Below are 115,343 nucleotides of genomic sequence, written 5' to 3'. Positions count from 1 at the left end.
AGGAAATACAAGTTCAATCCGGTGGTTACACTGCTGAATTTGGCGGTGCTAACGGTGGTATCGTTCGTTCTACATTCAAAAGCGGCGGTTCACAATTAAAAGCAAGTGTTGAGTACATTACTGATAACGTAACATTCAAGAGCGCTAAAAATGCTTTTGACGGACAGAAAACCGCATTTGGAACCTACTGGTATGGTCAGGACGAAACCAGCGCTTCTCTTAGTGGTCCTCTTTTTGATCAGAGAATTAAATTCTTTGCAAACGTGTATTATCAGTTTAACAGAAGCACTGTTGGTGTAGATCAACCAGCTATTAATCTTGGCAATGTTTGGAATCCAAACATACCGGCAAATCAGAGAGATACTGTTAATTTTGTTTTTAATAACGGCGCTCAGCCGAAAGCGGCGAGAAAATATTATACATTTACGGGTACTCTAAATTTAGATTTTAAGCCGCTCATGTTCAGATTATCCGGTTCTTATTACATTGATGAAAACAATAATAATGCTACCGGTCCTTACAATATTTATAATGACCGTCCAGGTCAATATCAAAATCATAACGGAACTTTCAACGTAAAAATGACTCATGTTCTTAGTCCTAATTTGTTCTATGAATTAAATGCGGGTCTCGTTTTCTCGGACTATTCTGAACAAGATCCTAGCCTATTGGATAATTTCTGGTCATACGGCGATAGCGTTGCAAACGCAAATGTTGGATACAAATGGACAAGAACACCTCAAGATATTGCTCGAAATGCTTACGGTCAGTTTTATGCACCACGTGCATACTCAATCTATGATTGGAATTTTGCCCGCACTGGAGCTGTTAATGCAACTTATCAGAAAAATGAAACTAATTCACTATCGTTTGCAGGCGCTTTAAACTGGCTGCCAAATAAATACCACAATATAAAATTAGGCGGTGATTACCAAAACTGGACATACAGAAATTATTTCCCTACCTGGTCAGTAGGATATTCTACTCTTTCTACACGTCTCTATAACAATAGTTTACCTGTTAACAATCCAGATAAATTAAGCGATGCTCAAATTAAAGCCGATATTCTTAAAGCTGGCGGAGCAAATATTTATGGCTACGATTATGCCGGTAATAAATATGACGGCACCGATGATATTTTTCATGAAGCACATAGACCGGTATTCGCATCGGCTTACTTACAGGACAAAATTGAGTATGAAGATATTATCTTAAATATCGGTTTAAGATATGATTATATCGACATTGATAACTTACAAATGGTAGATCCAACCAGACCAGATCTTGCAATTGAAAAAGCAACTCAAAATTTGCTTCCAGCTGGCTGGGAAAAAGTTCCATCATTCAGTGCAGTAAGTCCACGTATTGGTATTTCTTTTCCGGTTACGGATAAAACTGTATTCCATGCACAATATGGAAAATTCGTTCAACAGCCTGACTTGAATGAATCATATATTGGTTTTGATAGGTATTCGTATGAATTAACCACCGGTTTCTTCTTTACAACACAAAAAGGACCTGGACTTAGACCAACTAGAACAACTAATTATGAGTTAGGATTCTCTCAGCAGATTGCTGATTTTATGTCTTTTGATATTACAGCATATTATAAAGATATTAAAGACTTAGTCCAAATGACTGAGGTTGATCCTCTATTAGCTTCTGGTTATGGTACTTATTACTTAAGGTCGAATGTTGATTTTGCAACAACAAAGGGAGTTGAAATTGCGATTAATATGAGAAGATTCCAAAGATTGCAACTTAATGGCAGTATGTCATTCCAAGATGCAAAAGGAACCGGTTCATATCCAAGTTCAAACCGCGGTATTGTTGGTGCACCTGTAATTGCAGGCCAACCTTATACACCAAAGAACATTTCTCCTCTTGAATTTGATAGACCATTTACATCTAACCTTAATCTGGATTACCGTTTTGGAGATAATGATGGTATAGCAGTTCTTCATAACTTTGGAATTAATTTACTTTTGACATATCAATCCGGTCGTCCATTTACAAGAGCAATTGGAAATCCTGCATCGGTTGGTATTTCACAAAATAATAGTGGAGATGCAAGATTCAGGACTCCAATTGAGCCATTAGGATCTTCTCAAATGCCTGATTATTTCAATATTGATCTAAAAGTTGATAAGTCTTTCTCGCTATTCGATAAATTAAGAGCTACAATTTATGTTACCGTATTGAATTTATTGAATACAAAGAATGCTACTGAAGTATACTTATTAACCGGTACTAATACTGATGACGGATACTTAAGTAATCCAACAACCTTACAGCAGCGTCTTGCCACTGACGGTCAGACATATGTAGATATTTATAACTTAAATATTGCTCGTAATGGATTGTGGAACACTATGCGTCAGGTTCGATTAGGCATCAGATTAGACTATTAATGGAATATTTTAAATAAAGGAGAAAGCAAAATGAAATTAATAAAATTTGGCTTTTATCTAGTTCTCACATTAATTCTTTTAAGTGCTAACGTAAATGTTAGGGCCGAAGGAGTCGATGGAAAAAAAGGTAAAGTGCTTAATAAGACGACTGGCTCTCCAGCAGCGACTAAATTTAATATAAATAACATTTCTACATTTTTCTATAATAATGGAGACTCAGATGTTTCCAATAAGGGTGCCTCTGGATTTCAATTTCCGATAGGCAGCGGTAAAACAGTCTTTTACGAATCAGGTTTCTTATACGGCGGTTACGTAAATAACGAATGGCGAGTATGCGGTTCTACATATTCACCAAGCGGCATGGTGCCGGGTAGTTGGGGCTGGGGTCCACCTAAGGACAATGATGCTGCAAGAATCTATAGAGTTCGTAGAGACTATAAAGATCCAAATGCCGATTATAGTAAAGAAATTCTAGATGAGAGTCCTTCTACTAAAGCCCAAATTTATGCGCAATATGATAAAGACTGGAATGAATGGCCAGCACAATACGGCGCCCCGTTTGAAGATAAAAACGGAAACGGTAAATACGATCCAAACATAGATATCCCTGGAGTACCTGGTGCAGATCAGACCATTTGGTATGTATGCAACGATCAAGATCCCACACAAGCACAAAAAATGTATGGTTCAGTTGGGCTTGGTATAGAAATGCAGTTGACTGTATGGGGATATAATCAACAGAATGCTCTTGGTGACGCCCTTTTCAGAAAGTATACTTTAGTCAATAAAGGCGGAAATCGGATTGATAGTTGTTATGTTAATATGTGGTCCGATCCCGATCTTGGCGGTGACGCTGGAGATGACTTTGCCGGATGTGATACTACATTGAGCATTGGTTTCATCTATAATGGTGATGATAGCGATCCTTCTTATGGTTCTTATATCCCTTCAGCTGGATTTGACTTTTTGCAGGGTCCAATGATTCCTGGACAGCCAACCGATAGAGCAATCTTCAAAGGGAAATATAGATTCGGTTACAAAAACATGCCTATGACCGCATTCTATCTTTTTACTCAAAGTGTTCCTAACTATACCGATCCGGCAATTGGTGTTTACCAAACCGGCGCATTGGCAGTTAAAAACCTGATGCAAGGTAAAGTTGGTGCTTTGGGAACTAAATTTAGAGATCCGCTTACCGGACTAACAACACCATTCTTCTGTCCAGGTGACCCAGTTACAGGAAAGGGCTGGGTAGATGGAATTCTCTTCCCAAAACAAGATAGACGTATGGGCTTGGTTTCAGGTCCATTTACATTAGCCGCAGGCGATACTCAAGAAGTAGTAGTAGGTCAGCTTGCTGCCGGCGGTGTTGCACCTATTGGAAGACTTGGTGCTGTCGCACTTTTAAAATTCCAAGATAGACAAGTTCAAAAAGCTTATGATAACTTATTTGTCGTTCCACAACCTCCTAAACCACCACTAGTTCCTGTTGATCTTGTTACTAAAATTGGTAAGGCATCAGAATTTGACAAAGAAATAGTTATCAATTGGGGCGATGACGCTTCTTCAGTGGCTCAGATTGAAAGCTTTAACCAACTCGGTTATAAATTTGAAGGATATGTTGTATATCAATTGCCACGTCTAAATGCTCAATTAAACGAAGCTAAAATTGTTGCTACATACGACCTTGGAACAGATCCAGGTTTAGTATTAAGTACTTCATTTGATGCGGCAACAAACCAAGAGACAAAAACAATCAATAAATATGGTACTAATAGCGGTCTTCAAAGAAGTGTTGCTATAAAAACAGACTTGATAAGAGGCGGTATACCGCTTGCTAACGGAACTGAATACTATTTTGTAGTATCCTCATATGCCGTTAACATTGATCCAGAAACGGTTCCTAACGTACTTGAAAGTCTTTCTTCAAGAATACTTGCTGTTCCACACATGCCTGATCCTGGTGTTGTTATTACAGGAGAACCGGATGCATCTTTGTCTGTACTACATGCTAAAGGATCGGCTGATGCTAGTGTCAGTGTTAGAGTAGTTGATCCCTTAAAAGTTACAGGCGATAATTACGAAGTATCTTTTAAACAAGCATATTTTTATTTAGCCTCGGATGGAACTTGGAAATCAACTAATTTCCCAGATAAAATTGGTAAAGGGAAAGATGTATCTCCGTCTTCTTTAGCAGCAGCAGGAGTTTACTCCATAAACGGAAGTATTGACGTTAATTTTGTTACTGATATCCAATCAGCAGTTTTTTCATATGCGGATGGTATTAGATTAACTTTCCCTGCTGGTATAAAAATCAACAGCGCACCTAATTTTGATGCTGGTAACGGATCAATTACACCAGTTATAAATGGAAATGTAATTGATTTTGGAAATGTTAATGGAGAAATGACTGAAAATGGTCCTTTTGCAGGCGGTGAGACATTTAAAGTAAATGTTAGCAATTATTCGCTACCTTTTACTGTCAACTATACTATTTTTGACGACGCATACGGAAATACCGGTACTCAAATAAATGCAACAGGAACTGTAACCATAAGTGCATTAGGCAATAAATTTGTAACTCAAAATGTTTGGAATCTAAAAGATTTGACTACAGGTGTAACTAAATTATCAAATCAAACAGTAATTGGTACCACGGATCTTTATTATACTACAGATCCTGCAAGTGGACCTGGAGGTTCGCTTGGAGCTCTAGGTGCTGGTAATGTTGGAACTACTTCCCAGCCAATTGTTGATGGTTTACAGGTAACCGTACCGACCGGAAGTTATGTTGCCCCAATTGTGTGGAAATCTGCGACACTAACTACAACACATAGTACACCATTTAATTCCACAAGTGGTGGTGCAGGTGATGGAATACGAATAGTCAACTATACTTTTTTTGGTGGAACGATTACAAGTAAGGCAATTGATAATTTTGCATTTGGTACTAATGATATGGATCAACTTCAACAAGATTATGAAGTTAGATTCACCGGTGTAACTGAAACAACCACCTTACCAAATGGGAAAAAACTGATTACTACAAAGAGTGGCGGTCAGATGGCTACTGTTTTTGCTCTTTCTTCAGGAACGGCATTTAGTGCACGCCCGGATTTTCCAGCCGGACAAGCAAATGGACCTTACTTAGTAAGAATTCCTTTTGAAGTATGGAATGTATCTGATCCGGCTCATCCACGCCAGGTAAATCTGATGTTTAGAGATCGTGAACAAGCCGCTACTGCAGACCCGTTCAGGTCGTGGAATACTGAAGCTAGGGTTTATGCAATTGTTGTTAATTCAAATTATAGTGCTACTCAAATTATTACTAATAAGACAACAGATGCTAATAATGCGTTAGCTACATGGGTATGGGTATTTTATTCTACTCATTATGGAGCTGGCGATAAGATTAAGTTCGTATATGCCAATCCATTACAGTTCGGTAAAGATACTTTTACATTTACAGCTCCAGCAAAGGTTACTGTTGATCAGAACGTTGCAAAATCTGATGTTGAAAATATAAACGTATTCCCGAATCCATATTATGGTACAAACCCACGAGAAGTAAATAAATATCAACGTTTTGTAACTTTCAGTCACTTACCGCAAAGAGCTACATTACGAGTATTTAATTTAGCTGGACAGCTTGTGCGTATAATTGAGAAAGATTCTCCCAGCCAGTTTACTACCTGGGATCTTGTAAATGATAGTTCGTTCCCTGTTGCTAGTGGATTATATATAGTTCACATCGATATGCCTGATTTAGGTAAAACGAAAATCGTAAAACTAGCTGTAATTCAAGAACAACAGATTCTTGACCACTTCTAAAAGATGGGAGAAAAAAAAATGAAAAAAATATATTTAAAATTATTTTTGCTGATTCTTGCTGCCAGCACCGTATTTGCAGATGGCGGTGTTAGAAATGGTACAGGCGCTGCCTCACAGCTCTTGATACCTGTTGGTGCTAGGGGAATTGCAATGGGTGGTTCTACAGTATCCGGTTCTTCCGGTTTAGAAGCACTCTATTGGAATCCTGCCAACCTTGCTATGGGTGGTGGGACTGATGTTATGTTTTCTTATATGTCACATATTGCAGATATCGGAGTTACATATTTTGGAGTATCAACGACTCTGGAAGGTTTTGGTTCACTTGCTTTTACTCTAAAATCGTTATCAGTTGGTACCATAAATATTACTACAGTTGATAATCCAGATGGAAACGGGCAGTCATTCAAGCCTACTTTTATGACCTTAGGTGTAACATACTCGAGATTGTTAAGTGATAGAATCTCAGTAGGTGTAACAATGAATTATATCTCGGAAACATTAGATCTTGTTAGCTCAAATGCTTTGGGGTTTAATTTTGGTGTTACATACCGAAACCTAGCGAATATTAATGGATTCAATCTTGCTATTGCATTAAAGAACTTTGGTCCTCAAATGAGATACGATGGATCTGGTTTATATTTGAACGCAACTCCTGCTGGTCTTGAAAGAGGAGAAGCTACTTATAAAATGACTGCAGCAGCATTTGATTTACCATCAACACTCGAAATAGGTCTTAGCTACAATTACAATATTAATTCATCTAATTCATTTCAACTTGAAGGTGATTATCAAAACAGTAACTACTACGCAGATGAATATAGAGTCGGCTTAGAATATAATCTGAACAATATGTTCTTTATTCGTGGCGGTTATGCATTTACACCGAGTTTTGCTGATAATACCGATTATAACATATATGGTATTACAGCCGGTATTGGTGTTAAGTATGATGTAGGTGGAACTGCGATGAAGTTAGATTATGCATTTAGACAAACTAAATTCTTCGATAATAACCATGTAATCTCTCTTCAATTTGGTTTCTAAGATATTTATTCTTTGAAATCTTCAAACCCCGGCAATTGCCGGGGTTTTTTATTTTAAAAATGTTCTTCTTGCCTGCCGATAAGCATGTTTGTATTTTTGATTCGGTGATAATTAATATGGGTTGATAATAAAACCGCTAATGTGTAAATAGATTCCAAAATAATTACAAGATAATTCAAGAGGATTAAATTTTATGAAGAAGTTTACAATATTTCTTTCTTTTATTCTTTTATTAACATCATTTGTATCGGCTCAAAACCAAACCGACCTGAATTTTGAATTTGATTATGCACGTTTTAACTACGATTCTTCTTCTGTGTACATTGAATTTTATTACGAACTTAATTCGAAAGGAATGCAAATCACCCCAACTGACAAAGGAGGACTCATTGAAGCGGTTGTTCATCTTGAATTAAAAAATAATGCAACCAATGAATTCTCGATTAACAAGGATTGGAAAATTCAAGCTATTGTTGACACCAATAAAAAAGCGAGAGAAAGCATAAATGATGTCTTGGGATTTGTTGTACCCGAAGGAAAATATTCTCTTGTGCTGACGATTCATGATTTAAAAAACCCTGCCATGCAAAAAACTATTACTGAAAACGTTGTTGTCCAACCTATTAAAAAGGATAAATTTTCACTGAGTGATATTGAACTCGCACGGCAAATTAAAAAAGATGATGCCGATCAAAAATCTCTTTATTATAAAAATTCTCTCGAAGTAATTCCGAATCCAACTATGATTTATTCCAATCTTTTCCCGGCAATGTTTTTCTATATGGAATTGTACAATCTAAAATTACATGATGAAAAAGCCGATTTCTCTTTTCAAAAAACACTTTATAATAGCTCAGGCAAACCACTTTATAAAAGTACAAAAACAATTCAGCAGCAAAAAGAAGCAGTTGTAGAATATGGGGTAGTTAATTTGTCGAAGTTTCCAACAGATTCATATTATTTTGAGGTAAGTTTAATTGATCCAATTTCCAAACAAGCATTTCTATCAACTAAGCGTTTCTATTTATATAATCCTAATGTCGTTGATTCGACCAGTACAACATATTTAAATACTGGAGTGATAAACAGCGAATTTGGTATGTATAATATTGATGAATGTAACAACAATTTTAATCAGGCAAAGTACCTTGCAACTCAGAGAGAAATAGACCAATACAAGAATCTCGGTTCTTTGGACGCCAAAAGAGAATTCCTTTTTAATTTTTGGAAAAATAGAGATGAAAATCCCGAAACACCCAAAAATGAATTTAAGGAAGAATATGAGAAGAGAGTTGCTTATGCAAATAATAATTTTACAAGAATGAACAAAGAAGGTTATTTAACAGATAGAGGCAGAGTAGTTCTTCTATACGGCGAACCCGATCAAAAAGATTATTTCCCTAATGAACCAAATTTAAAACCTTATGAAATTTGGTTTTACAATCAAATAGAAGGTGGTACATCCTTTGTCTTTGGAGATTTAACCGGTTTTGGAAATTATGAATTGCTCCATTCCACAAAACGTGATGAATTACATGATGAGAATTGGATGAGAAGAATAAGCACTCAATAATTACTGATGCGAACAAAACATAAAATTGAATTTTTCATTTTCAATTCTTTTGCTAATCTATTTAAGTTAATTGGATTAAACAGAACTAGGCGAAGTACAAGATATCTTGCTTATGTCCTATATTATCTGATTCCTTTAAGGAAAAAGATTGTAATAAGTAATTTGAAAACAGCACTACCGCAAAAATCCAATTCCGAAATTAGAAAACTTGCGCGCCATACTTATCAAAATATTCTTATCACTTTTTTCGAGCTGATGTATCTTCCTTCGATGAAAGAAGAAGAGGTTCAATCATCAATTGTAATTGAAAATCTTGAAGCTATTCAAAAAATTATTGGAACAAATAAAGCAGCAATCATTCTTACTGGCCATTTCGGAGGTTGGGAATATTGTATGTCGTCTCTTTCATTAAAATTCGACAGAGAAGTAAGTCTTTTGGCTCAACCGCAGAGCAATCCTGGCGTTTCTGATTATGTAATGCGCGCAAGAGCAAAATTTGGCAATAAAATTATTCTTTCAGGTATTTCTATTAGAAAAATATATGAAACTATTAAAAGCGGCGGGATCATTGGAATTGCGGGCGATCAGAGAGGTCATTATGAAGGACCTAGATTCAGTTTCTTCGGACGATCTACAGCTCTCTACACCGGCGCAGCAAGCATTGCAATAAAAACAAATTGCCCGGTTATTATGACTGCATTTGAACGTCAAAAGGATTATTCATACAAAATGCATCTGGAAGAGTTGAAATGTGATAATCTTCCGGAAGAAAACGGAGAAAAAGTTAGAGTACTAACCCAGCAATACATTTCATTCTTAGAAAAACATATCAGAAAAAATCCGGACCAATATTTTTGGATGCATAAAATTTGGAAATATTAGTGCAAGAAAAAATTCTTATCATTCAGACAGCATTTCTTGGCGACGCGGTTTTAACTTTGCCAATGATTCAAAAATTAAAAGAAAAATTCCCAGCCTCGATTCTAAAAGTACTTTGCATTCTTTCCACCAAAGAATTGTTTGAGCATTCACCATCTGTTGACGAAACGATTGTTTATGACAAGAGAGGAGAACAAAAATCGTTTTTGAGTTATATTAAATTGATTAAACAAATTAATGAACAAAAATTTACACAAATCTATTCCCCGCATCGATCGTTTAGATCCTCAATTCTTGTCATGTTTTCAGGTGTAAAAAACAGCTCCGGATTTGATATTGCAAGCTGCAGCTTTTTTTACAAGAGAAGAATAAAGTATTTCTCTTCTAAACATGAAGTAGCGCGCAACCTTGATTTAATTGGTTATGATACATCCGGTGAAAAATGGAAGGTGCTGCCATTTATTAATACCGGGAGTGCTGCAGAAATTAAAATTGGTGAGATAATTGAAAATCTAGGAAAAAAGAGATTCGCGGCAGTCGCTCCAGGATCAGTCTGGTCAACTAAAATCTACCCGCAAGAATATTTTTTAGATGCTATTAATTATTTAGTCAATCAAAATTATGATGTATATCTTGTTGGCGGAAGTGCCGATAAACGACTTTGTAATAATTTGGCTAATAATTATAAGGCTGGTGTTCATTCATTAGCGGGAAAATTAACTGTAATAGAATCAATTGCATTGCTTAAAAAATGCGCTCTCCTTATATCTAACGATAGTGCGCCGACCCATCTTGGCATGATAGCGGACATCCCAACCATAACAATTTATTGTTCTACCGTACCAGAATTTGGTTTTTATCCTTATAATCGAAAAAGTAAATCACTTTCACTCGATGGCCTAGACTGCAAACCATGTGGAATTCATGGACATATGGAATGCCCAATAAAAACATTCGACTGCGGGAAAAAACTTTTGCCCGATGTTTTAATCGCTTCTATAAAAGAATTTATCCTTCATTAAGAATAAGTACCTGTAAATTCATATATTTGCACACCATCGAGGAAAATAAATGAAATGGTTTAATCTGGAGAATCTTAGAAATTCTTCATTTCACATAACTCCTAATCTTCCAATCATTACTACTCAAAGATACAAATACAGCATTATCCGACTGGTTGCTTATCTAGGGGTTTATACAATATTATCATGGCTTGTTTTGATCTTTATTCTTTCTATAACCCCATTAAAAGATTTTTTATTTGTGATTGATAATAACGAATTGAAAACACAGCGGGAAAAGATTCAACTATTGCAAAATAGTGTTGAGACTCTAACTGCTCAGCTTCAAAATATTGCGTCCACTAACGAGCGGATGAAATTCGCAATGATGCTGGCACAAAAAGATTCCGTAAAAAGTAACGATGCTTTGTATGATTCGCTTCGTAAGCCGATTAATAAAAAGATCAAAATTGGCGGAGATATTTTTTCTGCATTTAACGATTTGATGAATAAAATTTTTCAAGTCGCTGAAAAATCAAACCCATTAATTTTTATTGAGCCCGTAAACGGTATTATTACGACTGAGTTTATGCCGGATAAGGGACATATGGGAATTGACTATGGATTGAAATCCGGCAATCCTGTTTACGCATCTGCCGGCGGTCTAATAACATTTTCCGATTACACAATTTCCGGCGGGTATACAATAATTATTCAACATGATCAAAATTATATCTCAATTTATAGACATTGTTCATCATTACTTAAAAAGGTACGCGATTATGTTTCTCAAGGAGAATTAATAGCTCTAAGCGGAGATTCAGGCAAAAATACAACCGGACCACATCTTCATTTCGAAATTTGGCAGAATGGTAAACCGGTGGATCCTCAAAAAATATTATTAAAGTAGGAGAGCATTAAATGGCAAATAAAAGAGATTCAATTACAGAAGATGTTAGCATAATTAGCAGCGGAGTAAAAATTGATGGAAATCTTTACAGCGATGGTAATGTAAGAATTGACGGAAGTATCAAAGGCAATATTTCAGTGAGTGGTAATTTAACAATTGGAGACGTAAGTGAAATTTACGGCGAGGTAAAAGCTAAAAATATTACTATGAGCGGAAAAGTTTTGGGCAAAATCAATTCATTGGAAAAACTAAAACTGGAATCTAAAGCTTATTTGAAAGGCGATTTGATAACGAAATTTTTAATTATAGAAGAAGGCGCTCACTTTGAAGGATTCAGCAGTATGAATAACGGTGTCTCTTCTGAACCAAAAGAGGAATGAGCATAGAACAAAAATCTACAGAGAAGATTAGTCAGTCATTTAAAAATGTAGGACCTTATCTTGGATTAGGTACACAATTAGCTGCATCTATAATCTTCATGTTTTTTCTTGGTAGATGGCTTGATGAAAAATTTAATTCTACTCCTCTAATGATTTTAATCTGTTCATTCATCGGCGGATTTGCCGGTATTTATAATTTTATTCATACAGTTCTGCAATTAAATCAGAAGAAAAAAATTGATAGAAAAAAGTAGAATAGCTCTTCTAATTTCAATTGCAGCCGCAATCATTCTTCTTTTTTTGATTTTTTTTGAAATAATCGCCCCGCTTTTAGGTTATTCTATTCTTAACGCATTACTCATTACAGTTGTTAATTTTGTTGTATTTACTTCCGCATATGTGTATTCGATCAAAAAATCAAACAAAATCTTCCTTTTGTTCACATTGGGTGGTATGGGAGTTCGTCTCTTGCTTATGCTTGTTCTTGTATTTATAAGCATAAAATTCTTGAAAGTTGACCTACTTGGGTTTATATTTGCACTCTTTATTTGGTATACTTTCTTTTTAATTTTTGAAATCGCTATCGTCAGGCGTGGTTTAGAGAGACGATAAAACACAAAATTTGCGTGGAATATGTGGGTTTATAATCCTAATACAGTTGCTGATACTATCAAAACAGCACTAGAAGTGAGAGAGAAACAGGACACAGGCTGGATAATGCATCACGTTCTTGATTCTAGAGAACTTGATTTTACTCCTTTTGGTATTGTTCATCTGCCGGAAATTCATTTGTTCGGTATTGATATTTCGATTACTAAACATGTTTTCTTCATGTGGCTGGCATTTGTAATTTTAGTTGTTACTTTCTTCTATGTAGCAAAGACATATAAAAAATCTCTTGTTCCGCGAGGTGTAACAAACTTAACGGAAGTATTGATTGTTTTTGTCCGCGATGAAATTGTTAAACCGACAATCGGCAAAGGTTACGAAAGATTTTTACCTTATTTGTTAACAGTGTTCTTCTTCATATTGACATGTAATTTTCTCGGACTAATTCCGTACGGTTCAACTGCAACAAGCAATATTGCGGTAACAGCAACACTTGCTGTAATTTCTTTTGTTGTTATTCAAGCCGGCGGAATGATGAAAAACGGAGTCTTCGGATATTTGAAAGGATTAGTCCCTCATGGAATTCCGATTTGGCTGCTGCCGATTATGATACCCGTTGAATTATTAGGTTTATTTACAAAACCCTTTGCATTAGCTGTTCGTCTTTTTGCGAATATGACAGCCGGACATATTGTTATTTTATCGCTCTTAGGATTGATATTTATTCTTCATACATATTTTGTAGCACCGGTTTCGGTTTCTTTTACATTGTTTATCTTTTTCCTTGAGATTTTAGTTGCACTGATTCAAGCATATATTTTTACAATGCTGTCGTCGTTATTTATCGGGATGGCGGTTCATCAAGAACATTAATTTTAATTAACAGAATATAACAGGAGGAATTAAATGGAATTTGCATATTTAGCAGCCGGTTTCGGCGCAGCATTAACGGTTATCGGTGGTGCATTCGGTATTGGAAAATTAGCGAGCTCAGCTATGGAAGCAAGCGGACGTCAGCCTGAAGCAGCCGGCGATATCAGAACATCAATGATTATTGCAGCAGCTCTTATTGAAGGTATTTCTCTTTTCGCGCTCGTTATCTGTATTCTTTTGGCACTTAAGTAAGAATTAAAATTCTTTTTCGAAAACAGGAATAGAAATGAATACAATTAGTTTTTTGTTGTTGTTTATCTTTTCTGAAGGCGGTGAAAAAAGCGGCAGTCCCCTGGATGTAAATCCCGGCGTAATATTATGGACTGTTGTAACGTTCGTCTTACTTCTGCTGATCTTAAAAAAGATTGCATGGAAACCAATTCTCAATTCCTTGAGCGAAAGAGAAAATTTTATTAAAGATTCTCTTGAGAAAGCCGATAAAGCTCAGAAAGATGCTGAGAAGTTGCTGGCTGAGAATAAAGTTAATCTTTCTAAAGCCGAAGACGATGCCAATAAAATAATTGAACAAGGCAGAGAGATGGCTGAAAAATTGAAAGTTCAAATTCTTGAAGAGAGTAAAGCCCAAGCAAGAAAAATGATATTAGACGCAACAGGCGAAATCGAACGAAAAAACAGCGAAGCCTTTAACAACCTTAAAGGACAGGTAGCGGATATTGCCGTCAATGCTGCCGAAAAGATAATTAGAGAAACTCTCGATAAAGATAAACAAGTAAAGTTGGTTAACAAATATTTGGATGACTTGAAAAACTAAAATGAGTGTTTTCCGAATTTCATATCGTTACGCGAATTCTTTAATGCTTCTTGCAGTAGAGAAGAATATTTTCCAAAAAATTTCTGATGATGCTGACCTTATCTTTAATACATTTAATGCATCAAAAGAACTTCGGGCTGTGTTGAAAAGTCCGGTTGTAAAATCGACCGATAAGAAAGCTTTGTTGGAAAAAATATTCCAAAATAAAATTAATGGTGAAACACAGAGCTTTATCAATTTTGTAGTTGAAAAGAACCGGGAAGATATTCTCTTTGATATTTTCAAAGAATTTCTTGTCTTGGTGGATAAGAAGAACGGAGTTGTAAAAGCAAAAGTTGTATCTGCAATTGATTTGAATGATCAGATAAAACAAAAAATGGTCGGTGATCTTGAAAAGAAGACTAACAAAAAGATTTCAGCCAATTATCATGTAGATCCGAATTTGATCGGAGGTTTCATCGTCCGCATCGAAGATACTGTTTATGATGCTTCTGTAAAAAATCAATTGAATTTATTGCGCAAAAAATTTTCACAAGAAATAAAAATATCTAATAACTAAAGATAAATTTAGTCCCGAAAAATCGGGACCCTCCGAAGGAGTCCTTCGGACCTATGGGAGAAAAAATAAAATGGCGGAAGTAAGACCCGATGAAGTTTCTGCGATATTAAGAAAACAGCTTGCCGGATTTGAAAACGAAACCGACATCTACGAAGTTGGAACGGTTCTTTCAGTTGGCGATGGTATTGCGCGAGTTTATGGTCTATCAAAAGTTATGGCTAGCGAGCTTGTTGAATTTCCAAATGATGTAATGGGAATGGTTTTAAATCTTGAAGAGGACAGCGTTGGATGCGTTCTATTCGGCGAAAGTTCACTTATTAAAGAGGGCGATACGGTTAAAAGAACCAACCGCGTTGCTTCATTTCCTGTTGGAGAAAAACTGCTTGGCAGAGTTGTTAATCCGCTCGGTGTTCCATTAGATGGAAAGGGGACAATTCAATTTGATAAATACATGCCTATTGAACGGAAAGCATTGGGTATTATTCAGCGTCAGCCGGTAAAAGAACCGTTGCAAACTGGTATCACTGCAATTGATTCTATGATTCCGATCGGGCGCGGTCAACGTGAGTTGATAATTGGCGACCGTCAGACCGGTAAAACTGCTGTAGCGGTTGATGCAATCATTAATCAGAAATATACTCATACAGAAGAAGCAAAAAAGAACGGCGTTAATCCTGTTTATTGTGTTTATGTAGCAATCGGTCAGAAAAATTCAACAGTGGCTCAAGTTGTTGCAAAACTTGAAGAATCCGGCGCAATGGAATATACAACTGTTGTTGATGCAGCTGCATCTACTCCGGCACCGCTCCAATATATCGCTCCGTATTCAGGCGCAACATTAGGAGAATTTTTCAGAGATAACGGGAAGCATGCTCTTGTAATTTATGATGATCTTTCCAAGCAAGCTGTTGCATACAGAGAACTTTCATTGTTATTGAGAAGACCTCCCGGACGTGAAGCTTATCCGGGCGACGTTTTTTATTTGCATTCAAGATTATTAGAACGTGCTTCTAAATTAAGTGATAAACTTGGCGGCGGAAGTTTGACAGCTTTACCAATTATCGAAACACAGCAAGGTGACGTATCGGCTTATATTCCTACAAACGTTATCTCAATTACAGATGGGCAAATTTATCTTGAGCCAAATTTATTTAATGCCGGTGTTCGCCCCGCAATCAACGTTGGAATTTCAGTTTCACGTGTTGGCGGCAATGCTCAAATTAAAGGAATGAAAAAAGTTGCCGGTTCACTGAAATTAGATCTTGCACAGTACCGCGAACTTGAAGCATTTGCAAAGTTCGGTTCAGATCTTGATAAATCAACATTGAGAACACTTGGCAAAGGCGCTCGGCTTGTTGAACTCCTAAAGCAAGGTCAATACGTACCCGTACCGGTTGAAAAACAAGTCCTGAGTGTTTACATCGGAACAAATAATTACTTTGAATCAATCGAAGTTAAAGATGTTAAAAGATTCGAAAAAGAATTTTTGGAATACGTTGAATTGAAGTATCCTCAAATATTAGAGAACATCCGTCAAACGAAAGAAATGAAGGATGATACAGTTCAGCTTGTTAAAAAAGCAGTTGAAGAATTTATTGAAAAGTTTAGGAAGAGTTAAAATTTAGATGGCAACACTCCGCGACATAAAGGGAAGAATCAAAGGTGTTAAGAGCACCCAGCAGATTACAAAAGCAATGAAAATGGTTGCAGCTGCCAGACTGCGTCGCGCCCAAGAAAATATTATTAATGCAAAGCCATACTCAAAAAAAATTACCGAGATGCTTCAAAATCTTTTGAACATCGAAAAGAATTTTAGTAACCCTCTGTTTGCTGAGAGGGAAGTAAAACGAATTGCTCTTATTGTTGTAACTTCGGACCGTGGCTTATGCGGCGGTTTTAATATGAATGTAATTCGTAAAGCAGAAGAATTAGCTAAAGATGAACTCGCGAATTACAATAATGATGGTAATTTAGCTTTGTATTGTATCGGTAAAAAAGGTAATGATTACTTCACAAAAAGACCCTACAATGTAGTTGGTTCCTACCCAGGAATTTTCTCTCATCTAAAGTTTGAGTTTGCATCCGGATTGATTAAAGAACTCACCGCTAAATATATCTCCGGTGAGATTGACAAAGTTTTGGTTGTGTATAACGAATTTAAATCTGTCATTCAGCAAAAAACAACTGTTGAACAATTGTTCCCAATTAAACCTTTTGAAGCAAAGACCAGCGAAACGGTTCAAGATGTTAATTATATTTATGAACCGGACAAAGCAAGCATTATTGGTGTACTTTTGCCTAAACATCTCAATGCTCAAATGTGGACTACTTTGCTTGATTCTTATGCTGCTGAATTGGGAGCTAGAATGACTGCGATGGATATGGCAACTGAAAATGCGAAAGAGTTGATTCGCTCATTGAATCTAACTTATAACAAAGTTCGCCAGGCATCCATAACCAAAGAAATCTTAGAAATCGTTTCCGGAGCGAATGCCCTTAAAGAGTCCTAAAAAATTGTTTACGTTTGAAATGAATATTGTTTTTATTATCTTTCATTAGGGTTGGTGCAAGATGCTCGATGATTTGACAGAAAAACTTGAGCGGGCGTTAAAAAAAATAACCGGCCAAGGTAAATTAACAGAATCAAATATTTCGGATACTCTTAGAGATATCCGGCGTGTTCTTTTAGATGCGGATGTAAATTACAAAGTCGCTAAAAAATTTATCGATGATGTAAAAGAAAAAGCGCTCGGTACTGAAGTTCTGAATTCAGTTACTCCAGGTCAGCTCATTACAAAAATAATGTATGATGAGTTGACTAAACTTTTAGGCGGTAGCGGTTCAGAACTGAGTTTGAATGCGTCCGGGATTACTGTAATAATGCTTATTGGACTGCAAGGATGCGGCAAGACTACTTTCAGTGCCAAACTTGCAAAGTCATTAAAAAATAAAAAAAGAAATGTTCTTTTAGTTGCTGCAGATGTTTACAGACCTGCTGCTATTAAACAATTGCAAATTCTGGGAAGTCAAATTGACGTTTCGGTTTTTACAATTGAGGATAGCAAGGAACCTGTAAAGATAGCTTCCGAGTCATTGATTTATGCGAAGGAAAATGGTCTTAATACTGTAATCATTGATACTGCCGGCCGTTTACACGTTGATGATGATATGATGAATGAAGCCGCACAAATTAAAGCAAAAGTTAATCCGACTGAAACTTTATTTGTTGTGGATTCTATGACCGGACAGGATGCCGTTAATTCGGCAAAAGCTTTTCACGAGAAAGTTGAATTTGACGGTGTTGTTCTTACAAAACTTGATGGAGATTCACGCGGAGGTTGTGTTCTTTCAATTCGTGCTGTAGTTGACCGCCCGGTTAAGTTTGTTAGTCTGGGCGAGAAACTCGATTCGATTGAATCTTTTTATCCTGATAGAATGGCTTCAAGAATTCTTGGTAAAGGAGATGTAATTTCTCTTGTTGAGAAAGCTCAAGCCCAATTCGACGAAAAAGAAGCGGATGATCTTGAAAAGAAATTCAAAGAGAACAAATTTGATTTTGACGATTTCTTGAAGCAGATAAAAATGATCAAGAAGATGGGTTCACTAAAAAGTCTTCTTGGAATGGTGCCGGGTATAAGTTCGGCAGTTAAGAATGCAGATGTTGATGAAAAACAGCTCATTGTGGTTGAATCAGTAATTCAATCCATGACAAAGAAAGAAAGAACGAATCCAAAAATTTTAAACGGAAGCAGAAGAAAAAGAATTGCGCGGGGAAGCGGAAACACGGTTCAAGATGTGAATAGGTTGATAAAGCAATTCGAACAAATGCAGCAGATGATGAAAATGATGAATAAGAATAGTGGAAAATTTTCATTACCAAAAAACATAAGATATAATTAGTTTATAAAATCAATAAGGAGTAACAAATTGGCAGTTAAGTTAAGATTGAGAAGAATGGGAAAGAAAAAACAGCCTGTTTATAAAGTAGTTGCGGCTGATGCACGTTCACCAAGAGATGGAAAATTTATTGAAGCTATTGGTCTGTACAATCCCAAGACCGATCCGGCTACTGTAGATATTAAAGAAGCCCGGGCAATGTATTGGCTGGGAGTTGGCGCTCAACCTACAGATACAGTAAAAAATCTTTTATCTCATCAAGGTATTATTCTAAAACGTGAATTGATGAATCAAGGTTTAAGCGAAGAACAGATTACATTGAAAATGGATGAATGGAAAAAGCTAAACGAAGCAAATTTAGCGGCAGCATCAAAAAAGAAATCAGAAAAAGCTAAAGCAAAAAAAACATCGGCTGAAAAGCAAGATAAAACTGAGAACGAAACGGTAGCATAGGGTACTGCTTCCGAAATAGACTAATTCCTTACGGAATGGCTTGCACTAATTACGTACTCTGACGATCACTTAATGTAAAGGTAGTCTCATGAAGGAATTTATTGAATTTATCGCGAAACACCTTGTGGACTCTCCGGACAGTGTTGTTCTGGAAGAAGCTACTCCCGACGAAAAAACTGTTGAACTTTCTCTTAAAGTCGGTGCGGATGATGTGGGCAAAGTTATCGGCAAACAAGGTAAAACTGCTCAAGCAATGAGAACCTTGCTTACGGCAATTGCGGCAAAAGACGGTAAACGTGCTATCTTAAAAATACTGGATTAATCAAGTTAACTGTGGATGAATTATTTCTTATTGCAGAAATTAAAGCAGTTCATGGTTCAAACGGTTTTGTTTTGATTGATTCATTTTCTGATTTCTCAGAAAGATTTTTTAAGCTGAATTCTGTTTTTTTAGAACTGTTCGGCTCGAAGAAAGAGTTCTTTGTTGAAAATGTTATTGAAGTTGGCGGAAGAATTGCGCTCAAATTCAAAAATTTTAATTCCGGCAATGATGTTAATTTCCTTCTCGGGAAGAAAATTTTTGTTACTGAAGAAAATTCGGTCAAGCTTTCAAAAGACACTTACTTCGTTCATGATCTAATTGGCAGTGAAGTCTATCGGAATTCAATATTGCTCGGGTTTTTAGTTGATGTAATGGCTTACCCGGCTAACGATGTTTATGTAATCAATATGATTGATCATAAAAAAATTTTAATACCGGCAATTAAGGATTTTATTCATTCCTTTGACCCGGTAAAAAAGAGATTAGAATTAGTGCCTGATTGTGATTTGCTCTACGATGATGAGAATTGATGTTATCTCTGCGGTTCCAGACTCTCTTACTAGTCCGCTTAACACAAGCATAATAAAGAGGGCCCAAGAACGAAATAAAGTTGAAATTGTTTTGCATAATCTGCGTGATTATGCTTTCGATAAACATAAACAGATTGATGATAAGCCGTTTGGCGGCGGACCCGGAATGCTTCTTAAGCCGGAACCGTTCTTTGAATGTATTGAAAAACTTCTTTGCGAACGAAAATACGATCATATAATTTTTCCTACTCCGGGAGGAAAAATTTACGATCAAAAGATGGCAAATGATTTTTCGCTCGTTGAGAATTTGATGATTATAGCCGGGCATTACAAAGGTGTTGATGATAGAGTTCGTCAGAAATTTGCGACTGACGAAATTTCAATCGGACATTATGTTTTAACCGGCGGAGAAATTGTTGCTCTTGCAATAATTGATTCTGTTGTACGGCTTATACCGGGAGTGTTGAACGATAGCGAATCGGCCTTAAACGATTCTTTGATGGACGGCGAGTTTATTGAAGCACCTTATTACACACGTCCCGCTGAATATAAAGAAATGACTGTACCGGAAGTTTTGTTATCCGGTCATGAAAAGAAAATAAAAGAGTGGAAAGAAGCTCAATCAAAAGTTTTAACTGAAAAATGGAAAAAAATAAATAGCATGGAGTAATTGGTAATGGACAAATTAAATGAACTAACAAAAGAGCAACTGCGCACAGACTTTCCGGCATTTAAAACCGGTGATCATATTCGTGTGCACGTTAGAGTTATTGAGGGCGATAAAGAAAGAATCCAGCCGTTTGAAGGCGATGTTATAAGCATCAGAGGCGCGGGATTGAATAAAACTTTCACAGTTCGCAAAATTGCAAGCGGTGTTGGTGTTGAAAGAATCTTCTCTTATAACTCACCTAAACTAGCAAAAGTTGAAATGGTACGCGAAGGTAAAGTTAGAAGAGCAAAACTTTTCTACTTGAGAGAACTTTCAGGTAAAGCCGCACGTATCAAAGATAAAAACCAGAAATAATTTTATCCGGATTTTTGAACCCCGCGGTGCGGGGTTTTTTATTTTAAGATATTGAGAAAATGAATGAAGCTCATACTTCCTAAAAATATTTATTCTTCAATTTTGATTTCCGAACTTCAGAAGAATGAAGGTTTTGAAATATCCTACAAAGAATCGCCCCTTATAAGCAAGGATTTGGAATTCAACACATCGGCAATAGCGCTTATACCTTCACTCGATCTTATAAACCACCGCAATTTATTTGTATCAAATAAGCTTGCTCTTGCATTCGATGGGGCATTGTCAAACTCTTATTTCCATTTCATTGAAGGGGAGAAGAAGATTGAAAAAATTTACCTTAGAGGTGATGTTTCATTAAATGAAATTCTTCTTACCAAAATACTTTTTTCGGAACGATATTCTGCCAATCTTGAAATTTCTCTCGATCCAAGTAAAAACGTGGAGAAAGGAAAGGATTTTCTTGTAGTAGGCGATGAAAATTTTACATCGTGGAATGTTCAGAATGCATTAAGTCTGGCAGATGAAGCATCGGAATTATTGGAATACCCTTATGTAAACTATGTCTTTGCGTCTCCCGATAGAGAAGCACTTCAAAAATTCAATGAGTCGGTTAATGCAATCGATCCGATTATTGAAGATCAGATTGAAAAAATTATTGATCTATTGAACATAAGTAGAGAAGCAAAATCCTTTATCACTCAGAATATTGGTTCGCTCTATTTTGATATGACCGACAATGAACTCAATGCAGTTAACGAGTTGATTAGACTTATTTTCTTCCACGGAATTATTGAGGACATGTTTGATGTGAAGTTTTTATAGCATAAAAAAACCTTGAAGATCTTACAGCGACCTTCAAGGTTGATAAAATTAGATTGGCTCTTTACTTCTTATTTATACAATGCAAAACTTTCCCAGTGCTTTTATAATCCAAAATGATTTTAATAGTTTCTTCAGCAACAGCATCCTGTGCTTGCTCTGTAGAGGCGCCAATATGATGTGTGACGTAAATACCTTCTATGTTCTGCAGTTTAGAAGCAACAGCTCCATCTTTTCCTTCCGGTTCGCCCTTGAATACATCAACTCCGGCTACAATTCCTTTTTCTTTTACAGCTTTGATCAGAGCGTCTTCGTCAATTACGTCGGCGCGGGAAGTGTTGATCAACATCGCACCTTTCTTCATTAATCCAAATGATTTTTCGTTGAACATTCCTTTGGTTTGCGGATTTGCCGGAACGTGGAGTGTAATAACATCCGCCATTGAAATTAATTTTTCTACATCATCAATATATTCAACACCAATTCCTTCGGTTTTGAAAACATCGTAGCCGATAACTTTCATTCCGAATGCCTGCGCACGTTTTGCAATCTCTTTACCGATATTTCCAACACCGATAATTCCCAATGTCTTTCCGAAAAGTCCTTCGGCTTTAGAATATTTTGCTTTATTCCAGACGCCATTGCTAAAATCTTTTACGTTATCCGGAATTTTTCTGTCGAGTGAAATGATTAGACCCATTGCAAGTTCTGCCACCGCAATTGAATTTTTGCCTGGAGTATTCGAAACTGAAACTCCTTTTGCGGTCGCCGCAGCGACATCAATATTGTTGTAGCCCGATCCGGCACGTATAACAATTTTCAAATTGCTGCCGGCATTAATAGCAGCCGCATTGACGTTGGTCGAACGCACAACAATAAATTCAGCGTCTTTAACTAAATTTGGAATATCATTCTCTCCGGCTTTAGGCTCATAACTAATTTCAAATCCGGCATCTCTCAAAGTCTGAATATGATTTTCCGGAAATTTGTCTGCGATTAATACTTTCATCTTAGAACTCCTTGATTTTATATACACCAAAATAATGCAACTTTAAGAATTAACCCCACGATTTATCGTGGGGTTTCAGATCATTCGTGTACTTGGCTTTAGCCATGATGAGTAAATCCGAATTTTGCTATAAATTCTTCATACTCACTTTTGAATGTAGATTTTTTATGATGTTCTTCTTGATTTTGGATGTAATCCCTTACTTTATTAAGCATTGATTCACTAACAGAAACCGCATAGTATTCATCCGCCCATTCTAACTTTGGTTTTAGTAGCGAGTTTTTATTTGTCCAATACGCAGCTTCTCCTTTTACTAGTTGGATTGCCTTTGCGATTGTCATATCTGCATTTAATGCTAACAAGCAGTGTACGTGATCTAGATCTCCGTTAATGGAATCGATATAAATCTGTTTCTTTTTTGCGTTCTTTTGTATATGCGAAAAAAGTTGTTGTTTTACTTCCTTTGTCAAAATGCGCTCATGGTTCTTTGTACCCCATACCGCATGAATCCATATTTTAACATGTGACATAATACTTTTTAATGCTGGGCTAAAGCCCAGATGGTTTTTGTATTTATCACCCCACGCTAAAGCGTGGGGTTTATATATAAGGATATTTGTTACTTTTCAATTACTGTTGAATACATATTTGGATCTCTTTTGGAGTTATTTCATCATTGGAATTTTTACAGAGAATTTTTTTGCATTATCAATTGCTCTATCATAACCGGCATCAGCATGACGAGCAATCCCCATTCCGGGATCGTACGTTAAAACACGTTCAATCCGCACTTCGGCATCTTTAGTCCCATCAGCAACCACAACCATTCCTGCGTGAATTGATTTACCGATACCAACACCTCCACCATGATGAACAGAAACCCAACTTGCACCTCCGATAGCATTTAACATGGCATTGAGAATAGGCCAGTCTGCAATTGCATCGCTGCCGTCTTTCATTGCCTCGGTCTCACGGTTTGGTGAAGCGACCGATCCGCAATCAAGATGATCTCTTCCGATAACAATTGGCGCACTTACTTTTCCATCCGCAACTAATTGATTGAAAATTTTTCCCATCTTGGCTCGTTCACCATAACCGAGCCAGCAGATTCGTGCCGGCAATCCTTGGAAATGTACTTTTTGCTGTGCGAGTTCAATCCATCTTATCAGAGCTTTATTTTCCGGAAATGTTTCCATCACAGCTTTATCGGTTTCAAAAATATCTTTTGGATCGCCGCTTAAAACTGCCCATCTAAAAGGACCTTTACCATCACAGAAGAGAGGACGGATATATTCAGGTACAAAACCGGGAATGTCAAATGCGTTTTGCAAACCGTTCTCCTTTGCTTCGCCGCGGATGTTATTCCCGTAATCAAAAGCGATCGAACCGCGTTTTTGAAATTCCAACATGGCTTTTACATGTTCAACAATAGTTTTCTTTGATAACGCAATATATTTTTTAGAATCGCTTTTGCGAAGATCTAATGCTTCTTCAAAACTCATTCCCATCGGAATGTACCCGTTAAGAGTATCGTGTGCCGATGTTTGATCTGTAATTATATCCGGAGTGATTTTTCTTTCTAAGATTTTTGGTAGAACTTCTCCTGCATTACCTATAAATCCAACAGAGAGAGCTTTCTTATTTTTTTGTGCATCAAGAACAAGTTTTAGTGCTTCATCTAAATCTTCAGTCATAACATCAAGATAACCGGTATCAATTCTTTTTTGAATTCGCGAGCGGTCAACATCAATTCCAAGGAATGCAGCACCATTCATTGTTGCTGCAAGAGGTTGAGCGCCGCCCATTCCGCCTAATCCAGCTGTTAATAAAAATTTTCCACTTAGAGTTCCATTGAAATGTTGACGGGCACATTCTGCAAATGTTTCATATGTACCTTGCAAGATTCCTTGAGTGCCAATATAGATCCAGCTCCCGGCAGTCATTTGACCGTACATGGTTAATCCTAAAGCATCAAGCCGCCGAAATTCATCCCAAGTAGCCCAATCCGGAACAAGCATAGCATTGGATATAATTACTCGCGGTGCGTTTTCGTGTGTTCTGAAAATTGCAACCGGTTTGCCAGATTGAACAACGAGAGTTTCATCATTTTCTAAATTTTTCAATGATGAAATAATTGCTTCGTATGATTCCCAATTTCTCGCGGCTTTACCGGATCCACCGTAAACAATTAAATCTTCAGGTCTCTCAGCAACATCGGGATCAAGATTGTTCATCAACATTCTCATTGCTGCTTCTTGAATCCAACCTTTGCAACTTATTTTTGAGCCTGTCGGTGCTTTTATAATTTTTTCCATTATTTCCATATTTAATCCAAGAAGTAATTTTGTAAGAGATTATCGTATTGAGAATATGCAGATTTATAGAACCAGCGTTTTAGAAAGAATCCTTTTGCGGCTTGCTTTTTCATATGGTCAACGTTTTCCTTCAACCGGAAGACTAATTTTGTTTTTTCATCTTTGGTTAATTTTATTTCGTCGGTTCCGTCGTTAAGTTTTTCGATAATTGAATTGAACGATTTTATATCCGCAAAGAATCGTTCATCGGCAGACATTTGTTTAAGCATCGTCTTACAGAAAGTAGTAAGAATTTTTCTCTCATTCTTGTCAAGAGTGTACACATAATTTTTGAAAAGTGGTTTTGCCATATTGGTATTTGCCTTCTGAAAATAGATTATACTTTTAGTGAAAGAAGTTTTTCCCGCATCTTTTGGTAACCGGGTTTGATTACATTATAAATGTAGGGTAATCTTTCTTTGTACGGAATGAAAGAAGATTTCATTGCATTTATATTAAGTTTTTCAACATCATCCAAGGTTAACCCAAACATTTCGCTCGCAATAGAATATTCTTTAGTCAATGTTGTATCACTCATAAGCCGATCATCAGTATTAAGGAATACTCTAAATTTTTCATTGTATAATTTTATAAAGGGATGATTTTCTAATTTATCAATCGCTCCAGTATGAACGTTACTTAACAAATTTATCTCGAGCGGAAGGCGTGTATCTAAAATGTATTGTGCAAGTTGTCCCAATGCAACAATATTACCTTGTGCATCGAAAACCATATCCTCAATCAACCGCGTTGCATGACCAATGCGGTGAGCGCCGCAAATTTGAATTGCCTGCCAGATCGATTCTTTGCCAAATGCTTCGCCAGCATGAATTGTAATGTTGAAATTTTCTCTTTTGATAAACTGAAATGCATCAAGATGTTTCTTCGGAGGATAACCGCCTTCTTCACCGGCTAAATCAAATCCTACGACACCATTCCTTCTAAAATTAACAGCAAGTTCTGCCATCTCCAAAGTGTTCTTCATATTACGCATACCACAGAGGATTAAGCCGTAGCCAACTCCAAAATCATTTTTCCCTTTTTCAAGTCCTTCTAACACTGCCGCGATAATATCCTCATACCAAAGACCTTTTTCGGTATGAAAAACTGGTGCAAAACGAGTTTCAACATAACAAACACCGTCCTTATACATGTCTTCCATCATTTCATACGCGATGCGTGTTAAGCCTTCTTTTGTTTGCATAACGGCGCACGTATGCTCAAACCCTTGAAGGTACTCAACTAAGTTGCCTTTATTGGCTCCGCGAAAAAACCATTCAGCAAGTTCACTGGCATTGGTAGTCGGCAGCTTCGTATATTTTAATTCCTTTGCAAGATCAATAATTGTCTGAGTTCTTAATCCTCCGTCAAGATGATCATGAAGAAGTACTTTAGGAACTCCGCGGATTATTTCTTCTGTTTTCATTTATTTTCCTTTCTTTCAAAATTATCCTTTTGCGTTCCGAAAATCAATTAATGTAAATCTTTGAAATAAAGCTTTACACTCATTCACGAACCACAAATTCGCCTTGACTTCACCTTCTTAAAATGGTTATTTTTCGTCCAGTAAAATTCGATTCTTTTTAATACACAGGAGCATAAATGAAAAAAGTACTTATTGGTTTAAGTCTTTTAAGTATGGTTTTAGGATTTACAGCATTTGAATGCGCATCAGCCGAATTAACTGGCGCAAAGATGTATCTTAATCAAAAACAATATGCAAAAGCGAAAGAAACCTTGTTGAAAGAAGTTGAAAAAAATCCAAAAAGTGATGAAGGATGGTTTTTGTTAGGCGGCGTTTACAGTGAAGAAGGCAACGTTATTGAAATGTTAAAAGCATTCGACAAATCCCTCGAAGTCAGCAAAAAATATGAACCGCAAATAACCGATTACAAGAAGTACACCTGGCAAACAAGTTTCAACAAGGGTGTTGGATTCTTCAATAGTGCAGTGAAGACTACCAATCCCGACAGTATGAAAATGTTTTTCGCAAACGCGATCCAACAATTCAATAACTCAATTGCATGCGAACCTGATTCAACGATTGGTTATGAAAATGTTGCAGCTTCTTATTTGAATATGGGAAAAACAGATGAGTCGGTTCCTGTATTGGAAAAATTAGTTTCTTTGGGCAGACCTGCATTTGCATTCTCAAGATTGGGACAAATTTTTATACTCAAAGGCGCTAACTTGATGGATTCATACTATACATCAAAAAATGCAGCTGACAGCGTAAAAGCGTTTGAATGGTATTCGAAAGCAATTAATGTTTTGGAAAAAGGAAGAGAAAAATTTCCTACGGATGCGGAAATACTTCTTCAACTAGGAAACGCTTATTATTCATCCGAAAAACTGGACGTAGCAACAGAATCATTCAAGACTTTATCGGAAAGATCTCCGACTAACAGAGAGCTAAAATATGCCTATGGTGTAGTTCTTCTAAAATCAAAAAAATATGATGAGGCGACAAAAGTTCTTGAAGAAGTTGTTAAAATGGATCCTAATAATTTAGACGCCAATTATAATTTAGCCGCTACTTATATCAGCTGGGGAAACGATCTTAGAGAAGTTGCGATTAAAAAAGAAAGCAACGATAAATCTTACTTGGATAAATTCAAAGCAACAATTCCATATCTACAAAAATATTTGGAAATTAAACCAGGCGAAGGTAAAGTATGGACTAGTTTAGCACAAGTATATGCTAATCTTGGAATGAAAAAGGAAGCTGAAGAAGCGTTTAAGAAAGCCGAACAATACAAATAATATTTATTCTATTTGAACGTAAGCCCACAGTCACGCGAATGCGGGATTGTGGGTTTTTTTATGAACATCAAAGGTGATAAAATGAACCAGAATAATGATCAAAATCCTCAACAAATAAATATCGAACTTGGGGAAAAAGAAGCAGAGGGTATTTACTCTAATCTTGCGATAATAACACACTCGCCGGCAGAGTTTGTTATTGATTTTACACGTGTTGTGCCTGGTGTACCAAAAGCACGGGTTTTATCTCGTATTATAACTACTCCTCAGCATGCAAAAATGTTAATGCGTGCATTGAAGGATAATCTTGATAAATTCGAATCCCGTTTTGGTGAAATTAAAATTGATGCTCAACCCACACCTCAATTCGGTTTTATAAGCAGTGATAAAAACGAAAAAGTAAATTGAAATAAAGAGGTTCTCTTTTGAGAACCTCATTTACAATCTATATCACAACTCATTTCTTACTCGAAATCATTCCTTGAGTTAGTTAAAAGAAATACCTACTTTATTTATGTAGTAAAGAACTTTTGTTTTACAATAAGTTGACTTTATGGGAGTAAATATATGAGAAGGGTAAGCATTTTTTTCACAATACTATTTCTTTTAAGCACTTCTTTATTATTAAGAGCGCAAACGCCTCAAATCAGTTTAGAAGTTTTTCAGGATTTGAGTACAGTGGATTTAGGCGCATTTTTAATCTCCAATGATCTTAGCGGCCAGCCAAGAATTTTCCAAATAACTATTATTCCAGAAGGTAAAAATGTTGTTGTTCAGGGACAAGTTAATTGGAAAATGGACTTGACCAGTGGCTTCCGCGAAATATTTAATTTCAAGACAAAAGTTTTTAAAGCGAGGAGTTTTACAAATGCAGATGTCGGTAACTCCGATATCCAGTTGCAATCGGTGAATGGAGATAAAACTCTTGCAGAAGAATTAGCTAAAAGAGGAAAACCCACCGGTGTTATTAGAATATCATTGCAGTTATATGATGACCGCGGGAATTTTTTAAACCAACTTCCTCCCCCTGGATATAGAGACTTTGATTTTTTTAATCCTGCTCAGACAATTTCTATTCTATCACCACAAAATGAAAGTTCATATGATGTTGGAAATGTTCAAGCACAATGGACTCCAGTTGCAGGTGCAACAAGTTATATAATACGCGCTTGCATATTACCGGAAGGTTCTTCGAGTCTGGAAGATGCTCTGAACAGTGGCGACCCGTTGATAAAGGATAGAGATGTGGGAGTTGCCAATGTTATTAATCTAAGTACTATTCTAGACCGTCAATGGGTTGGCGGTCAACGCATTGTTCTTTCAGTAAGCGCATATATATCAGGACCCGGAGGAGGCACTTTGTTAAAAAGTTCTCCGGTCACTTTCCTATTAGATAAATCCGGCGATAACCGGTCCGATGCAGCAAATATTAATCCGGATCTAATTCGTCTGGCAAATTTAATTTCCAATCAGGTCAATCAAGAATTTGTAGCCAAATTATCAAGCGGAAATATTTCCATGGATCAAATTCAAATTACTGATGAAAATGATCGAGCAATCACTCTATCAGACTTTTTACAGATACTTTCATTTTTGGAAACACATAAAGAAGCTGTTATTTCGATAAACTTTACTGCTAAATAGAAGGTTGATAAAACTATGAAAGCGAAAAGCTTAATCATTATTTTTATTATTCCATTTCTGCTGGGTTTTAACTCCGGCAAGAAATCAACACCCTCATCAGATACACCTGTAGCTTTGGTAAAGAAAATAGTAATAGATGTTACATATAAAAAAGGCGGGCAAAGCGATTGGGATGCTGCTAAAACCGGACTGCCTTTAAATGACGGCGATCAAGTAAAAACCGGTCCAAAGTCTCTCGCACTAATAATATTTACAGATGGCTCCGGACTTTTACGTGTTAGAGAAAATGCGATACTCAATGTTTATGGTAAATCAGAAAATAAAAAACTGAACAAAAACACCGTTCTTAACAAAGGTACGATTGGATTTGAAGTAAACAAGCAGGAAGACGAAGAATTTAAATTCACAACTCCTACTGCTGTGGCATCAATACGCGGAACAGATGGATCTCTGGAGGTTGATGATAATAATTCTACAATAATAAGATTAGATAAAGGTAAACTTGATTTTCAATCTTTAAAAGGGGACAAAAAAGAAGGTTCTCTCACGGAAGGGAATACTGCAAGAATTGATAACTCTGGGAATATAAGCATCAATCCGCAGACGCAGGCTGATAAAGACAAGAATAGTTCAATCAAAAATACTAACACAAAGAAAGTTAAGATAAAGACCAAACTTGGTGATGTGGAAATAGAGTACTACTCATCAGAAAATAAATAAATATTTTTTATAGGGTTCCTTAAACTATTTGAGGAATAAAATGAATAGAAAAAAAATAATTATTAAAGATTTTTTTGTATTCGGTCTGCTCTTAATTTTCCTACTTAATGTAAAGACTTCTGGACAGATCAGCAGCATAGTTTCGTCGGTTAAATATGGCGATGCAAAAGAGAAAACCGCTCTCTCAATTTCGGCTGAACTATTTAGTTCGGAGAATATTTCAGAAATTAATATCGCGTACAAATCATTTGGGCAAAATGAATACAAACAAGCTGAGATGTTAATTGCAGGCAATACAGCTTCAGTCACAATTCCCGCAGAAATTATTCAGCCGCCATATATTGAGTTTTATCTTGTAATAAGAATCAAAGACGGCTCTAGTCAAACATATCCGATGGATGTCGATAAAGGTGTCAATCCGCTTCAGATACCGGTTTCGGCTTTCTCACAAAAGGATAGGGAAATTAATATTATAAGTCCCGCGGATGGTGAATTGATGTCTGAAAAAGAACTATTAATATCGATTTCATTCATAAAAGCACCGGATATTGTTGATATTAAAAAAACCAAAATATTCTTAAACAATGTGGATATTTCTTCAAGCGAATTAATAGCAGGCGATTTAATTATTCTTAGCGGTGAAAATCTTGAAAATAAAATAGGCTTTGGTGCTAAATTGCTGAAGGTTGAGGTCTTTGATAAAGAGGGAAATCTATATCACACTGTTTCCAGAAGTTTTGAAACTGTATCGGTAGAAGTTGCAAAAGCTGTAGGGTCGAGATGGAAGTACAACGGTTATGCAATGGGTGAATCGAGAAGTGAAAATTTTGGTTCTACATCTGTTTGGCGTAATAATATCTCGGCAGAATTCAATGGTTCTGTAGATCAATGGAAGTTAAACGGTTATGCTTATTTAACATCGGAAGAAAAAAATAATCTGCAGCCCTACAACAGATACTCAGCATCAATACAAGGCGGAGATTGGCTCGATTTGAAAGTCGGGGATGCATTCCCGCGTTTTCCAAATTTGATAATGGACGGAAAACGAGTGCGCGGTTTTACTGGCGCTGTAAATTTAGGATTCATTAATCTACAGGTGACTTCCGGAGAGACAGTTCGTAATGTTGAAGGTACTTTGATAGAAAAGTTTACCGCGAGCAATGCGCCTTTGGGAAATGATATAATTCCAATTAGTAGCAGTAAATACAATGGTTTTTCATTTGGCAAAGTTGAACTTGGTACTTATAACAGAACAATTTTTGCAATCCGCCCTTCATTCGGAAGCGGGGAAAATTTCCAATTCGGCTTAAGTTATCTGCATTCTAAAGACGATAAAAATTCTATTGAGTTTGGCGCCCGCCCTCAAGAAAATATTGTGATCGGAACTGATTTGATGTTCGCTTTTGATAATCAGAACATCTTATTCACGTCTCAAGCGGCAGTTGATGTTTACAACAAAGATATTTCGAGCGGAAATTTAACGGATGCACAGATTGATTCTGTCTTTGGGCCGAATGGTAATTTTAATATTGATCCAAGCAATGTAAAAAAAGCCCGGGATATTCTTGGTAAATTTATAACTGTTAATCAGTATATCGGTCCATGGAACCCCCAGGAATTTTCTTCACTTGCGGCAGAAGCTGCTTTAGCACTTAACTATTTTAATAATTCTCTCCGTGCTTCGTATATCTACCGCGGCAATGAATACCAATCCTTCGGTCAATCATTTTTAAGAACCGATGTTAAGGGTGTAAACCTGGTTGATCGATTCAGAATGCTCGATAATAAATTATTCGTATCATTCGGTTACGAGAGTCTGCAGGACAATCTTCAAAAAACTAAAATTGCAACCACTACGTATCAAACTCTAAGTGCATCTGTCTCAATTTTTCCGCGGATCAATTTTCCCAACATAACAATCGGTTACAACCAATATTTGAATAATAACAGTTTGAAATCCTCAGATCCTATCAACGGACAATACGCAGTTGATGATGTAACCAATAGAATCCTTTTACAATTATCCTATGATTTCATGATGGTAGTGAAGCATAACAGTTCGCTTTCTTTTACCACGTCTACAAGAGATGATAAAAGTTTGGCAATGACAAACGCAAAATTTAACTCCACTTCTCTGAATGTAAATAGTTACTGGACTCAATCATTGATGTCATTATTCGGCTTTGTATATAGCGCGAGTGATATTAAAGGAATTCCATTCAATTATTTTACTCTAACTGTTGGCGGCAGATATCGGTTGCTTGAAAATAAATTACAGTTAACGGCAACTCTGAGCCCGAGTTTTGGAGATTATAAGAGACAAGCTCTTGAGTTCACTGCTGATTATAATGTCTTTCTGAATTTTAATTTGATGTTTCAATCAAGAATTTATAGAATTCCGGATGCATCTACTAATTCAATCGTCGGCTTAACAGCACGAGTAACAATATAACATGACGACTAATTTATGAGCGGCGGTATTAAAGGAAACAAGTTTATACAAAAATTTGCAGTTGTATTTTCCGCCGCTCTTTTCACTGTGCTTCTTACACAAGATTATCTATTTACATTCTCACAACTCAAAGAGCTGGAATTAAAACTAATTGATCAAAGATTTCTCAAAAGGGGAAAGATTGATATTGAGGATTCATCTAAAGTTTTAATTGTCAATATAACACAGGAGCTGTTTGATCAAATTCCGCCGCCATACAATACATCTCCTTTCCCGCGATTCATTTATGCAAAGGCTATTGAGAATCTGACCAAAGCAGGAGTAAAAGCCATCGGCATTGATGTTGAAATGGCAGGTCCTGATCGATTCTCTCCGTCAAATGATACATTATTGATGCGCGCTATCAGAGAATCCGGCAAAGTTGTTTTGGCGGGGAAAATTGATGAGACAACCGAGGGTTTGATTGATCAAAGGAAATCAAACGTTACAAAAATATTTGAAGATTATGGAAATATGTTTTATGGAGTTGACAGTTCAATCGGAATAGTTCAGCCACCGCCGGATTTTGATAAAGTTTTCCGCCGATATTTGCCATTTAGATATACAGATATAACTCAAGAAAGAATTCCAAGTTTTGGTTTTGCCCTGCTCAATAAGTATTATGGATTTAAGAGCAATAGAACTGCAGAAAGAAAAAATGGATTCTTCCTTCTTGGCGGGAAAAAAATTCCGCAATATGACGCGACAACTGTCTTAATAAATTTCTATGGTTCAAGCGGAACATTCCCTCACGTAAAACTAATAGATGTAATTGATGATAAAAGTTTCAAAACGATTGATGAAATTGATTCTGGTGATATCAATACTTGGGATGATCCCGGATACGGACTTCTGCAGAGCGGTAAGTTCAAAGACAAAATTGTTATCATCGGATCAACTATGCCGGAAGACAGAGATATGTTGGCTTGTTCATTTGCTGAAGGAAAGCATAAAGGAGACAATCTGATTTACGGTGTGGAATTCCATGCGAACATTATTCAAAATATTCTGAACAATGATTTTCTTTTCAACCAATCAAAAGGAAGTGAACTCTTTGCCATTTTCTTTTTAACTTTTATATCATTTTATATCTCTTCATTTATTAGAAAGATAAAGATTAAAATCGGCTTTTTAGTTGAAGTGCTCAATGTAGTTTTTATAATTCTTCTTGTCTTTGGAATTTATGAATTGAGTATTATTCTGTTCATTCAAAACAAACTTGTGATTGCAATCGTAAGTCCTTCGGTTGCGGTGATAATCGGCTACTTTAGCAGCACTGCATACCATTTCTTGCGTGAACGCCAGCAAAATGTTTTAATAAAAGGAATGTTCAGCCAGTATGTGAGCAAGCATGTTGTAAATGAACTTTTATCCAATCCGGAGAAACTTCGTCTTGGTGGTGAGCGGAAAAACGTAACCGTTTTATTTAGTGATATAGCAGGCTTCACATCATTTGCAGAAAATAAACAACCGGAAGAACTGGTCAGTTTTATTAATGAGTATCTGAATGAAATGACAGAGATTGTCCTAGCCAATGAAGGAACTCTTGATAAATATTTGGGTGATGCTGTAATGGCTTTCTGGGGAGCTCCTATTGAAGTTGAAAACCATGCTTATAAGGCTTGTCTGAGCGCGTTACAAATGCAGACTAAATTAGCGGAGATGCGGGAAAAGTGGTCGAAGAGCGGAGAAATTCCAATTAGAATTAGGATCGGAATTAATTCAGGAGATGTTATTGTAGGCAACATTGGTGGGGTGAAACGGTTTGATTATACTGTCCTTGGTGATGATGTTAATTTAGCATCCAGACTTGAAGGCGCCAACAAAGAATATGGGACAAATATTATGATTGGCGAATCCACTCATGAAAAGTGCAAAGATAAAATTCTATCTCGGCAGCTAGATGTAATTCGTGTAAAAGGGAAAAGCAAACCGACTAAAGTATACGAATTGATAAGTGTTGTTGGAGATAAAAAAGCCGAGACAGCAATAGAGGAAATGGATTTATATTTTCAGGCGATAGATTTATATCGTCAGAGAAGTTTTGATTCTGCTCAAGATTATTTCAAAAGATCATTTGAAAAACTTGGAGATTATCCATCCAAAGTTTATATGCAGCGTTGTGAATTCTACTTGAAAAATCCTCCGAGTGAAAATTGGGATGGTGTATTCGAGATGAAATCTAAGTGAGAAAGCACACTGAACAATAACCTAGTTAAAATTCTCTAATTTTTTATTTTTGTGCCCGTTTAATATTGTAAATCGCTGCAAGCAAGAAAATAAAATTAGCAAACCACGCAGTTATCAAAGGATTCAAAACACCGCTTTTGCCAAATGCTTGGCTCACTTTCATGAAGACAAGATAGATAAAAGTTATTAGCAAATTGATCCCGAACTGAATTGCGAGTCCACCTCGTCTCCGACCAGAAGAGATAGGCAGCCCGAACAGTACTACTATCACGCTAGCAAATGCAAATGCAATACGTGAATGATATTCAATTAACGTGGAAGTCGGATCATTTCCGGTTCGTAATTGTTCCTGTGCATAATTATTAAGGTCGGTTAAAGTCATTTCTTCCGGTTTACGCTGTTTCTTCATAACATCGTCTGGTTTGAAATTTAAATTCTTGAATTCCTTCATAGCAAATTTCTCAATCGTTTCGGTCGAATCTGTAAAAGTCCTTGTGATGCCGTCATATACAAACCAAGATTTTTTTGCCGGATCATATTTCATGCGGAATGCATCGGAACGGGAGACAAGCTTTGTTTTATCATTCGGATTAAATTCTTGAATGCTGATTTGATTAGCCTGTCCTTGTGAGACATCATAATAATTAATTGTTACTATTCTAGTGCTGTTGTCTTGGAAGAAAATGTTATTGCCAAAATAAACTATTCCTTTCTTCATTGAATTTTGTTCAATGAAAATTTTCTGCTTATTGGCTATCGGTACAAGATACCCGCCGAAATAGATTGAAATAATACTAATCAACAATGAAGTAATAATAAAAGGGGCCATGAATCGATAGAGACTAACACCGCTGATTTTAATTGCAGTTAATTCATTTGTGTTTGCCATTTTACCGGCAGTAAACAGGCTTGCTAAAAGAACTGATACGGGTGTCATCAAACGGATCATTTCCGGAATAAAGACAATGTAATATTGTATTATAAGATGGCTCGGTACATTCTGATCTAAAAAGTCCCCAAGGTTTTCCATTAAATCGATCACTACAAAAAGTAAAGTAAATGCAAGCAATCCGAATAGAATTGTCTGAAGAAATTGTTTCACAAGGTAGCGGTCAAGAATTTTCATCATTCTCTATCTGAGGTCCCCATGACTTAGGAATAAGTTTGTAAAAGAAATCAAAACTGATCGTAACTTTTTCTCTTGCACTTTTGATCATTAATAAAATTCCAAGAATGCCGAGAAAAATATTTGCACTCCAAATTCCCATCAAAGGCGAAAGCAATCCCCTATCTGCCAACTTTTCGCCGCCAATCAGAAATGCCCAATAAACCAAGAAGAAGATTAAACTCATCCCCGCGGCCATTCCAAAACCGCCTTTGCGCATCATAGTTCCAAGAGGTGCACCAATCAGAACAAAAATAATACATGCAAACGGTAACGAATATTTTTTGTGGATTTCAACCCAATATCTATCATACTCCTTGTCATTAGAGTCTAATCGGTAGAGTATATCATTCATAGCGCTTTCATCAGTTCGAAGTTTTTGTTGTGCTTTTAAATAAACAAATTTTCCGTTCGTATTATTATCATTCAGCCGCGAATTATTTTGATAATTAATCAACGACGTTATTTTTTTGTTGTAATCCGCGACATAATTTGATTGTATTCGCGAGATGCTGTCTGCTAGTACTTTTAGCTGCACTGCACCAAGTTCACGATCACCGCGTTGTCCTCCCGGTCCTGACTGTTCAAATGTAAATTGCTCTGCAGGCATTGCAATCTTATGCCGCTTAAACTGAAGTTTCTGGTAAGAATTTTTTTGGGTATTATCTGTTTCGTGAATCTCGCCGTTATTCAAATCCAAAATTAATTTTTTCTGATCTGGCGAGAAATAAATTTTACCTGTTGACGCTGTAACAATGTTTACTTTTGGAAGGCGGGAATAATCATAAATTGTTATCTGTTTCAATTGATTCGTGTTCTGGTCAATATCCCGTACAAGTATAGAATAGTTTGCAACTTCTTGAGAAAAAACTCCCGGAACTAAAGAAAGAGTTGGTTTTTTTCTTGAAATATCTTCTAATAAAATTCTCAGTGCATGGTTTGCATCTGGATAAATATTGTTATTAAAATGAACAAGAAAAAGTGCAATCAGTACACTTGCTAGCAGTGGGGGAATCAGCATCCTGTATAAACTTACGCCTGTTGCTTTTAGTATTGAGATTTCATTGTTCTGAGACATAGAACCAAACGCCATTAGTGTAGCAATCAGAACCGACATTGGTACAACTAGAACAACCATCCAAGCAAGACTATAAGTGACCAGCTGAATTATTATCCATGCACTTAACCCTTTTCCAACCAAGCGGTCTGCCATCTTCACCATATACTGCAGTACAAAAACAGATAGTAAAATAAAAATCGAAAATAAGAACGGGATAAGATGGTTTTTCAGTATATATTTTATAATTATCATAGGTAATTCATATACGGCTTTGAAGTCGAAATTTACCATAAATAGAAAAGAATCCAAAACCTTTACTTTAAGATCTAGATTTCATTACTTTAGTTCGGGATAGCGATTTTACATACGGAAGAGTTTCAAAAAGTAATTATCCTTCAAAAATTTTAATTTCCAAAGCAGTTTACCTCCAATGATTTCGACTAATTAAATGGTTATTTACTTGAATACAGAAATTGATAGATGTAAATTTGAAACGGAAAGTTATATTTTATTACTTACAATTGAGAAGATTGGAGGATTTAGTGGAAGTAGTCATAAATCATTTAAAAAATAATTTTAACAATTACCTGGAAGAATTAAAAGATTATTTAAGAATTCCAAGCATTAGTACGCTCGATTCACATAAAAATGAAATGGTTAAGTGTGCCGGCTTTGCTGTTCAAAAATTGAAAGATGCCGGTATGACACGTGTTGAAATTTTTCCAACAGCCGGCAATCCTCTTGTTTATGCAGAATGGCTCGGCAAACCTGATAAACCGACTGTTCTAATTTATGGGCATTATGATGTTCAACCTGCCGATCCGCTGGAATTATGGAATGATCCTCCATTCGAACCTGTAATTCGAGATGGTAAAATTTGGGCACGCGGTGCAAATGATAATAAGGGACAGCATTTTGTACATATCAAAAGTGTAGAAGCATTTTTTAAAACTATTGGGGAACTTCCTCTAAACGTCAAATTTATTCTTGAAGGTGAAGAAGAGATTGGCAGCGATAACCTTGTATTATTTCTAAAGCAAAATCAAAATTTGCTGAAGTGCGATGCTGTTTTGATTTCAGATACAAGTATGTATGCTCAAGGTGTTCCAACCATTACATATGGATTGCGCGGATTGCTTTATATGGAAGTTGAAGTGACCGGACCGGACCGCGATTTACATTCTGGTAGTTTTGGCGGCGCAGTTGCAAATCCAATTAATGAATTGGCAAAAATAATTTCAAAACTACACGATAAAAATGGAAAAGTAACTGTCCCAAATTTTTATAAAAACGTTCTTAAACTTTCCAAAACAGAAAAAGAAAATTTCAAGAGGTTAAAGTTTTCTGATAAACAATATGCAAAGGAACTTGGTGTAAAAGAATTACAAGGTGAATCCGGATATTCAACTTTAGAAAGATTATGGACTCGTCCTACATTGGATTGTAACGGAATAATTGGCGGATTTACAGAGAAAGGCGCGAAGACAGTTCTTCCATCAAAAGCGTTGGCTAAAATAAGTATGCGCCTCGTTCCAAATCAAGATCCGGTAAAACTTGCAAAGGAATTCACAAAATATATTTACTCACTTTCTCCGAAGAGCATCAAAACAGATGTGCGAACTTTACATTATGGCTATGGTGTTGTAGTTCCTTTGGAAAGTAAAGCAATTGATGCGGCTGCAAAAGCAACATCCAAAGCATTTGGCAAAAAAACTATTTTTACACGTGAAGGCGGTTCCATACCGGTTGTAGTAGATTTTGTTAACGAGCTCAAAGCCCCAGCCGTGCTAATGGGATTAGGTTTGGATTCGGATGATATTCATTCTCCAAACGAACATTTTTTACTTGAAAATTTTGAAAAAGGACTTTACGCCTCCGCTCTTTTTCTGGATGAATTTTCAAAGACTTAATTTTAGATAATGAATTTCTTTTTTACTAAACAGGATTGTACAATGAAACTCTATAAATTATTTATAGTGGTTTCTCTTTTGGGATTAATGGCACTTGCATGTACGTCCAAAAAGGGGGAAGCTGAGGGCGATGCCGCTACTTCAAGTGCTAAAGATGAGGAGCTCAGAAATTACAATATTGATATTCAAAAAGAACAGACTAAAAACCGGTTTGAGTGCGATACGATCTCTTTAAAAGAATTTATTCTCAACAATTACGAAAAAGGAACCTATCTCGTTCAGTTTGATAGAACTTACACTTTCAACGTACCGAAGGAAGCGGTGGTTTACTTTAGAGATGGCGGAAACTTTGTACTTTCAGTAATTGCGAAATCAAAACCGAGTGAACGCAACATTGAAACGCAAAATGTAGTCGGATATGAATCAAGCTATATCAATTTAGACAGCACAAAACTCGGCACCGCATTTTTCTGGCTGACTTTATTTGAATGTAAAGATGGACAGTTCGAGAGACTCTGGGAATCTGAAGTCCCAATCCATGGCGGCTTCAATCGAATTACAATTAAGAATTGGAAAGCAAAAAATATAAAGTACGTAGAACTTAATTACGAAGATGGTATTATCTCCGGTCATCGAAATTATAACTTCTTTATGGTTGATGGCTGGCGAAAACCGCCTCATCTAATGGAGACTTATGCCGGAATAGCATTAAAGAGAACTCTTGCAAATATTAACAACGATAAATTCCCGGATTATTACGAATTTCTTTTCACAAGAAATACGAGGCAAGATTCACTTTATTCTATACGCGTTCTCGATTCAATACCGTTTTATTGGAGCGTGAAGAGGGAACTTTACATTTCGGATAAAAACCCGAGATGGTCCAGAAAATATTAATCCAGTTTAAAAATGAGAAAAGAATAAAATGTTTCAGGAAAACCAGCTAATGTCATCTATTACCGATTATTTGAACAAAAGATTTCCGGATAACGTAAAAATAAATTCTGTGTTTAGAAGTTTTACTTCTGCTAAAGATGAGTTTGATTCACTGCGCAACGGAATTGGTTTAAGAGTTAACTCGGAATTGATGCTGATACAATTGAGTGGTAAAGATGTATTAGACTTTTTGCACAGAGTTTCATCAAATTCTCTAAAAGATTTAAAAGTGCTGGAAAAGAGAAATACACTCTTCTTAAATGAAAAAGGAAGATTTATAGATCGTACTACACTTATAAGTTTTGAAAATGATTTTCTTCTTATCGGTAATTCGAAAAATAGCAGACAGCTTTACAGCTGGATTGATAGATTCATCATAACAGAAGATATTACAATCAAAGATGTCTCCGGCACTTTTGTGATTGTTGATTTTATCGGGCGCCAATCGGAATCATTTTTAACTCTCTTAATTGGAAAAGAAATCAACACGCTTGATTTTACTACTGTGAGAAGATTTGATGTTGACGGTTTTACGTTTTACTTTTTTGTCGAAAAAGAAATAAATGGAATCAAGATTTACAAAGTATTAATCAACACAGAAAAAAGTGTAGATTTTATTGAATACCTTTTTAGCATCAAAAGTGTTTTCGATTTGAATCTAGTTGGTGATGATGCCTTCGACGCATTCAGAATTGAAAATAAAATTCCGGTTTATCCCAATGAAATTAATAATGAAACAAATCCTCATGAAGTAAATCTTATTCACGAAGTTAGTTTTACCAAGGGTTGTTATATCGGCCAGGAAGTTATTGCAAGACTTGATACGTACGATAAAGTGCAAAAAAGATTTTTACAAGTTGGATTGGAAGATCCAGTTTGTCCAACGGAATCATACGTTATAAATGATTCGCTTGATAATGAAGTTGGAAAGATTACAACTTTATCCAAAGCTGAACTATTACCGGAACAAAAAGGTTTAGCGATTATCAGAAAGAAAGCATTGGAAAAGGGAGCACTTTATACGATCGAATCTGATAATAAAAAGGTAGAACTAAAATTTTATGAGCTGCCGGAAGCAAAATGAAAATTTATACGAAGACCGGTGACAAAGGAGAGACATCTCTCTTTGGCGGTAAAAGAGTTCGGAAAGACGATTTAAGAATTAAAGCTTATGGAATTGTTGACGAACTAAATGCAATTCTAGGAGTTGCAGTAGCGGAAATTACTTTTGCGGAACTCAAAGATATTATTGCAGAGATACAGAATGACTTATTTACTGTAGGGTCAGATTTAGCTTCTCCGCTTGAAAACGGGAATAAAAATTTTACGATACCTCGTATTGATTCTACATTTACAGCTAGACTTGAATCATTGATTGATAAATATGATTCACAACTTCCTCTTTTGAAAAATTTTATTTTACCGGGTGGCTCAAAAGTTTCTGCAATATTACATCATGCAAGAACTGTTTGCCGGAGAGCCGAAAGAGAAGTTGTTGCGTTAACCAGAGAAGAAGGGATTAATGATCAAATAGAAGTATATTTGAATCGTCTTTCTGATCTTTTATTTGTTCTTGCTAGATTTGAAAATTTTTTGTCAAGACACCCGGATGTTGAGTGGAAAAAATGATTTTCCATTCTCAATTTTTTTCTGGGGGTGACATTGGCTTCGACGGGGTTATCAGTTCTTTGAATTGCACACCGTGTTCTCCGTAGACACGTTAAACGACGGTAAAAAAGATAAAAGGCGAATATAACTACGCTTTAGCTGCGTAATTTACGCAGCCGTTCTTCAGTTCCACTCACGCCGGGGATTGAAAGAACGCCGCTTGGCGTGATAGCTGAATCGAACTTCCGGATAGAAGAGGCGAACTAAATTTCGGAATTGTCCCGCTAAAATCTGTCTCTTGATGTTAACGGGATGAAATCAAAAAAGAGAATATGTGTGTAGAAGTTCATTGGATTATAATTTCGGACGCGGGTTCGACTCCCGCCACCTCCACTTTACTTCGTTTTGAGCTTGCGAAAAATGAAGCCGAATACGGCATAATCCCGAATTTTGGGACGAAGCCGAAAAGTTCGGCTTTAGAATGTTGTCGCTCAAAACTACGACGTAGTACTACTCTGCTATGTTTTATTACGTTTATATATTAGGGAGTATCAAGTATCCCGGAAATTATTATGTCGGCTGTGCTATTAATCTTAAAAGACGTTTAGACAAGCATAATCAAGGGGGATCGGCTCATACTTCAAAATACAAACTTTGGCAACTTACTACTTCAAGTTCATTCTCCGATACGCACAAAGCCTACTCCTTCGAAAAATATTTGAAAAGTAATTCCGGTAGAACATTTTCTAAGAAGCATTTTTAATATCTATATACTTACTAATATTTTGTTAAGGTTTTGGTGAGAAATAATTGTCCAGGTTATATATTGATATACCAAATAAATTAAAAATACTATGAAACTATTTAATAATCACAAACCAATAATAGGTATGATCCACGTTGATTCTTTACCGGGTACACCAAAATATTCTGGAAACGTCAAAGCAATTATCGATAAAGCAAAATCAGAGGCATCATTATACCGCTCGTGTGGTCTAAACGCATTGATGATAGAAAATATGCATGATGTTCCCTATCTTAATCGAATTGTTGGACCAGAAGTTACATCGCTCATGAGCATAATATTATATGAGATCAAAAGGAATTTCGAAATGCCAACCGGAATTCAGATCCTTGCCGGTGCTAATAAACAAGCAATTGCCGCCGCGCATTCTGCCGGAGCGGATTTTATACGGGCAGAAGGATTTGTATTTGCTCACATTGCGGATGAAGGTATGTTCAATTCAGATGCAGGTGAATTATTACGCTACAGAAAACAAATTGGCGCGGAGAATGTATTAGTATTTACAGACATCAAGAAAAAACACAGCTCGCACTCAATTACATCCGATACGGATATTGTTGATACAGCCAAAGCAGCGGAATTCTTTTTAAGCGATGGAGTCATAATAACAGGAAGCGCAACTGGTAAAGAACCATCCTTAAATGAAATTAAACAAGTGAAAGAGAATGTTAATATTCCGGTGATTGCCGGTTCCGGTTTAACAGAAAAGAATGTAAATCAATATTTTGAATATTGCGACGCTCTCATTATCGGATCTTATTTTAAGGTAAATGGTATATGGTCAAATCCAATTGATCCTGACAGAGTGAAAGCGTTAATGAAAAAAATAAGTTAAGCGTGATCTTTATAATAAAAATGAATCCAATCGTAATAGTTAGTTTAGTCCAAAATGTTTATTAGATGATGAGTGAGAATATTGATTTACAGAATATCATAATTTTAAATTAGGAGATTGAGAACATGGAAGTAAAAATCGAAAATGGAAAGCTTCTTATAAGCATTGATTTGCAGGAACCAACACCAAGTGCTTCAGGAAAAACTTTAGTAGTAGCAACTACACACGGCAATACTACAACGCAATGTCTCGTTGATGGTAAAAATGTGATAATTGGTCTGAACGCTTATATCAAAAAATAATCGTAGAACTTAATTTTTGCTTTGATCCGCTATTCTCATTAAAAGATAATTGTTAAGAGAAAATTATACTACCAAATACTTTTGAAAAATTTAAATCCGATCAGTACCAGCATTATAATCAGATACAATCTTAAAAATATCATGGCAAATTTTACCATAGGAGTTGTTTTTACTTGCGGCATCTTCAACCTCTGATTGATTTTTTTTAATCTGCTCCTGCTAAAATATCTTTATCTTTAATGACGCCTAGAAGTTTATCATGTCTGTCAACAATCGGGATCATTCTGTAATGATACTTGGCAAATAATTCTTCAAGATCATCTCTAAGATCTTCCTCTTCAGCAGTTACTACCGGAGAAACCATTATATCTGCCAACGTAGTTTCATCCGGTGCAATTACAAGTTCTCTTAAATCAACTACGCCAAGAAGAGTATTATCTTCCGGTGCGATTACATAAATGTAAGATATATTACTTCGATCAACATCCGAATTTTTTAATGACTTTAAAATTTCACCGGTTGTCTTTTCTTTTGGTGCTGCAAGATAATTTGAAGTCATCATCACGCGGGCAGTTTCTTCTTTTTCCGATAGTATCTTGCTAATCTTCTCTGCATCTGCTATGGGTACTAATTGTATTAATTCAATTACATCATCGTTTGGAAGAACTGAAAACAAATTAGCGAGTTGAGGAATTGACATCTCGGATAAAATATTTTGTGCTCTTTCCTTGCGTAGATTAGACATCAATTGTCTTTTAGCCCGTGGTTCAGCTTCAATCAATGTTTCTGCTGCAGTCTCTGAATCAAGAGCAGAAAAGACAGCCTGCTGTTCTTCGCCTGAAAGTTCTTCCAACGCATCTGCAAGATCTTCCGCGGGCAATTCTTTGATTTGATTTCTTGTAATTGAAAGTGAGACCTTATCTTTGCTTCCAGCATCTTCTAGAGATAACGGCTGAACATATTTCCATGGTATCAACTGATCTTTCATTACTCTTATTCGTCTGAATCCCCACTTTCGTAAAAATCCATTGAAAGAAATATCAACATGAACGATTATCATTTTTTCTTTTGTTTCAAGAAGATGAACATCATTTACAACTTCAATTCTTCTTCCATCCATATCAAGAATTGTTCTGCCGATCAAATGCTCATTTACTAAAATCCATCCGGGCTGATCAACAAAAGGCGGATAAGTTTTTCCTTCTTCAAGTTTCTGAACAAAAATTGCATCATCTTCAATCTTTATAACTTTATCCCATTGAACAAATTCTGTAGGTTTTCCCCAACCATGTTCGATGTAAATTCCAATTGCTTCGGGGAATGGTTCGCTAAGCTTAAATACAATATCTGTAACCTTTCCGATTTTGTCTTTAATCTTTCCGGCGCAAACTGGCAGTTTGATAAGCTCGAGAAAATTTAAAAATCTAAATTCTTTTGTACCCGATGGCAACTCATGCATCTTAATAGTATGATTATTTAATTGTGCCATAAATTTTCTCCTACACTAACTTAATAAATTCGGGAAATAGGATAGTTAGGCCGAACAGTGTTGAGATAAGAACTACAAAAATTGTAATGCCCCAGTTAATAATATTTTGTGTCCGGGTGTTTTTGTATTCGCCCATCAAATTTTCATCATTCAAAAGCAAAATTAGAAACATTAACGCCGCGGGTAATAACGTAACGGCTACAACCTGAACGAACATTGTAATTGTAATTAGCGGTGCACCGGGAATTAGCACAATAGCGCCTGCTGTTGTCAATGTTCCTAAGTAAACAACATAAAACCAAGGTGCGTCCTTAACGCTTTTATTAAGTGAGTGCGCCCAGCCAAATACTTCTCCTACCGCCCAAGATGTTGAAAGCGAGATACACAAAGCGCCAAGAAATCCAGCATCGAAAAGACCGATTGCGAATAATCTCCGTGCCCAATCTCCCTGCCCGTGTGGAAGTAAAGGAACTAAAGCATCTGCCGATTGTTTTGCATCTTGAATGATTATTTGTGGAGAGTGATAATAAAATGCGGCGCCTGTAACGATAATAATAAAAACTGCAACAATACCGGTTAATGTTGAACCTGCAAGCGTGTCTATCTTTCCATATTTAATATCTCTAACATCCATTCCTTTATCAACAACTGCACTCTGTTGAAAAAATATTTGCCATGGTGTAATTGTAGTTCCAATATTTGCCATCACAATAAAAATTAAGTCTTGAGTTAAGCCGCCGGGAAATTTCGGATTGATAAAACCATCCGCAACTGCACCCCAGCCCGGTGCTGTAGGCGTGTCCATAGCCCATAATGCTGCAGGTATATAAACAAGATTGAAAACGCAAAACAATAGTGTAATTTTTTCGAACGTCCAATATTTACCGGAGAGAACGACCAGCATCAAAATTGCTGTAACAAATAGAAATGTAATCCACGGAGGAACACCAAACATCAGCATTGCTTCTGTCATGCCGATATACTCTGTAACCAGAGTAAGCCAATTAACTACTGCAAGATCAAAAATTGAAAACCAACCCCAAAATTTTCCGAAACCGTCAAAGATTGCTTCTGCATGACCGCGTTTTGTTACTGCACCCAAACGAACAGTCATTTCTTGAATAAAATATGCCATCGGTATAAGAATGAAAAATACCCAAAGCAAATTGAACCCATACTTTGAACCGGTTACCGCATAAGTTGATATGCCGCCCGCATCATTATCGGCAACCATCGTTATTATACCGGGACCTATAACAGCAAAGAGTAATATTGTGCGGCGCTTGAATCTGCTTAGATAATGTATGGTTTTGCTTATCCAGAACATTAAGGTGCTTCCCCAAAGGAAATTATTGGAGTTTCTTTAACTGGCAATTTTAAATTGCAATTTAGTTAATGATATTTAGTAGACAAAGTAAAATTGTTCTAGATTTATGAAAATCTACCTTTTTTTATTCTGAAAAAGTTTTAGGAACTCATCATTATTTTTTTCTAACTGGTTTATCTTTTCCGCCTCATCATTCTTTACAGAAGATTTTTCGGTTTCTCTATAAAAATCATCCGCTGATATTACCTTACAGCCGCAAACTTTTCCGAAGTTCATTAAACTATGATCTGAAGTTACAAGGGTTATCAATCTTGGATTGGAAGAGATTTCAATTTCTTTTCTAATAAAGTTATCGGATGGCTGATTAAAGGAATACGTTATTTTTCCTTTTGAAATTGATAGAGGGAGATTCGGATGCCCATCCAAATGAAGTGAAAGCTTTACCTTCTTGCCTGCAAAATGTCTATTAAGAAAATAAATTAATTGTTCACGGCTGGCCTGTTTATCTTTTTTTTGAATTTGCTGTAATGATTTTATCCGACCTATTAAATTATTTCCATCTATTATGTAGTAGTTCATCGAATATTATTTTCCCTAATTCTACTCATTGGAAGTTTCTTTAAATACAGAACTAATATATGGAATTGGAAGTACTCATATTTATCCCAACGTGTAACTCGGCGAATAATTATTCGGGCTGATTATCAAAAATCGTATGCATAAAAACCGTGCCAGCACCCAATTTTCGTTGCTTTAGGGACATTAATGCCGTAAATTTGAAACCAGAATGATGCACCTTTACTTCACAAAATTGAGCGGCGCCGGTAACGATTTTATTTTGTTTGATAAAAAAATCAATCCGGAAGTTGAATTAACATCGGAAGTCATTAATAAACTGTGTAAAAGACGCACTGGTATTGGTGCCGATGGTGTTCTCTTGATCTCTGACCTTACTGGTTACGCGTTTGAGATGAAATACTTTAATTCAGATGGATCGACCGGAAGTTTATGTGCAAACGGCGCAAGATGTGCTATTAGATATGGAAATATAAGCGGCAGATTTGCTGAAGATGAGATCAAATTTATAGCAAATGATATTGAATATTCCGGACAAGTATTAAAAAACGGAGAAATTAAGTTCTTTCTTAATAATCCGAAAAAGATGAAACAGAATTTCAAGATTAAAGCCGCTAATCAGTTAATTCCGGCATCTTATGTTGATACTGGTTCACCGCATATTGTAATAAAGATAAACGATGTTCTTAGAAATCCGGCAGAAGCAAATTCTTTCTATACTGATATAAATGACTTTCCAGTTTTTGAAATTGGGAGAGAAATTCGTTATCACAAAGATTTTGCACCCGAAGGAACCAATGTTAATTTTGTTCAGCTTAATAACAACGAAATTAGAATTAGAAGTTATGAACGGGGCGTTGAAGAAGAGACTCTTTCTTGCGGCACCGGGTCCGTTGCTTCGGCGTTAATTTCTTTTGTTCAAAATAATTTTAATCCGCCGATTAAAATTCACCCGCAAAGCGGTGATGTGTTAACGGTAGATTTTAAAATTGAGAATCAGAAAGTGCAGGAACTCTCTTTAACTGGACTTGCAGAAATAATTTTTAAGGGAGAATTATTAATATAATATAATCGAGGAGCTCAATGAGTAAAGTAATTTTTTCCATTCGTTATAATGTTTTTCCGGAAAAACGAGAAGAATACCTGGATGTAGTTCGTGAATTAAAGAATTTGGTAAAGGCAGATGGTTTAGAAAATTATTCGGTATTTGAACAGAAAAATAAACCGAATAACTTTGAGGAGATATATATTTTTAAAAGTAAAGAATCGTATGAGAATTTTGAAGACAATACCGACGAACGCATAGATATTCTAATGACAAAACTTTCCGATATGATCAAAGAGCAGTCAACACAATATACTACCTTGTTTGAAGTGAACAACGTTTAATTGTTCATATCTTTCATTTAATTGGATTAATTCACGCCAGATTGATCCGGGAATTTAAATGTTTGAATACATTGGTGCATTACATATCCATTCAGTTTATTCTGATGGCTCGGGCGAAGTTAAAGATATTGCTCAGTTTGCAAACGAATCCGGGCTTAATTTTATCTTACTTACCGATCATAATACTTTGCGGGCACTTCATGAAGGATTTGAAGGCTGGTACGGTAAAACACTTCTGCTTGTCGGTTGTGAAATAAACGACAAGGAGAACAAAAATCATTATCTCGCTTTTGGTATTAACGAGGCTTATTCTACTCGAATTTCCGCAAAAGAATATGTTAGTAAAGTAAAAGAAGCTGGCGGAATCGGTTTTATTGCGCACCCGAATGAAAAAAGATCCTCCATGAAAGAGCATCCGGCTTATCCATGGACAGAATGGAGTTCCGAAGACTTCACTGGAATTGAAATTTGGAATCATATGTCTGAATGGATGGAAGGACTTACCGAACAAAATAAATACAATTATTTTTTACACCCGCTTAAATCAATCTCGGCCCCTCCAAGTGACACTCTTGAAATATGGGATAAACTAAACCTAAAACGGAAAGTAGTTGGTATTGGCGGAGTAGATGCACACGCTCATAAAGTTAATGTATTCGGCTTTGTGGAAATGGAAGTTTTTCCCTACAAAGTTTTATTCAAATCAATTAGAACGCACATACTTCTCAAAGAAGAAGTCGAAATTTCAACCGACTCAGTATTAATCAATTCAGCAAAAAAACAGATTTATAAAGCTCTTGAAGAGGGCAGATGTTTTGTCTCCAATTCCTATCATGGTGATGCAAAAGGATTTAGATTTACAGCGGAAGAAGGAGAGAATATTTACCAGATGGGAGAAACGATACCTCTTTTGAATGACTTAAAATTGCGAATTCAAACTCCTAAACAGAATGTAAAGATCAAAATCATTAAAAACGGCGAAGAAATTTTTTCAATAAACGATTCATTTACTCAATTTTTGGTTAAAGAAAAGGGCGTTTATCGTGTAGAAGTCTACATAAACCAAAATGCATGGATTTTTTCAAATCATATTAGAATTGGTCTATAATTTTTCTTAGATTTCGCCCCGAATTTTTAGATTTATCAACAAACGAGGTTAAAAGTGTTAGAGAGAAGAAAAAAGATTACTAAAAAACAAATGAAAGAAGACAAACTTGTTACAAGTTATTACACCATTAAAAATTTTTTTCTTGAAAACCAGGCCCGGATATTAATTGGTGTTGCTGCAATTGCATTGGTAGCAGTTGGAGTTACACTTTTTATGAATAAAAGGGCAAGCGATAATAAAATTGCTGCCGGTCTTCTCGCAAAATTAATTCCGTTGTATGAATCAAGTGCATTTAAAGATGCTATTGATGGACAGCCCTCCTCAAACACAGTCGGTTTGAATAAAATTGTTGATCAATACGGCAGCACAGAAAATGGCGAAACAGCTAAAATTTATCTTGCAAACGCTTATTCGATGCTCGGAAAAAATGAAGAAGCTTACAAAATGTTCAATGATTATTCAGGTTCAAATCCATTATTCAAAGCCACATCTCTTGCGGGTAAAGGCGGAGTACTAGAATCGAAAAAGGAATTTGACAAAGCAGCAGATTTATACCAAGAGGCAGCAAAAATTTCTAAGAGCAATCCAGCAAATGCAGAATATCTGTTAAGAGCAGGAGTAAACTTGCTCAATTCTGGAAAGAAAGACGAAGCAAAAACGGTGTTTGAAATGATCAAAAAAGATTATAAAACAAGCGCTGCTTTTTCTGAGATCGACCGGTATATCATTCAAATTGAGAGCTAATTCAATTTTCGTAAGCAATTCATTTAATCCCATCCTTGATTTTAGATCGAGCGGTGGCTATATTTTAATAAGTTAGAAGGATTAAAATTTTTATGGCAGATACTTCCGATTTCAGAAATGGTCTTATCATTAAGTATAAAAATGAGCCGTATGTAATTGTAGAATTCCAGCACGTAAAGCCGGGTAAAGGCGGTGCGTTTGTTAGAACCTCATTGAAAAATTTGAAAACAGGCCGTGTATTGGATAATACTTTCCGTTCCGGTGAAGGTGTTGAAATTATTCGAGTCGAAAGAAGAAAATATCAATATCTTTTTAGAGAAACCGGCGGACTGGTTCTAATGGATAATGGAACTTATGAACAAATGACTGTTGCCGAAAGCGTAATTGGAGAAGGACAAGTTTATTTGAAAGAAGGTGTTGAGATCGAACTTTTACTTGACGACAAAGATCAAATTATCACTGCAGAAATTCCAATTTTTGTTGCGCTTAAAGTAGTTGAAACCGAACCAGGCTTCAAAGGAGACACCGCAAACAGTGCACTGAAGCCTGCAAAACTTGAAACAGGGGCAAAAATAAACGTTCCACTGTTTATCAACGAAGGTGATGTTCTTAAAGTTGATACAAGAACAGGTGGATATGTCGAACGAGTTAAAAATTAAGAGTGACGGCATGGACATAAATCTTCTCAAAAAGCTCATTAAATTAGTTGAGCAAAGTGAAATCACCGAATTTGAAGTCGCTGAAGGTGATCTCAAAGTAAAAATTTCCAAAAATCTAAATCAAGTTCAGTATCAACCGGCTGGTGATTATTCAAGGCAATTAGTTCTATCGCAATCCCCGGTAATAACCGAAGTTGATGCGAAAACTATTACACCTGCCGAAAAATCTTCAAAACTTCATGAAGTAAAATCTCCTATAGTTGGAACATTTTACCGCGCTCCGGCACCTGATGCAGATCCTTATATTCAGGTTGGTGATGTTGTTACTGCCGGTTCGGTTCTTTGCATTGTTGAAGCAATGAAACTGATGAATGAAATTGAATGTGACGTTAGCGGAAAAATTGTAAAAATTCTAGTTGAAAACGCCACTCCAGTTGAATATAATCAACCTCTATTTCTGATTGAGACTGCGTAGTGTTATCAAACTTTCAAGAGGAAATTTTGTTTAAGAAAATTTTAATCGCTAATCGCGGTGAGATAGCACTAAGAATTATTAGAACTTGCAAAGAGTTGGGAATACCCACTGTTGCAGTTTATAGTGAAATTGACCGTGATTCTCTCCATGTAGTTTTTGCAGACGAAGCTGTTTGCATTGGCCCTGCACCAAGTAATCTAAGTTACCTAAAAGTTAGTAGCATCCTTTCCGCAGCCCAGATAACAGGTGCAGATGCTATTCATCCTGGTTATGGATTCCTTGCTGAGAATGCAGATTTCAGCGAGATCTGTGCCGAATCAAATATTAAATTCATAGGTCCTTCACCAGATTCAATCCGGAAAATGGGTGATAAAGCATTTGCAAAAGAGACAATGAAAAAAGTCGGCGTTCCAGTTGTTCCCGGAAGTGCCGGTGTAGTACATGATGTTGAAGAAGCAAAGAAAATTGCCGCAGAAATAGGTTATCCTGTTATGATGAAAGCATCTGCGGGAGGAGGCGGTAAAGGAATGAGAATTGTTTGGGATGAAAGCGAAATTGAAAAAGCATTTCAAACCGCCGGCAATGAAGCCGGAGCCGCATTCAATAATGCAGATCTTTATTTAGAGAAGTACATTGAAAATCCACGCCACATTGAAATACAAGTTTTATGCGACACTCACGGAAATTTTTATCAGTATGGTGAAAGAGACTGTTCAATTCAACGAAGACATCAAAAATTAATTGAAGAATCTCCATCACCGTTTATTACCAATGAGGTTAGAAAAAAAATGGGCGAAGCTGCACTTCTTGGAGTTCGTTCTGTAAATTATGAAGGTGCCGGCACAATTGAATTCCTAGTTGATAAGCACCAGAATTTTTATTTCATAGAAATGAACACAAGAATTCAAGTTGAGCATCCGGTTACAGAAATGGTTCGTAATTTTGATCTGGTAAAAAATCAAATATTGATTGCTGCTGGTCGCCCAATAGAAGACAAACCGCTCGAACCCCGCGGACATGCAATTGAATTTAGGATTAATGCTGAAGACCCAGATCATAATTTCAGACCATCTCCGGGTCGAATTGAGTATTTACATTTTCCCGGCGGCTTTGGCGTCAGAATCGATTCTCATGTTTACAACGATTATGTAATTCCTCCAAACTATGATTCATTAATTGCGAAGATGATTGTTTGGGGAACGGACCGGAAACATGCTATTAATAGAGCAAGACGTGCATTAGAAGAATTCAAAATTGAAGGTATCAAAACCACAATCCCATTTCATATGAAAGTTCTAGAAAATGAAAAATTTATCGAAGGTGATTTTGATACTTCATTCATAGATAAACACATTAATATCAACTAAAGAGGTAATTATGAATATTCCAGAAAATCTTAAGTATACCAAGGACCATGAGTGGATAAAGGTTGAAGGAAACGTTGGAACAATTGGAGTTACAGATTTTGCTCAAGGTGAATTGGGAGATATAGTTTATATTGATATTGCACCTGATTTAGCGGAAATAACTAGCGGCGAATCTTTCGGTACTATTGAAGCGGTTAAAACAGTAAGTGATATGTATGCTCCTGTAACAGGAAAAGTCTTAGAACTGAATACAAAACTAAATGATGAACCGCAGCTTGTAAATACTGATCCTTATTCGTCCGGTTGGATTATTAAAATTGAGATTGCTGATCTTTCACAATTAGATAATCTGCTCAGTGCAGAAGCTTACAAAGCTCAACTCGGTTAATAATTTTTAGATTTATTTTTGTCCGCGATTAATTTCGCGGACAATTATTTTCCACGATACCTTAACACCTCTAAAAAAATATGACTCATCAACAAAAAATTTTAATACTCGATTTCGGTTCTCAGTATACACAACTTATCGCACGGCGGATTCGTGAAAGTAAAGTTTATTCGGAAATTCACCCGCATACTTTCCCGATTGAACTGATCAAAAAAGAAAAACCGTCTGGCATAATTTTAAGTGGCGGACCGATGAGTGTAAATGAAGAAGGTTCTCCGTCCGTATCAAAAGAGATTTTTGAACTCGGCATTCCTGTGCTGGGTATTTGTTATGGTTTGCAGCTAATGTCTAAAGTACTGGGAGGCAAAGTTGAACCAGCCGATGACCGCGAATACGGAAAAGCGCATCTGGAAATACTTGAAGATGATTTCCTATTTATGGGTGTCGATGATGGTTCTATAATTTGGATGAGTCATGGCGATTATGTGACCAAATTACCAAAAGGATTTTCAGTAACAGGAAAAACAGAAAACTCGCCGTTATGCTCAATATCTAATCCGGACAAAAAATTATATGGCATTCAGTTTCATCCGGAAGTATCACATACAAAATTTGGTAAAAGAATTTTAGAGAATTTTGTTTTTGATATATGCGGCTGTAAAGCCGATTGGACTTCACAAAATTTTATCAACTCAACTATAATTGAAGTTAAACTAAAAGTCGGCGGTAAAAAAGTTATTTGTGCTTTAAGCGGAGGAGTCGATTCATCTGTTGCCGCGGTACTAATTCATAAAGCTGTGGGTGAACAGTTGGTATGTATCCATGTAGATCATGGTATGATGCGTAAAGATGAGAGTGCGTTTATTAAAAAAATGTTCAGTGATAATTATAAAATGCATATTGATTATGTAGATGCCTCTGAACTTTTTCTTACCAAACTTGCCGGAGTCACTGATCCGGAGATAAAAAGAAAAATCATTGGAAATACTTTTATAGAAGTTTTTGATAGCGAAGCAAAGAAATTTTCTGACGCCGAATTCCTCGTTCAGGGTACGTTATATCCGGATGTAATCGAATCAGTTTCTGTTAAAGGTGCTTCTGCTACAATTAAAACACATCACAATGTTGGCGGACTACCGGAGCGGATGAATCTTAAATTAATTGAGCCGTTCAGAGAACTATTCAAAGATGAAGTGCGTGCTATTGGGCGTGAACTTAGTTTGCCGGAAATATTCATTCGCCGGCATCCATTCCCGGGTCCTGGACTTGCGGTTCGTGTACTTGGAGAGATTACAGAAGAACGGCTCGATATTCTGCGTGAAGCTGATGATATTTTCATTACTGAACTCGACAATGCAAAAATATATGATAAGATTTGGCAAGCATTTGCGGTGTTGCTTCCCATTCAAACTGTTGGTGTAATGGGTGATATGCGGACTTACGAAAATGTAATTGCTCTCCGCGCCGTTACTTCAACAGATGGGATGACTGCAGATTGGTATCGTTTTGACCATGATTTTCTGGAATTGGTATCAAATAAAATTATCCGTTCGGTACGCGGTGTTAACCGTGTAGTATATGATATAAGCTCAAAACCTCCTGCCACAATTGAATGGGAATAAATAATTACAATCATTAGCTGGAGAAAAGCAATGAAAGTAAAAGAGCTGCCAATAGACGACCGTCCGCGCGAAAAATTAATTCTGCGAGGTGTACAAAGTTTAACTGACACAGAATTAATTGCTATTCTTCTAAGAACCGGCACAAAAGGTAAAAGTGTATTACAAGTCGCTCAGGATTTAATTAAGAAATGGGACGGACTTAACAACCTCACTTCACAAACCTCCGAAGCAATACAAAAGCAGCTGGGAATTGGAAAAGATAAAGCCGCAACGCTCATTGCCGCATTCGAAATAAGCCGCAGAATTGATACTCAAAAGAAATTGTTCTCAATAAAGAAAATTGCATCGCCGAACGACATTGCAGAAATCTTCATTCCGCTACTTCGTGATAAAGTGAAAGAAGAATTTTACGTGGTATGTTTAAATTCTGCCAACAAGATTACTAAAATGGAATTGATTTCGGTTGGCAACCTAAATTCAAGTGTGGTACATCCCCGTGAAGTATTCAAAGTTGCAATTGAAAATAATTCTGCGAATATAATTCTTCTCCATAATCATCCAAGCGGAAATAGTGAACCGAGCAATGAAGATATTTCATTAACGCGCAAAATGGTGGAAGCGGGTAAGATCATGGACATACAAGTCTTCGACCATATAATTATTGCCGGGAACAAATTCACCAGTTTGGTTGAAAAACGTATTATATAAAAAAGTCAAAATATTGAATAACAACTTCATTTGGAGGAGAAAATTATTATATTTCAAATCAAAAAATTAACTCATCAAACCAAAGGAGAACTCAAATGATGAAAAGAATCATCAATTCTGCCCTTGTTGTAGTCCTTTTTGCCGGCATCATAGGATTTACCGGATGCAGCGGAGTATCGGAAGAGCAGATGGCAGAACTAGAAGCGCTTCGCTCAGAAGTTAAAGCGCTTGAAAAAGAAGTAGGTTCGTTACAAGCAGAAAAATCGGCAATTGAAAGAGAGATTGCTGAAAAGAATGCAAAGCTTGAACAATGCGCAAAAGAAAAAGCTGAAACAAAAAAGAATCTCGATAAGATCGGGATGTAATTAAAAAGTTTATAACTGACGGAGGTTTAAATGAAAGTTTACAAATTATTCTTAGCCGGCATTTTCGTTATGCTCCTCTCTGTCAATCTCTTTGCGCAAGAAAAAGAAATGACAAAAGAGGAATGGCAGAATGAAATTAACCGACTGACCGAAAGAAAAGTAGCTCTTACAACAGAATTAAATTCATTAAAAACAGAAGTTGCAAATCTCAAAAAGATGAATGCAGATTTGAAAACTTATGACGCCTGCATTGACGAACTTTATGCAATGCTTGGTGCTAAAAAAGCTGATGTTGATAACTTCAGAAGACAATTAGCCGATCTTACTTCAAAGATTGACGGTCAAGTTGCACCAAAAGCAGATCGTCAGGCAGAATTGGATGCGATGAAGAAGAATAAAATTAGTGCGCTGCCGGAATTTTTTGATAAGGTTCATAACCAGCTTCAAAGAAAACTTGATGCATGGGTAGAAGCACCAAAAGAATTAAATTATACAGTAGTTAAAAATGATAATCTCTGGAATATCGCTAAGAAAAAAGAACACTATGCAAATCCTTTTGCATGGCCTGTAATTTATAAATCAAACAGAGACCAAATTAAAAATCCGGATTTAATCTTCCCGAAACAGATCTTCAAAATTCCGTTCTTGACTGAAGAAGAAAAATCGAAATATGAGAAGATCAGAAGAAACTATAAACCGGCTCCGCCTACACAAACTCAGGCTCCGGTTAAATAAGGATTTTAAACTATTTAGAAGTGAATCATAAGTAAGAAGCCCTTTTCATTAATTGAAGAGGGCTTTTGTATTATAACGGAGGTTAATACGCAAGTAGAAAAAATTTTAAAATTGGAAAATGTAGATCTTCTTTCTTTCATGGGGGTTAATGACAACAATATTAAACCGCTCGAGGAGAGATTTACTTCAAATGTTACGGTGCGCGGAGATAATGTTTTTGTTCAAGGTGTAGCAGAAGAAGTATCGGCTATTGAAAAAGTTGTAAAAGAAATGATCTTTGTTCTTAATACGACTGGCAAACTTCAATCAAATGACGTCTATACAATTATTGACCTCACTCTTCAAGGAAAAGAAATTATAAGTGATAACGAGCTTGACAGCATAATTCTTTACTCCAAAAAAGACGTGATCAAAGCAAAAACGCCGAACCAAATAACATACATTAAAAGTGTCAAGGAAAATGATATCTGTTTCGCGATCGGTCCTGCCGGAACAGGAAAGACTTATCTTGCAGTTGCATTTGCTGTGGCTGCACTCAAAAAAGGGATAGTAAAAAAAATTATTCTTGCCCGACCCGCTGTGGAAGCGGGGGAGAGTCTTGGATTTCTTCCGGGTGATTTCAGAGAAAAGATCGATCCATATCTCCGCCCTCTTTACGATGCTTTAGAAGAGATGATTCCTGGAGAACAGTTAAAAAATTATCTTGAAAAAGGAGTTGTAGAAATTGTTCCGCTGGCTTACATGCGCGGCAGAACTTTGAATAATGCTTACGTTATTCTGGATGAAGCTCAAAACGCAACCGGTATGCAGATGAAAATGTTTTTAACACGTCTCGGTCCTAACTCAAAATCAATTGTTACTGGAGATATTACTCAGATTGATCTGCCGAGTTATTCACAAAGCGGATTAGTTCAAGTAAAAGAAATACTTCATGGAATTGAAGGAGTGGGATTTGTTTACTTTGACAAAGGTGATGTAGTTAGACATAAACTAGTTAAAGATATCATTAACGCATACGAAAAACATTATAACAATAATGGCAAAGGATCTTAAATAGAATACTATTTTTACTTTTATGAAATACTATTAAAAAACCTTCACTATTAAAATTGTATTTCATTAACCGAATATTGATTTACTCTCTTCCCAGAATTTATCCATCTCTTCAAGATTAGATTTGGTTAATGATTTCCCGCTCTCTTTTATTTTTTGCTCAATGTAATTAAACCGTTTGATGAATTTTTCATTTGTAAGCCGGAGTGCATTTTCGGGGTGAATACCTAGAAATCTTGCATAGTTAGTAAGTGCGAAGAAAACATCGCCCATTTCTTTTTCAAATTCTACCTTATCACCGGATCGTTCCATTTCATGCATCTCTTCAATTTCTTCAATCACTTTTTTCCAAACGTCTTCTTTTTTCTCCCAATCAAATCCTACTTTAGAAGCTTTCTCTTGCAGACGAAATGCGCGGGCAAGACCCGGTAAATTTTTGGGAACACCTTCAAGAAGAGAATCCCGTCCTTCCGTTAATTTTATCTCTTCCCAGTTTCTCAAAATATCTTTAGTTCCCGAGACTATTGTATCCCCGAAAACATGAGGATGGCGCCGAATCATCTTTTCGCTTATTGAATCGATCACATCATCAATTGAAAAAGTTTTATTCTCTTCTGCAATAGCAGAATGAAAAACAATGTGCAGAAGTAGATCGCCAAGTTCAGATTTAAGTTCATCATAATCTTTCAGATCGATTGCCTCGATTGTTTCGTATGTCTCTTCAAGCAAAGCCGCTTTAATTGAATCATGAGTCTGTTCTTTATCCCACGGGCATTCTTCTCTTAAGCGCTTCATAATTAGCCAAAGTTTTTCGAACTTCTCTCCTGTCATTTCTTTCTCCGATTTTGTGTGCAAAGATAATTATCGGTAATTGAATCAAGAAATTTTTCCGCAAGATTTTATCATTATTTTTTTGATATATTTAAACAGAATATTTGAGAGGTAAAAATGATTGAAAAGAAAATCAAAGAACTCACCGGTTTCGAAATAACAACACCGCCGAAACCTCTTGCAAGTTATATCCCGGCACAAAAAAGCGGCAACTTAATTTTTACATCGGGGCAGCTCCCATTTGTAAATGGGAAATTATTAGCCGAAGGAAAGATTGGATACGAAATTTCTGAGGAAAAAGGGATTGAATGCGCAAGAATGTCTGCCATAAATTGTTTAAGTGCCGTAAAATCATTGATAGGCGATCTCGATAAAATTGAACAGATTGTAAAGGTAACCGTATTTGTAAGCTCTGCTGTCGGTTATACTTCTCAACCAAAGATTGCAAACGGCGCTTCCGATTTTCTAGTACAAGTTTTTGGCGATGCAGGAAAGCATTCAAGAAGCGCGGTGGGTGTTGCAGAATTGCCTATGAATTCTCCCGTTGAGATCGAAATGATTGTAAGAGTGAATACTTAGGGAATTGATTATTGATTATTGATCATTATGCATCAATATGATCTTTCATCAGAATAAAGAAACGCAGAATTGACTTGATTATGACGCTTGGATACGATAAAATTGAGCAGTAAGATTTATTATAATTACAGAAACAAAATGAACTTTGCCGCTGTTCAAAGATAGATTTTGAAAGGGAAATGAAATGAAAAAACTTTTTCTAATACTTTTTGTTTTTGCAGTTTCGGTTTCCAATGCACAATTCCGCGATGAAGCAAACCAAAAACCGGATATCAGAAGCGGAATAGTAAAGAACAATTCGTTTGGCTCATTACTTGGATTTATAAATCCAGATAATTTCAGTATGCACCATTCTTTTGGTCTTTCATTCTCTTCATTCGGCGGTAATGGTAATATGGCTCTTGGTGTTTATACTAACAGCATGTCTTACAAATTCAACGATAGACTAAATTTGGAAACAGATATTAGTTTAGTTAATACTCCCTACAATTCATACGGACCGGAATTTTCAAAGCAGATCAACGGCGTTTATATCAGCCGCGCTCAATTAAATTTTAAGGCGTCTGATAATATGAACATTATGATTCAGTACAGAAATGTGCCCGGCGGATATTATTCTCAATACGGTTACGGCGGATTCTCTCCATTTGATAGAGGAAGTTATTTAAACAATTGGGGCTTCTGAGAAAGAGATATACTTTTTTATTAAATTGCGCACGTCTTAAAAAATATTAGAGCGCAATTATCATTGGAACAGAACAACACAAGAAAAAAAACTTCTAAATCGGCTGGTCTAAAATCATCCACACTAAATTTGATTCTTAATGTTTCAATTTTTCTTTTAGCTGCTATAATCATTTATATGGGTTATTCTATTTATTTAAAACTGGCAAATAACAAGCATATAAAAGATGATCAATTTACCGAACAGGTTGCTTCAGATATTATACAGGTAGAAGTGCTTAATGGAAGCGGAGTGAACGGTGTTGCAGACCGCTTCACTGATTTTCTCCGGAATAATAATCTCGACGTAGTTAAATCCGGTAATTACATCTCCGATGATGTTAACGAAAGTCTCGTCATTGATCGGTCCGGAAATATGGCAAATGCTTTCAAGACTGCAAAAATCCTTGGTATTAAAAAGGAAAATGTAATTCAGCAGCTCAATAAAGATTACTTTTTAGATGTCTCGATTATAGTCGGGAAAGATTATTTTAATTTAGCTCCGTTCAAATAATATTTTAGTCAATTCACGAATGATGCAGTTGATAAAATATTATGCATGGAAACAAGTTCACTCAATTAGCAAAAGAAAAGAGGCATAATTGGATCCACTAAAATTTTCAAAGATGATTGCTGAGATCATCAAAACAAAAAAAGGCTTCGACATAAATATTCTCGACCTTAGAAAACTTTCCGGTATTGCCGACTGTTTTATTGTTTGTTCGGCTGACGCCGACAGACAGGTGAAAGCAATTGCCGATGAGATTGATGATCAGCTTCACAATAAAGGAATCAGATGTTTTCACAAGGAAGGATTTGAGACTTTAAATTGGGTTATTCTCGATTACTTTGATGTCATCGTCCATGTTTTTAAGGCAGATGCACGAAGCTATTACAATTTGGAAAAACTTTGGGGCGATGCGCCTGTTATTAAAATAAAGAATGAAGTGTAGTCTTTATTAATTCCGGAGAATAATTGAAAAATTACTTAATAGATCTTTTCAAAAAGACAGAAGCAAAACTATCTTACCTAAAAGAAGTTGAAATTGTCTTCACAGTTCCAAGCCAGAAAGATCATGGCGATTATGCTACAAACGCCGCTATGATTTTAGCAAAGAAATTGAAACTGAAACCGCAAGAGATTGCGAAAGAAATTATCAGTTCTCTCGATTTTGATAAAAACGTAATTGAAAAAGTTGAAATTGCCGGACCAGGATTTATTAACTTTTATTTTACTCCGCTATTTAATACTCTGATTGTTAAAGAAATATTCCAGCATAAAGAAAATTTTGGAAAGTCAAAAAAATATGCCGGCAAGAAAGCAATGGTAGAGTTCGTCTCGGCGAATCCAACCGGTCCGCTGACCGTTGGGCATGGTCGAAACGCGGTTGTCGGTGATACGGTAGCGAATATGCTTGAATGGATCGGTTATTCTGTTGACCGTGAATATTATTTCAACAACGCCGGTAGACAAATGCGTGTTCTAGGTGATTCCGTTCGCTTACGCTATCTGGAATTACTCGGACAGAAAATTGAGTTCCCCGACGATTACTACCAGGGCGAGTACATTAAAGAAATTGCTGCAGAACTCAAAAATGAAAACGGTGAAAAATTTCTTGAAGAAAGCGCTGAAGGAGTTTTTAAACAAGCAGCGGAGAAAGAAATATTCGGTGATATCATAAAAACACTTGAGCGGATTCAAATCCGTATGAAAAATTTTTACAACGAGCATGTTTTATATGAAGAAGGAAAGATCGATTCTCTCTTAGCAGAGTTTAAAAAGAAAGATCTTTCTTATGAAAATGATGGCGCCGTTTGGTTAAAGTTATCCGAACTCGGCAACGAGAATGATAAAGTAATTGTGAAATCTACCGGTGAACCTACATACCGTCTGCCGGATATTGCGTACCACATTACAAAATACGAACGCGGTTACGATCTAATGATCGACCTCTTCGGTTCTGATCATAATGCTACATATCCGGATGTGCTTGCCGGTTTGCGCGCCTTGGGTTATGATACGGACAAAGTGAAAGTGCTGATCCATCAGTTTGTAACGATTATGGAAAAAGGTGAAGTAGTTAAGATGTCCACACGCAAGGCTAATTACATTACACTGGACGAGTTGATTGATCAAGTGGGAAGCGACGTGGTCCGTTATTTCTTTAATATGAGAAGCATCACCAGCCATTTAAATTTTGATCTTGATCTGGCAAAAAAACAATCCGATGAAAATCCGGTGTTCTATCTTCAGTATGCGCATGCAAGAATTTCTTCTATACTAAGGATGACTGTTGACGAGGGATTAAATCCTTCTCTGGATAATTTGAATTTGCTCTCAACCAAAGAAGAACAAAATCTTCTAAAGAAACTTTTCGAATTTCCGGAAGATGTTCTTTACAGCGCGGAGAATTATGAGACTCATAGAATTACAATTTATCTTGAAGAACTTGCGGCACTGTTCCATAGATTTTATACCGAATGTAGGATAATTGGAAGTGAAAAGAATTTAGCCGAAGCTCGGATTGCTCTTTGTGTAGCTGTTAAGACAGTTCTCGGAAACGGATTATCAATTCTTGGTGTGAACGCACCGAATAAGATGTAATAAGACGAGTCAAAAGCCATTAGCAATTAGCTTTTTACGGTTCTTGCTTCCCACCTTTAACTTGATAATTGCGAATAATATGCACGCAGAAAAAAATATTTTCGCATATCGGTAAATAGTACATTTCAAAATTTCTCAATTATCATAATTAGCCTTCTAATTGAAATCAGAAGAACAGAAAAAAGATGGCACTTAATTTGGATAAATATTCTTCGATAATAGAGTAGATATTAACGGAGATAATATGAACGGCTGGCTAATTTTAGGAATTCTACTTCTTTTTATTTTACTAACCTCTTACAAGGTTGGTGAGTTATTTAAGGAATTCAAATCGAATAACTAAAAGTATTTAACAGTTGGAAAACTTGGCAGTCTAGCTATAGAGATTCTGAAGTTTAAGCATATCTGTTGGAAATATTAATCTGCAATTGCAACCGAGGTTGCATACACATTAGCAGCACCGCTCTCTAATAGGGTATTCCCACATTCAGCAATTGTGGCACCTGTGGTGATAACATCATCCAATAGCAAAATATTTTTTTGCTTCACAATATTTCTATTTTTCATTGTGAACGCGTTATAAATATTCTCTTTTCTTTCTGGCAATGTTAAATTGGTCTGAGTTTCAGTAAACCGGTTTCGTTTAATAAGTTTATTCTCAACCGATATCTTCAGGACTGATCTCATTCCCTTCGCTAGGAACTCAGATTGATTGTATCCGCGTTCCGCCTTTTTCAAATGATGAAGAGGAACCGGAACAATAAAATCAATATTCCATTCAGAAAATTTGTTTTTCAACTCGTTAGCTAAAAGTTTACCTAAAAATATTCCAATTCTAAATTTGCCGTCGTATTTTAATCCGTGTATTATATGCTGAAGTTCTTTATCTTTTTCAAAAATAAAAAGGGAAGTGAATCCGCTGATAATTTTAGCCGAATTGAATTTTCTTTCAAATTCGCAATTCAGTCTTTCCTGATCCGCATGTTTAATTTTGGAAAAACAAGACTCGCAAACAATCTCTTCATTTAGAGAGAGTTTTGTTTTACAAGAAGAACAAAACCGCGGAAGGAAAAAATCAATAACCTCAGTTAGAAAATCCATCTAACTTCTCTATTATGAAATTCCTTTATCCGATAAGAACTGTCCGCATTTACGATCGTTAATATCAATGTGATTGAAGAACCAGCGCCTTATTCCCAGAAGACTATTCGAATCAAGTGCCGTTTGTTCTTTGCCAAATTTTTCTATTGTCTCAAGCATTTGATTATAAAAACGGTCGTGCTCGAGTTTGTGGGAAAAGTAACCGGGGAATTGATTTTCCTTCATCAGTCTTTCTTCATTTTCAAAATGACTTTCAAGAACTTCAAGAAGTCTGTTTAATTCAGCAAGTGTTATTTTTTTATCGGTTTTTAAAATTGATTCGTGAATTGAATTTACAATCCCCGCGATAATTTCGTGTTCGCAGTCAATCGAACGGATGTAAACTTTATACTCTGCCCTGAAATCAATAAAGCTCATTTTATTTTCCTGAAATTGAAAATTCTATATCAAATCATTCCAGCTCTCTTTCTGGTAAACCACTCGGTCGCAAATAATAAAATAATGAAAAATAAAACCCATTTGTTTGACCAAAGCTGATACTCATCCTTGCTTATTTTTTCTTTTGAAGAATTCTGATTCAATCTCGCCAGCAGCTTCATCAACCCTGAATGATTATCCAAAGAATAATAATTACCCCCGCTTAAATTTGCAAGTGATTTTAAAAAATCAGTCCTCATGCGTGTATCTAATTTTTCAATTTGCACTTCCCCTACACTGAATCTCCCGGCCGCACTCTTCAATTTCATTCCGTTAAATTCCCCAGTTCCTTCAAAGCTATAATCCCCCGACTCAACAGGCAAGAAACCGGAGGAGTAAAGACCGTTTCCGTTCGGCGAAAAAGTTAAATCACGTGTCCCGGAACTTGAGGAGACTTTCAAAGTGATATTTGCTGTATCTATTGGAGTAAAAGTTTGATCGTACATCTCGGCAGTAAAAGTAACTTCTTCTGATGTTGCATAAAATTTTTTATCAGTGGTAATGTTAAATTGTTTTTGTAAAGATGAAGCACTTAGCCATTTCACAATGTCATTTATAAAATTATCGAAGAATTCAGGATTCTTTTCGGCTGTCTGGAGCTGCCACTTCCAAATATCTCCAGCCAAAATTGAAAACGCTCTTTGCTTTCCTAAGCTTCTCGAAATAATTAACGGATTACCAATTGGAATATTTTTCACTTGGGATTTCACCAGTACCTTGCTTCCGGGTTTACTTGTAAGCTCAGTCGCAAATTGTGAAACCGGTGGCAGGTTGTCCCAAATATTTCTTTGATTATTACCAGTTGAGAAATAGGAAGAAAAAGATTCCGTGTTCAAATCAGGCTGCACTTGTAAAAACTCACTTACCGGTTTGGAAAATGAAAAGGGGAGAGCATTCTCAAATTCTCCCAACTTCGAAAGAACCACATTACCGGAGAGCAGAAAGAAAAAGGGTTTGTTCTGAGTCATCACTGATGCAATTTTATCGATCAATGCTTGTGATGAATTAGAGGTTGGAAAATCAACTATGAAGAGAAGATCGGCGCTATCGATGACTGCCGGTTTAACATCATTCCAGAATTTATTCTGTGAGATCTGTATTAGTTTTTTCAGCTGAATGTTCTTATCAACAGAAATTGATTTAGCAATAGCGGAAACATCGGTAGAAGGAGCGCCCGCGATCAGACAAATCTTTAATTTTGTATCCAGAACATTAATGAAAAATGTTCTGCTGTTATTGGCGGCAGAAGCTTCTCCTTCCAATGGAGATACTACAACACGCAATTTCTTCTCACCTCCGCTTGCCGGTTTATAGTTAAAGGAAATTTTATCTATTCCGGTTTCGCTCAGTGTAATATTTTTTGATTCAATAAAGGTCTTCTCTTCAAATAAAGAAATTTGTGTTTGTTTATTTTCGTACCCATTATTTTTAATAGCGATATCTATCTGCGTTATCTTTCCCGCATAAATAAATTGGTTGTGAAGAACATTGTAAATCTCCACATCCTTTTTTTGCGCGGAATCACCAACGCCGATTGTGAATATCGGTATCTGTAATTTTTCAGCCTGATATGTGGGGTCAATTCCGTCTGTAATAATACCGTCGCTTAAGATGACAACTGAATTTATTTGAGCATTATTTTTTTTTATATGATCAATAACATTTGAAAAATTTGTGAGCGGCTCACCGAATTTTATTTTCTTTAGTTGACCGGCATCGATGGAATCAATCTTTTTACCAAAAGTAAAAAACCTTGCATTTATTTCACCGGAAACTTTCAATTCATCTATAAAGGAAACTGTCTGGTTTAACTTATTCAAACTGTCTTTTGCCGCAATAGAATTTGAGTTATCGATATAAACGTAAGTCATTGATTCAATCCTTTCTCTCTGAATAAATGAGAGAGCAGGTTCGAAGATTAGAAACAGAATCAAACCAAAAATTAAAGAGCGAAGAATGATCAGAAATGTTCTTAGACGAAATGTAACTTTTGGAATTGTATACTTGTAAATAAAAAGCGAAAAAGCGGCAAGCAGAATGAAGAAAAGTAAAATCCACAATATGCTGCCGGAGGTTAGAATGCTGAAACTATTGAACCAATTCATTTACAGTTCAAAATTTATGTTTGGACATTTTCTCAAGGTGCCATTCTTTCATTGTATCGTAAGTTTCGTAATCGGTTAAATCGAAATGGATCGGAGTAACGGAAACATAATTTTGTTTCACGGCAAATTGATCGGTCTCCAATGAACTATCGGCTTGAATCAAATTTCCGGTAAGCCAGTAATATCCTTTTCCGTAAGGGTCCTTTCTTTCTTCGTAGATATCGTCCCATTTCGATTTACCCTGCTTTGTTAGAAGGACTCCCGCAATCTCTTCTTCGGGCAAATCCGGAACGTTCACATTTAATAGTGTACCGGTTTTTAATTTATGTTTAACAACAAGATTTGTTAGATCTGCGGTAAACTTGGCAGCATATTCATAATGTTGGGGATCATGACTTGTAACCGAAACGGCAATGGCAGGAATATCCATGATCGCTGCTTCACGAGCTGCGGAGACCGTACCGGAATAAATTATATTGATTGCAGTGTTTGAACCGCAATTGATTCCAGAAATAACAATGTCCGGCGGCGTCTTCATAATATTTCTGATGCCAATCTTAATGCAATCAGCAGGTGTGCCGTCAATAGCATAACCAAAGAAGTCGCCGTTTTTGGAATACTCTGTAATTCTAAGTGGGAATTTCATAGTTATTGCGTGACCAACTGCGCTTTGCTCGGTTCGTGGTGCAATTACAATTACATCACCAATTTTTTTAAGTTCTTTTGCAAGGGCTGCTATACCGTGTGAATCAATTCCGTCGTCATTTGAGATAAGTATTTTCAATATAGTCCTATTGATTGAATTAATATTATGTGATCATTTAATTGCAAATATACTTAAATGGGGAGAAGCATTGAAATCATTTTTGTTATTTGGTTGGTAAAGAAAAACAGAAATCTTTTAACAAAAAAGTTTAATTTTATCCGCCTAAAAAAATATATATCACAATGCGATTCATAAAAACTATTTTCATTTTTCTCATTTGCACGGTCAGAATATTTTCCCAGACTGATTCGACTGCATCCAATTCAATCGAAATAATTGTGATTGATTCGTACATAACTCCGGAGACTCCTAACAAATTTGTGTTGTCTTTCTTTACGAGTGATAGTTGTACATCCAAGCTGACAATAAATCATACAAATACAATGGATGTTTCTAAGACCTTATCCGAAAATCATAAAATAGAACTGGAACTCGGCAAACTGAAAATTGGTTCAAGAGAAATTAATTATCAAATAAATGTCTTTGACCGGAACGGGAAAGAAACAAGTTCGGATCAGTTAATTGTAAGATTACCAGAAGGATTAGTAATCACAAGAGAGCAAAACCCTGGACTTTTTAGTATTTGTCTAGGTGGAATTGTCTTTGCAATTCCTTCGCCTACTTATGTTAATGCTAAGGATGGAAATTATTGGTCATTGAGCAAAGAAATTCCATTAATAAATTTCTATTCAATAGGATATAATTATCCATCGGGTTATCTCAGTTTAGAATACTCGCATTTACCTAAAGCAGAGCGAAAGAATTTTCTTAGATTTGGCTACAAACAAATCATCCAAATACCATTGATTAAGTATGTATCGCCCGGGCTTAGTGCGTTCACGGATTTCAAAGGATATAGCGGAGTGGGTGCTGAAATTTCATTTGGACTTTTTCAGATTCAAAATGTGTTCACATTTTATACTCGTTATAGATACAATTTTCAGTTAATAGAAGGTGGCCGAGATTTCCACGAAATTTCCGCTGGATTGTATTCTAATTTCTTTACACTCAATTTATAATTCACTTTGAAAAAATCAGAAGAAAAATTTATTGATCTCGGTAAACGGGGTAGACTTAATAAAAACAATAAGATTAATGATCTCACAGGAAAAGAATGGCTTAAGTTTACCAAGAGCTGGTTTGTATTACGCCCTCCAAGAAGAAAAGAAGATGAATTACTTCATCCGGCAAAGTTTCCGGAAACTCTAGTTGAAGAGTTTGTTCTTTTCTTTACAAAGAAAAATGGGTGGGTGCTCGATCCATTCAGCGGAACAAGCAGCACATTAATTGCTGCTGCACAAATAGGTAGAAATGCAGTCGGTATAGAATTGAATAAGAAATATTTTGCTTCATCAGTAAAGAGAATAAAAAAAAGAAAATTGGAGAAACTAGCTCATCCTATTCTTGGCAGTTCGCTTGATCTAATAAATTTGATGAAGAAAAATAATCTTGGAAGAAAAGAATTCGATTACACATTCACGTCTCCTCCTTATTGGAATCAGTTAGAACGGAATTCGATTCGACAAAAAGAGAGAAAACTGAAGGGATTTGATACAAAGTATTCAGATACTGTTAATGATCTCGGTAATATTAATTCGTATGAAGAATTTCTTGAACTGCAGGCGCAAGTCTTCGATCAGGTGTATGATGTTACAAAACCGGGCGGATACTTAACTGTTGTTACAAACAATGTATATTACAATGGAAAATTATTCCCATTAGCATATGATACAGCAATTTCATTAACTAAGCGTAATGATAAAAGCTGGGTACTAAAAGACGAAAAAGTTTGGCTTCAAGACGATAAAAAATTAATTGCACTCGGTGTTAACAGCGCTTGGGTTGGCAATAGACATCATCAGTATTGTTTGATTTTTAGAAAAGAGCCGAAATGAAAGAAGTTGTTTTATCTGTAAGTGAAATAACGGGACTTATAAAACAAACGCTAGAAGAAAATTTTTCCGACATAAGTGTAATTGGAGAAATTTCAAACTTTAAAGCGCATGTTTCCGGACATTGGTATTTCACACTCAAAGACTCGAGTGCGCAGATAAGCTGTACAATGTGGCGTGGTGTAAACAATTCTGTTTTTTTTACGCCGCAAGATGGAATGAAAGTTATTCTCGGCGGAAAGATTACTGTATATCCGCCGCGCGGGAATTATCAGATCGATGTCCGTTCCATGAAACCGGCTGGAGTCGGTGAACTCCAAGCAGCGTTCGAAAAATTAAAACAGAAACTCTCTGAGGAAGGATTGTTCGATGCCCAGTTCAAGAAAGTGATTCCAAAGTTTCCTAAGAAGATTGGGATTGTAACTGCTATTGATGGTGCGGCATTTCAAGATATGAAAAGTATTGCGGCACGCAGGTACCCGCTTGTGGAATTAATTATTGTACCAAGCAAAGTTCAAGGTGATGGAGCTGCTGCTGATATTGCAAAGAATATAAAATTATTAAATCAGCAGAAAGATATTGATCTTATCATTGTTGGTCGCGGTGGCGGATCGCTCGAAGATTTGTGGGCTTTCAATGAAGAAATTGTTGCCCGTGCTATTTTTGATTCGCGGATTCCGGTTATAAGTGCGGTGGGACATGAAATTGATTTTACTATTTCAGATTTTGTTGCGGATTTACGGGCTGCCACACCGTCTGCTGCAATGGAACTTGCAACGCCGGACAAGGACGAACTTTTTGCCTTTATTAACGAGTTTTCCTATTATTTCCCGGAGAAAATGCTGGAAATAATTTCTAATTACAGAGGAGAAATTAATCAATCAGTTTCTTCTTATGGTTTCCGTCTTCCGCAAGATTTAATAAGCAATAAGTGGCAGCAATTGGATAATCTTATTTACAGATTCCAAAATAATTATGAAAGTAAACTCACAGTTGTAAAAAATCGTTTACAACTGTTGGGTAGTAAAATTGAATCCCACAACATTGAAAATATTCTAAAAAAAGGATTTGCGATTGTAAAGCAGGACAAAAATTTTGTAACGCGTAAAAAAAATCTACTACTTGAAAAATCTTTCGAAATAAAATTCTTTGATGGAGAAGTGAATTTAAAATGAGCAAGAAAAAAGAGAACAATTTTGAAGAATCACTTAACCGGCTTCAGGAAATATCGGAAGCTCTCGAGAGCGGTGAAGTCGGTTTGGAAGAATCAATAAAATTATATGAAGAAGGAATCGGTTTGGCTAAACTCTGTTACTCGACTTTAAAAGATGCAGAGCTAAAAGTAACCGAATTAAAAAAACAACTCGAAGAGAATATCAAACAGTCATAGCAAGGAAATAACTTAGAATGGTTGATGAATCAAAATATAAAGTTTTATTTAGAGTAAACTCACCGGCAGATATTAGATCTTTCTCTATGGACGAATTAAAAACCCTCTGTATAGAAATTCGTGAATATATGGTTGATGTTATTTCGCAGATTGGCGGGCACTTCGGCGGTGGTCTTGGAACTGTTGAACTCACCGTAGCGCTTCATAAAGTCTTTAATACTCCAAAAGATTTGATTGTTTGGGATACCGGTCATCAAGCATATCCTCACAAAATATTGACCGGTAGAAGAGACCAATTAAAATCGATCAGGCGTTTAAACGGAATTAGCGGCTTTCTAAAAAGAACTGAGAGTGAGTATGACGCATTCGGTGCCGGACATGCTTCAACCTCAATTTCGGCGGCACTTGGAATGGCTGTTGCACGCGATTTACAAAATACCGACAAAAAAGTAATTGCTGTGATTGGTGACGGCGCAATGACCGGCGGTATGGCATACGAAGCGATGAACAATTCCGGTCTAATAAAAAGTAATATGATTGTTGTTCTGAATGATAATAACATGTCAATTGCATCGAACGTTTGGCAAATATCAAATTACTTTAGCGAAATGATTTCTCATCCCGAGTATAATAAATTCAAAGGAGCAATCTGGGATTTAACAGGTAAGCTCGACAACTTTGGAGATGGAATAAGAAGAGTTACCGCACGGCTCGGATCCGGTATCAAATCAATGATAACTCCCGGTATGTTGTTTGAAGCTCTCGGTTTCAGATATTTTGGACCTGTAAATGGTCATAGTCTAGATCAACTCATCAAGATTTTTGAACAAGTTAAAAATTATAACGGACCGATACTTGTCCATGTTACAAGTGAAAAGGGGAAGGGGTATAAACCGGCAGAAAATCATGTACAAAGATTACATGCCGCAACACCATTTGACAAAGTTACTGGCGAAGCAATTAAAAAATCCGGAGGAGCGCCGGCATATACAACAATATTTGGTAACGCTCTTGTCGAAATCGCTAGGCAAAATTCTCAAGTAGTTGCGATAACTGCCGCAATGCCGGATGGAACCGGTTTGGATATTTTGCAGAAAGAATTGCCGGAAAGATATTTTGATGTTGGTATTGCAGAAGAACACGCGGTTACATTTGCTGCAGGGTTAGCCACTCAAGGAATAATTCCGGTTGTTGCAATTTATTCTACATTCCTTCAGCGCGCTTTTGATCAGATAATTCATGACGTAGCACTTCAGAAATTACATGTTGTTTTTGTTTTAGATCGTGCCGGACTTGTTGGTGCGGATGGTCCTACGCATCACGGATCATTCGATTTAACTTATTTGCGTTTAATTCCTAATATGGTAATAATGGCGCCTAAGGATGAATCTGAATTACGAAACATGCTCTTCACAGCAATAAATTATAAGGGCGGTCCAGTTGCAATAAGGTATCCACGCGGTTCAGCTCTTGGTGTTCCGCTTCAAAACGGATTTACTGAAATCCCTATCGGTAAAGCTGAAAAAATTGCGAAAGGGGATAATGTCGTTCTTCTTGCTGTTGGTAATATGGTGGAGTATGCAAAGAAAGCCGCGGAAAAATTATTCGCAGATGGAATTCAAGCCGAAATAATAAACATGAGATTTGTCAAACCGCTTGATACTGAAATTCTTGATGAATGTGCAGAACGATTCACAAAAATTGTTACTCTCGAAGAAAGTACATTAATCGGCGGCTTTGGATCCGGTTTATTGGAATATTTTGCGGAAAAAAATTATAAGAATGAAATTCTTAGAATTGGATTGCCGGATCATTTTGTAGATCACGGAACACAGGAAGAGTTACACCGGATAATCGGAATTGACCCGGCGGGAATTTCCGAAAAAATTAAACTGTTTTTAAGAAAAAACATTGGTGAGGGAATTGTAGCCTGATGGAGAAAACAAAAATTGCAGTTATTGGTCTTGGCGGAATTGCACAACTTGTGCATTTACCGGTTTTGACTAAGCTTGGCAACGTTGAGATTAGTGCGATTGCTGATATTAATAAAAATCGGTTAAAAACAGTTGGCGAAAAATTCGGAATTACAAAGCAATATCATGATTATAATGAGATACTAGTCAATGAGAATGTAGATGCCGTAATTATTGCAACTCCCACAAATACACATTCGGAAATTGCAGTCGAATGTTTAAAAGCTAAAAAACATGTTCTGATTGAAAAACCGATTGCCTTAAATCTAGCCGAAGCGAAGGAAATAAACGAGGCGGCGAAGAAATATAAAAAACAAGTTATGATTGGTATGAACTTACGCTACCGTCCTGATGCAATGCTTATGAAGAGCTTAGTAAGCAGCGGTGAACTTGGAGAAATATTTTATATACGCTGCGGGTGGCTTCGTAAACAGAGCAGCGATCAAAAATGGTTCTTGAATAAAAACCAATCCGGCGGCGGTGTAATCATCGATCTTGGTATTCTTATTCTTGATCTTGCTTGTTGGATAATGAATGATAAAAAAATGAAAAGTGTTACAGTTCAAAAATTTAATCACAATACAAAGGATGTAGAAGACTCGGCGGTTGGAATGGTACGGTTTGATAATGATCAAATAATTAGTTTTGAAGTTAGCTGGGGACTGCATTCCGAGTGGGATAAATTTCATCTTGCCGCTTTCGGTACAGAGGGAACTGCCCATCTTAATCCTTTGCGTGCTTACAAACGTCTTGGAACGAACCTAATTGATTATACTTTGGCTAATACTGCTAATACAACAAATCTGTTTAAGAAATCGTATGAAAATGAGTTAAAACATTTTGTCGGTATGGTGAGAGAAAATAATCCGGTGACCTCATCCGGTGATGACGCGGTTACTCTTATGAAGTTATTGGAGGCGATGTATAAATCAGCAAAGTTGAAAAAAGAAGTCACCTTATAAAAACATATGAAAGCAAAAATTCTTTTAGTAGATGATGAAAAAGATATTGTTGAATTTCTGCAGTATAGTCTTTTTCAAAATGGGTTCAAAGTAATAGCTGCTTACAATGGAGAAGAGGCATTAGAAAAAATATCGCAGAACCCGGATCTTGTTATTCTTGATGTAATGATGCCGAAGATGAACGGTTATGAAGTTTGTGAGCGGATAAGAAAAATGAACGAATACAAACACATTCCAATAATCTTTCTTACCGCAAAAGGGTCGGAAACAGATGAAGTTTACGGACTCAATATCGGTGCAAATGATTTTATTCAGAAACCGATCTCTCCCAAAAAACTTATTGCACGGGTAAACTCAAATCTTCGCAATAAAGAAACAACTCAAATGGAATCAGGTCAACCCAAAGAGATTGTTACCGGTCCTTTGGTTATTAATAAAGAAAAATATTCTGTTCTGCTTGACGGCAAGCAAATTATACTTCCTAAAAAAGAATTTGAGATATTAACTTATTTAGCTTCAAATCCAGGTAAAGTTTTTCTTAGAGATAAATTATTGAATGACATCTGGGGTAAAGAAGTTTTCGTTGTCGAAAGAACTATTGATGTTCACGTTCGCAAAATTAGAGAAAAGCTTGGTCCACACGCTGATCTAATAGAAACTATCAAAGGTGTTGGTTACCGGTTCAAAGATGATGAATGATTTTAAACGAAATTTGGTTTACGCACGAGTATTCATTCCAATAATAATTTCTATAACCGCAATTCTATTAATAGCCGAATCTTTCATCTTTAATTTCAACTCATCCCAGTTGGTGACGGCTCTAATTCTGATTCTCTTAATTGATCTTGCTGCCCTGTATCTCTTTGGCAGAAGAAGAAGATCTGATATAGATATAATGAAAGGAGTGATTAATCGAATAAGGACGAATTCTTTTCAGTCTGCCGATGAGATAAAAATGGGAAATGATTTAAATGAACTTGAAGAAGAGATCAAATCAATGTTCATGAAAACAAAAAGTGATATTGCTCATCTTAAAAAACTTGAACAATTCCGGACTGAATTTCTTGGTAATGTATCGCACGAACTACGTACACCGATTTTTGCAATACAAGGCTATATCGAAACTCTTCTTGACGGTGCTCTAGATGATGAAAAAGTGAACAGAACTTTTTTGCAAAAAGCGAATAACCATACACTCAACCTGAATAATCTTTTAAATGATCTAATTGATATCTCGATGATAGAATCCGGACAGATGCCGATGAGTTTCAGATATTTTAACATACACGATTTTTTAGAACAGATCATTAATGAAATGAAACCTTACGCTGACAAGAAAAATATTGAGCTGAATTTTGTCTCTTCAAATCAATTACTCCAACTTTTTGGGGACAGGCAGCGGCTTAAACAAGTTATTACGAATCTGACAATGAACGCTATTAAATATACAAACGCAGGTTTTGTAGAAATTGGTGTAATAGATGAGAGGAATTACGGTAAGATTTATGTGCGTGATACCGGAATTGGAATTTCTGAAAAAGATCTTGCTAGAATTTTTGAAAGATTTTACCGTGTTGATAAAGACCGGTCGCGTGAAATTGGCGGGACTGGATTGGGATTGGCAATTGTCAAACATCTTGTTGAAGCGCACGGATCAAAAATAAAAGTAACAAGTGAATTGAATAAGGGAAGTGAATTTTCATTCCTCTTGAAGAAATAGAATTGATTTTTTGCATAAATAGGCTTTAATCGAACCTTTCCGATCAAAATTTATGAATGAATTTTAATTGATCATTTTATTGACAAGGATAGGGGCTTTCTATTATATTTACGGCTCAAAAATCGAGTATTTGGAGGAATGATGTTTGCAGTGGTTGATATCGCTGGACAACAATTTAAGGTGCTGGAAAATAATAAGTATTATGTTCCGCGCTTAAAAGCTGAGCCGAATGCTGAAATCACGTTTGATTCTGTACTAGTTTTAGGCGATGATAAAGCTACAAAAATTGGAACACCAACAATTAAAGGCGCTACAGTTCAAGCTAAAGTTTTAGAGCATCTTAAAGATGAAAAAGTAATTGTGTTCAAAAAGAAAAGAAGAATTTCTTATAAACGTAAGAACGGACACAGACAATTATTAACAAGAATTGAAGTTACTAAGATTTCTTAGTAACGGAGGATTTAATAATGGCACATAAAAAAGGTCAAGGTTCATCCAGAAACGGTCGCGATAGTAATCCGCAATATCTCGGAGTTAAAGCTTTCGGCGGCGAGAAAGTTACTGCGGGTTCAATACTTGTCCGTCAAAAAGGAACAAATTTTCATCCCGGTAAAAATGTTATGAAAGCCGGAGATCATTCTTTGTTTTCAACTATTAACGGAGTTGTAAAATTTGAGAAGAAAAAGAATGACAGAAAATTCATCAGCGTTTACGAAGCTACGGAAGCTGCTGCATAAATAATTTTTCAGCTTTAAAAAGAAAAATCCCGCCAAGGCGGGATTTTTTGTTTATACAAATTATACTCAAAATTAAAATCCAAGTCTCGACATATCTTCAACCAAACCTTTTACTGCCGTAACAGAATTATCCAGAGCGGCTTTTTCTTCTGCATCAAGAGCAAATTCAATTACGCGTGTAACACCTTTCTCTCCAAGCGCAGCCGGAACACCAACGTAGTAACCTTTAATTCCAAATTCCCCGTTTAAGAATGCACAAGTAGGGAGAATTCTATTTTCGTCAAACAAAATTGATTCTGCCATGGCGATTGCAGATGCGGCCGGTGAATAAAATGCCGAACCGGTTTTCAATAATTTTACAACTTCTCCGCCTGCCATTTTGGTTCTGTTCACCATCGCATCCATAACTTCTTTTGCTCTGGCTTTATCGTTGTATTTTCTTTCGAGCAACTCCATAACCGGAATTCCGTTTACGTTTGAATATCGAACGATTGGAACCATTGTATCGCCATGTCCGCCAAGAACTAAAGCGTTAACATCTTTTACGGAAACACCAAGTTCCCAAGCAATGAATGTAGCGAAGCGGCTTGAATCAAGTACGCCGGCTTGACCGATAACTCTTTCTGTAGGGAATCCGGTAATTTTCTGGAACAGTGTTACCATTGCGTCAAGTGGATTTGAAATAACAATCACAATTGAATTAGGAGCGTATTTTTTTACATTCTCCGCAACCGTCTGCATGATCTTCGCGTTTGTGACAAGCAGATCGTCGCGGCTCATACCGGGTTTACGCGGTAATCCAGCCGTTATGATTACTAAATCAGCGTCCTTAATATCTTCATAAGAATTAGTGCCTTTGATATTAACGTCAAACATATCAACACGTGAGGCTTCAGCGATATCAAGAGTTTTGCCTTGAGGTAAATCTTCTACTATATCATATAATACAACATCGCCAAGTCGTTTCTGTGCAATAAGCTGAACAAGAACACCACCGATCTGTCCGCCGCCGATTAAAGCGATTTTTTTTCTAGCCATTATTCCTCCAATTAAATTAATTAAAAGTTTCTCACACAAAATATATGGGATTGAACGCATATTTCATAAATCAAATTGTACTTAATTCTTATGAGGGAATTGTTAACATGATCATTAGGATAATTTTGGGATATCATTCAAACATTACAGTAAGAGAGAAAGAAATCTTAGAAGAAAAGATGTCTCACTTCGTTCGACATGACAAGATCTATATTTGAGGAAGTTCTATTATAAACTAATTTCTAAGATGGTTTCGGTGCCTGTAGGTGTAAAGTTGTAACGGAGATTGTCAAGAAATGAGCGCATTATATGAATTCCTCTGCCGCTGTCTTTCAAAATATTCTCCGGAAGAGTTGGATCGGGAACTGTTTTAATATTGAAACCTTTTCCCTCATCTTTTATAGTGACTATCATACTTTTATCATTTACGAGGACGGTAATTTTAACTTTTTTGTTTTTATCTAGTTTATTCCCATGAACGATACTGTTGGAAGCAGCTTCTGCGAAGGAAAGAGCCAGACTATTTAATTTATCATCGCTAAGATGCGATCTTACTGCTAACCCCATTATGAATTCTTCAAGCTGCGGTAAAAGATCCGGATCGCTTGGAACTTCTTTTACGTAAACATTATCCGGCAAGTTTTCTCCGTTATTAATCATTCAAGTGAGCCGAAAAATATAACTACTTCGGCATTCGTGCAAGAGTAATTAGTGGCTCCGTGATATTTCTCAAAATCTATAACTAGCTTTTAAACTAAAATTTGCCATCTCTCTTTTTACATTATCTTCGGATTTGATAAACTCATACCAACCATAAAATTTCATATTTATTCTTTCGTCCACGGTATAACTTATCTCGGTGATTGGACCGATGCTCGAATAATCGGAAGCCAGTATCTTATCGATACCGTTACTTATATTAAATGTAGAAAGCGAGAAGTAACGAACGCCTATGCCAAAACTAAACGAATGAAATTCGTAAAATATTTTTGGTTCAGCATATTGCTCATTTATATACCGGAGAGGTTTATTGGAAAAATCCGTCCACTTAAAATCTCCCTGCTCTGATAACTTGGTGTAAGCGGAAATGAACAAACGCACAGTGCCGCTTAATTTGTAATTTGAAGAATCGCGAAAAACAAATTGTCTGAATGAATAGCTCCTAAAGTTTGGATTCAATTCTTCGTAATCAAATACTGTGTAGTTGGCAGAAACTTCCGCCGAGTTTGACGAAGTGAAATTTCCGGTACTAAACATTCCGCCTGAAGAAAATTTTAGTATTCTTTGCATATTATTGTTTGAACTTCGTTCCGCAAAAATGTAGACAATCTTATTTAAGCTTCCCTCCAAGTTGATAAATATCTTGAAGAATGGATTGAATTCTTTTTCATACATAACCCTTCCGATAGAAAGTAATTCGTCTCGGTCATCAAAATTCTCATCACTTGGCGTATCGTATTTTAATTTGCGGTGGAAGATGCTGAAAGTTATACGGTCGCTCCCAGAGAGGTTGAACTTGCTCAATATCGAAATGTTCGCAAGTTGAGATGTGTTATTCTTTTGTTCTTCCAGGTTTTCACGTTCTGTAAAAATAATATTGTTGATTGCTTCGGAGCGGTTTGGCAGATGCTTCTCGTTTTTTTCGGAATATGAAAACCGGAAGGATAAATTGAAATCCTTGGAGAGATAATCTGCTGCAGAAGAAAAGTCCATTCTGAATTCTTCTATACGAGTGTCATAATTTGTATTGGCAATGTTGGAGAGAGATATATATCGTGTATCCCTATTGATATCCCTCCATGCTACACGTCCCTGCATGTCTAATGAAAGCGGCGAGTTGGGCTGGGCAAATTTAAGCCTCTCCTGAAGAAAATAATTCGATTCATTTCTGCTTTGAATGTTGTTGGTAATATTAAATTCGGCTGCGGTTAAAGGATCAGCAATAAAATAAAAATCCTTTCGTTGTTCCGAAAAATAAGCTGAAATTGTATTGTTAAAATTTTCTTCAAATATACTGCTGATATCAAAGTTCATTAAACGGAGAGTATTTTTTCGCGGTGAGATATCTTCATTCTGGAATTTCATTAGAGAAGATAAATCGAAATCGCCAAAATTAATTTTATCTAAACTGGCTTCGGCACCGTAATTATAACCATTATCTTTCACACCGATTTGGTTGTTTTGTGTAAATCCTCCGAACGGGGTTATCTCAATATTTTTTATGGGAATGAATTTTGTGAATAAAGAAGTAGTAAAGAGAGAAGCTTTGTTAATTGCAATCTGCCTGTCGTCGGCATAAAAATTATTATTGAACAGAAGACCAAATTTTAGATAATCTGTAATACCATATTGACCAAGAGCCCAAAGAAATTGTTCATCTTTTACATTTACAGTTGATGAACTTGTCACGGTAGAATTGAAATTTTCTTTAATTCCGAAAAATATTTTATCCGTATTGAGAAAGTATTTTAAAAATGTATTCAGATTATATGTATTTAGCTGCTTGTCGAAATTATTCAACAACTGACGATCGTTAAAACTTTGTGTGGAAAAATTAAGACTGTCTCTGCCTAATTGAGCTGAAATATTACTCGTTAAAAATAAAATCAGAAGAAATATTTGAACGGTTTTTTTCAAATAAGATTCTCAGTTCAAGGATTATATGTAAAAGTGAAAAATGGACTGTAGCTGTTTGGATCAATATCGCTCGTCGTGTATGTGTAAACACGCCATTTGTAAGTCCTGTATGGTTCTAATTGCAAATTGGTAACGTTAATTATTATTTGTTCATTGGTTTTATCAGTAGAAAAGTTTATTTCTCCGACAGTCCCATAAATTTCGTTTGCTTGAATAACAAGTTTATATCTTGCCGCTTTTGAGACTGTCTTTATATGGAATTCGCTTAACGAAGTTATGATGGCATTATAGGCGGGATAAACTAATTGTGGTGAATCTAAAATAATATCTGAGACTTCGGGCGTAACCGGACTTTTCAAGTTACCTTTATCAACGGCAATAATCTTGTAATAATAAGCAGTTAAAAGTTTCATCTGTTTCGAATCAAAATAGAAAAGATCAGAAGTGAAATTCAGAAAGTGAATAGAATCTGCTGCAAATCCCGGTGTCTCGCTTCTATAAATCTCATAACCTTTAATGTCGTGATCAAGCGGCGGGGTCCAATATAAATTAATGCCTACCGAGTTAGTCCAATTTCGTGCGTTTATGTTTAAGTAAGATGGGGTAAGTGGCGCATAAAAATTTTTCGGTATTCCGGAAACGGGCTGAGTCAACGGGCTTTCAATTCCAAGATTATTTACAGCGCTTACTTTGTAATAGTAAGTGGAATCGTAAAAAAGCGAATCATCCATGAAATAATTATTAGACGTAAATGCTCTTTGCATAAAGTGGCTGGGTTGATTTATACTTCTATAAATAAAATATCCTTTTACGTTTGGTTCATTATTATTCGTCCATTCTAAACCGATTTGTCCGTCAAATGCGGCATAGACATTCAGATCGCTCGGGGTTTCAGCCGGGATTGATTCATCGATTGGCTCTGTAATTTTTTCCCGACCACATCCCCACATTCCCAGCAATGTAATACTTATGATAATAACCTTATAACGTAACCTCATAACCACGAATCGGAATTGATATTTTTTTGAATCCGCTTGATTCAAGATGCTTCTTGTAAATTTCCTGTTGATCGATTTCTCCATGAACAAGAAAAATTTGCTGCATCTGATTTTTGTCTAATTTGGATGTATAAGCTATCAGTTCATTTTCATCTGCATGGGCACTGTAAGACTGCATAACTATTACCTCTGCCGCAACGTTATATTCATCACCGAAGATCGAAACTTTTTTTTCACCGTCTATAAGTTTTCTACCAAGAGTATTTTCTGCAGAATAACCAACCATAAGAATAATACTATTGGGGTTCTCAATATTATTAGCTAAGTGATGAAGAATGCGCCCGGCTTCGCACATACCGCTGCTTGAGATTATAATGCAAGGACCGCTAATGGAATTAAGTTTTTTGGATTCTTCGGAACTCGTAACATAAGTTAATCTGCTGAACCCAAATGGATCTTCATTCTTTTTTAAAAATTCATTTGTTTCAGCATCGAAGCATTCAGGATGCAAGCGGAATACGTCAGTAGCGTTTACAGCAAGAGGACTATCAACGTAAACTGGAATTCTTGGAGCTTTATTATTGTCAAATATTCTGTGAAGCGCGTACACAATTTCCTGCGTTCTTCCAACACTGAATGCAGGAACAATTATTTTTGACTTATTCGATACTGCTTTATTTACAATTGTTGCCAAAGTATCTTCCGAGCTTAAGGGATTCTCGTGTATTCTTCCACCATAAGTACTTTCACAAATAAAATAATCAACATTTGGAATTTGTTCTGGATCTTTAAGTATCGGCAGATTTGGTCTGCCAAGATCTCCGGAGAACGCAAACTTATAAATCCTACCATCTTCATTTACAGTAAGATGAACTAGAGTTGAACCAAGAATATGACCAGCATCATAAAAAGTAAGTGTAATTCCATCGGATACTTGATAAGGTTGATGATAATTGATTCCAATAAATTGTTTCAAAGTTTTTAAAGCATCTTCTTGAAGATAGAGAGGTTCAAAAAGATTCTTACCCTGTCTCTTTCTTCTTTTGTTGACAAACTCAACATCCTTCTCCTGGATATGGGCACTGTCCTGTAGCATAACAACGGATAGATCACGCGTTGCAAATGTTGAAAATATTTTTCCCGTAAAACCATTTTTTACTAATGTAGGTAGGTTCCCCGAATGATCGATATGTGCATGTGAGAGAATTACAAAATCAATTTCGGCAGGATCGAAATAAGTAAAGTTACGATTGATTTCAAACGCTTCTTTTCTTCTGCCTTGATACATACCGCAATCGAGAAGAAACTTTGCCTGCTTTGTTTTTATAAAATGCATTGAACCAGTAACAGTCTGGGCTGCCCCGATAAATTGAATTTGCATATTATTCCTAAAAATTTTGAAGCAAACTATTCAAAGAAAGAATGAGATTCAATCCAATCAATTAAGGTAGGCATAAAAATTAATCAGCTGCGGATAATTTTATATCGTTTATATCCGTTATAGATTTCACGGGAAGCAGTTTTAACAACCGTTGCAGCGGGAACCGCCAAAAGCATACCAAGAACACCAAGTAATTGACTTCCGGCAATAATAAGAATAATTATTAAAAGCGGGTGAATATCGGTGGCTTTTGCAAATATGTTTGGTTGAATAAATCCGTTATCAATTACGTAAACAGTTAAGAACATAATAATAATGCTCGGAAGCATTGACAAATTTCCATATTGAATAATTGAAATGATAATTGCGGGAATACCTCCCACAATTGGTCCAAAATATGGAATAAGATGTCCAACGCCGGCTATGAATCCGATTGAGATTGCATTATTTATACCCAATATTTTCAATCCAACACCGCACAATAACCCTACAAGAAAAGCATCTAAAATCCAACCTCTCACAAAACGACCAAGTTGTAAAGCAATCTTATCAAACACTGAATAAGAAACTTCAAAATATTTATTCGGCATAATATTTATAATACCGCGTAATAAATGTTTGTTATCTTTTAGTAAAAAGAAAGTCATAAACGGAACTATAACTAAGATTGCAATAAGTGAGACGATACTATATATCAAGTCGCTGAAATTACTAATCCAGCTGCTAAATACATTCTGTGAAAAATTTGTAAATTTTTCAACGATGTTAATCGAATTTAAAAATGGGAATGTTGACTTTAAAGAATTCTCAATTTGTTGAAAAAACAATTGCAAATTTTCCTGGGTTAATGTAACCGACAAACTGTTGAATTGATTAATGACTCTGGGAATTAAAAAAGAAAAGCTCGCGATTATTAAAAGTATTACAATTGCAAATACAGTCAACACAGCTGACAATCTGCTAAATCCTCTCTTTTCAAGAAAGCCAACAATCGGGTTGAAAAGCAGCGATATTAATATTGAAACGGCAAGCATTGCAAGGATATCTGCAAAAAGATAAGACAGAAAAAATAATGTACACAACGATAGAAAAACTAAAAAATAAGTTTTACTTTTTTTTAACAGTTGATCTGTTAGAGGCATAATCTGCTTAATCATAATTATCTCCACTTCAATATTCCTAATTCGTACGAAAAATTCAATTTGAATCGTAAATAGTTTTAAAATTTTCGGTTAACTGCGTTTGAAGAATTGCCTATATTTGTAATGAATTTTTAAACAATATCGGAATATTATTATGGCAGAGATTGAATTACTTAATCAAATCAGATCCAGAGCAGCTCAAAGGAAAAAGACAATTGTACTACCCGAGTCACACGATGAAAGAGTATTGAAAGCAGCTGAAATATTAACTCAAGAAAAAATCGCATCGGTAATAACGCTTGGTAACGAAGAAAAAATTAGAAATGATGCAAAAAAAATCGGAGTGAACCTACAAGGCATAAGAATAATTGATCCTGACAAGAGCGATAAACTGAGCGACTTTACAAACATATTTTTCAATTTGCGAAAACACAAGGGAGTAACTGTTGAACAAGCCCGCGAAACTATGCGGCGAGATCTATTTTTTGGCGGGATGATGGTTAGCAGCGGTATGGCAGATGGAAGTGTATCGGGTTCATTTGCCACAACTGCAGATGTCATGCGTGCATCAATCTTTTGTGTTGGTATGAAAGAAGGAATTTCAATTGTATCGAGTTTCTTTTTAATGGTGTTTCCAAATGTAGTTTACAGCTTTGCGGATTGCGCGGTTAATCCCAATCCTGATGCGAAACAACTTGCGGATATCGCAATTTCAACTGCTGATAATCATAAGAAACTTACTGGCGAAGAACCATACATTGCAATGCTTTCATTCTCTACAAAAGGAAGTGCAGAGCATGAGCTGGTTGATAAAGTCCGTGAAGCTACAAAGTTTGTTCAGCAAAAACGACCTGATCTAAATGTTGACGGCGAACTTCAATTTGATGCCGCTGTTGTTGCCGGAGTTGGTAAGAAAAAAGCACCGGATAGCAAGGTGGCTGGAAGGGCAAATGTTTTGGTTTTCCCGGATTTGAATGCCGGTAATATCGGATACAAAATTGCTCAACGCCTCGGCGGTGCAGAGGCGGTGGGTCCTATAAGTCAAGGATTGAAAAAACCTTTCTATGATCTTAGCCGTGGCTGCAGTGTGGATGATATTGTAAACACGGCTGCTATAGCTTGTCTTGCTGCAGATTAATTTTATTTTTGTAAGGACAGATGCATATCTGTCCTTACGTTAAAATTCTAAAACTCGCCATATTAATTGAACTAAACCTCTTCTGTTTCCGTTTTACAAATAAACAATGAAAGGAATGCAATGAAAGGCTTTAGATATATTTCGTATTTATTGTTCTTACTTGGTTTCGCTTATAATTCTCCGGCTAAGAATAGCGGCGGTGAATCTTCTGCAAATAATATTGATAATATTGTAGTGAAAGATATGAGCGGTAAGGATGTTAAACTTTCCGATTACAAAGGAAAGGTTTTACTGATCGTAAACGTAGCAAGCAAATGCGGATACACACCTCAATATGAAGCGCTTGAAGCAATCTATAATAAGTACAAAGACAAAGGATTTGAAATTCTTGCATTTCCATGTAACGATTTTGGCGGTCAAGAACCCGGAACTAACGAAGAAATTAAAACATTTTGCAGCTCAAAATATAATGTGACTTTCAAGCTTTTTGATAAAATAAAAGTTCTTGGTGATGAGAGAACACCGTTATATGCCCGGCTAATAAATAACAATGTTACTGAGAAGGGCGATGTGAAATGGAATTTCGAAAAGTTCTTGGTTGATAAAAACGGAAATATCGTTTCCCGTTTTAGAAGTAAAATTAAACCGGAGAGTGAAGAAATTACAAAAGCAATTGAAGCTGAATTAGCAAAATAATTCTTATTTAAGTTGTGGCCGCGAATTTTACGGCCACAACAATTCATTTCTATTCATCTTCCACTATAATATCTGCATTCTCATTTTTCCTTAACGGTGGACGTTCAAACATTACACACATTTCTTGATAATGGCTCGCAAGTCCTTCTGAAATCTGACTCCATGTAAATCTCCATGTCCAATTGCCTCCCAAAGTACCCGGCAAGTTCATCCGTGCTTCATTGTTCAGATTCAAAATGTCCTGTAACGGTATAACACAAATATTTGCAACGGAACCATAGGCGGATCTTATCAGTTCATATGTCATATTATCTCCGTAATAATTGAAATATTTTTGTGTCCACTCATATATGCCGGAATTTTTATTCTTTTCGGTTGTAAGAAATCCTAGTGTTGTTTCATTATCATGTGAGCCGGTATGAACAATACAATTTTTGATATGATTATGCGGCAAGAATTTTTTATCCCCGTCAACACCAAGACCAAATTGCAAGATTTTTATTCCCGGGAAATCAAAATGATCGCGGAGTGCTTCAACAGAATCTGTAATTACACCAAGATCTTCCGCAATGATTGGCAAATCGCCAAGAGTTTTTTTAATTGAATTAAATAATTTTTCACCGGGAGCTTTAACCCATCTTCCTACAATGGCAGTTTTTGCGTCGCCTTTAATTTCCCAGTATGCATCAAAACCGCGGAAGTGATCTATTCTTAAAATGTCTGCCATCTCGAGAAGTTTGGAGATTCTTTTTCTCCACCAGGCAAAATTATCTTTCTCCATTTCTTTCCATTTGTAAAGCGGGTTGCCCCAAAGTTGTCCCGTCGCACTGAAATAATCTGGTGGAACACCGGCAACAAATTCTAAAGAACCATCCTCGCGAACTGTGAACAGTTCTTTGTTGGCCCATAAGTCAGAGCTATCATAAGCTATGAAGATTGGCATATCACCAATAATTTTTATTCCATTATTGTTTGCAAAGAGCCGTAATGCTGTCCATTGTTTATCAAAAGAGAATTGAAGAAATTTTTGAAATTCAATTTCATCTTTCAATTTATTCTTCCATTCCGGAATATTTTTTCTGAAGGCGATTGTCGGATCCCATTGAGTCCAAAGAACTCCGCCATGGTATTGTTTTGCGGCCATGAAGAGGGAATAATCATCTAACCAATAATTATTTTTTTCACAGAAGTCTCCGCACTCATTATCGAATTCTGAATGTTTCTTCTTGAAATTCTGAAATGCTTTTCGAAGTAAAGAAAATTTGTAATTGATGACAGAGCCAAAATCAATTTTATGAGAATCGTAATGTGGTATATTATCATACAGTTCATTATCATCTAACAAGCAGTCTTTATGTAATAATTCCGGACTTATTAAAAGCGGGTTCCCGGCGAATGCTGAGAAGCACTGGTAAGGGGAATCACCATACCCCGTAGGACCAAGCGGAAATACCTGCCACAATGTCTGTCCGGCTTTTTTTAAGAATTCTACAAATTGAAATGCATCTGGTCCGAGATCTCCAATTCCAAATTTTCCGGGAAGGGACGTAGGATGAAGCAGAATTCCTGCCGATCGTTCAATTTTCATTTGTTCCTCACGTTATTGTGATCTAAATCGCATATAAAAAAATAAAACAAAAAAACAATATTTACTTACTACAATATTTCATTAACTTGCAAATGAACAAGTGATACACCATTTGAGTAATTATAAAAATATTCTTCAACTAATTGCTTAAACAAATTTTTTTGGTTATGTTGTTTTTGTCCCCAACGATGGAGGAAAAAAATCCCGAAACTTAAAATCTTTTACAACATCAAAATTGACAAATTTTATTAATACTTTTTTCAAGATCGGAGTTATGAATGAAAATAAATCGTCTTTTCACTTCTGCGGATAAAGATCCGCTCGAATCGATTGAGTTTGTTAAAAGAACATCAGAGATAAAAAATCCGGATGGCTCAATTGTGTTCAGAATGGAAGACGTGCACGTTCCCAAAGAATGGTCGCAAGTTGCTACCGATGTTCTTGCACAAAAATATTTTCGCAAAGCAGGTGTTCCTAAACTTTTAACAAAAATTGACGAAGAAGGAATTCCTCTTTGGCTTCAACCATCTGCTGCCGATAAAAAATTAGAAGAACTTTCCGAGAAAGAAAGATTTGGTTCGGAAACGGATGCCCGTCAAGTTTTTTACCGTCTTGCAGGAACGTGGACTTACTGGGGATGGAAAGCAAAATATTTTGATACCGAAGAAGATGCAAAAACATTTTATGATGAACATGTTTATATGCTAGCTGTACAGTATGCAGCGCCTAATTCTCCTCAATGGTTTAATACAGGTTTAAATTGGGCGTATGGAATTAATGGACCCTCGCAAGGACATTATTATGTAGACTATCAAACCGGGCAGCTTACTTTTTCAGACGATGCATATACTCATCCGCAACCGCATGCATGCTTCATTCAATCCGTTAGAGATGATCTGGTTAATGAAGGCGGAATAATGGACCTATGGGTTCGCGAAGCTCGTTTATTCAAATATGGTTCCGGAACCGGTTCAAACTTTTCCGAGTTACGCGGACTAAACGAACCACTAAGCGGCGGCGGAAAATCTTCAGGATTAATGTCGTTCTTAAAAATCGGGGACCGTTCAGCCGGCGCAATTAAATCCGGCGGAACAACACGCCGTGCTGCCAAAATGGTAACGCTAGATATTGATCATCCGGATATTGAAGAATTTATAAATTGGAAAGTTGTTGAAGAACAAAAAGTAGCGGCTCTTGTATCCGGTTCAAAAATTTTAAATTTCCATCTCAATAATATTATCAAAGCATGTTTTGATGAACATCCGGAAAACGACCGCTTCAGTAAAAAAACAAATTTGAGATTGCGTAAAGCAATAATTGAAGCGCGCAAGATGAGCGTTCCGGAAAATTATATTGACCGTGTAATTAAACTTGCAAAACTAGGATTTCATTCTATTGAAGTTCCGGTTTATGATGAAGATTGGGATTCAGAAGCATATTTAACTGTCTCCGGACAAAATTCAAATAACTCTGTCCGTGTTACAAATGATTTTATGCAGGCAGTACTTAATGACAGTAATTGGAATTTGTATTGGAGAACGGAAAAGAAAAAAGCAAAAAAAGATGGACGTGTGCCAAAACCGTCTAAATCTTTAAGCGCTAAAAATCTTTGGGATGATATCGCATATGCTGCCTGGTCAAGTGCTGATCCGGGACTTCAGTATGATACAACTATCAACGAATGGCATACGTGTCCGGCTGAAGGTTCTATTCGTGCTTCTAATCCATGCAGCGAGTACATGTTCCTCGATGATACTGCTTGTAATCTTGCATCTCTAAATTTAGTAAAATTTTATAATGATGATACACAAGCATTTGATATCGAAGCATACCGGCATGCAACAAGATTGTGGACAATCGTATTAGAGATAAGCGTATTGATGGCTCAGTATCCCAGCAAAGAGATTGCACAAAAAAGTTACGAGTATAGAACTCTCGGTTTAGGTTATGCAAATCTTGGTTCATTGTTGATGCGTCAAGGGATTCCTTATGAAAGTAAAGAAGCATACGCAATATGCGGTGCTCTTACCGGAATTATGCATATGCGTTCTTATGCAACATCTGCAGAAATGTCCAAGGAACTTGGGTCATTCCCGCGTTACAAAGAAAATGAAGAAGCCATGTTGCGTGTAATTCGGAATCATAAACGTGCATCGTATAATGTACCTAAGGAAGAGTATGAAGGATTATCAATCTATCCGATGGGAATAAATCCGGAATTTTGTCCATCTGATTTATTAAAAGCTGCCCGTGAAGATGCAGACATTGCTCTCGAGCTTGGTGAACAATTTGGTTTCCGTAATGCACAAGTTACCGTGATTGCTCCTACCGGTACAATTGGACTTGTAATGGATTGCGATACAACAGGAATAGAGCCGGACTTTGCACTTGTGAAATTTAAAAAACTAGCCGGCGGCGGTTACTTCAAAATTATTAATCAATCAATTCCGCCCGCGCTTAAGAGATTAGGTTATAACGAAGATCAAAGCCGGGAAATTATTAAATACGCAAAAGGTGCCGGAACATTAATCGGCTGTCCACATATAAATCATGAATCGCTGAAGGTGAAAGGTTTTAATGAGGAAGTTCTAAATAAGCTTGAAGCAATTCTGCCTGCCGTTTTCGAATTGAGTTTTGCGTTTAATAAATTTACTCTCGGTGACCGGTTCTTGAAAAGCAATCTTGGTTTCACAGATGAACAGATTAATGATTTCAATTTCGATGTTCTTTCCGAACTTGGATTTTCAAAAGAAGAGATTGCTTCCGCAAATGATTTTGTATGCGGAACAATGACTATTGAAGGTGCACCATTTTTGAAACATGAACACTATCCGGTTTTTGATTGCGCTAACAAATGCGGAAAGAAGGGTTCCAGATTCATTAAAGCTGATGCACACATTTACATGATGGCTTCGGCTCAACCATTCATCTCAGGCGCTATTTCTAAAACAATCAATTTGCCTAACAACGCATCAATCGATGATATCAAATATGCATACTTGCAATCATGGAAGCTTGGAACAAAAGCAAATGCACTCTACCGTGATGGATCTAAACTTTCTCAACCTCTCAACACAATGACAGATGAAGAAGTTGAAGACTTAATGGAAAAGAAGGAAGAAAACGATATTGTAAAAATTGCTGAAAGAATTATTCACAGGTACATAGCCAAGAGAAGAAGATTACCGGACCGCAGAACAGGCTACACACAAAAAGTTAAAATCAATGGGCAAACTGTTTATGTTCGTACCGGTGAATATGAAAACGGTCAAATCGGCGAAGTATTTATTGATATGCACAAAGAAGGTGCGGCATTTAGAAGTTTGTTAAACTGTTTTGCAATTTCTATTTCGTTAGGGTTGCAGCACGGTGTTCCTCTTGAAGAATTTGTTGATGCATTCGTTTTCACTCGTTTTGAACCGAGCGGAGTAGTTTCAGGACACAGCAGAATTAAAATGGCGACTTCTGTAATTGACTATATCTTTAGAGAACTTGCCGTTACTTATCTTGGAAGAAATGATCTGTCTCATGTTGAAGAAGCAGAGATAGTAAAAAAGATTGATCACCGTTCTGTCGTTGAACCCGATTTTGAAAGTGAAGAAGTTATTAGCGAAAGAATGATCGAATTAGACAACCATAAAGAACTCGTTGAAAAATCTTCTATGGAAGTTTCGAAAGATCTTAGAGCCAAAGCTATCACTCTTCACCAAAGCGTTATGAAGGCGCGGGAACGCGGTTATACAGGAGATATTTGCCCTGAGTGCCAAAGTATGACAATGGTTCGTAATGGAACGTGTCTGAAGTGCACTACATGCGGCGCAACCACAGGGTGCAGTTAATTTTACAATGCCGATCTAATAATGCAAATTAAGAGAAAGGGACTAAAGCTTAGTCCCTTTTTCGTTATATTTGAGAGGTAAATACGTTGACTTTTATAACTCAATAGAATACATTTTCACCCTAATTTTTAGCGATGATTTCAGAAAATCTTAAAAAACTTGAAGATCGGATTGCAGAAACCTGTGCAAAATGCGGCAGAAATCGCTCCGAAATTAAGCTGATAGCGGTAAGTAAAACACAACCGGCTGAAGTAATTAGTGAAGTTCTTAATTCAGGTATTAAAGAGCTTGGAGAGAATAAAGCTCTTGAACTTCGGGATAAATCTGAATTGATAAAGGGAGATTTTCGATGGCATTTTATCGGGCATCTTCAAACGAACAAAGTAAAATATGTGATTAATTCGGCAGATTATATTCATGCCATTGATTCAATTAAATTAGCTGACGAGATTAATCGTAAAGCCGGACAGATTAACAAAAAGCAAAAAATTCTTCTAGAAATAAAGACTTCTGCCGAAATGGCTAAACTTGGTCTTGAGAGTGAAGAAGAAATTTTTGAAGTCGCTGAATATTGCAAAAGTCGCTCTAATTTAGATTTGACGGGATTGATGACGATGGCGCCATACACGGATGATACAAAAGTTATCCGGAATTGTTTCGTCAAATTAAGAGAGATAAAAGAAAAGTTGACTAATAATGGCTTCTTGTTAACTGAACTTTCGATGGGGATGACTAACGATTACGAGATTGCGATTGAAGAAGGTGCGACAATGCTAAGAATAGGAACAGCAATCTTTGGCAGCAAATAAGCAGTTAGAAATTATTAATAAATTAGTGAAGAAATGAAGTTCACACCGTTTGGTATTAAGAATCAAGAATTCAACAGGACTGTTCGCGGTTTCGATCGTGATGAAGTAAAAGCATTCTTGGATAAACTTTCAGATGAATTTGAAATTCTTCAAAACGAGAACGAGAAATTGAAAGTTGAACTTGAGCGCCAGGAAGATCAATTAAGGGAATTTAAACGAATCGAAAAAAGCCTTCAGCAGGCGATGTTGAATCAAACTGAATCAACAAGTAAAACTGTCGAATCGGCTAAGAAGCAAACTGCCATGATGATTAAAGAAGCCGAACTTAAGTCTCTTCAAACAATTGAAAAAGCAAAAGAGTCAGCAAACTCAATCCGCGATTCGGTTCTTAGATTGCGTGAAGAGAAAAAATTATTGATAGCAAGGTTGAAAGCAATGCTAGATACGCAATCGAGTTTTCTTGAGATGAATATGCAGAATATTGAGACCCGTCCCAAGAAAAAAGAAATTGCGAAAGGACATGCAGATCAAGACGATCAAACCGAAATAAATGTTGATGATATATTGGAGAAACTTTTATGAGTAATCTTTTAGAAATGATTAATGAAACTCTTACAGTTATACGCAAGAAAACAAACAAAAATTATGAAGTAGGAATCATTCTAGGTACAGGTCTCGGCGGTTTAGTAAATGAAATTTCTGTAGAACATGAAATTGATTACTCCGATCTACCGCACTTTCCGCTTTCTACTGTTGAGTCTCATCATGGTAAATTAATTTTTGGAAAGATCGGCGGTAAAGAAATTGTTGCAATGCAGGGTCGGTTTCATTATTACGAAGGGTATTCGATGAAGCAAATCACGTATCCGGTTCGTTTAATGAAATATCTTGGTGTAAAAACATTGATTGTTTCAAATGCATGCGGAGGAATGAATCCAATCTACCGACGCGGTGATATTATGCTGATGGTGGATCATATCAATATGTTGGGTGATAATCCTCTTATAGGAAAGAATGAAGATCATTTGGGTCCCCGTTTTCCGGATATGAGCGAACCATACGATTTAGAACTTATTAAAATTGCAGAAGATGTTGCTCTTGAGAATAAAGTGAAAGTTCAAAAAGGTGTTTATGTTGCTGTTCCCGGTCCAAATCTTGAGACTAAAGCCGAATACAGATTCTTAAGAGCAATTGGAGCGGATGTGGTAGGGATGTCGACTATTCCGGAAAATATTGTGGCAAATCAAATGGGTATGAAAGTTTTAGGAATAAGTATTATTACGGATGAATGTTTCCCGGATTCGCTGAAACCTGCTAAAGTTGAAGAGATAATAGCAACAGCTATGCAGGCCGAGCCAAAAATGACTTTAATAATGAAAGAAGTGATAAAAAAATTATAATGGAAATGAAAAAAATATATTACTCAACACCGGCGTTGCTTGCCGTAATAATTTTTGCTTCTAATTTTTTGAGTACCGATCTGTTCAGAGTAGGATTTCAAAATTTTTCAGTTTGGTTTGTTCTTTCACTTTTTTCATTCGCTTGCGGATGGCTGATAAATAAAACACTTGGTTATAACCACGGTGGAAAAGTAGTCTTTATGGTAATTGTCGCCTCCACATTCGTGAGTATTCTGCTAATCTCATTCTTCAGCGAATATTTCGGATTAAGCGATTTACTTGTTGAGAATATGATCCTTTATATGCTGCGCAACATTATGCTTGGCACAATGGCGTTTTGCGGTATGGCAATTTCCGAAGTAATAATTTTGCAGAAACAAGGAGCTCCGTCAAAATCAAAAGAGGAAGATTCTAAAAGAATATTGGCAAATGCTCAGAAGGAAGCTCATCTTTTAGTCGAAGATGCAAAATTGAAAGCAGATAAGATGATTTATCAAGTGCAGCAAGGCGTTAACGATATGGTCGATCGGAAAAATCAAATTGAAAGAAGACTTAAAGAATTCATTGCTGCAGAAAGAGAATTAATTAAAAAGTATGAATCCGAAGAAGAATAAATCCCATTTCACTAAATCAATTTATAGAGTAAAAAATGTTTAAGCAGTTTGATGAAAAAATAAATTATCCAAAGATTGAAAAGGATGTTCTCAAATTCTGGGAAGAAAATCAGATTTTTGAAAAAAGTATTTCCTCACGTCCAAAATCAAAAACATTTACATTTTATGAAGGACCGCCAACTGTAAACGGACGCCCCGGTATCCATCACGTGATGGCAAGAACGCTTAAAGATTTAGTGTGCCGCTATAAAACTTTAAAGGGATATCAAGTTCACCGTAAAGCCGGCTGGGATACTCACGGACTTCCGGTTGAGATAGCTATCGAAAAAGAACTTGGCTTCGCGCAAAAATCCGATATTGAAAAATATGGAGTCGGCGCGTTCAATAAAAAAGCAAAAGACTTGGTTTACCATCACATTGAAATGAAAGAAGGATGGCGCACTCTTACTGAACGAATGGGCTACTGGATTAATCTAGACGACCCGTACATTACTTGTACAAACGAGTACATTGAATCTGTCTGGTGGGCACTCTCCGAATATTTCAAAAAAGGTCTTATTTATAAAGGATTCAAAATCGTTCCGCAATGTCCTCACTGCGAAACTCCACTCTCTTCACACGAACTTGCTCTTGGTTATGCCGATGTTCACGATCCCAGCGTATATGTAAAATTCAAATTGAAAGATGAAGACGCATCAATTCTTGTTTGGACTACTACACCATGGACATTGATTTCAAATGTCGCTCTAGCTGTTGGTCCCCAGATTGATTACGTAAAGATTAAAACTGAAAAGCATGGAGTAATGTATCTTGCGGAAGCGCGGCTTTCAGTCATAAAAGAAGAATACGAACTACTTTCAAAATTGAAAGGTGAAGAACTTCTTGACAAAAATTACGAACCGCTCTATTCGTATGTACCGGTAGATAAACGCGCTTGGTATATAATTCCGGGTGAATTTGTTAGTACGGAAGACGGTTCTGGTGTTGTACATATTGCACCGGCATTTGGCGCGGATGACTATGAAGTTTCTAAAAAATTTAATTTACCATTCGTTCAGCCGGTCACAAAGAGCGGAAGATTTACGGACGAAGTAAAAGATTTTGCCGGTCGTCTTGTCAAAACTATTAAATTTGAAGACCGCGAAGAGAAAGGCGTTGATCCGGATATTATCCGCAATTTGAAAGAACGAAATCTTATTTATAAAGCGGGCAATGATTATCTTCATTCATATCCGCACTGTTGGCGATGTGACAATCCATTAATTTATTATGCCCGTGACAGCTGGTATATCCGTACAACAGATGTTGCTAAACGAATGATCGAACTCAACAGTACAATCAATTGGTGTCCTCCGGAAGTAGGTTCCGGACGTTTTGGAAATTGGCTTGAAGAAAATAAAGACTGGGCGTTATCAAGAGATCGATATTGGGGAACGCCGCTTCCAATCTGGCTGAATGATGATGGTGAAATGTTTGTTATCGGTTCTATCGCAGAATTGAAAGAAGGATTTATTGAACGTGACGGGAAACGAATTTCAGTTAAAGATTTACCCTCAGAAGAAATTGATTTACACAAACCGTTTGTTGATGATGTTAAATTTGAGCGTGACGGAAAAATTTTCAAACGGACTCCGGAACTGATTGATGTTTGGTTTGACAGCGGGGCAATGCCGTTTGCGCAATATCATTATCCATTTGAGAACCAGGAATACTTTAAAGAAAATTTTCCGGCTGATTTTATTTGTGAAGGAATTGATCAAACGCGCGGATGGTTTTATACTCTTCACGCAATAAGTACTATGCTGTTCGACAAGGTAGCTTTCAAGAATTTAATTGTCAATGAATTGATCCTTGACAAACAAGGGCTCAAAATGTCGAAGAGCCGCAGTAATACTGTGGATCCATTTATTCTATTTGATAAATATGGAGTTGATGCTACTCGCTGGTACTTAATCACAACAAGTCCTCCGTGGAAACCGACTCTCTTTGATGAAGATGGAATTGCGGAGGTTCAGAGAAAATTCTTTGGAACTTTGGTAAACACGTATAACTTTTTTGTCCTTTATGCCAACATCGACAAATTTGATTTTTCTGAAAAACCGATTGCCTATAAAGACAGACTGGAAATTGACCGTTGGATCATTTCCAAATTAAATTCGCTGGTTAAAGAATATGATGAGCTAATGGCTAACTATGACGTAACTAAAGCGGCACGTCTGGTTTCAAGTTTTACAATTGATCAGCTTTCCAACTGGTATGTTCGAAGAAGCAGAAGACGTTTCTGGAAATCCGAAATGAATGACAGCAAAATTTCTGCATACCAAACTTTGTATGAATGTTTAGTTACTATCGCAAAATTGACTTCGCCGTTTGCACCGTTTATATCCGAGGAGTTATACCAGAATTTAAATCTTGCCACAAAAAATGAGAAGTATGAATCTGTTCACCTTGCAGATTATCCCGCTACAACATATTTTGAACCGGAACTGGAAGAAAAGATGGATGTTGCACAGCGGGTTGTATTCTTAACTCGATCCATTCGTGCAAAAAATAATTTAAAAGTACGGCAGCCCCTTTTGAAAATGATGATTGCGGTTGATAAATCTAAAAGAGAATCACTTCAAAAAATGAGTGAAGTTATTTTGGAAGAAGTGAATATCAAAGAATTGATTGTTCTTGAAGATGATTCGGCAATTGTGAATAAATCCGCAAAACCGAATTTCAAAGTTGTGGGACCGAAATATGGCAAACTAGTTAAACAACTTACGAATGCGATAAAAGAATTGGATAAAAATGCTGTGCTTACACTTGAAAAAATCGGCGAATATGAACTTTTAATAGATAGTCAAAGTGTAAAAATTTCTCGTGAGGATGTTGAAATTGTTAGTCACGAAATTGAAGGCTGGATTGTTGAAAGTGAAGAAGGTGTAACAGTAGCAATTGATACCGAACTTAATGAAGATTTAATTGCGGAAGGCTATGCTCGTGAATTTGTTAACCGCGTTCAGAATCTAAGAAAAGATGCAGGCTTTGATGTTGTAGACCGCATCATTGTTTCATTTACTAGCGAACAAAAAATGATTGATTACGTTTATAAGTTTTCTGAGTATATTTCCAGAGAAGTCCTTGCAGATTCTCTTAAACATGAAAGTCTTGTCGATGGACCTAAACAAGAGTTTAAAATTGGCGATTATGATTGTACAATTGCAGTTGCTAAAGTAACAATATTGTAAATGGAGGCACTAATGGCAAAAAAACCTGTAAAAAAAATAATTAAAAAAACTGCTGCTAAAAGCAAGACAACTAAAAAAGTGGTGAGTAAACCAAAAAAAATTAGTAAGCCGAAGAGTTTAAAACCAAAGTTGAAAACAACTGCTAAAAAAAATGTAAAAGTTGTAAAGATTTCAAAATCGCGCAAACATGTAGAAGTTATTTCTCCAACTAAAAAAGTTAAAAAGATTCAAGGTTATTCAAAGAAAGAACTGGATGAGTTCAAGAAAATCATTCTTGATAAGCGAAATGAAATTATAGAACAACTCCAAGCATTAAAAGATCAGATGATGGATACGTCGACGGGTCAGTATGTAAATGAAAATTCTCCTTATTCATTGCATATGGCTGAGCAGGGAACCGACGCTATGGAGCGAGAAAAACTTTATTTATGGGCTCAGCGTGAGAATAAATTTCTCGGCTATCTCGATGACGCACTTCAGAGAATTGATAACGGAACTTACGGCATTTGTATAGAATGTATTGATGAACCGCAGCATTTATGCCCGACATGCCCATTGGTTCCTAAAGACCGTCTTGCTGCAGTTCCTCATACTCAGCACTGTCTTCAAGTAAAACAAAACATGAAATAATTTATACTAATTCAGATTTGAGAGAAAATATTGAGAGTACTATTCGCAACACTTTTTATTGTCATCACTGATCAATTAACAAAATTTTTGGTGAAAGGCGGTACAATTCCTTTATTGAATATTAGAGCAGAAGGAATGCAGTATGGGCAAAGCATAAAGGTTTTCGGTGATTTTTTTAAACTGACTTTTGTGGAGAATCCCGGAATTGCTTTTGGAATTGATGTCAATGAATCTTCAAAATTAGTTTTATCAATTTTTACTTTAATTGCGAGCATAGGAATATTCTACTATTTATGGAAATCACGTGAGCAGAAACTTATTGTTAGATTAGCATTAGCATTCATACTTGGCGGGGCTATTGGAAATTTGATCGATAGAACTTTTTATGGAGTATTTTACGGTTACGAAAGATTGTTTTACGGTCACGTAGTTGATTTTTTTAATATGGACTTTTTCGACTTCACAATATTTGGCCGGACTTACGAACGGTGGCCAATATTTAATATCGCGGATGCTTCAGTATCAATTGGTGTAGTGCTGCTTCTTTTCTTCCATAAATCACCTGTCGAGAAAAGTATTGAAGGTTCAGACACTGTTGTGTTGACGGAAGAATCAGTTGAAGATAAATCAGCAAAACAAACCGAAGCTATAGAAACGGAAATATCAAATTCTTCTTTGAGTGATGATGGCAAAGATAGTAACAGAGAAGAAAATAAGAGTTGAAGTTTCGGAGGGAAAGATGAAAGAACGTATAGATGTTTTTCTTGCCAATTCTGTTGAAAACGCAACAAGATCCCGAATACAAAAACTTATCAAAGCAAATTGTGTTACTGTTAATGGTCATCTGATAAAACCCAATTATATAATTTGCCCAAATGATGTAATCGAATTAGTTATTCCAACCTCTCCGCGTCCTGATGAAACTGAAGCTGAAGATATTCCTCTCAATATTGTGTATGAGGATGAATATCTTTTAGTAGTCAATAAAGCTGCCGGGATGGTCGCTCACCCCTCGTTTGGCAATTATACCGGTACTCTTGTCAATGCACTTCTCCATCATACAAATAAATTAAGTGAGTCAGATTCTCCTGGCCGACCGGGAATTGTTCACCGCATTGATAAAGAAACTAGTGGGTTATTAATTGTTGCAAAAGACGAATGGACGCACGCAAAACTTGCCAAACAATTTTTTGATCATACAATAGACCGTGAATATTGGGCTGTCTGCTGGGGAATATTTAAACAGAGTAAGGGAGAAGTTATTGGAAATATTGCCCGTTCTGTTAAAGACAGAAAAATTTTCTCCGTAAGTGAAACCGAAGGAAGACATGCTCACACATTTTATGAAGTTATCGAAGAGTTTGAATTCGCATCGTTGCTCAAATTAAAATTGAAAACCGGCAGAACACATCAAATTCGTGTTCATATGTCGCATATAAAACATCCAATCTTTGGGGATCCGACGTATGGCGGAAGAGTAATTGTCTATGGTTCTGCCTTGCCAAAGATGAAATCACGGATTGATAATTTATTAAAGATAATGCAGCGTCAGGCACTTCACGCAAAAACGCTCGGCTTCATCCATCCGCATACAAAAGAGAAAATATTTTTGGATTCTGAGTTACCGGAAGATTTTGAATTGCTTCTTAAGAAGTTGAGAAACAATCAATAATCGCTTGCAAATTTTTAAATCTCTTCACAAGAATAAATTAGTAGAATAAATCATTTCAATTTTTCCCACGCTGTTATTGCCTCACTAAATGGCAGCAAAGCACGCGGTATTGCGCCATGCATGTAGGAAATAGCTACGCCATAATTTACAATCGGTACACCAACAAGTTTAGCCTGCTTTATTCTAACTTGCATTGCTTTACGAGTTAACATACATCCGCCGCAATGGACAATCAATTTATAATCGGAAAGATTATCGGGGTAATCGTGCCCGTTCACGACGTCAATTGTCAAATCCTTTTTTGTATGAAGTCTTAACCATCGGGGAATTTTTATTTTTCCAATATCGTCTTCTTGCGCATGATGAGAACATGCTTCAGCTATTAAAACTTTATCTCCGTTTTTTAACTCGTCAATTCGTTTTAATCCTCGCACATACTCCGGTAAATCGCCTTTATAACGTGCCATCAAAATAGAAAAGGTCGTAAGAGGAATTTCATCCGGTACGTCTGCATTTACACGCATAATTGCCTGGCTATCTGTTACAACTAATTTTGGCGGGTGAGATAATGAGTTGAGTGCAGCACGTAATTCTTTATCTTTTGTAACAATTACAATCGCATCATCATCCAGCGCTTCACGTATTGTTTGAACTTGCGGCAGAATGAGCCGTCCTTTTGGAGCCCCGAGATCAATAGGTACAACAAGAATAACTATGTCATGCTGTTTTATCAAATCTCCAATGAGAGTACGTTCATCATCAAATGGGAGAAGTTTAGAGATCTTTTCCTTTAATTCGAATATTCCGTCTCCTGTTGAACATGAAACTGAATGATGCTGAATATTTAATGTGTTTAATTCTTCAATTAAATCAAAATTAATTCCTAATTCCGATTTATTAATTACTGCAATAAATGGAAGTTCTAATTTTTCTATTTGTTCGATCAGATTTTTTTCTTGAGCAGAGAGTTTATCTTGTGAGTCTAATACAAGTAGAGCAAAGTCGGATTCCGAAATAATTTTTACAGTTTTGCTTATTCGTTTTTCTCCTAGTTCTCCAACGTCGTCAATGCCGGCAGTATCAATTAAAACCACTGGACCAAACGGCAGCAATTCCATTGCCTTTTTTACAGGATCAGTTGTCGTGCCGGGTGTTTCGCTAACGATTACCAAATCTTGTCCGATAAATTTATTCACTAAGGAGGATTTACCTACATTGCGTTTACCAATAAAAGCAATGTGTGTTCTTTCAGATTGCGTTACTTTACTCAATGTTAATTCCTAATTCTTTCGAAATAATGTTGAACAATTCTCCTTCATCAAGCAATTTGCTTTTCATGAGTGCCTTGATAAACGGGACTTTATTTTCGTAAGCATATTTTACTAATTCTTGGATTGTTTCGTATCCAAATGTAGAGATGAGCGATGCGGCGATTGCGGATGAATTAATAAGATTCATTTTACATCGTTCTACATTTGCGGTAATGCCTTCTATGCATTTCTCTGCCATGTTAATGTTTGAATCTCTTAGCATTGTTAATGATTTTAGAAACGTATGGGCAATCATTGGTCCAAATGCATTTAATTCAAGATTACCTGAGGAAACCAAATTAGAAATTATTACATCATTTCCTTTTACTAGTTCTGCAATTTGAATTGCGTTTTCCAAAATTACCGGGTTTACTTTACCAGGCATTATGCTTGAGCCGGATTGCTTTGGAGGAAGATTAATTTCACTTATTCCTCCATTTGGACCGCTGGATAAGAAACGTAAATCATTACAAATCTTTATGATTGATGTAGCACCGGCTTTAACAAGACCGTGTACTTCAACAAAAACGTCTAAGTTTTGTGTTGAATCAATCAGATCTTCTCCCTTTGCAATGGGGAGCTTGGTAATTTTTTTCAGAATGTTGTTAACATTCATTACATACTCGTTCGTAGCCGAAACGGAATTGCCCACTGCTGTGCCGCCAAGGTTTACAGATCTCAATCTTTCCTCAGCATTATAAAGACGCCATCTATCGCGCGCCATGGCTTGTGCATAAGCGCCGAATTCCTGCCCTAATGTGATTGGCACCGCATCTTGAAACTGAGTTCTTCCCAGCTTCAAAACACTTTTGAATTCTTCTTCTTTCTTTTGAAATGCATTCTGCAATCTTGCAAAAGAGTCTGCCAGCTCTCTCAGCAAGGTAATTGACGCAATTCTAAGGGCTGTGGGAAATGTATCGTTGGTGGATTGACTCAAGTTCACGTCATCTAGTGGATCAATGGATGAATACTCACCATATTCTTTCCTCATAATTTTCAACGCAGTATTAGCAATAACTTCATTAACATTCATATTCAATGAAGTACCTGCACCACCTTGGTAAGGATCAACAATTATTTTTTCATAGATCGAATCGAAATTCCCCTTAATGCATTCATCTGTTTCAATTATTAATTCATGTATGGCTTCTTCAATTGCGTCATGTTTTTCTTTAAATAGTAATCCGCATTTATAATTTGTTTCTGCAGCAGCAAGTTTTACCTGGAAAAATGCTTTTATCATATGTGCGTTTATTCGTTCGCCGGATTTAGGAAAATTATTTAGGCTTCTTAACGAATGAATACCGTAAAGAGCTTCCTCCTGGATTTCTAAATCTCCTAATGAATCTTTTTCAATTCTCAATTTTCCCTCATTATTAAATTTTGATTAACAAATATATCAAAAATTGAATTTTGGATGCTCTGCAGAAAATAAAAAACCCCGCTATTGCGGGGTTTTGAAAAGTACAAATCAACTTAGAATTATTTTACAAGAAGCATTTTGTTAACTTTTACAAAATTGCCTGCTTCAATTCTATAAAGATAAATACCGGAAGCCATATTCTTAGCTGTCCATTCTACGTTGTGTGTTCCAGCAACTAAATCACTATTAACAAGAGTTTCAACTTCTCTACCAATAGCATCATAAATTGTTAATTTAACATGGCCGCTATTTGGTAAAGCAAACTTAATGTTTGTTGTTGGATTGAATGGATTTGGATAATTCTGATAAACAACATATTGAGTTGGAACAGTTTCTTCTTTTTCAACTGCAGTTGCAATACCTAAAGATTTCATAGCTCCTAACAATGCAGAAACAACATATTTTGGATTGTGAATACCACCGCTCTTATCTTCTTGAGCTGTAGTAGCATTCCAAAAAGCTTTCAATTGTGTTGTTGTCCAGCTTGAACTTGGTGTAGCCATAGCACCAGTTGATGTTTTTGGCATTTGAGCAAAGATTTTAGCAATCATACCAGCTACTTCATCTTGCAATCCTTGAATTGTTCCGTTGTTATCAAGATCGCCTGTACCATTGTAGAAGAATTTAACTTCACTAAAACTTGTACCGAAAGTCGAACCGTGGCATTGAGCACAAGCTTCCATATTATCCTGATCTGGAATTCTTCTTCCATCAGCATCAAGTAAGAAAAGTCCATCCGGGCCTTTCTTATGGGTACTCATGCTGAATGAGTGACCACCCCACTGCATTACGGTAGTACCAATAACAGCATTACCGCTATACATATGGCATCTTACGCATGCGTCAACTGTGGCGCCTTTATGATTACTTACTCCTAATTTAACTCCGCCTAATTCTAACATATTATTTGATAACAAAATGTCGCCTTGTGGACCATGATGTGGACCAAAACGGCTAGTGATTGATGAAGCCAATGCTTGGGTGGCTTCTGTTCTTGAAATGTGGCAGTTAAGACACATTGTTCCCATCCCGGCTTCTGCAACGGTTTTCTTTATTGGGCTGGTTGGGGTAGTAGCATTAGCGGTAAGTATATATGCATCAACTTTTCTCAATTGGAATTCATTTTTTGAACTATGAGGATCGTGGCAAGCTGCACATGTTATAGGTGTATAAGAAGCATCGAAATAAGGATCAGTTGTTGGAACGCCATCTGCATATTGAGCAAATCCTTTTCCAGTATGGCATTGAACGCAAGCTTCGCGTCCTGGGCCGCTTTCATTTACTGCAATTGCATGGTAAGAACCATTAAATTGTTCTGGGAAGATGTGGTGTGTTCCAGAATCATGGCAATATGCGCAAACAGCTGCATCGAAAGTTGCAACCATTCTTGAATCTGATGTGTCTCCAAGATGTCCGCTAGCAGGTCCATGACAAGTCTCGCATTGAATATTAGCTCTCTGTGCTGCTGCTGGAAATGCCGCAACTACTTTATCGTAACCACCTGCACCGAGAACAGTTGGGAAAGTAAATGTCTGATCGTCAAAACCATCGTTTATAGCTGTTGGATTTGCATCATAACCTGTTGTATGGCAACTAATGCAACTTGCAGAATAGTGATCTGCCGGACCGCTGAGGCCAGGTGTTCCATTCATTGCTCTTGTGAACATGGTTGCATGATTTGTTCCTTCCCAATCTGCAACTTTATCAGAGTGACAAGTTTTACATTGTAGTTTAGTGTCAACTCCATTAATTACTGTATTATAAACACCTACATACTTAGCCGCATTTATTGTAACTGATCCTGTGTAAGCTCCATCAGTAAAAGTTATTTCATAAATTCCCTGTTTGTCAGGTGTAAAAGTAATTACTTGAGTAGAATCATTTTTTAGATCTTTTACTGCACCGATTGCAGATTTTGAACCAGGGGCTATACGTGTTAATGTCCATGTTGGTGTTGTAAAATGTTTACCTGTAAAAGAAGCTTCAAAATAACATAGTGTTCCAATGCCGACATTAGTTAAGCCAGAATAAGGATAAGTATAAATATCAGTTGCTGAAACTGCTACACCGCGTGCTGTTACTCCGTACGGTGTAACGGTGAGTGTCTGTGCAAAAAGCGAAGTGCTCACCAATGCTAAAATAAAGACTAAAGTTGTAAATCTTCGGAACATATAATTCCTCCATTAATTAGATTTTTTTTGAGTTTATTTCTTTCTTCATAGATAAAAAGAGTTTTATCTTTTTTATTCTTTTTACACATTTAATATAAAAAGAATAATAAAGATGTCAAAGTCTTTTTGATTTTTTTTAACAATTAATTAGATATTCGACTAAATATAATAAAAGTTGAATAACCCCCTCCCGATTCGTATATTTTCGCCCAAATTAAAAGAAAAGAATATGCAGATTTATAACACATTTTCTAGAAAAAAGGAAGAATTTCTCCCCTTAAACCCACCTTTGGTCACAATGTATATGTGTGGACCTACAGTTTATAACTATTTCCATATTGGTAATGCTAGGTCCTTCATAATGGCAGATATAGTTCGCAGATATCTCGAGTCCAAAGGGTTTGATGTTAAATTTATAATGAATTTAACAGATGTTGACGATAACATTATTAAGAAATCAATTGAAGAAAAACGACCTGCTTCCGAAGTCTCTCAATTTTATACGAATGCTTTTTTTGAAGATATCCAAAAACTAAAAATTAAAACTGCAACTAATTACCCTAAAGCAACTATGCATGTTCAGGATATGATTAACGTAATCATTGAATTAGAAAAGAAAGGTATTGCATATAATGTTGATGGAAATGTGTTTTATGATATCTCAAAATTTCCAGGTTACGGAAAACTGAGCGGTAAAAAAACAGATGAGCTTGAATCAGGTGCCAGAGTGGAAATTAATGAGGCTAAAAGAAATCCTCTTGATTTTTCATTGTGGAAGAAAGCAAAAGATGGAGAACCTTCTTGGGAGAGTCCCTGGGGAAATGGAAGACCAGGCTGGCACATTGAATGCACTGCAATGAGTACCAAACATTTAGGTAAATCGATTGATATTCATGCCGGCGGGAATGATCTAATATTTCCTCATCACGAAAATGAGATAGCCCAAAGTGAAGCATGCTTCGGACAAAAATTTGTAAAGTACTGGATGCATTTTGGATTTTTGAATATTCAGAATGAGAAAATGTCTAAATCATTAGGTAATTTTTTTACTGCACGAGATGTACTAACAAAATATTCGGCTGAGACAATACGTTTGTTTTTTGCTCAAACGCATTACGGCGGCCCTCTAAATTTTAGTGATGAATTATTAAATTCAGCCAAAAAAGGTTGTGAAAAAATTTCGAATTTGACAGAATTAACTGATAATCAGATTCAGAATAATTCCCAAGAGGGTATAATACCGGAATTCGATTTTCAACATTATAGCAATGAATTTATAAGTGTAATGGATGATGATTTCAACACACCAAAGGCAGTTGCGGTAATCTTTGACTTCATACGAGCAATTAATACAATTATTTCGGAAAATGAAAAAATAAATGTTCAATTCTATCATCAAGTAAAATCATATTTAAAAGAAACAGCTGGCAGTGTACTTGGTATTGTTGACTTAAATGAGGTACACACTAATTCTAATTTATCTCTTGAAAACGATTTAATTGAATTATTAATTAAAGTGCGTGATACATTAAAAAAAGAAAAACAATTCTCTTTAGCAGATCAAGTAAGAGACGGTTTGAGTAAGATGGGAATAATTCTGAAAGACACAAAAAATGGTGTAACCTTTAAAAGGAATTAAGTAAGATATAGTTTATTCGAATAGACAAGAATTAATCTGCAGAATTAGAAATATATTTTTACTTTACAATTAGGAATAACAGCGGAAATCAAAATGAGAAATAAAATTATACTTTTATCACTCTTTCTCTTTACAAGTATATTAAGTGCCCAGGGAACTGGTGGAACTAATGCTAAGTTTGAATACCGAAGCCTAATAGATTTACCAACCGCTGGAGTGTTGTCAAAAGGATTTGCAGGTGTTTCTCTAGATATCTTACCATTCGGAGTTGTAATAACAAAAATTGAAGTTGGTGTTTTCGATGGATTTAGTTTTGGTATTTCTTACGGCGGAAGTAATATTATTGGTACTGGTTCAGTGGATTGGTATAAATTACCAGCAATTAATATCAGAGCAAGAATAATTGATGAAAGTGAAACTCTTCCTGCAATAACTGTTGGTTTTGATTCGCAGGGAAAAGGAATTTATAATAGAGATTTGGAGAGATACCAAATCAAATCTCCCGGGTTTTTTGCAGCAGCATCGAAAAATTTTATTTTCTTCGGATATCTTAGTCTTCATGGAGTTGTTAACTACTCATTGGAAAGACAGGATGGAGATAAGGATTTGAATTTGGGGATTGGTTTCGAAAAAACAATTGGTGATAAAGTTTCTTTCGTTACGGAGTATGATTTTGCGGCAAATGATAATACAGGCGCATCATTAGGGAAGGGCAATGGTTATTTAAATTTAGGGCTGAGATGGTCGGTTGGCGATGGACTAACACTTGGATTAGATTTAAGAGATATTTTAGAGAATAAACGATTAATGGGTAGTAGTGCTGATCGTGGTATTTTTGTCGAATATGTAAAAGCTCTCTTTTAAGTAAGTATTGTATTAATTCGGATACATAATAGTTCACAGTAATATACAATCCATAATTTTTCCATTTCTTTTTGCATTTCTTTTCAACTATAGTTAGGTATAATTTTTGTACAAGAGAACAAAACGGTAAAGGTGATACCATGAAAACATTAATTCGTTTATTAGTTATACTTCCGTTATTAAGTCTAGGCGGATGTTATACTCAGTTTGCAATGCGTGATTACGATCATCGTAACCCACAGGATGATTCAAAAGTTGATCAGTACGCATACGAAGATGAAGATGTACAAGCAGATTCAACGGATAACTACGAAGAAGACCAAAATTACGAGGATTCCGACTATAACAACTACGGTTATAGACGATATCTTTTCGACTATTATCCTTCATTGGCATTTTCAATGGGTTGGGGCTGGGGATTTGATCTGTTGAACAGAGATCATTATTTCTATGGATTATATGGTCAAGGTTATTATGGCGGTTATGCAGGTTACTACTGGCCATGGTATTATAGAAATTACGGTTACTATTCTCCTTACTACAATAATTACTATAATAATTACTATCCATATGGATATGGTAATTATGGGCAAGGAATCTATAAGTACAGAACTTATTCTGCTTTAAGAACGCGTGGGAATGATAGTGAAAGAGGAAATGGCGGCCGATATGGATCTGGAAGCAGAGGTGACCGTTCAAGAGCATCTAACGGGTACGTAAGACCAACCGGAGGCGATAAAGCTCAAGATGTTGACCTCGGAAGAACTCGAGTATCCAGGGGCACGGATACCAAGAATGATGGAACAAGAGTTTCTAAAGGAACACCTAGAACTTCGAACAATAGAGGAACCGGCAGCAGCAGTACAAGAACTAGGGATAAAAGCGGATCCCGGGCAACCGATAATTCATCTAACCGTGGAAGAGAAAGAACGAGCAGTGATAGAGGTTCATCCGGTTCCAATAATTCTACAAGAGAAAGACAAGCACCATCATATACACCAAGAGGAGAATCTAGCAGAGCTCCTTCTTACAGCCCGCCGCCATCTTCATCTAGTTCTAATAGCGGAAGAAGTTCAAGCGGCTCGGATAGAGGTTCAAGCTCAAGCGGTTCAGAAAGAAAGAGATAACTCATATGCAACTTTTAAATCAATCTCAATTAAATTGATGGGGCAACTATGAAAAAGATTAATAAAGTAATTTTAGTATTGATAATGAGTTTTGCATTCTCTGCAAATATGCTGGCTCAGAATTATAATGATGCTCTGAGATTAAGTGAACCCGGGATTATTACTGGTGCACGTTCTTTGGGAATGGGGAACGCTTATGTTGCATTGAGTGATGATTTCTCAGCTTCATTATTTAATCCCGCCGGATTTGGATTAATAAAAAAGATGGAATTATCGGGCGGGTTGAATTACAATTCGTTTAACAATAATGCAAGTTTCTTCAATCAGAATACCACAATTTCAAATAATGTTACAAATTTCAGTCAGGTTGGTGTTACTTTACCTTTTCCAACTAGCCAAGGAAGTTTTGTCTTAGCATTTGGTTTTAACAGAGAAAAGGATTTCAACAAGGTACTTAGCTTCAATGGTTATAACGGTGGAAATAATTCTTATATACAGGATTTGACTTCATCTAACGACGATATTGCTTTTAAACTCGCTCTGAGCTATCCTTTATATGATGCATCAAACAATTATCTAAACGATACTACTCGGATAAACGGCAAATTAAATCAGAGAGGGAATTATACTCAAGAAGGCTCATTAAACAGCTGGTCGTTCTCAGGTGCTGTAGAAGTTCAAAAAGATTTTTTTGTGGGCGCAACTTTGAACCTATATAATGGTACATTCAAAAAGACCCATGAATATATTGAAGAAGATTTGAATAATAATTATCCATCTTCTGTGCTGCTAGATCCTTCAGAACCACGCTCTGCTGATTTTAAATCTTTTTATTTACAAGATATAATTGACTGGGATATTTCGGGTGTAGGTTTAAAGCTTGGAGCATTAATTAAGATGGATGACAATTTCAATTTTGGCGCTACGGTCAAATTTGCTACAAAGTATACAGTTAAGGAAACATATTCACTCTCTACTCAAAGTACTTTTGGGACAGGATCTAATTTTAGCTACGCACCCTCAGAAGAAAGATTGGAGTATGAAATCTCTTCTCCGGCAGAGTATTCAATCGGTGCATCATACAATCAAAATAATTTTACTTTAAGTGGTAACGTTACAATGATTGATTATACACAAATGAAATTTGGAAACGGGTTCGATTATAGTGCAACAATGAATAAGAATGCAGATATAACTGATTTTATGAGGACGGTCTATAATCTAAATGCCGGTATTGAATATGTTATTCCTAACTCAAGAGTTGCTTTGAGAGCCGGCGCTATGCTGATGCCGTCTCCATTTAAAGATGATCCGAGTGATTACGACAAAAAATATTTAACCGGCGGTATTGGATATAATTTTTCAAATAGATCTACTATAAATATCGCTTACGTGTACGGATGGTGGAACGACATCGGTGATAATTACAGTTCGAATGTCTCAAGAACAGCGCAGGATATAAAATTTACCAATATCGTTACTTCAATAAAATTCTATCTATAACCCTTTCTTATTTAACATTTATTGACATCCCATAAAGAGCACCTTATTTTTAAGGTGCTCTAATTTTAATATGGAGGTTTCAATTTTAGGTACGATTTTCAAAATCGAAAGCAAAGATTATTATTTATATAATAAAGAATGCAATGAAATTCGCTGCTCATTGCGCGGTAAATTCCAAAAAGAATATGAATTAAAAAAAGATAAACTTTTTGCCATGGATATCGCTACCGTTGGTGATCATGTGGAATATGAATTGAACCAAGACGGTACCGGAGTGATAAATAAAATACTTCCGAGGAAGAATTATATTTCACGTAAAGCACCAAGAATAAAAGGAGCAGGTAATAGAGGCGAACGATTAGAACAGATTGTTGGGTCAAATATTGACAACCTAATTATTGTCAGCAGTTCCAAATCTCCAAATTTTAATAACCGTTTAATAGACCGCTTAATTGTTGCCGGTGAAAGTTCGAATCTCAATATTATTATAGTAATTAACAAAATCGATTTAGACTTATCCGACAATTACCAAGAATGGAAAAATCTTTACTTAAAAATTGGTTATCAAATATTTGAGACAAGCGTAGTAGCGAACAAGGGAATTGAAGCACTCAAAAATTCGATGAACGGAAAGATAAATTTGATTTGGGGACAATCGGGCGTAGGTAAATCATCCTTATTGAATGCAATGTATCCTTCCTTGAAATTGAAAATTGGTAAAGTAAGCGAATCAACTTCAAAAGGGAAGCATACTACTGTAACCAGTTTACTAAAAAAAGTTGATGAACAAACCTTCGTTGTAGATACACCTGGGATGCGCGAGATTGATCCGTACGGAATTAGAAAAGAGGACCTGGGTCATTACTTTAAAGAATTCTCCATTTATTCCGACAATTGCCGGTTCAACACTTGTACCCATTACCATGAACCAGAATGTGCCGTGGTAACTGCGGTTGAAAATGAATTAATAAACTATGATAGGTATCGGAGTTATTTAAATATTTTAGAAACAATTGAAGACGACATGAATTTTTAGAGCGATAAGACTTTCTGCTTCATCCTCTCAATAAATTCATTTACAACTTCATCGGGAACGCCATCCTGGTGATTTGATTTTAACCGCATATCGCATTGATCATTTATGTAATCAATTAATACAAATTTATGATCTTTTGTAAGAGCGATTTCGGTCGAGAAATAATCAAGTTGTGTTATTCTTGCCAAACGTTTTGTAATCCGGTAAAGAGGCAAAAGATTGTACTTTGCCATTTCATTTTTTGAAACCTTGTGATAGATATGAGTATGGTCATCCCACCATGTTGGAATAACTCGATCGAATGCCCAGATCACTCGAAACCAAGCACGGCGCCCTTGAAGTTTACCAGGATATATTTTTTCTTGAATCAAATATTTTTCGAGTTGATTTTTTTTTCTTTCATCTCTAATCTGATTAAGAGAAACAGCACTTTTGATTACGCCTTCACCGCCTCCCGACATCAACGAAGGTTTAATAATAAAAGGAAGTCCAAGTTCCATTAATTGATTATCATCCAGCCGAATATTTTTGTGAAAGTTAAAAGCCGGAAGAAGAAAAGTTTTTGGAAGCCGGAATTGTTTTTTGACAAGTTTCTTGTGCATTAATACTTTGTCTACAGATTTCTTAGTCTTATTGTGAGGATTGATTATGTAGCTTTTTTTTCTGGCTAGAAGTTTTGCGATCGGAAGAAATTCGGGATCTTCATCCGATGCACGGTCAAGGTAAGATCTGAAGTAAATCCTTTTTCCTTTCAGAGAACGAATCACTTCATTAACATTGAATCTATTAATTACAAATGTATGAAGTCCCTCCGTCTGAAAATTGTGTTCGATCAATTCAACAAATTCTTTATCATACTTCCATTTATACGCTATCGCTAGATCAAAAATTTGCATTAATGCCGTAATTTTTTTTACAAAGATAATTAAATGAACAAGACGCATCAATCTTTACCCTTGTTAATCAAAGCACTAAAAACTATTTTTTGTGTCAAATTAACGGGTGTTATGAATAAAAAGATTGCAATAATTGTCATTACCCTTTTGTTCTCTTCGTGTACTTCAGAAGTGATTAAGGAAAGTTCCTCAACTGGAAACACAACCAAAATTAACAAAAGAGAAGCGGAATCTATTTTTATTGACGGTTCAATTTCGGAAATGAAGGGGCAGTTCAACGAAGCCGTTATACAGTATCTGGAAGCGTTAAAATATGATCCCCAGCCGGGAATTTATTATTCAATTGCAAAAAATTATTTTCGATTAAATAAATTGGCTTCAGCCCTTCAATATTCGAGGAACGCAATTAAAAAAGATTCCAGCAATATTGAATTTTTAACACTTCACGCATCGATTTATACTGCTTCACATATGGATGATTCTGCTGCGGCAGTTTATCAAAGAATTATTCGGCTCGATACCACAAATGTAACTGCCTATTATTATTTAGCGCAGATTAGCGAACCAAGACAACCGAGCATTGCGCTTTCTTATTACAAAAAGATAATCGATTTGATAGGGCCGGAATGGAATGCCTTGATAAAAATTGCCGACATTAATGAAAGAATGGGAAATATTGACGAAACGATTAAAACAGTTGAAGAACTGATAAAAATGAATCCATCAGAACTTCATTTGAAAAAACTTTTAATTGAATCTTATATCAAAACAAAGCAATATGATAAAGCCGCAGCTATTATTGCTGAAACGCAAATCAGTTATCCCGATGATCTTAATTTGATCGAGATGAAAGGAAATATTTTTATTCAACAAGGGCTTTGGAAAGATGCTTCAATTGAATTTATGAAACTGGTTAAGAGCCCGGAAATTAATATAGAAGCAAAACTTAAAATTGGTACATCATTTTACCTGCAAGCAGAAAAAGATTCAGTTAATTATAAATATGCAGAAGAAATATTTCAAATTATTAACCGCGATACCTCGGATTGGCAAGCAAATGCATATCTCGGCGAAATCGAGATCCGGAACAAAAATGATTCATTAGCTGTTGGGTATTTAAAAACCGCAGTTAATCTTGCCGAGTGGAATTCGCAGATTTGGATTCGTCTTGGCGGTCTTTTATTCGATTCAAAGAGATATAAGGAAGCAATTCAATATATGAGTAAAGCTTCGGAAAAATTTCCAAATGATTTTCCGATCAATTTGATCTACGGTCTTTCGCTTTCTGCAGACAACGACCATCAAAGAGCAAAAGAAGCATTGCAAAGAGCTCTCAACATTAATCCGGATGATGTAACGGCTCTTTCCGCTCTCGGATATACTTTGAACCAATTAAAAGATGATGATGAAGCGTTAATTTCTCTGAACAAGGCGCTGTCGTTTGAACCGGCTAACCTTCAAGTCATCAGCGTTATTGCTATGATCCATGAATCAAGAAAAAATTATGCTGTGTCAGACTCTCTTTATAAAGAAGCAGTCAAGATAGATTCTTCCAATGTCCTTATTCTAAATAATTATGCTTACTCTCTTGCAGAAAGAGGAATCAATCTGCAACAAGCATTGTCAATGTCTAAAAAAGCAATTGAAAAAGAACCGAAGAACTCATCATATCTCGATACAATAGGATGGATCTATTTCCGGCTTGGAGAATATAAAAAAGCGAAAACCAATATTGAGGAAGCCGCAAAGATCGAAGATAAAAATGCAACGTTAATCGATCACCTTGGCGATGTTTATTTTAAACTTGGCAACAAAATAAAAGCTTTAGAATTTTGGAAAAAAGCTTTCGAGCTTGATTCAACTAAAAGTGAGATAAAGAAAAAAATTGAAAAAGGAAGCCTGTGAAAAATAGAAATATTGCGCTTTTTGTCTTAACCATTTGTTCAATTTTGTATATGGATGGATGCACGCCTTCAAAACCAATTATGCAGGAGCGGACTATCTCACCCGATAGATTAATTAAACGCCTTGAAGCAAACAGAAGAAAGATCAAAAACTTTTCCGGAACGGGAACGATCAGCATTAAAACTTCAGATCTTGATACGAAAAGCAATTTCACTATTGAAATCAAAAAACCGGATTCTGTAAAAGTCTCTTTCTATGGACCATTCGGGATCGATCTGGCTTCTGCTCTTTTAACTCAAGAAGATTTTTTGTTTTATGATGTTATAAATAACACAGTTTATAAAGGAAAACAAAGACCCGGGATAATGAAAGAAATTCTTAAAATAAATATTTTATATAATGATTTGATAGATCTTGCAACTGGTTCAATAAATTTAACCGATAAGCTGCAGCGCGAACCAAATTCATCGGAATCGGCGGATGATTTATTAAAACTCACCTATGCAGATTCGGCCAACGGAAGAACGAATTCATACCTAATACAGAATGATGAATTGGAGATCAGGCAGTACTTTCAAAATAATCTGAAAGGTAAAAATTTACTCGACACAAAATTTTCCAACTTCAGAAAATATGATGAGATCCCGATTCCGGGAGAAATTAATTTTAACGATTTTACAAATAATCAGAAGATTAAAATTGAATACAGGAAAGTAGAGATAAATGGTGAAATCGGGAATTTAAAATTAGAACTTCCAAGCGATGCAAAAATCATTGAGTGGTAAATATTTTATTATATGTTTTTTCATTGCTGTTACCTTCCTCCAAGGTCAGACAAAAGATACTATACGCTTGAAAAATCAAGAGTTGGATAGAATTAAAAAAGAAATCTCAACTCTCGAAAAAGAACTTCAATCCAAAACCAAAAAAGAAAGAGAATCTTTAAAAGCGCTTGAGAATATAAATCAGCAAAATCTTTTATTGAATAAACTTGTCAACGACCTTCACACAGAAGAAAAACAGAAAGAGGAAGCAATTAGTCAAATTGAGACTGAGATAGCCAAAGTTGAAAGCAGGACCGATGAGCTGAAAGAGAAATATGCACGCTATATAGTATGGCTATATAAGAACCGGGGACTCTCCATCTGGCGTTTTATCTTTGATGCAGAATCATTTAATCAGGTTATTAACCGTTACAGGTACTTGCGATATATTTCCAACCAGAACAAAATAACTTTAGACCAGCTTGATTCCAGTAAAATAGAATTGAGCTCGCTTAAAGCTGATTTGGAAGGTGAAAAGAGAGAAAAAGAAAATTTAGCAAAACAAAAAATGAATGAGCAGCAAAATTTAAAACAGAAGGAATCCGAGAAAAAGGAACTGCTTACCGTTTTGAAGAAAGATCAAAAAATTATTACTCAAGAAATTGCATCAAAGAGAATGGCGGAAATCACAATCAAAAATATGATTGCAAAATTAATTGAGGTTGACCGCGAACGAAGAGCTAAAATGCACGAGCAAAAAGCAACCGATAAAAAAAGTTTAGCTTACAAAAAAAATATTCAAATGTTCGATTACAGCGGGTTCGAAAATTTTGCGGAGTTGAGGGGTAAACTTGGCTGGCCTATACATGAGGGTAAGATCGTCCGCATGTTTGGTGAAAACAAAAATGAACGTCTTAAAACTGTTACATTAAATTATGGAATTGATATTGCAGTCAAAGGTGACGATAAAGTTCTTTCGGTTGCCGAGGGAATTGTTTCCGCAATTGATTGGCTTCCAGGTTATGGCAGCATATTAATTATTACACACCGCGACGATTTCCGGACCGTGTACGGTCATATTTCCGATATCTCAGTTAAGGAAGGGGACAAAGTAAAGAGCGGAACGGCTATCGGAAAAGTTAACGAAAGTTTGGAAGGTAACATTCTTCACTTTGAAATTTGGAATGAACGTAACTATCAAAATCCTGAAGTTTGGCTTGCACGGGGAGGAAGATAAAGAAAGAATTTGAACTGGTTATCTTTATCTACATTCATTTATTAACAATTCTATTCAGCATAAATCTATTTACAATACAGAATGATCTTGATAGGAGTAATTGATGGTTCTTCATTACGCTGGAATTTTTCTTATTGGAATAATAGTTGGTTTTCTTGGCGGACTTTTCGGTAAAGGTGGCAGTGCCATAGCTACACCGATGCTTCATTTGATTGGAGTACCGGGATTTATTGCAGTAGCCGCTCCACTGCCGGCTACAGTGCCCGGTACTTTAATTGCTTCTGTTGAATATTGGAAATCAAATCTTCTGGATAAACAAATTGTTTTATGGAGTCTTTATTTTGGTGTGCCTGCAACAATTGTCGGCTCATATTTAACCAAATTTACCGGTGCTACACCGCTGTTGGTTTTAACCGGATTGATGGTTCTCGTGTTTGGTTTAAGTTTTCTTCTTTTTCCAAAAGAAAGAGAGAATGAACCAGTTGTAACTGCTGGAGAATTCGGTAATCGTCCACGTTTTTGGCGGCTTAGATTGATTATCGTTGCAATTAGTATCGGTTTGATTTCCGGACTCTTGGCAAACTCTGGTGGATTTTTATTGGCGCCAAGTTATGCAAGAATATTACATCTACAAATAAAAAAAGCTTTCGCATGTTCATTGGCGGTATCTGTTTTTCTAGCTCTACCCGGAACGATAGTTCATTCATATCTTGGTCATATTGATTGGATGGTAACGGGCGTCTTAGCACTCGGCTCTGTTCCTTTTTCACTCTTAGGAGCCAAAGTAGCAATTAAATCTAAGGCCAACATTTTGGAACGCTGGTACGGTTTAGCATTGACTGCCCTAGGAATATTTTTCCTGTTTAAGTTATAGTTATACTAAAATCACATCTTTGGCAGTCTCATAAACATTATCATAATTCATTTCAATGATTTTAATATTATTGGTATTACATAAATAGAATTAGCTTCCAAATATTCTCAATAAAATTTATCGGAGAGACACACAGCAATTTTTAATAGAATTATTTTTTGTAAATTCTTTTCA

Annotated in this window: 108 protein-coding genes, 1 other RNA gene and 1 pseudogene (1 of these 110 cut by a window edge); 84 read left to right on the top strand and 26 right to left on the bottom strand. The window is 36.2% G+C overall.

The window, feature by feature from the left end:
* The 23 genes and pseudogenes from NTX65_17345 to NTX65_17235 form a co-directional block, all read left to right on the top strand.
* Positions 1–2,411, top strand: partial view of a TonB-dependent receptor gene (locus NTX65_17345; protein MCX6171102.1) — the 3' portion only. Its footprint begins 598 nt before the window's first position; the window shows 2,411 of its 3,009 coding nt (coding positions 599–3,009); its start codon lies off the left edge, out of view; the stop codon is at positions 2,409–2,411.
* A gap of 30 nt (positions 2,412–2,441) precedes the next feature.
* Positions 2,442–6,242 carry a T9SS type A sorting domain-containing protein gene (locus tag NTX65_17340; GenBank protein MCX6171101.1) on the top strand — a complete coding sequence of 1,267 codons (3,801 nt, stop codon included), beginning with the start codon at positions 2,442–2,444 and terminating at the stop codon, positions 6,240–6,242.
* Between the two features lie 18 nt (positions 6,243–6,260).
* Positions 6,261–7,286, top strand: coding sequence for a PorV/PorQ family protein (locus NTX65_17335; protein MCX6171100.1), 1,026 nt, complete (start codon positions 6,261–6,263; stop codon positions 7,284–7,286).
* Between the two features lie 193 nt (positions 7,287–7,479).
* Positions 7,480–8,859: a GWxTD domain-containing protein gene (locus tag NTX65_17330; GenBank protein ID MCX6171099.1), complete on the top strand. Its 1,380-nt coding sequence runs from the start codon at positions 7,480–7,482 to the stop codon at positions 8,857–8,859.
* 6 nt (positions 8,860–8,865) lie between these two features.
* A complete protein-coding gene (locus NTX65_17325; GenBank protein ID MCX6171098.1) occupies positions 8,866–9,741 on the top strand; it encodes a lysophospholipid acyltransferase family protein in 876 nt (291 codons plus the stop codon).
* Complete coding sequence (locus NTX65_17320; protein MCX6171097.1) at positions 9,741–10,760, top strand: glycosyltransferase family 9 protein; 1,020 nt, start codon at positions 9,741–9,743, stop codon at positions 10,758–10,760. The genes NTX65_17325 and NTX65_17320 overlap by 1 nt, the downstream gene beginning before the upstream one ends.
* Before the next feature lie 49 nt (positions 10,761–10,809).
* Positions 10,810–11,649, top strand: a complete 840-nt coding sequence (locus NTX65_17315) for a M23 family metallopeptidase (GenBank protein ID MCX6171096.1) — start codon at positions 10,810–10,812, stop codon at positions 11,647–11,649.
* A gap of 11 nt (positions 11,650–11,660) precedes the next feature.
* Positions 11,661–12,029, top strand: a complete 369-nt coding sequence (locus NTX65_17310; GenBank protein MCX6171095.1) for a polymer-forming cytoskeletal protein — start codon at positions 11,661–11,663, stop codon at positions 12,027–12,029.
* Positions 12,026–12,283, top strand: coding sequence for an AtpZ/AtpI family protein (locus NTX65_17305; protein MCX6171094.1), 258 nt, complete (start codon positions 12,026–12,028; stop codon positions 12,281–12,283). Before NTX65_17310 ends, NTX65_17305 begins: the two co-directional genes overlap by 4 nt.
* The gene (locus NTX65_17300) at positions 12,267–12,641 is read left to right on the top strand and encodes a hypothetical protein (GenBank protein MCX6171093.1); all 375 of its coding nucleotides are present in this window, start codon (positions 12,267–12,269) and stop codon (positions 12,639–12,641) included. The genes NTX65_17305 and NTX65_17300 overlap by 17 nt, the downstream gene beginning before the upstream one ends.
* A 21-nt stretch (positions 12,642–12,662) precedes the next feature.
* Entirely contained in the window at positions 12,663–13,511 is an 849-nt protein-coding gene (gene atpB / locus NTX65_17295) for a F0F1 ATP synthase subunit A (GenBank protein ID MCX6171092.1), read from the top strand.
* A 33-nt stretch (positions 13,512–13,544) separates the two neighbouring features.
* Positions 13,545–13,763 carry an ATP synthase F0 subunit C gene (gene atpE / locus NTX65_17290; protein ID MCX6171091.1) on the top strand — a complete coding sequence of 73 codons (219 nt, stop codon included), beginning with the start codon at positions 13,545–13,547 and terminating at the stop codon, positions 13,761–13,763.
* A gap of 34 nt (positions 13,764–13,797) precedes the next feature.
* A complete protein-coding gene (atpF, locus tag NTX65_17285; protein MCX6171090.1) occupies positions 13,798–14,343 on the top strand; it encodes a F0F1 ATP synthase subunit B in 546 nt (181 codons plus the stop codon).
* Between the two features lies 1 nt (position 14,344).
* Complete coding sequence (gene atpH, locus NTX65_17280) at positions 14,345–14,902, top strand: ATP synthase F1 subunit delta (protein MCX6171089.1); 558 nt, start codon at positions 14,345–14,347, stop codon at positions 14,900–14,902.
* Between the two features lie 70 nt (positions 14,903–14,972).
* Positions 14,973–16,520, top strand: a complete 1,548-nt coding sequence (gene atpA, locus NTX65_17275) for a F0F1 ATP synthase subunit alpha (protein MCX6171088.1) — start codon at positions 14,973–14,975, stop codon at positions 16,518–16,520.
* Positions 16,521–16,527: 7 nt separating this feature from the next.
* Positions 16,528–17,412, top strand: a complete 885-nt coding sequence (gene atpG, locus NTX65_17270) for an ATP synthase F1 subunit gamma (protein ID MCX6171087.1) — start codon at positions 16,528–16,530, stop codon at positions 17,410–17,412.
* Between the two features lie 61 nt (positions 17,413–17,473).
* A complete protein-coding gene (gene ffh, locus NTX65_17265) occupies positions 17,474–18,802 on the top strand; it encodes a signal recognition particle protein (GenBank protein ID MCX6171086.1) in 1,329 nt (442 codons plus the stop codon).
* 27 nt (positions 18,803–18,829) lie between these two features.
* Positions 18,830–19,069, top strand: a pseudogene (rpsP, locus tag NTX65_17260) (30S ribosomal protein S16).
* Between the two features lie 271 nt (positions 19,070–19,340).
* On the top strand, positions 19,341–19,574 hold the full coding sequence (locus tag NTX65_17255) for a KH domain-containing protein (GenBank protein MCX6171085.1): 234 nt from the start codon (positions 19,341–19,343) through the stop codon (positions 19,572–19,574).
* Positions 19,575–19,585: 11 nt separating this feature from the next.
* Positions 19,586–20,104, top strand: coding sequence for a ribosome maturation factor RimM (gene rimM / locus NTX65_17250; protein ID MCX6171084.1), 519 nt, complete (start codon positions 19,586–19,588; stop codon positions 20,102–20,104).
* Positions 20,091–20,774 carry a tRNA (guanosine(37)-N1)-methyltransferase TrmD gene (gene trmD / locus NTX65_17245; GenBank protein ID MCX6171083.1) on the top strand — a complete coding sequence of 228 codons (684 nt, stop codon included), beginning with the start codon at positions 20,091–20,093 and terminating at the stop codon, positions 20,772–20,774. The genes rimM and trmD overlap by 14 nt, the downstream gene beginning before the upstream one ends.
* Positions 20,775–20,780: 6 nt before the next feature.
* Entirely contained in the window at positions 20,781–21,128 is a 348-nt protein-coding gene (gene rplS / locus NTX65_17240) for a 50S ribosomal protein L19 (protein MCX6171082.1), read from the top strand.
* A 63-nt stretch (positions 21,129–21,191) separates the two neighbouring features.
* Positions 21,192–21,950 (top strand): hypothetical protein, encoded by a 759-nt coding sequence (locus NTX65_17235; protein ID MCX6171081.1) that lies wholly within the window; start codon positions 21,192–21,194, stop codon positions 21,948–21,950.
* A gap of 61 nt (positions 21,951–22,011) precedes the next feature.
* Here NTX65_17235 and NTX65_17230 read toward each other — a convergent pair whose 3' ends face one another.
* From NTX65_17230 to NTX65_17210, 5 genes are all read right to left on the bottom strand, one after another.
* On the bottom strand, positions 22,012–22,956 hold the full coding sequence (locus tag NTX65_17230; GenBank protein ID MCX6171080.1) for a hydroxyacid dehydrogenase: 945 nt from the start codon (positions 22,954–22,956) through the stop codon (positions 22,012–22,014).
* Positions 22,957–23,054: 98 nt separating this feature from the next.
* Complete coding sequence (gene tnpA, locus NTX65_17225; GenBank protein MCX6171079.1) at positions 23,055–23,486, bottom strand: IS200/IS605 family transposase; 432 nt, start codon at positions 23,484–23,486, stop codon at positions 23,055–23,057.
* A gap of 135 nt (positions 23,487–23,621) precedes the next feature.
* Positions 23,622–25,280 carry a urocanate hydratase gene (hutU, locus tag NTX65_17220; protein MCX6171078.1) on the bottom strand — a complete coding sequence of 553 codons (1,659 nt, stop codon included), beginning with the start codon at positions 25,278–25,280 and terminating at the stop codon, positions 23,622–23,624.
* A gap of 2 nt (positions 25,281–25,282) precedes the next feature.
* Positions 25,283–25,621, bottom strand: coding sequence for a hypothetical protein (locus tag NTX65_17215; GenBank protein ID MCX6171077.1), 339 nt, complete (start codon positions 25,619–25,621; stop codon positions 25,283–25,285).
* Positions 25,622–25,647: 26 nt separating this feature from the next.
* The gene (locus NTX65_17210) at positions 25,648–26,736 is read right to left on the bottom strand and encodes an adenosine deaminase (protein ID MCX6171076.1); all 1,089 of its coding nucleotides are present in this window, start codon (positions 26,734–26,736) and stop codon (positions 25,648–25,650) included.
* 176 nt (positions 26,737–26,912) lie between these two features.
* On the opposite strand from NTX65_17210, the gene NTX65_17205 reads away from it, so the two are divergent.
* The 6 genes from NTX65_17205 (at position 26,913) to NTX65_17180 (ending at position 35,118) form a co-directional block, all read left to right on the top strand.
* Complete coding sequence (locus tag NTX65_17205) at positions 26,913–28,073, top strand: tetratricopeptide repeat protein (GenBank protein ID MCX6171075.1); 1,161 nt, start codon at positions 26,913–26,915, stop codon at positions 28,071–28,073.
* A gap of 81 nt (positions 28,074–28,154) precedes the next feature.
* Positions 28,155–28,481 (top strand): DUF3467 domain-containing protein, encoded by a 327-nt coding sequence (locus tag NTX65_17200; protein MCX6171074.1) that lies wholly within the window; start codon positions 28,155–28,157, stop codon positions 28,479–28,481.
* A 159-nt stretch (positions 28,482–28,640) separates the two neighbouring features.
* Positions 28,641–29,717, top strand: a complete 1,077-nt coding sequence (locus tag NTX65_17195) for a hypothetical protein (GenBank protein MCX6171073.1) — start codon at positions 28,641–28,643, stop codon at positions 29,715–29,717.
* 15 nt (positions 29,718–29,732) lie between these two features.
* A complete protein-coding gene (locus tag NTX65_17190) occupies positions 29,733–30,437 on the top strand; it encodes a FecR family protein (GenBank protein ID MCX6171072.1) in 705 nt (234 codons plus the stop codon).
* Positions 30,438–30,477: 40 nt separating this feature from the next.
* Positions 30,478–32,889 carry a hypothetical protein gene (locus NTX65_17185; GenBank protein ID MCX6171071.1) on the top strand — a complete coding sequence of 804 codons (2,412 nt, stop codon included), beginning with the start codon at positions 30,478–30,480 and terminating at the stop codon, positions 32,887–32,889.
* Positions 32,890–32,904: 15 nt separating this feature from the next.
* Positions 32,905–35,118 (top strand): adenylate/guanylate cyclase domain-containing protein, encoded by a 2,214-nt coding sequence (locus NTX65_17180; GenBank protein ID MCX6171070.1) that lies wholly within the window; start codon positions 32,905–32,907, stop codon positions 35,116–35,118.
* Positions 35,119–35,161: 43 nt separating this feature from the next.
* On the opposite strand, the gene NTX65_17175 is transcribed toward NTX65_17180, so the two are convergent.
* Together NTX65_17175 and NTX65_17170 are read right to left on the bottom strand one after the other, a co-directional pair.
* Complete coding sequence (locus NTX65_17175; GenBank protein ID MCX6171069.1) at positions 35,162–36,247, bottom strand: LptF/LptG family permease; 1,086 nt, start codon at positions 36,245–36,247, stop codon at positions 35,162–35,164.
* Positions 36,231–37,595, bottom strand: a complete 1,365-nt coding sequence (locus tag NTX65_17170) for an LptF/LptG family permease (GenBank protein ID MCX6171068.1) — start codon at positions 37,593–37,595, stop codon at positions 36,231–36,233. Before NTX65_17170 ends, NTX65_17175 begins: the two co-directional genes overlap by 17 nt.
* Before the next feature lie 290 nt (positions 37,596–37,885).
* Here NTX65_17170 and NTX65_17165 point away from each other — a divergent pair, with 290 nt between their 5' ends.
* The 7 genes from NTX65_17165 (at position 37,886) to NTX65_17135 (ending at position 43,739) form a co-directional block, all read left to right on the top strand.
* On the top strand, positions 37,886–39,253 hold the full coding sequence (locus NTX65_17165; protein MCX6171067.1) for a dipeptidase: 1,368 nt from the start codon (positions 37,886–37,888) through the stop codon (positions 39,251–39,253).
* 42 nt (positions 39,254–39,295) lie between these two features.
* Positions 39,296–40,150: a hypothetical protein gene (locus NTX65_17160; protein ID MCX6171066.1), complete on the top strand. Its 855-nt coding sequence runs from the start codon at positions 39,296–39,298 to the stop codon at positions 40,148–40,150.
* Between the two features lie 49 nt (positions 40,151–40,199).
* Positions 40,200–41,273, top strand: coding sequence for a hypothetical protein (locus NTX65_17155; protein ID MCX6171065.1), 1,074 nt, complete (start codon positions 40,200–40,202; stop codon positions 41,271–41,273).
* On the top strand, positions 41,270–41,818 hold the full coding sequence (locus NTX65_17150) for a cob(I)yrinic acid a,c-diamide adenosyltransferase (protein MCX6171064.1): 549 nt from the start codon (positions 41,270–41,272) through the stop codon (positions 41,816–41,818). The genes NTX65_17155 and NTX65_17150 overlap by 4 nt, the downstream gene beginning before the upstream one ends.
* A 23-nt stretch (positions 41,819–41,841) precedes the next feature.
* Positions 41,842–42,193: a transfer-messenger RNA gene (gene ssrA, locus NTX65_17145) on the top strand.
* A gap of 458 nt (positions 42,194–42,651) precedes the next feature.
* Positions 42,652–43,437 (top strand): BtpA/SgcQ family protein, encoded by a 786-nt coding sequence (locus NTX65_17140; protein MCX6171063.1) that lies wholly within the window; start codon positions 42,652–42,654, stop codon positions 43,435–43,437.
* A 125-nt stretch (positions 43,438–43,562) separates the two neighbouring features.
* A complete protein-coding gene (locus tag NTX65_17135; GenBank protein ID MCX6171062.1) occupies positions 43,563–43,739 on the top strand; it encodes a hypothetical protein in 177 nt (58 codons plus the stop codon).
* Positions 43,740–43,944: 205 nt separating this feature from the next.
* Here NTX65_17135 and NTX65_17130 read toward each other — a convergent pair whose 3' ends face one another.
* The 3 genes from NTX65_17130 to NTX65_17120 all read right to left on the bottom strand — a co-directional run bounded on the left by NTX65_17130 (position 43,945) and on the right by NTX65_17120 (position 47,134).
* A complete protein-coding gene (locus tag NTX65_17130) occupies positions 43,945–45,228 on the bottom strand; it encodes a CBS domain-containing protein (GenBank protein ID MCX6171061.1) in 1,284 nt (427 codons plus the stop codon).
* Between the two features lie 10 nt (positions 45,229–45,238).
* Positions 45,239–46,555: an Nramp family divalent metal transporter gene (locus NTX65_17125; GenBank protein ID MCX6171060.1), complete on the bottom strand. Its 1,317-nt coding sequence runs from the start codon at positions 46,553–46,555 to the stop codon at positions 45,239–45,241.
* Positions 46,556–46,669: 114 nt separating this feature from the next.
* Positions 46,670–47,134, bottom strand: a complete 465-nt coding sequence (locus NTX65_17120; protein MCX6171059.1) for an NYN domain-containing protein — start codon at positions 47,132–47,134, stop codon at positions 46,670–46,672.
* Positions 47,135–47,342: 208 nt separating this feature from the next.
* On the opposite strand from NTX65_17120, the gene dapF reads away from it, so the two are divergent.
* The 13 genes from dapF to NTX65_17055 all read left to right on the top strand — a co-directional run bounded on the left by dapF (position 47,343) and on the right by NTX65_17055 (position 57,744).
* A complete protein-coding gene (gene dapF, locus NTX65_17115) occupies positions 47,343–48,197 on the top strand; it encodes a diaminopimelate epimerase (protein MCX6171058.1) in 855 nt (284 codons plus the stop codon).
* 17 nt (positions 48,198–48,214) lie between these two features.
* Entirely contained in the window at positions 48,215–48,520 is a 306-nt protein-coding gene (locus tag NTX65_17110; GenBank protein MCX6171057.1) for an MFS transporter, read from the top strand.
* A 58-nt stretch (positions 48,521–48,578) separates the two neighbouring features.
* Entirely contained in the window at positions 48,579–49,628 is a 1,050-nt protein-coding gene (locus NTX65_17105; protein ID MCX6171056.1) for a CehA/McbA family metallohydrolase, read from the top strand.
* Between the two features lie 54 nt (positions 49,629–49,682).
* On the top strand, positions 49,683–50,372 hold the full coding sequence (locus NTX65_17100) for a tetratricopeptide repeat protein (GenBank protein ID MCX6171055.1): 690 nt from the start codon (positions 49,683–49,685) through the stop codon (positions 50,370–50,372).
* 92 nt (positions 50,373–50,464) lie between these two features.
* Positions 50,465–51,031: an elongation factor P gene (gene efp / locus NTX65_17095; protein ID MCX6171054.1), complete on the top strand. Its 567-nt coding sequence runs from the start codon at positions 50,465–50,467 to the stop codon at positions 51,029–51,031.
* A complete protein-coding gene (gene accB, locus NTX65_17090; protein MCX6171053.1) occupies positions 51,009–51,506 on the top strand; it encodes an acetyl-CoA carboxylase biotin carboxyl carrier protein in 498 nt (165 codons plus the stop codon). Before efp ends, accB begins: the two co-directional genes overlap by 23 nt.
* 26 nt (positions 51,507–51,532) lie before the next feature.
* Positions 51,533–52,873 (top strand): acetyl-CoA carboxylase biotin carboxylase subunit, encoded by a 1,341-nt coding sequence (gene accC, locus NTX65_17085; GenBank protein MCX6171052.1) that lies wholly within the window; start codon positions 51,533–51,535, stop codon positions 52,871–52,873.
* Between the two features lie 10 nt (positions 52,874–52,883).
* Entirely contained in the window at positions 52,884–53,261 is a 378-nt protein-coding gene (gene gcvH, locus NTX65_17080) for a glycine cleavage system protein GcvH (protein MCX6171051.1), read from the top strand.
* An 80-nt stretch (positions 53,262–53,341) separates the two neighbouring features.
* Entirely contained in the window at positions 53,342–54,883 is a 1,542-nt protein-coding gene (guaA, locus tag NTX65_17075) for a glutamine-hydrolyzing GMP synthase (protein ID MCX6171050.1), read from the top strand.
* Between the two features lie 30 nt (positions 54,884–54,913).
* The gene (gene radC / locus NTX65_17070; protein MCX6171049.1) at positions 54,914–55,591 is read left to right on the top strand and encodes a DNA repair protein RadC; all 678 of its coding nucleotides are present in this window, start codon (positions 54,914–54,916) and stop codon (positions 55,589–55,591) included.
* Positions 55,592–55,686: 95 nt separating this feature from the next.
* Positions 55,687–55,956 carry a hypothetical protein gene (locus NTX65_17065; protein ID MCX6171048.1) on the top strand — a complete coding sequence of 90 codons (270 nt, stop codon included), beginning with the start codon at positions 55,687–55,689 and terminating at the stop codon, positions 55,954–55,956.
* A 30-nt stretch (positions 55,957–55,986) separates the two neighbouring features.
* Positions 55,987–56,691, top strand: coding sequence for a LysM peptidoglycan-binding domain-containing protein (locus tag NTX65_17060; protein MCX6171047.1), 705 nt, complete (start codon positions 55,987–55,989; stop codon positions 56,689–56,691).
* Positions 56,692–56,802: 111 nt separating this feature from the next.
* Complete coding sequence (locus NTX65_17055; GenBank protein MCX6171046.1) at positions 56,803–57,744, top strand: PhoH family protein; 942 nt, start codon at positions 56,803–56,805, stop codon at positions 57,742–57,744.
* 66 nt (positions 57,745–57,810) lie between these two features.
* Here NTX65_17055 and mazG read toward each other — a convergent pair whose 3' ends face one another.
* Positions 57,811–58,575, bottom strand: a complete 765-nt coding sequence (gene mazG, locus NTX65_17050; GenBank protein ID MCX6171045.1) for a nucleoside triphosphate pyrophosphohydrolase — start codon at positions 58,573–58,575, stop codon at positions 57,811–57,813.
* A 117-nt stretch (positions 58,576–58,692) separates the two neighbouring features.
* Between mazG and NTX65_17045 the strand changes: the two genes are divergently transcribed.
* The 5 genes from NTX65_17045 to argS all read left to right on the top strand — a co-directional run bounded on the left by NTX65_17045 (position 58,693) and on the right by argS (position 62,482).
* Positions 58,693–59,154 (top strand): RidA family protein, encoded by a 462-nt coding sequence (locus tag NTX65_17045; GenBank protein ID MCX6171044.1) that lies wholly within the window; start codon positions 58,693–58,695, stop codon positions 59,152–59,154.
* 184 nt (positions 59,155–59,338) lie between these two features.
* On the top strand, positions 59,339–59,839 hold the full coding sequence (locus NTX65_17040) for a hypothetical protein (GenBank protein ID MCX6171043.1): 501 nt from the start codon (positions 59,339–59,341) through the stop codon (positions 59,837–59,839).
* A 63-nt stretch (positions 59,840–59,902) separates the two neighbouring features.
* Positions 59,903–60,391, top strand: coding sequence for a LytR C-terminal domain-containing protein (locus NTX65_17035; GenBank protein MCX6171042.1), 489 nt, complete (start codon positions 59,903–59,905; stop codon positions 60,389–60,391).
* Between the two features lie 88 nt (positions 60,392–60,479).
* The gene (rsfS, locus tag NTX65_17030) at positions 60,480–60,830 is read left to right on the top strand and encodes a ribosome silencing factor (protein MCX6171041.1); all 351 of its coding nucleotides are present in this window, start codon (positions 60,480–60,482) and stop codon (positions 60,828–60,830) included.
* Positions 60,831–60,853: 23 nt separating this feature from the next.
* The gene (gene argS, locus NTX65_17025; protein MCX6171040.1) at positions 60,854–62,482 is read left to right on the top strand and encodes an arginine--tRNA ligase; all 1,629 of its coding nucleotides are present in this window, start codon (positions 60,854–60,856) and stop codon (positions 62,480–62,482) included.
* A 417-nt stretch (positions 62,483–62,899) separates the two neighbouring features.
* On the opposite strand, the gene NTX65_17020 is transcribed toward argS, so the two are convergent.
* From NTX65_17020 to surE, 4 genes are read right to left on the bottom strand one after another with little or no spacing between them, the layout of a single operon-like run.
* Positions 62,900–63,583 carry a ComF family protein gene (locus NTX65_17020; protein ID MCX6171039.1) on the bottom strand — a complete coding sequence of 228 codons (684 nt, stop codon included), beginning with the start codon at positions 63,581–63,583 and terminating at the stop codon, positions 62,900–62,902.
* Between the two features lie 12 nt (positions 63,584–63,595).
* Positions 63,596–64,000, bottom strand: a complete 405-nt coding sequence (locus tag NTX65_17015) for a bacteriohemerythrin (GenBank protein MCX6171038.1) — start codon at positions 63,998–64,000, stop codon at positions 63,596–63,598.
* A gap of 29 nt (positions 64,001–64,029) precedes the next feature.
* Positions 64,030–66,165: a hypothetical protein gene (locus NTX65_17010; GenBank protein MCX6171037.1), complete on the bottom strand. Its 2,136-nt coding sequence runs from the start codon at positions 66,163–66,165 to the stop codon at positions 64,030–64,032.
* Positions 66,166–66,172: 7 nt separating this feature from the next.
* On the bottom strand, positions 66,173–66,949 hold the full coding sequence (gene surE / locus NTX65_17005) for a 5'/3'-nucleotidase SurE (GenBank protein ID MCX6171036.1): 777 nt from the start codon (positions 66,947–66,949) through the stop codon (positions 66,173–66,175).
* 260 nt (positions 66,950–67,209) lie between these two features.
* On the opposite strand from surE, the gene NTX65_17000 reads away from it, so the two are divergent.
* The 10 genes from NTX65_17000 to rpmA all read left to right on the top strand — a co-directional run bounded on the left by NTX65_17000 (position 67,210) and on the right by rpmA (position 75,605).
* Positions 67,210–67,950 (top strand): hypothetical protein, encoded by a 741-nt coding sequence (locus NTX65_17000; GenBank protein ID MCX6171035.1) that lies wholly within the window; start codon positions 67,210–67,212, stop codon positions 67,948–67,950.
* Between the two features lie 6 nt (positions 67,951–67,956).
* The gene (locus NTX65_16995; protein ID MCX6171034.1) at positions 67,957–68,826 is read left to right on the top strand and encodes a DNA methyltransferase; all 870 of its coding nucleotides are present in this window, start codon (positions 67,957–67,959) and stop codon (positions 68,824–68,826) included.
* A complete protein-coding gene (gene xseA / locus NTX65_16990) occupies positions 68,823–69,998 on the top strand; it encodes an exodeoxyribonuclease VII large subunit (protein MCX6171033.1) in 1,176 nt (391 codons plus the stop codon). The genes NTX65_16995 and xseA overlap by 4 nt, the downstream gene beginning before the upstream one ends.
* On the top strand, positions 69,995–70,213 hold the full coding sequence (gene xseB / locus NTX65_16985) for an exodeoxyribonuclease VII small subunit (GenBank protein MCX6171032.1): 219 nt from the start codon (positions 69,995–69,997) through the stop codon (positions 70,211–70,213). Before xseA ends, xseB begins: the two co-directional genes overlap by 4 nt.
* Before the next feature lie 17 nt (positions 70,214–70,230).
* On the top strand, positions 70,231–72,147 hold the full coding sequence (dxs, locus tag NTX65_16980) for a 1-deoxy-D-xylulose-5-phosphate synthase (GenBank protein ID MCX6171031.1): 1,917 nt from the start codon (positions 70,231–70,233) through the stop codon (positions 72,145–72,147).
* The gene (locus tag NTX65_16975) at positions 72,147–73,148 is read left to right on the top strand and encodes a Gfo/Idh/MocA family oxidoreductase (protein MCX6171030.1); all 1,002 of its coding nucleotides are present in this window, start codon (positions 72,147–72,149) and stop codon (positions 73,146–73,148) included. The genes dxs and NTX65_16975 overlap by 1 nt, the downstream gene beginning before the upstream one ends.
* A 6-nt stretch (positions 73,149–73,154) precedes the next feature.
* Positions 73,155–73,847 carry a response regulator transcription factor gene (locus tag NTX65_16970; protein MCX6171029.1) on the top strand — a complete coding sequence of 231 codons (693 nt, stop codon included), beginning with the start codon at positions 73,155–73,157 and terminating at the stop codon, positions 73,845–73,847.
* Positions 73,837–74,868, top strand: coding sequence for an ATP-binding protein (locus NTX65_16965; protein ID MCX6171028.1), 1,032 nt, complete (start codon positions 73,837–73,839; stop codon positions 74,866–74,868). Before NTX65_16970 ends, NTX65_16965 begins: the two co-directional genes overlap by 11 nt.
* A 141-nt stretch (positions 74,869–75,009) precedes the next feature.
* Positions 75,010–75,318, top strand: coding sequence for a 50S ribosomal protein L21 (rplU, locus tag NTX65_16960; protein MCX6171027.1), 309 nt, complete (start codon positions 75,010–75,012; stop codon positions 75,316–75,318).
* A gap of 17 nt (positions 75,319–75,335) precedes the next feature.
* The gene (rpmA, locus tag NTX65_16955; GenBank protein MCX6171026.1) at positions 75,336–75,605 is read left to right on the top strand and encodes a 50S ribosomal protein L27; all 270 of its coding nucleotides are present in this window, start codon (positions 75,336–75,338) and stop codon (positions 75,603–75,605) included.
* A gap of 72 nt (positions 75,606–75,677) precedes the next feature.
* On the opposite strand, the gene mdh is transcribed toward rpmA, so the two are convergent.
* The 6 genes from mdh to NTX65_16925 all read right to left on the bottom strand — a co-directional run bounded on the left by mdh (position 75,678) and on the right by NTX65_16925 (position 82,816).
* On the bottom strand, positions 75,678–76,643 hold the full coding sequence (gene mdh, locus NTX65_16950; GenBank protein MCX6171025.1) for a malate dehydrogenase: 966 nt from the start codon (positions 76,641–76,643) through the stop codon (positions 75,678–75,680).
* 228 nt (positions 76,644–76,871) lie between these two features.
* Positions 76,872–77,303, bottom strand: coding sequence for an ATP-binding protein (locus NTX65_16945; GenBank protein ID MCX6171024.1), 432 nt, complete (start codon positions 77,301–77,303; stop codon positions 76,872–76,874).
* A 69-nt stretch (positions 77,304–77,372) separates the two neighbouring features.
* Positions 77,373–79,280: a hypothetical protein gene (locus NTX65_16940; protein MCX6171023.1), complete on the bottom strand. Its 1,908-nt coding sequence runs from the start codon at positions 79,278–79,280 to the stop codon at positions 77,373–77,375.
* A gap of 14 nt (positions 79,281–79,294) precedes the next feature.
* Entirely contained in the window at positions 79,295–80,278 is a 984-nt protein-coding gene (locus NTX65_16935) for a hypothetical protein (protein MCX6171022.1), read from the bottom strand.
* Complete coding sequence (locus NTX65_16930) at positions 80,262–81,659, bottom strand: MBL fold metallo-hydrolase (GenBank protein ID MCX6171021.1); 1,398 nt, start codon at positions 81,657–81,659, stop codon at positions 80,262–80,264. The genes NTX65_16935 and NTX65_16930 overlap by 17 nt, the downstream gene beginning before the upstream one ends.
* Positions 81,660–81,742: 83 nt before the next feature.
* The gene (locus NTX65_16925; GenBank protein MCX6171020.1) at positions 81,743–82,816 is read right to left on the bottom strand and encodes an AI-2E family transporter; all 1,074 of its coding nucleotides are present in this window, start codon (positions 82,814–82,816) and stop codon (positions 81,743–81,745) included.
* A gap of 139 nt (positions 82,817–82,955) precedes the next feature.
* Here NTX65_16925 and pta point away from each other — a divergent pair, with 139 nt between their 5' ends.
* Together pta and NTX65_16915 are read left to right on the top strand one after the other, a co-directional pair.
* Positions 82,956–83,939, top strand: coding sequence for a phosphate acetyltransferase (pta, locus tag NTX65_16920; protein MCX6171019.1), 984 nt, complete (start codon positions 82,956–82,958; stop codon positions 83,937–83,939).
* A gap of 120 nt (positions 83,940–84,059) precedes the next feature.
* Positions 84,060–84,635 carry a glutathione peroxidase gene (locus tag NTX65_16915; GenBank protein MCX6171018.1) on the top strand — a complete coding sequence of 192 codons (576 nt, stop codon included), beginning with the start codon at positions 84,060–84,062 and terminating at the stop codon, positions 84,633–84,635.
* Positions 84,636–84,684: 49 nt separating this feature from the next.
* On the opposite strand, the gene malQ is transcribed toward NTX65_16915, so the two are convergent.
* Complete coding sequence (gene malQ / locus NTX65_16910) at positions 84,685–86,223, bottom strand: 4-alpha-glucanotransferase (protein ID MCX6171017.1); 1,539 nt, start codon at positions 86,221–86,223, stop codon at positions 84,685–84,687.
* Between the two features lie 278 nt (positions 86,224–86,501).
* Between malQ and NTX65_16905 the strand changes: the two genes are divergently transcribed.
* The 9 genes from NTX65_16905 (at position 86,502) to NTX65_16865 (ending at position 98,420) form a co-directional block, all read left to right on the top strand.
* Positions 86,502–90,062 carry a vitamin B12-dependent ribonucleotide reductase gene (locus NTX65_16905; protein MCX6171016.1) on the top strand — a complete coding sequence of 1,187 codons (3,561 nt, stop codon included), beginning with the start codon at positions 86,502–86,504 and terminating at the stop codon, positions 90,060–90,062.
* Between the two features lie 134 nt (positions 90,063–90,196).
* Positions 90,197–90,871, top strand: coding sequence for a YggS family pyridoxal phosphate-dependent enzyme (locus NTX65_16900; protein ID MCX6171015.1), 675 nt, complete (start codon positions 90,197–90,199; stop codon positions 90,869–90,871).
* Positions 90,872–90,904: 33 nt separating this feature from the next.
* On the top strand, positions 90,905–91,453 hold the full coding sequence (locus NTX65_16895; protein ID MCX6171014.1) for a DivIVA domain-containing protein: 549 nt from the start codon (positions 90,905–90,907) through the stop codon (positions 91,451–91,453).
* Entirely contained in the window at positions 91,450–92,271 is an 822-nt protein-coding gene (locus NTX65_16890) for a purine-nucleoside phosphorylase (GenBank protein ID MCX6171013.1), read from the top strand. Before NTX65_16895 ends, NTX65_16890 begins: the two co-directional genes overlap by 4 nt.
* Before the next feature lie 5 nt (positions 92,272–92,276).
* A complete protein-coding gene (locus NTX65_16885) occupies positions 92,277–92,885 on the top strand; it encodes a hypothetical protein (GenBank protein MCX6171012.1) in 609 nt (202 codons plus the stop codon).
* A gap of 35 nt (positions 92,886–92,920) precedes the next feature.
* Positions 92,921–96,118 carry an isoleucine--tRNA ligase gene (gene ileS, locus NTX65_16880; protein MCX6171011.1) on the top strand — a complete coding sequence of 1,066 codons (3,198 nt, stop codon included), beginning with the start codon at positions 92,921–92,923 and terminating at the stop codon, positions 96,116–96,118.
* A gap of 12 nt (positions 96,119–96,130) precedes the next feature.
* On the top strand, positions 96,131–96,748 hold the full coding sequence (locus NTX65_16875; protein MCX6171010.1) for a conjugal transfer protein TraR: 618 nt from the start codon (positions 96,131–96,133) through the stop codon (positions 96,746–96,748).
* Positions 96,749–96,778: 30 nt separating this feature from the next.
* The gene (gene lspA, locus NTX65_16870) at positions 96,779–97,471 is read left to right on the top strand and encodes a signal peptidase II (protein ID MCX6171009.1); all 693 of its coding nucleotides are present in this window, start codon (positions 96,779–96,781) and stop codon (positions 97,469–97,471) included.
* A 16-nt stretch (positions 97,472–97,487) separates the two neighbouring features.
* The gene (locus NTX65_16865) at positions 97,488–98,420 is read left to right on the top strand and encodes an RluA family pseudouridine synthase (protein MCX6171008.1); all 933 of its coding nucleotides are present in this window, start codon (positions 97,488–97,490) and stop codon (positions 98,418–98,420) included.
* Between the two features lie 50 nt (positions 98,421–98,470).
* Here the strand turns inward: NTX65_16865 and hydF are convergent, their stop codons facing one another.
* The 3 genes from hydF to NTX65_16850 form a co-directional block, all read right to left on the bottom strand.
* Complete coding sequence (gene hydF / locus NTX65_16860; GenBank protein MCX6171007.1) at positions 98,471–99,691, bottom strand: [FeFe] hydrogenase H-cluster maturation GTPase HydF; 1,221 nt, start codon at positions 99,689–99,691, stop codon at positions 98,471–98,473.
* On the bottom strand, positions 99,684–101,093 hold the full coding sequence (locus NTX65_16855) for an aspartate ammonia-lyase (protein ID MCX6171006.1): 1,410 nt from the start codon (positions 101,091–101,093) through the stop codon (positions 99,684–99,686). The genes hydF and NTX65_16855 overlap by 8 nt, the downstream gene beginning before the upstream one ends.
* 119 nt (positions 101,094–101,212) lie before the next feature.
* The gene (locus NTX65_16850) at positions 101,213–103,324 is read right to left on the bottom strand and encodes a multiheme c-type cytochrome (GenBank protein MCX6171005.1); all 2,112 of its coding nucleotides are present in this window, start codon (positions 103,322–103,324) and stop codon (positions 101,213–101,215) included.
* A 229-nt stretch (positions 103,325–103,553) separates the two neighbouring features.
* On the opposite strand from NTX65_16850, the gene cysS reads away from it, so the two are divergent.
* From cysS to rsgA, 5 genes are all read left to right on the top strand, one after another.
* A complete protein-coding gene (cysS, locus tag NTX65_16845) occupies positions 103,554–104,963 on the top strand; it encodes a cysteine--tRNA ligase (GenBank protein MCX6171004.1) in 1,410 nt (469 codons plus the stop codon).
* 93 nt (positions 104,964–105,056) lie between these two features.
* Entirely contained in the window at positions 105,057–105,827 is a 771-nt protein-coding gene (locus tag NTX65_16840) for a hypothetical protein (protein MCX6171003.1), read from the top strand.
* A gap of 140 nt (positions 105,828–105,967) precedes the next feature.
* Complete coding sequence (locus NTX65_16835) at positions 105,968–106,954, top strand: hypothetical protein (GenBank protein MCX6171002.1); 987 nt, start codon at positions 105,968–105,970, stop codon at positions 106,952–106,954.
* Positions 106,955–107,002: 48 nt separating this feature from the next.
* On the top strand, positions 107,003–108,457 hold the full coding sequence (locus NTX65_16830) for an outer membrane protein transport protein (protein ID MCX6171001.1): 1,455 nt from the start codon (positions 107,003–107,005) through the stop codon (positions 108,455–108,457).
* Between the two features lie 70 nt (positions 108,458–108,527).
* Positions 108,528–109,493, top strand: coding sequence for a ribosome small subunit-dependent GTPase A (gene rsgA, locus NTX65_16825; GenBank protein ID MCX6171000.1), 966 nt, complete (start codon positions 108,528–108,530; stop codon positions 109,491–109,493).
* On the opposite strand, the gene NTX65_16820 is transcribed toward rsgA, so the two are convergent.
* Entirely contained in the window at positions 109,490–110,437 is a 948-nt protein-coding gene (locus NTX65_16820; protein ID MCX6170999.1) for a hypothetical protein, read from the bottom strand. The two genes, rsgA and NTX65_16820, sit on opposite strands and share 4 nt — an antisense overlap.
* Before the next feature lie 63 nt (positions 110,438–110,500).
* On the opposite strand from NTX65_16820, the gene NTX65_16815 reads away from it, so the two are divergent.
* The 4 genes from NTX65_16815 to NTX65_16800 all read left to right on the top strand — a co-directional run bounded on the left by NTX65_16815 (position 110,501) and on the right by NTX65_16800 (position 115,169).
* Positions 110,501–112,294 carry a tetratricopeptide repeat protein gene (locus NTX65_16815; protein ID MCX6170998.1) on the top strand — a complete coding sequence of 598 codons (1,794 nt, stop codon included), beginning with the start codon at positions 110,501–110,503 and terminating at the stop codon, positions 112,292–112,294.
* A complete protein-coding gene (locus NTX65_16810; protein ID MCX6170997.1) occupies positions 112,291–113,079 on the top strand; it encodes a DUF4292 domain-containing protein in 789 nt (262 codons plus the stop codon). The genes NTX65_16815 and NTX65_16810 overlap by 4 nt, the downstream gene beginning before the upstream one ends.
* A complete protein-coding gene (locus NTX65_16805) occupies positions 113,057–114,295 on the top strand; it encodes a peptidoglycan DD-metalloendopeptidase family protein (GenBank protein MCX6170996.1) in 1,239 nt (412 codons plus the stop codon). The genes NTX65_16810 and NTX65_16805 overlap by 23 nt, the downstream gene beginning before the upstream one ends.
* A gap of 103 nt (positions 114,296–114,398) precedes the next feature.
* A complete protein-coding gene (locus NTX65_16800; GenBank protein ID MCX6170995.1) occupies positions 114,399–115,169 on the top strand; it encodes a sulfite exporter TauE/SafE family protein in 771 nt (256 codons plus the stop codon).
* Positions 115,170–115,343 lie beyond the last annotated feature (174 nt).

The sequence above is a fragment of the Ignavibacteriales bacterium genome, from assembly GCA_026390795.1.
In the GTDB taxonomy this organism is placed as follows: domain Bacteria; phylum Bacteroidota; class Ignavibacteria; order Ignavibacteriales; family Melioribacteraceae; genus Fen-1258.
This window is presented reverse-complemented; position numbering and strand designations above follow the sequence as displayed.

Bases quoted from the DNA above. Each gene is read 5' to 3' on its own strand.
- NTX65_16830 (MCX6171001.1), top strand. From the start codon at position 107,003: ATGAAAAAGATTAATAAAGTAATTTTAGTATTGATAATGAGTTTTGCA.
- efp (MCX6171054.1), top strand. From the start codon at position 50,465: ATGGCAGATACTTCCGATTTCAGAAATGGTCTTATCATTAAGTATAAA.
- NTX65_17305 (MCX6171094.1), top strand. From the start codon at position 12,026: ATGAGCATAGAACAAAAATCTACAGAGAAGATTAGTCAGTCATTTAAA.
- NTX65_16935 (MCX6171022.1), bottom strand. From the start codon at position 80,278: ATGAGGTTACGTTATAAGGTTATTATCATAAGTATTACATTGCTGGGA.
- NTX65_17140 (MCX6171063.1), top strand. From the start codon at position 42,652: ATGAAACTATTTAATAATCACAAACCAATAATAGGTATGATCCACGTT.
- NTX65_17325 (MCX6171098.1), top strand. From the start codon at position 8,866: ATGCGAACAAAACATAAAATTGAATTTTTCATTTTCAATTCTTTTGCT.
- NTX65_17150 (MCX6171064.1), top strand. From the start codon at position 41,270: ATGAAAATTTATACGAAGACCGGTGACAAAGGAGAGACATCTCTCTTT.
- NTX65_17120 (MCX6171059.1), bottom strand. From the start codon at position 47,134: ATGAACTACTACATAATAGATGGAAATAATTTAATAGGTCGGATAAAA.
- NTX65_16970 (MCX6171029.1), top strand. From the start codon at position 73,155: ATGAAAGCAAAAATTCTTTTAGTAGATGATGAAAAAGATATTGTTGAA.
- NTX65_17125 (MCX6171060.1), bottom strand. From the start codon at position 46,555: ATGTTCTGGATAAGCAAAACCATACATTATCTAAGCAGATTCAAGCGC.
- accB (MCX6171053.1), top strand. From the start codon at position 51,009: ATGTCGAACGAGTTAAAAATTAAGAGTGACGGCATGGACATAAATCTT.
- NTX65_16895 (MCX6171014.1), top strand. From the start codon at position 90,905: ATGAAGTTCACACCGTTTGGTATTAAGAATCAAGAATTCAACAGGACT.
- NTX65_17020 (MCX6171039.1), bottom strand. From the start codon at position 63,583: ATGGATTTTCTAACTGAGGTTATTGATTTTTTCCTTCCGCGGTTTTGT.
- NTX65_17155 (MCX6171065.1), top strand. From the start codon at position 40,200: ATGTCATCTATTACCGATTATTTGAACAAAAGATTTCCGGATAACGTA.
- rplU (MCX6171027.1), top strand. From the start codon at position 75,010: ATGTTTGCAGTGGTTGATATCGCTGGACAACAATTTAAGGTGCTGGAA.
- atpH (MCX6171089.1), top strand. From the start codon at position 14,345: ATGAGTGTTTTCCGAATTTCATATCGTTACGCGAATTCTTTAATGCTT.
- pta (MCX6171019.1), top strand. From the start codon at position 82,956: ATGGCAGAGATTGAATTACTTAATCAAATCAGATCCAGAGCAGCTCAA.
- rplS (MCX6171082.1), top strand. From the start codon at position 20,781: ATGGACAAATTAAATGAACTAACAAAAGAGCAACTGCGCACAGACTTT.
- NTX65_16925 (MCX6171020.1), bottom strand. From the start codon at position 82,816: ATGATTAAGCAGATTATGCCTCTAACAGATCAACTGTTAAAAAAAAGT.
- NTX65_16975 (MCX6171030.1), top strand. From the start codon at position 72,147: ATGGAGAAAACAAAAATTGCAGTTATTGGTCTTGGCGGAATTGCACAA.
- NTX65_17110 (MCX6171057.1), top strand. From the start codon at position 48,215: ATGAGTAAAGTAATTTTTTCCATTCGTTATAATGTTTTTCCGGAAAAA.
- NTX65_17010 (MCX6171037.1), bottom strand. From the start codon at position 66,165: ATGAATTGGTTCAATAGTTTCAGCATTCTAACCTCCGGCAGCATATTG.
- NTX65_17215 (MCX6171077.1), bottom strand. From the start codon at position 25,621: ATGGCAAAACCACTTTTCAAAAATTATGTGTACACTCTTGACAAGAAT.
- NTX65_16850 (MCX6171005.1), bottom strand. From the start codon at position 103,324: ATGTTCCGAAGATTTACAACTTTAGTCTTTATTTTAGCATTGGTGAGC.
- NTX65_16965 (MCX6171028.1), top strand. From the start codon at position 73,837: ATGATGAATGATTTTAAACGAAATTTGGTTTACGCACGAGTATTCATT.
- atpG (MCX6171087.1), top strand. From the start codon at position 16,528: ATGGCAACACTCCGCGACATAAAGGGAAGAATCAAAGGTGTTAAGAGC.
- cysS (MCX6171004.1), top strand. From the start codon at position 103,554: ATGCAGATTTATAACACATTTTCTAGAAAAAAGGAAGAATTTCTCCCC.
- NTX65_17040 (MCX6171043.1), top strand. From the start codon at position 59,339: ATGAAAAAACTTTTTCTAATACTTTTTGTTTTTGCAGTTTCGGTTTCC.
- gcvH (MCX6171051.1), top strand. From the start codon at position 52,884: ATGAATATTCCAGAAAATCTTAAGTATACCAAGGACCATGAGTGGATA.
- NTX65_17175 (MCX6171069.1), bottom strand. From the start codon at position 36,247: ATGATGAAAATTCTTGACCGCTACCTTGTGAAACAATTTCTTCAGACA.
- NTX65_16875 (MCX6171010.1), top strand. From the start codon at position 96,131: ATGGCAAAAAAACCTGTAAAAAAAATAATTAAAAAAACTGCTGCTAAA.
- malQ (MCX6171017.1), bottom strand. From the start codon at position 86,223: ATGAAAATTGAACGATCGGCAGGAATTCTGCTTCATCCTACGTCCCTT.
- NTX65_16820 (MCX6170999.1), bottom strand. From the start codon at position 110,437: ATGCGTCTTGTTCATTTAATTATCTTTGTAAAAAAAATTACGGCATTA.
- atpA (MCX6171088.1), top strand. From the start codon at position 14,973: ATGGCGGAAGTAAGACCCGATGAAGTTTCTGCGATATTAAGAAAACAG.
- rpmA (MCX6171026.1), top strand. From the start codon at position 75,336: ATGGCACATAAAAAAGGTCAAGGTTCATCCAGAAACGGTCGCGATAGT.
- NTX65_17180 (MCX6171070.1), top strand. From the start codon at position 32,905: ATGAGCGGCGGTATTAAAGGAAACAAGTTTATACAAAAATTTGCAGTT.
- NTX65_16885 (MCX6171012.1), top strand. From the start codon at position 92,277: ATGAAAAAAATATATTACTCAACACCGGCGTTGCTTGCCGTAATAATT.
- guaA (MCX6171050.1), top strand. From the start codon at position 53,342: ATGACTCATCAACAAAAAATTTTAATACTCGATTTCGGTTCTCAGTAT.
- NTX65_16900 (MCX6171015.1), top strand. From the start codon at position 90,197: ATGATTTCAGAAAATCTTAAAAAACTTGAAGATCGGATTGCAGAAACC.
- mdh (MCX6171025.1), bottom strand. From the start codon at position 76,643: ATGGCTAGAAAAAAAATCGCTTTAATCGGCGGCGGACAGATCGGTGGT.
- NTX65_17060 (MCX6171047.1), top strand. From the start codon at position 55,987: ATGAAAGTTTACAAATTATTCTTAGCCGGCATTTTCGTTATGCTCCTC.
- NTX65_17190 (MCX6171072.1), top strand. From the start codon at position 29,733: ATGAAAGCGAAAAGCTTAATCATTATTTTTATTATTCCATTTCTGCTG.
- NTX65_16905 (MCX6171016.1), top strand. From the start codon at position 86,502: ATGAAAATAAATCGTCTTTTCACTTCTGCGGATAAAGATCCGCTCGAA.
- NTX65_16840 (MCX6171003.1), top strand. From the start codon at position 105,057: ATGAGAAATAAAATTATACTTTTATCACTCTTTCTCTTTACAAGTATA.
- NTX65_17160 (MCX6171066.1), top strand. From the start codon at position 39,296: ATGAAACTCTATAAATTATTTATAGTGGTTTCTCTTTTGGGATTAATG.
- atpF (MCX6171090.1), top strand. From the start codon at position 13,798: ATGAATACAATTAGTTTTTTGTTGTTGTTTATCTTTTCTGAAGGCGGT.
- xseB (MCX6171032.1), top strand. From the start codon at position 69,995: ATGAGCAAGAAAAAAGAGAACAATTTTGAAGAATCACTTAACCGGCTT.
- NTX65_17170 (MCX6171068.1), bottom strand. From the start codon at position 37,595: ATGATAATTATAAAATATATACTGAAAAACCATCTTATCCCGTTCTTA.
- NTX65_16800 (MCX6170995.1), top strand. From the start codon at position 114,399: ATGGTTCTTCATTACGCTGGAATTTTTCTTATTGGAATAATAGTTGGT.
- hutU (MCX6171078.1), bottom strand. From the start codon at position 25,280: ATGGAAATAATGGAAAAAATTATAAAAGCACCGACAGGCTCAAAAATA.
- NTX65_17210 (MCX6171076.1), bottom strand. From the start codon at position 26,736: ATGAAAACAGAAGAAATAATCCGCGGAGTTCCTAAAGTACTTCTTCAT.
- ffh (MCX6171086.1), top strand. From the start codon at position 17,474: ATGCTCGATGATTTGACAGAAAAACTTGAGCGGGCGTTAAAAAAAATA.
- NTX65_17135 (MCX6171062.1), top strand. From the start codon at position 43,563: ATGGAAGTAAAAATCGAAAATGGAAAGCTTCTTATAAGCATTGATTTG.
- NTX65_16890 (MCX6171013.1), top strand. From the start codon at position 91,450: ATGAGTAATCTTTTAGAAATGATTAATGAAACTCTTACAGTTATACGC.
- NTX65_16815 (MCX6170998.1), top strand. From the start codon at position 110,501: ATGAATAAAAAGATTGCAATAATTGTCATTACCCTTTTGTTCTCTTCG.
- NTX65_16835 (MCX6171002.1), top strand. From the start codon at position 105,968: ATGAAAACATTAATTCGTTTATTAGTTATACTTCCGTTATTAAGTCTA.
- NTX65_17045 (MCX6171044.1), top strand. From the start codon at position 58,693: ATGATTGAAAAGAAAATCAAAGAACTCACCGGTTTCGAAATAACAACA.
- NTX65_17205 (MCX6171075.1), top strand. From the start codon at position 26,913: ATGAAAAAAGTACTTATTGGTTTAAGTCTTTTAAGTATGGTTTTAGGA.
- NTX65_17255 (MCX6171085.1), top strand. From the start codon at position 19,341: ATGAAGGAATTTATTGAATTTATCGCGAAACACCTTGTGGACTCTCCG.
- NTX65_17330 (MCX6171099.1), top strand. From the start codon at position 7,480: ATGAAGAAGTTTACAATATTTCTTTCTTTTATTCTTTTATTAACATCA.
- NTX65_17315 (MCX6171096.1), top strand. From the start codon at position 10,810: ATGAAATGGTTTAATCTGGAGAATCTTAGAAATTCTTCATTTCACATA.
- NTX65_16915 (MCX6171018.1), top strand. From the start codon at position 84,060: ATGAAAGGCTTTAGATATATTTCGTATTTATTGTTCTTACTTGGTTTC.
- NTX65_17185 (MCX6171071.1), top strand. From the start codon at position 30,478: ATGAATAGAAAAAAAATAATTATTAAAGATTTTTTTGTATTCGGTCTG.
- NTX65_16945 (MCX6171024.1), bottom strand. From the start codon at position 77,303: ATGATTAATAACGGAGAAAACTTGCCGGATAATGTTTACGTAAAAGAA.
- NTX65_17200 (MCX6171074.1), top strand. From the start codon at position 28,155: ATGAACCAGAATAATGATCAAAATCCTCAACAAATAAATATCGAACTT.
- mazG (MCX6171045.1), bottom strand. From the start codon at position 58,575: ATGACAGGAGAGAAGTTCGAAAAACTTTGGCTAATTATGAAGCGCTTA.
- NTX65_17310 (MCX6171095.1), top strand. From the start codon at position 11,661: ATGGCAAATAAAAGAGATTCAATTACAGAAGATGTTAGCATAATTAGC.
- NTX65_17105 (MCX6171056.1), top strand. From the start codon at position 48,579: ATGTTTGAATACATTGGTGCATTACATATCCATTCAGTTTATTCTGAT.
- tnpA (MCX6171079.1), bottom strand. From the start codon at position 23,486: ATGTCACATGTTAAAATATGGATTCATGCGGTATGGGGTACAAAGAAC.
- atpE (MCX6171091.1), top strand. From the start codon at position 13,545: ATGGAATTTGCATATTTAGCAGCCGGTTTCGGCGCAGCATTAACGGTT.
- NTX65_17065 (MCX6171048.1), top strand. From the start codon at position 55,687: ATGATGAAAAGAATCATCAATTCTGCCCTTGTTGTAGTCCTTTTTGCC.
- trmD (MCX6171083.1), top strand. From the start codon at position 20,091: ATGATGAGAATTGATGTTATCTCTGCGGTTCCAGACTCTCTTACTAGT.
- NTX65_17235 (MCX6171081.1), top strand. From the start codon at position 21,192: ATGAAGCTCATACTTCCTAAAAATATTTATTCTTCAATTTTGATTTCC.
- rsgA (MCX6171000.1), top strand. From the start codon at position 108,528: ATGGAGGTTTCAATTTTAGGTACGATTTTCAAAATCGAAAGCAAAGAT.
- xseA (MCX6171033.1), top strand. From the start codon at position 68,823: ATGAAAGAAGTTGTTTTATCTGTAAGTGAAATAACGGGACTTATAAAA.
- NTX65_17335 (MCX6171100.1), top strand. From the start codon at position 6,261: ATGAAAAAAATATATTTAAAATTATTTTTGCTGATTCTTGCTGCCAGC.
- NTX65_17340 (MCX6171101.1), top strand. From the start codon at position 2,442: ATGAAATTAATAAAATTTGGCTTTTATCTAGTTCTCACATTAATTCTT.
- NTX65_16865 (MCX6171008.1), top strand. From the start codon at position 97,488: ATGAAAGAACGTATAGATGTTTTTCTTGCCAATTCTGTTGAAAACGCA.
- NTX65_16930 (MCX6171021.1), bottom strand. From the start codon at position 81,659: ATGCAAATTCAATTTATCGGGGCAGCCCAGACTGTTACTGGTTCAATG.
- NTX65_17195 (MCX6171073.1), top strand. From the start codon at position 28,641: ATGAGAAGGGTAAGCATTTTTTTCACAATACTATTTCTTTTAAGCACT.
- dxs (MCX6171031.1), top strand. From the start codon at position 70,231: ATGGTTGATGAATCAAAATATAAAGTTTTATTTAGAGTAAACTCACCG.
- NTX65_16805 (MCX6170996.1), top strand. From the start codon at position 113,057: ATGCAAAAATCATTGAGTGGTAAATATTTTATTATATGTTTTTTCATT.
- radC (MCX6171049.1), top strand. From the start codon at position 54,914: ATGAAAGTAAAAGAGCTGCCAATAGACGACCGTCCGCGCGAAAAATTA.
- dapF (MCX6171058.1), top strand. From the start codon at position 47,343: ATGATGCACCTTTACTTCACAAAATTGAGCGGCGCCGGTAACGATTTT.
- NTX65_17130 (MCX6171061.1), bottom strand. From the start codon at position 45,228: ATGGCACAATTAAATAATCATACTATTAAGATGCATGAGTTGCCATCG.
- atpB (MCX6171092.1), top strand. From the start codon at position 12,663: ATGTGGGTTTATAATCCTAATACAGTTGCTGATACTATCAAAACAGCA.
- NTX65_17015 (MCX6171038.1), bottom strand. From the start codon at position 64,000: ATGAGCTTTATTGATTTCAGGGCAGAGTATAAAGTTTACATCCGTTCG.
- NTX65_17230 (MCX6171080.1), bottom strand. From the start codon at position 22,956: ATGAAAGTATTAATCGCAGACAAATTTCCGGAAAATCATATTCAGACT.
- ileS (MCX6171011.1), top strand. From the start codon at position 92,921: ATGTTTAAGCAGTTTGATGAAAAAATAAATTATCCAAAGATTGAAAAG.